This is a genomic window from Paenibacillus sp. FSL W8-0186, assembly GCF_037969765.1.
Taxonomy (GTDB): Bacteria; Bacillota; Bacilli; order Paenibacillales; family Paenibacillaceae; genus Fontibacillus; species Fontibacillus woosongensis.
This window is the reverse complement of the sequence record NZ_CP150207.1, coordinates 4,762,497-4,877,839: the sequence shown is the minus strand read 5'-3', so window position 1 is coordinate 4,877,839 and position 115,343 is coordinate 4,762,497. Positions and strand designations below refer to the sequence as shown.

At 48.7% G+C, this 115,343-nt stretch carries 91 protein-coding genes and 1 riboswitch (1 of these 92 only partly in view); of the genes, 80 read left to right on the top strand and 11 right to left on the bottom strand.

From position 1 onward, the window contains the following. Positions 1–586 precede the first annotated feature (586 nt). The 3 genes from MKX50_RS21855 to MKX50_RS21845 form a co-directional block, all read right to left on the bottom strand. Positions 587–1,249 (bottom strand): TetR/AcrR family transcriptional regulator, encoded by a 663-nt coding sequence (locus tag MKX50_RS21855; RefSeq protein ID WP_339157785.1) that lies wholly within the window; start codon positions 1,247–1,249, stop codon positions 587–589. A gap of 82 nt (positions 1,250–1,331) precedes the next feature. Beyond that, positions 1,332–2,360, bottom strand: a complete 1,029-nt coding sequence (locus MKX50_RS21850) for an ABC transporter permease (protein ID WP_339157784.1) — start codon at positions 2,358–2,360, stop codon at positions 1,332–1,334. Beyond that, a complete protein-coding gene (locus MKX50_RS21845; protein WP_213594053.1) occupies positions 2,357–3,088 on the bottom strand; it encodes an ABC transporter ATP-binding protein in 732 nt (243 codons plus the stop codon). Before MKX50_RS21845 ends, MKX50_RS21850 begins: the two co-directional genes overlap by 4 nt. 434 nt (positions 3,089–3,522) lie before the next feature. On the opposite strand from MKX50_RS21845, the gene ppc reads away from it, so the two are divergent. The 27 genes from ppc (at position 3,523) to MKX50_RS21710 (ending at position 38,025) form a co-directional block, all read left to right on the top strand. After that, entirely contained in the window at positions 3,523–6,318 is a 2,796-nt protein-coding gene (gene ppc / locus MKX50_RS21840) for a phosphoenolpyruvate carboxylase (RefSeq protein WP_213594051.1), read from the top strand. A 257-nt stretch (positions 6,319–6,575) separates the two neighbouring features. Then, positions 6,576–7,148: an RNA polymerase sigma factor SigW gene (gene sigW, locus MKX50_RS21835; protein ID WP_213594049.1), complete on the top strand. Its 573-nt coding sequence runs from the start codon at positions 6,576–6,578 to the stop codon at positions 7,146–7,148. 134 nt (positions 7,149–7,282) lie between these two features. After that, on the top strand, positions 7,283–7,900 hold the full coding sequence (locus MKX50_RS21830) for a zf-HC2 domain-containing protein (protein ID WP_213594048.1): 618 nt from the start codon (positions 7,283–7,285) through the stop codon (positions 7,898–7,900). Between the two features lie 256 nt (positions 7,901–8,156). Further along, on the top strand, positions 8,157–8,987 hold the full coding sequence (gene cdaA, locus MKX50_RS21825) for a diadenylate cyclase CdaA (protein WP_213594047.1): 831 nt from the start codon (positions 8,157–8,159) through the stop codon (positions 8,985–8,987). Then, positions 8,980–10,341, top strand: coding sequence for a CdaR family protein (locus MKX50_RS21820; RefSeq protein WP_213594046.1), 1,362 nt, complete (start codon positions 8,980–8,982; stop codon positions 10,339–10,341). The genes cdaA and MKX50_RS21820 overlap by 8 nt, the downstream gene beginning before the upstream one ends. A 65-nt stretch (positions 10,342–10,406) precedes the next feature. Next, entirely contained in the window at positions 10,407–11,747 is a 1,341-nt protein-coding gene (gene glmM / locus MKX50_RS21815) for a phosphoglucosamine mutase (RefSeq protein ID WP_213594045.1), read from the top strand. A gap of 40 nt (positions 11,748–11,787) precedes the next feature. Continuing rightward, positions 11,788–11,940: a hypothetical protein gene (locus MKX50_RS21810; RefSeq protein WP_339157783.1), complete on the top strand. Its 153-nt coding sequence runs from the start codon at positions 11,788–11,790 to the stop codon at positions 11,938–11,940. Positions 11,941–12,478: 538 nt separating this feature from the next. Then, on the top strand, positions 12,479–14,311 hold the full coding sequence (gene glmS / locus MKX50_RS21805) for a glutamine--fructose-6-phosphate transaminase (isomerizing) (protein ID WP_213594044.1): 1,833 nt from the start codon (positions 12,479–12,481) through the stop codon (positions 14,309–14,311). Positions 14,312–14,917: 606 nt separating this feature from the next. Next, positions 14,918–15,172, top strand: a complete 255-nt coding sequence (locus tag MKX50_RS21800) for a PqqD family protein (RefSeq protein WP_213594043.1) — start codon at positions 14,918–14,920, stop codon at positions 15,170–15,172. A 413-nt stretch (positions 15,173–15,585) separates the two neighbouring features. Further along, entirely contained in the window at positions 15,586–17,373 is a 1,788-nt protein-coding gene (locus MKX50_RS21795) for an asparagine synthase-related protein (RefSeq protein WP_213594039.1), read from the top strand. A gap of 483 nt (positions 17,374–17,856) precedes the next feature. Then, positions 17,857–18,198: a hypothetical protein gene (locus MKX50_RS21790; protein WP_213594037.1), complete on the top strand. Its 342-nt coding sequence runs from the start codon at positions 17,857–17,859 to the stop codon at positions 18,196–18,198. Further along, on the top strand, positions 18,191–18,616 hold the full coding sequence (locus MKX50_RS21785) for a MauE/DoxX family redox-associated membrane protein (RefSeq protein WP_213594035.1): 426 nt from the start codon (positions 18,191–18,193) through the stop codon (positions 18,614–18,616). Before MKX50_RS21790 ends, MKX50_RS21785 begins: the two co-directional genes overlap by 8 nt. 17 nt (positions 18,617–18,633) lie before the next feature. After that, a complete protein-coding gene (locus MKX50_RS21780) occupies positions 18,634–19,146 on the top strand; it encodes a MauE/DoxX family redox-associated membrane protein (RefSeq protein ID WP_213594033.1) in 513 nt (170 codons plus the stop codon). A 21-nt stretch (positions 19,147–19,167) separates the two neighbouring features. Continuing rightward, positions 19,168–19,680: a hypothetical protein gene (locus tag MKX50_RS21775; protein ID WP_339157782.1), complete on the top strand. Its 513-nt coding sequence runs from the start codon at positions 19,168–19,170 to the stop codon at positions 19,678–19,680. A gap of 2 nt (positions 19,681–19,682) precedes the next feature. Then, positions 19,683–21,512, top strand: coding sequence for an ABC transporter ATP-binding protein (locus tag MKX50_RS21770; protein WP_213594029.1), 1,830 nt, complete (start codon positions 19,683–19,685; stop codon positions 21,510–21,512). A 2-nt stretch (positions 21,513–21,514) separates the two neighbouring features. After that, positions 21,515–22,276, top strand: a complete 762-nt coding sequence (locus MKX50_RS21765; RefSeq protein ID WP_339157781.1) for an ABC transporter ATP-binding protein — start codon at positions 21,515–21,517, stop codon at positions 22,274–22,276. Positions 22,277–22,335: 59 nt separating this feature from the next. After that, positions 22,336–24,861 (top strand): FtsX-like permease family protein, encoded by a 2,526-nt coding sequence (locus MKX50_RS21760; RefSeq protein WP_339157780.1) that lies wholly within the window; start codon positions 22,336–22,338, stop codon positions 24,859–24,861. Between the two features lie 523 nt (positions 24,862–25,384). Beyond that, positions 25,385–26,368, top strand: coding sequence for a hypothetical protein (locus tag MKX50_RS21755; RefSeq protein ID WP_339157779.1), 984 nt, complete (start codon positions 25,385–25,387; stop codon positions 26,366–26,368). A gap of 170 nt (positions 26,369–26,538) precedes the next feature. Next, positions 26,539–28,755: a helix-turn-helix domain-containing protein gene (locus MKX50_RS21750; RefSeq protein WP_339157778.1), complete on the top strand. Its 2,217-nt coding sequence runs from the start codon at positions 26,539–26,541 to the stop codon at positions 28,753–28,755. Between the two features lie 38 nt (positions 28,756–28,793). Continuing rightward, positions 28,794–30,386, top strand: a complete 1,593-nt coding sequence (locus MKX50_RS21745) for an extracellular solute-binding protein (RefSeq protein ID WP_339157777.1) — start codon at positions 28,794–28,796, stop codon at positions 30,384–30,386. Between the two features lie 251 nt (positions 30,387–30,637). Continuing rightward, on the top strand, positions 30,638–31,585 hold the full coding sequence (locus MKX50_RS21740; protein WP_339160234.1) for an ABC transporter permease subunit: 948 nt from the start codon (positions 30,638–30,640) through the stop codon (positions 31,583–31,585). Between the two features lie 13 nt (positions 31,586–31,598). Continuing rightward, positions 31,599–32,471 carry a carbohydrate ABC transporter permease gene (locus MKX50_RS21735; protein WP_339157776.1) on the top strand — a complete coding sequence of 291 codons (873 nt, stop codon included), beginning with the start codon at positions 31,599–31,601 and terminating at the stop codon, positions 32,469–32,471. Positions 32,472–32,577: 106 nt separating this feature from the next. Beyond that, positions 32,578–34,179 carry an extracellular solute-binding protein gene (locus MKX50_RS21730; protein ID WP_283925893.1) on the top strand — a complete coding sequence of 534 codons (1,602 nt, stop codon included), beginning with the start codon at positions 32,578–32,580 and terminating at the stop codon, positions 34,177–34,179. 69 nt (positions 34,180–34,248) lie between these two features. Further along, on the top strand, positions 34,249–35,400 hold the full coding sequence (locus tag MKX50_RS21725) for a Gfo/Idh/MocA family oxidoreductase (RefSeq protein WP_339157775.1): 1,152 nt from the start codon (positions 34,249–34,251) through the stop codon (positions 35,398–35,400). Between the two features lie 22 nt (positions 35,401–35,422). Continuing rightward, entirely contained in the window at positions 35,423–36,505 is a 1,083-nt protein-coding gene (locus MKX50_RS21720) for a Gfo/Idh/MocA family oxidoreductase (RefSeq protein ID WP_213594003.1), read from the top strand. 172 nt (positions 36,506–36,677) lie between these two features. Then, a complete protein-coding gene (locus tag MKX50_RS21715; protein WP_339157774.1) occupies positions 36,678–37,049 on the top strand; it encodes an MmcQ/YjbR family DNA-binding protein in 372 nt (123 codons plus the stop codon). A 241-nt stretch (positions 37,050–37,290) separates the two neighbouring features. Next, the gene (locus MKX50_RS21710) at positions 37,291–38,025 is read left to right on the top strand and encodes a glycoside hydrolase family 16 protein (RefSeq protein WP_155612091.1); all 735 of its coding nucleotides are present in this window, start codon (positions 37,291–37,293) and stop codon (positions 38,023–38,025) included. Between the two features lie 51 nt (positions 38,026–38,076). Here MKX50_RS21710 and MKX50_RS21705 read toward each other — a convergent pair whose 3' ends face one another. Then, positions 38,077–40,185: a methyl-accepting chemotaxis protein gene (locus MKX50_RS21705; protein WP_339157773.1), complete on the bottom strand. Its 2,109-nt coding sequence runs from the start codon at positions 40,183–40,185 to the stop codon at positions 38,077–38,079. A gap of 212 nt (positions 40,186–40,397) precedes the next feature. Here MKX50_RS21705 and MKX50_RS21700 point away from each other — a divergent pair, with 212 nt between their 5' ends. The 5 genes from MKX50_RS21700 (at position 40,398) to MKX50_RS21680 (ending at position 47,241) form a co-directional block, all read left to right on the top strand. Further along, positions 40,398–42,098 carry a histidine kinase gene (locus tag MKX50_RS21700; protein WP_339157772.1) on the top strand — a complete coding sequence of 567 codons (1,701 nt, stop codon included), beginning with the start codon at positions 40,398–40,400 and terminating at the stop codon, positions 42,096–42,098. Continuing rightward, entirely contained in the window at positions 42,076–43,683 is a 1,608-nt protein-coding gene (locus tag MKX50_RS21695; RefSeq protein ID WP_339157771.1) for a response regulator, read from the top strand. Before MKX50_RS21700 ends, MKX50_RS21695 begins: the two co-directional genes overlap by 23 nt. A gap of 270 nt (positions 43,684–43,953) precedes the next feature. Then, positions 43,954–45,345 (top strand): sugar ABC transporter substrate-binding protein, encoded by a 1,392-nt coding sequence (locus tag MKX50_RS21690; protein WP_213593995.1) that lies wholly within the window; start codon positions 43,954–43,956, stop codon positions 45,343–45,345. A gap of 64 nt (positions 45,346–45,409) precedes the next feature. Next, positions 45,410–46,387: a sugar ABC transporter permease gene (locus tag MKX50_RS21685; RefSeq protein ID WP_244996762.1), complete on the top strand. Its 978-nt coding sequence runs from the start codon at positions 45,410–45,412 to the stop codon at positions 46,385–46,387. Positions 46,388–46,440: 53 nt separating this feature from the next. Beyond that, positions 46,441–47,241: a carbohydrate ABC transporter permease gene (locus MKX50_RS21680; RefSeq protein WP_339157770.1), complete on the top strand. Its 801-nt coding sequence runs from the start codon at positions 46,441–46,443 to the stop codon at positions 47,239–47,241. Positions 47,242–47,316: 75 nt separating this feature from the next. Here the strand turns inward: MKX50_RS21680 and MKX50_RS21675 are convergent, their stop codons facing one another. Then, complete coding sequence (locus tag MKX50_RS21675) at positions 47,317–48,054, bottom strand: glycoside hydrolase family 16 protein (RefSeq protein WP_339157769.1); 738 nt, start codon at positions 48,052–48,054, stop codon at positions 47,317–47,319. A gap of 90 nt (positions 48,055–48,144) precedes the next feature. Further along, a complete protein-coding gene (locus tag MKX50_RS21670; protein ID WP_339157768.1) occupies positions 48,145–49,707 on the bottom strand; it encodes an extracellular solute-binding protein in 1,563 nt (520 codons plus the stop codon). 177 nt (positions 49,708–49,884) lie between these two features. Here MKX50_RS21670 and MKX50_RS21665 point away from each other — a divergent pair, with 177 nt between their 5' ends. From MKX50_RS21665 to MKX50_RS21645, 5 genes are all read left to right on the top strand, one after another. Then, positions 49,885–54,567: a carbohydrate binding domain-containing protein gene (locus tag MKX50_RS21665; protein ID WP_213593982.1), complete on the top strand. Its 4,683-nt coding sequence runs from the start codon at positions 49,885–49,887 to the stop codon at positions 54,565–54,567. Between the two features lie 212 nt (positions 54,568–54,779). Beyond that, a complete protein-coding gene (locus MKX50_RS21660; RefSeq protein WP_155612082.1) occupies positions 54,780–55,379 on the top strand; it encodes a TetR/AcrR family transcriptional regulator in 600 nt (199 codons plus the stop codon). A 96-nt stretch (positions 55,380–55,475) separates the two neighbouring features. Then, positions 55,476–56,696 carry an MFS transporter gene (locus MKX50_RS21655; protein WP_213593980.1) on the top strand — a complete coding sequence of 407 codons (1,221 nt, stop codon included), beginning with the start codon at positions 55,476–55,478 and terminating at the stop codon, positions 56,694–56,696. Positions 56,697–56,893: 197 nt separating this feature from the next. Then, positions 56,894–57,817: a dockerin gene (locus tag MKX50_RS21650; RefSeq protein WP_339157767.1), complete on the top strand. Its 924-nt coding sequence runs from the start codon at positions 56,894–56,896 to the stop codon at positions 57,815–57,817. A 268-nt stretch (positions 57,818–58,085) separates the two neighbouring features. Then, positions 58,086–58,646, top strand: coding sequence for a hypothetical protein (locus MKX50_RS21645; protein ID WP_213593978.1), 561 nt, complete (start codon positions 58,086–58,088; stop codon positions 58,644–58,646). Positions 58,647–58,737: 91 nt separating this feature from the next. On the opposite strand, the gene MKX50_RS21640 is transcribed toward MKX50_RS21645, so the two are convergent. Beyond that, positions 58,738–59,472 carry an SDR family oxidoreductase gene (locus tag MKX50_RS21640; protein WP_339157766.1) on the bottom strand — a complete coding sequence of 245 codons (735 nt, stop codon included), beginning with the start codon at positions 59,470–59,472 and terminating at the stop codon, positions 58,738–58,740. A 381-nt stretch (positions 59,473–59,853) separates the two neighbouring features. Here MKX50_RS21640 and MKX50_RS21635 point away from each other — a divergent pair, with 381 nt between their 5' ends. The 39 genes from MKX50_RS21635 to MKX50_RS21445 all read left to right on the top strand — a co-directional run bounded on the left by MKX50_RS21635 (position 59,854) and on the right by MKX50_RS21445 (position 105,454). Next, on the top strand, positions 59,854–60,495 hold the full coding sequence (locus MKX50_RS21635) for an FMN-dependent NADH-azoreductase (protein WP_213593974.1): 642 nt from the start codon (positions 59,854–59,856) through the stop codon (positions 60,493–60,495). A 619-nt stretch (positions 60,496–61,114) separates the two neighbouring features. After that, the gene (locus tag MKX50_RS21630; protein WP_213593972.1) at positions 61,115–62,014 is read left to right on the top strand and encodes a hypothetical protein; all 900 of its coding nucleotides are present in this window, start codon (positions 61,115–61,117) and stop codon (positions 62,012–62,014) included. 249 nt (positions 62,015–62,263) lie between these two features. Next, a complete protein-coding gene (locus MKX50_RS21625) occupies positions 62,264–63,991 on the top strand; it encodes a sensor histidine kinase (protein ID WP_213594077.1) in 1,728 nt (575 codons plus the stop codon). Further along, a complete protein-coding gene (locus MKX50_RS21620) occupies positions 63,984–65,549 on the top strand; it encodes a response regulator (protein WP_213593970.1) in 1,566 nt (521 codons plus the stop codon). The genes MKX50_RS21625 and MKX50_RS21620 overlap by 8 nt, the downstream gene beginning before the upstream one ends. Positions 65,550–65,664: 115 nt before the next feature. Further along, the gene (locus MKX50_RS21615) at positions 65,665–66,996 is read left to right on the top strand and encodes a sugar ABC transporter substrate-binding protein (protein WP_213593968.1); all 1,332 of its coding nucleotides are present in this window, start codon (positions 65,665–65,667) and stop codon (positions 66,994–66,996) included. 91 nt (positions 66,997–67,087) lie between these two features. Continuing rightward, entirely contained in the window at positions 67,088–68,020 is a 933-nt protein-coding gene (locus tag MKX50_RS21610; protein WP_213593967.1) for a sugar ABC transporter permease, read from the top strand. 2 nt (positions 68,021–68,022) lie between these two features. Further along, positions 68,023–68,862, top strand: coding sequence for a carbohydrate ABC transporter permease (locus MKX50_RS21605; protein WP_213593966.1), 840 nt, complete (start codon positions 68,023–68,025; stop codon positions 68,860–68,862). A gap of 50 nt (positions 68,863–68,912) precedes the next feature. Then, positions 68,913–70,082, top strand: a complete 1,170-nt coding sequence (locus MKX50_RS21600) for a rhamnogalacturonan acetylesterase (RefSeq protein WP_339157765.1) — start codon at positions 68,913–68,915, stop codon at positions 70,080–70,082. A 52-nt stretch (positions 70,083–70,134) separates the two neighbouring features. Further along, complete coding sequence (locus MKX50_RS21595; RefSeq protein WP_339157764.1) at positions 70,135–71,169, top strand: glycoside hydrolase family 88 protein; 1,035 nt, start codon at positions 70,135–70,137, stop codon at positions 71,167–71,169. Between the two features lie 21 nt (positions 71,170–71,190). After that, the gene (locus MKX50_RS21590; RefSeq protein ID WP_339157763.1) at positions 71,191–71,568 is read left to right on the top strand and encodes a sensory rhodopsin transducer; all 378 of its coding nucleotides are present in this window, start codon (positions 71,191–71,193) and stop codon (positions 71,566–71,568) included. A gap of 193 nt (positions 71,569–71,761) precedes the next feature. Then, complete coding sequence (locus tag MKX50_RS21585) at positions 71,762–72,583, top strand: helix-turn-helix transcriptional regulator (protein WP_213593961.1); 822 nt, start codon at positions 71,762–71,764, stop codon at positions 72,581–72,583. A 125-nt stretch (positions 72,584–72,708) separates the two neighbouring features. Beyond that, positions 72,709–74,928, top strand: a complete 2,220-nt coding sequence (locus tag MKX50_RS21580) for a peptidase domain-containing ABC transporter (RefSeq protein WP_339157762.1) — start codon at positions 72,709–72,711, stop codon at positions 74,926–74,928. Between the two features lie 65 nt (positions 74,929–74,993). Next, a complete protein-coding gene (locus MKX50_RS21575; protein ID WP_339157761.1) occupies positions 74,994–76,376 on the top strand; it encodes an HlyD family efflux transporter periplasmic adaptor subunit in 1,383 nt (460 codons plus the stop codon). 20 nt (positions 76,377–76,396) lie between these two features. After that, positions 76,397–76,678: a hypothetical protein gene (locus MKX50_RS21570; protein WP_196427216.1), complete on the top strand. Its 282-nt coding sequence runs from the start codon at positions 76,397–76,399 to the stop codon at positions 76,676–76,678. A gap of 103 nt (positions 76,679–76,781) precedes the next feature. Then, a complete protein-coding gene (locus MKX50_RS21565) occupies positions 76,782–77,948 on the top strand; it encodes an ATP-grasp domain-containing protein (protein WP_339157760.1) in 1,167 nt (388 codons plus the stop codon). A 274-nt stretch (positions 77,949–78,222) separates the two neighbouring features. Continuing rightward, positions 78,223–78,477 (top strand): Blp family class II bacteriocin, encoded by a 255-nt coding sequence (locus tag MKX50_RS21560; RefSeq protein ID WP_196427215.1) that lies wholly within the window; start codon positions 78,223–78,225, stop codon positions 78,475–78,477. 161 nt (positions 78,478–78,638) lie between these two features. Then, positions 78,639–79,802: a M48 family metalloprotease gene (locus tag MKX50_RS21555; RefSeq protein ID WP_213593952.1), complete on the top strand. Its 1,164-nt coding sequence runs from the start codon at positions 78,639–78,641 to the stop codon at positions 79,800–79,802. Positions 79,803–79,836: 34 nt separating this feature from the next. Further along, a complete protein-coding gene (locus tag MKX50_RS21550) occupies positions 79,837–80,310 on the top strand; it encodes a hypothetical protein (RefSeq protein ID WP_339157759.1) in 474 nt (157 codons plus the stop codon). Positions 80,311–80,451: 141 nt separating this feature from the next. After that, positions 80,452–81,276: a Cof-type HAD-IIB family hydrolase gene (locus tag MKX50_RS21545; protein WP_339157758.1), complete on the top strand. Its 825-nt coding sequence runs from the start codon at positions 80,452–80,454 to the stop codon at positions 81,274–81,276. A 138-nt stretch (positions 81,277–81,414) separates the two neighbouring features. Beyond that, on the top strand, positions 81,415–81,846 hold the full coding sequence (locus MKX50_RS21540; RefSeq protein WP_213593946.1) for a hypothetical protein: 432 nt from the start codon (positions 81,415–81,417) through the stop codon (positions 81,844–81,846). 743 nt (positions 81,847–82,589) lie between these two features. Further along, the gene (locus MKX50_RS21535) at positions 82,590–83,003 is read left to right on the top strand and encodes an ankyrin repeat domain-containing protein (RefSeq protein WP_213593944.1); all 414 of its coding nucleotides are present in this window, start codon (positions 82,590–82,592) and stop codon (positions 83,001–83,003) included. A 5-nt stretch (positions 83,004–83,008) separates the two neighbouring features. Next, complete coding sequence (locus tag MKX50_RS21530; RefSeq protein WP_339157757.1) at positions 83,009–83,410, top strand: antibiotic biosynthesis monooxygenase; 402 nt, start codon at positions 83,009–83,011, stop codon at positions 83,408–83,410. A gap of 58 nt (positions 83,411–83,468) precedes the next feature. Next, positions 83,469–83,615, top strand: a riboswitch (cyclic di-AMP (ydaO/yuaA leader). A gap of 137 nt (positions 83,616–83,752) precedes the next feature. Next, complete coding sequence (locus MKX50_RS21525) at positions 83,753–84,940, top strand: KamA family radical SAM protein (RefSeq protein WP_213593940.1); 1,188 nt, start codon at positions 83,753–83,755, stop codon at positions 84,938–84,940. Between the two features lie 169 nt (positions 84,941–85,109). Next, the gene (locus MKX50_RS21520) at positions 85,110–86,261 is read left to right on the top strand and encodes a winged helix-turn-helix domain-containing protein (protein WP_213593937.1); all 1,152 of its coding nucleotides are present in this window, start codon (positions 85,110–85,112) and stop codon (positions 86,259–86,261) included. A 94-nt stretch (positions 86,262–86,355) separates the two neighbouring features. Continuing rightward, complete coding sequence (locus MKX50_RS21515) at positions 86,356–87,669, top strand: MFS transporter (protein ID WP_213593936.1); 1,314 nt, start codon at positions 86,356–86,358, stop codon at positions 87,667–87,669. A gap of 53 nt (positions 87,670–87,722) precedes the next feature. Continuing rightward, positions 87,723–88,664 carry a sugar-binding transcriptional regulator gene (locus MKX50_RS21510; protein ID WP_213593934.1) on the top strand — a complete coding sequence of 314 codons (942 nt, stop codon included), beginning with the start codon at positions 87,723–87,725 and terminating at the stop codon, positions 88,662–88,664. Positions 88,665–88,910: 246 nt separating this feature from the next. Further along, complete coding sequence (gene deoC, locus MKX50_RS21505) at positions 88,911–89,576, top strand: deoxyribose-phosphate aldolase (RefSeq protein ID WP_213593932.1); 666 nt, start codon at positions 88,911–88,913, stop codon at positions 89,574–89,576. A 73-nt stretch (positions 89,577–89,649) separates the two neighbouring features. Beyond that, entirely contained in the window at positions 89,650–90,831 is a 1,182-nt protein-coding gene (deoB, locus tag MKX50_RS21500) for a phosphopentomutase (protein ID WP_155612056.1), read from the top strand. 20 nt (positions 90,832–90,851) lie between these two features. Continuing rightward, on the top strand, positions 90,852–91,559 hold the full coding sequence (gene deoD / locus MKX50_RS21495) for a purine-nucleoside phosphorylase (RefSeq protein ID WP_213593930.1): 708 nt from the start codon (positions 90,852–90,854) through the stop codon (positions 91,557–91,559). Between the two features lie 125 nt (positions 91,560–91,684). Then, a complete protein-coding gene (locus MKX50_RS21490) occupies positions 91,685–92,986 on the top strand; it encodes a pyrimidine-nucleoside phosphorylase (RefSeq protein WP_213593928.1) in 1,302 nt (433 codons plus the stop codon). A 192-nt stretch (positions 92,987–93,178) separates the two neighbouring features. After that, positions 93,179–94,501, top strand: coding sequence for an extracellular solute-binding protein (locus tag MKX50_RS21485; protein ID WP_213594075.1), 1,323 nt, complete (start codon positions 93,179–93,181; stop codon positions 94,499–94,501). Between the two features lie 93 nt (positions 94,502–94,594). Then, on the top strand, positions 94,595–95,485 hold the full coding sequence (locus MKX50_RS21480) for a sugar ABC transporter permease (protein ID WP_213593926.1): 891 nt from the start codon (positions 94,595–94,597) through the stop codon (positions 95,483–95,485). A 15-nt stretch (positions 95,486–95,500) separates the two neighbouring features. Further along, on the top strand, positions 95,501–96,382 hold the full coding sequence (locus MKX50_RS21475; protein ID WP_339157756.1) for a carbohydrate ABC transporter permease: 882 nt from the start codon (positions 95,501–95,503) through the stop codon (positions 96,380–96,382). Positions 96,383–96,505: 123 nt separating this feature from the next. Continuing rightward, the gene (locus tag MKX50_RS21470; protein WP_339157755.1) at positions 96,506–98,266 is read left to right on the top strand and encodes a sensor histidine kinase; all 1,761 of its coding nucleotides are present in this window, start codon (positions 96,506–96,508) and stop codon (positions 98,264–98,266) included. Next, positions 98,244–99,431, top strand: coding sequence for a response regulator (locus tag MKX50_RS21465; protein WP_213593920.1), 1,188 nt, complete (start codon positions 98,244–98,246; stop codon positions 99,429–99,431). Before MKX50_RS21470 ends, MKX50_RS21465 begins: the two co-directional genes overlap by 23 nt. 285 nt (positions 99,432–99,716) lie before the next feature. Next, the gene (locus tag MKX50_RS21460; protein WP_213593918.1) at positions 99,717–101,918 is read left to right on the top strand and encodes a discoidin domain-containing protein; all 2,202 of its coding nucleotides are present in this window, start codon (positions 99,717–99,719) and stop codon (positions 101,916–101,918) included. Positions 101,919–102,863: 945 nt separating this feature from the next. Further along, positions 102,864–103,304, top strand: coding sequence for a MarR family transcriptional regulator (locus MKX50_RS21455; RefSeq protein WP_213593916.1), 441 nt, complete (start codon positions 102,864–102,866; stop codon positions 103,302–103,304). A gap of 51 nt (positions 103,305–103,355) precedes the next feature. Then, on the top strand, positions 103,356–104,327 hold the full coding sequence (locus MKX50_RS21450) for a ring-cleaving dioxygenase (protein ID WP_213594073.1): 972 nt from the start codon (positions 103,356–103,358) through the stop codon (positions 104,325–104,327). Between the two features lie 233 nt (positions 104,328–104,560). After that, positions 104,561–105,454, top strand: a complete 894-nt coding sequence (locus MKX50_RS21445; protein WP_213594071.1) for an SDR family oxidoreductase — start codon at positions 104,561–104,563, stop codon at positions 105,452–105,454. A 103-nt stretch (positions 105,455–105,557) separates the two neighbouring features. Here MKX50_RS21445 and MKX50_RS21440 read toward each other — a convergent pair whose 3' ends face one another. Beyond that, positions 105,558–105,983 carry a DUF2500 domain-containing protein gene (locus MKX50_RS21440; protein ID WP_213593914.1) on the bottom strand — a complete coding sequence of 142 codons (426 nt, stop codon included), beginning with the start codon at positions 105,981–105,983 and terminating at the stop codon, positions 105,558–105,560. A 460-nt stretch (positions 105,984–106,443) separates the two neighbouring features. On the opposite strand from MKX50_RS21440, the gene hflX reads away from it, so the two are divergent. Further along, positions 106,444–107,715, top strand: coding sequence for a GTPase HflX (hflX, locus tag MKX50_RS21435; RefSeq protein WP_339157754.1), 1,272 nt, complete (start codon positions 106,444–106,446; stop codon positions 107,713–107,715). A 71-nt stretch (positions 107,716–107,786) separates the two neighbouring features. On the opposite strand, the gene MKX50_RS21430 is transcribed toward hflX, so the two are convergent. Together MKX50_RS21430 and MKX50_RS21425 are read right to left on the bottom strand one after the other, a co-directional pair. Beyond that, on the bottom strand, positions 107,787–109,364 hold the full coding sequence (locus MKX50_RS21430) for an ATP-binding protein (protein ID WP_339157753.1): 1,578 nt from the start codon (positions 109,362–109,364) through the stop codon (positions 107,787–107,789). Then, on the bottom strand, positions 109,361–110,044 hold the full coding sequence (locus tag MKX50_RS21425; protein WP_213593908.1) for a response regulator transcription factor: 684 nt from the start codon (positions 110,042–110,044) through the stop codon (positions 109,361–109,363). The genes MKX50_RS21430 and MKX50_RS21425 overlap by 4 nt, the downstream gene beginning before the upstream one ends. A 188-nt stretch (positions 110,045–110,232) precedes the next feature. Here MKX50_RS21425 and MKX50_RS21420 point away from each other — a divergent pair, with 188 nt between their 5' ends. Further along, positions 110,233–111,165 (top strand): manganese-dependent inorganic pyrophosphatase, encoded by a 933-nt coding sequence (locus MKX50_RS21420; protein WP_213593906.1) that lies wholly within the window; start codon positions 110,233–110,235, stop codon positions 111,163–111,165. A gap of 135 nt (positions 111,166–111,300) precedes the next feature. On the opposite strand, the gene MKX50_RS21415 is transcribed toward MKX50_RS21420, so the two are convergent. Continuing rightward, complete coding sequence (locus MKX50_RS21415; protein ID WP_213593905.1) at positions 111,301–112,569, bottom strand: MFS transporter; 1,269 nt, start codon at positions 112,567–112,569, stop codon at positions 111,301–111,303. Between the two features lie 183 nt (positions 112,570–112,752). Here MKX50_RS21415 and MKX50_RS21410 point away from each other — a divergent pair, with 183 nt between their 5' ends. After that, positions 112,753–115,056: a PAS domain S-box protein gene (locus MKX50_RS21410; protein WP_339157752.1), complete on the top strand. Its 2,304-nt coding sequence runs from the start codon at positions 112,753–112,755 to the stop codon at positions 115,054–115,056. Positions 115,057–115,301: 245 nt separating this feature from the next. Then, positions 115,302–115,343, top strand: the beginning of a protein-coding gene (locus MKX50_RS21405) for a SulP family inorganic anion transporter (protein WP_339157751.1). 1,419 nt of this gene lie beyond the right edge of the window; only the first 42 of its 1,461 coding nucleotides appear in the window; its start codon is at positions 115,302–115,304; its stop codon lies beyond the right edge, outside the window.

Sequence of the window (115,343 nt, the reverse complement as noted above, 5' to 3'; positions counted from 1 at the left end):
GGCCAGAACAGTGCCTATCCCCATTCTATAGCTCCTCGTATATAGACAGTTTGACTTCAACCTGGACTTCAACCTGACCGCACTAAATGGAATTGATGTATCTAATTATGCTCTAAACGAATGTTTCAGGGGATTAGGTGGATTTTTTGCTGCTAAAAATCAAGAATCCAGCCTTGAGGGGCATTTCCCCTACTTCTTACGACGTGAAATCCATTTAAATCTACATTCCCTCTTTTTCCGCAGAAACTAACTACTATAGATCCATTTAAATTAAGTAGAACTATATTAAATGTGCTTCAATGACTCTTGATTTGGAGACATACACTCCCGTTCCATTACAATATGACTCGTGATATTGATGGGATAAATTAAAGCGACTCCCAACAAGCAGTTGCCTGCCCATATAGGGTCGTGGGCTGCTCACAAAAAAGACCTGCGCCTTCCACGGCATAGTAGCATAGCAATAGCCCACAATCTATTGAGCGTAGCAGGCATATGGCTTGCTGCCTTCCTTTAAATCATATGCATAAAAAAGCCTGACAGCAAAACATCGTGTTTTACGTCAGGCATTTAATTTTTTGTTGGTTTACGGCTTGGCAGATATCCCATTTAAAATGAGCTGTATCGTATCCCGAATTTCCTTGTCCTCATCCCAAGGCTGGTCGGGAAAGATAACAAAACGGGAAATGAACAGTCCAATCATGGCTGAAGCACCGAATCGCAGCAGGGAAGGAGCAGGCATTTCGATGATCTGTCCCTTGCTTTTGAAATGCTCCACGATTTCGGCGAATCTATGAAAGACTTTGTTGCCGATATGTTTTTTGAACTCCTCCTGCAGCATGGGCTGGAATGGGATTTCCTGCAGTAAAATTTTAATGAGCTTAAGATGCTTGCGGGCAAAATTCAAGCGATTAACTGCAAGCGCATAAAGAAATTCCTCGATCGTAGGGTAGTCTGACTCCAGCACTTCTTTGAAATCATTCCACACGAAGGGGGCAATCAGCCTGCTCATCATCGGAGAGACGATGGAGAGGAGCAGGTCTTTCTTGGTTTTATAGTGGCGAAAGATCGTTCCTTCCGCAACCCCCGCTTTCTGGGCAATTTCGCTGGTTGAGGAAGCCGCATATCCTTTCTCTGCAAAAACTTCGACAGCCGCCTGAATAATTTTAATTTGTTTATCGGTTAGTTTAGCTTCATCTATTTTGATGATTTCCTGAATCCATTGTTCTATCTGATCTTGTTGGGACATCCGGTATATCCTCCTGAAAAACCACTGGGTTTACTATCGCATCTTCATATTACCTAATTTTATCATAAGCTCGCTCGGAATGTTATATTTTGCGATGCTTCCGCAAAGCGGTAATATTTAATGTGATGAATAATAAGGAGAACCCAATCAGTACCATAACGTCCCCGGCAATTGCGGTCCAGCCCATCCCTCGAATCATGACATCGCTTAAGGCATGCGTCCCGTAGGTTAGCGGCATGATAATGCCAAGCTTCTGCAGCCAGAGGGGCAGAGTATCAAGCGGGAATAAGCCGGACAAGAAGAGCTGTGGAACGATAATTAATGGAATAAACTGAATCATCTGCAATTCATTATTGGCGTAGGCAGACAGCAGGGTGCCAAGTGTTAGTGCGGTCATCGACAGCAGCAGCGTCAGCAGAAGCACGTAAGCAAAGGAGCCGGTCATCAGAATGCCGAGTACTTTGATACAGAACCAGGAAATTAATAGCGCCTGTATGATCGTAAATATGCCGAATCCTCCGATATACCCAAGGACGAGCTCCCAGCGGCGCAGAGGGGTCGATAGCAGGCGTTCCAGCGTGCCTGTCGTGCGTTCCCGGAGGAAGGAGACCCCAGAAATGAGGAAAACAAAAAAGAAGATGAAAAATCCAATCAGAATCGGTCCGAATTGATCGATCGCCGTCATGTTCTCGGAACCGTGCAGGTACGTTATATTCATGCTGCCCGCAGTCGTCTTGGAATGAATCTGTTCGCCTGATTTTTGCAGCAGCATAATGACGGCCTTATTGACGGAAGGTTCACTGCCCTCCAGCTTGACTTGAAGGCTTGTATTGTCTGTTGAGACGATGGCATCGATGCTCCGGTCTTTCAAAGCCTGCTCAGCCGCTTCTCTGCTCTCATAATAGAAGACATGAGCCTGTTGCTCTTTCATTTGACCGGTAAGCTGGCTTGGAACATTCACAACCCCAACCTTTGGTTCATAATCCGAACCATTAAAGACCAGGTTCATTAAGGTCAGTACTAAGAGAGGAGCTAAGAAGAGAAGAGCAAGCGTTCGTTTGTCCCGCCGGAATTGTCTTAAAATACGCAGGATGATGGCCCTTACTCTCATGAGTGAACACCTCCGTAGTAAATAAAAGCTTCCTCAATAGAAGGTTTACCCGCTCTCTCGATCAGTGCTGTTGGCGTATCGACGGCAATCAAGCGTCCTTCCCGAATCATGCCGAGACGGTCGCATTTGTCCGCTTCATCCATCACATGTGTCGTCAGAATAATCGTTGTTCCCTTGGTGTTTAAGGCCTTCAGCTCGGTCCAGATCGCTTGGCGCAGCAACGGGTCAATTCCTACCGTAGGCTCATCCAGAATGAGCAGGGGAGGCTCATGCAGCAGGGCAATGGCCAGGGATAGCCTTCGTTTCATACCCCCGGAGTATTGCATCACCTTCTTATGGAGATGATCCTGCAGCGAGACGATGTCCATAACCGCGGAAATCCGCTGTTTACGCCGTGCCCCCTTTAAGCCGTATAAGGCAGCGTAGAAATCAAGGTTCTCCAGGGCGCTGAGCTCGGTATACAAAGCGTCGGATTGAGCCATATAGCCGATTTTGGATAAAATATCGAGGCGCGGCATAGGCGTGCCGAATGCTTCAATGAATCCGGAAGTCGCCTGATCGATCCCTGTGAGCAGCTTGACTAGCGTCGTTTTGCCTGAACCTGACGGGCCAAGGAGACCGAAGGTTTCCGAAGGAAATACATCAAGCGAAATATGCTCTAGGACGCTTTTCTTGCCAAACTGCTTCGAGGCATCGGTAACTCGAATTACAGGGCTATTGTGAGCCATGGTTAATTCTCCTTTTCAAAATAATGAGTGAGTACTCACTCCGTATTATAATTCTAAAAAGAAACAAAGTAAATCATCAGCGGAAGAAATTTACTAGAAGATTAAACTGGGCAGAATATTGCTGTAAAGTGTCACTTTCTCCGAATAATACTATTGCATTTCATTACTTCACCGTGATAAGGTAAGTATTGGATTCTAGAATGTGTAATCTAAGTGATTACGGTTACGATGCATAAATATAAGGTGTTTTGTGAAATTGCCCTGTTCGAGTCGTCGTATTATGCGTCTGATTGTATAAAAAGCCAGAATAGGTTCATTGCTGGCTGAATTTTTTGATGCTACTTTACAATAAAGTGAAGATTTTCAGAACAGTTTATTGTATGATAGTAGGAAGGCTTTAGAAAGACGGAATAGGGATGAAATGGGGGAGAAACATGACTGAATTAACAGTGACCGCAGGCAAAAGCAATTCAAATAACCTGCTTCGGCGCGACATCCGTTTTTTGGGCAATATTCTAGGAGAGGTCCTGGTCCATCAGGGCGGCAACGAGCTCTTGGATATTGTCGAGAAGATTCGTGAAGCCAGTAAGTCGCTGCGGGCTGTATTTTTACCGGAATTGCATGAAGAGTTTAAAGATATGATTAATTCTCTTGAACCCGACATTCGTCACCAAGTTATCCGTGCGTTCGCGATTTATTTTCAATTGGTCAACATTGCGGAGCAGAACCATCGAATTCGCCGGAGAAGAGACTTGGAGCGTTCTGCAGGCGAATCGGTTCAATCAGGTTCGATCGAAGCTTCTGTCAAGGATCTGAAGGAACGTGGTTTCAACTATGCGGAGGCGCAGGAAATTCTGGAAGGAATGTCTCTGGAACTAGTAATGACGGCTCACCCGACAGAAGCGATGCGCCGGGCTATTCTGGACATTCACAAGCGGATTGCCGACGATGTCATGCAGTTGGATAATCCAACGCTAACGTTCCGTGAGCGGGAACAGCTTCGCGAGAAGCTGCTTAACGAAGTGATTACGCTGTGGCAAACCGATGAACTGCGGGACCGCAAACCAACAGTCATCGATGAAGTACGCAACGGCATGTATTATTTCCATGAAACGCTGTTCCAGGTGCTGCCTGAAGTGTATTTAGAATTAGAGCGATGTCTGAGCAAATACTATCCAGAGCATTTGTGGCATGTGCCGACATATTTGCGTTTTGGTTCCTGGATCGGCGGAGACCGGGACGGCAACCCGTCCGTAACGGCCGATGTGACATGGCAGACGCTGAACATCCAGCGCAAGCTCGTTGTGCGTGAATATCAGCGCTGTCTGGCTGAACTGTTCAAGCATCTTAGCTTCAGCACGACGATCGTCGATGTCACAGATGAACTGGAGGCTTCGATTCAAAGAGACCGCCTGCAAGTTACATTGCAAAGAACACCGCAGTGGTTGAACGAGAAAGAGCCTTACCGGGTCAAGCTGACTTATATGACGGAGAAGCTGCATAATCTGCTGGATGATTCCAAGAAAGGAACTCCGGAGCGTTATTCGGACGTTAAGGAGCTTATCCACGATCTTAAGATCATTGACCGCAGCTTGCGTCACCATTATGCGGATTACGTCGCAGATACGCATATTCAGAAGATTATACGCCAGGTTGAACTTTTTGGGTTCCATACAGCGACGCTGGACATTCGCCAGCATAGCCAGGAGCACGAGAATGCAATGACGGAAATACTGGCGAACATGAATATCGTTAGCAACTATGCCGAATTGGAGGAAGAAGAGAAAATCAAGCTGCTTGAGGAGCTTCTGAACGATCCTCGCCCTCTAACTTCGCCGTACCAAGAATACAGCGAGAGCACTACGGAGTGCCTGAATGTATACCGTACGGTTTTCCGGGCCCAGCAGGAATTCGGAACCCAGTGCATTACGAGCTATTTGATCAGTATGACGGAAGCGGCGAGCGATATTCTTGAGGTTATGGTCTTCTCCAAAGAGGTGGGCTTGTTCCGCAAGGAAGCGGACGGCACGGTAATCTGTACGCTGCAATCGGTGCCGCTCTTCGAGACGATCGACGATCTTCATAATGCTCCTGGCATTATGCGCAAGCTGTTCAACATGCCGATTTACCGCCAATCGGTTGCGGCGATGAATGACCTGCAGGAAATTATGCTTGGTTATTCCGACAGCAATAAAGACGGGGGCGTCGTGACGGCGAACTGGGAGCTTCGCGTGGCTCTGAAGCAGATTACTGCTGCAGCTAGCGAATTCGGCGTGAAGCTGAAATTCTTCCATGGACGCGGCGGAGCGCTAGGCCGGGGAGGAATGCCGCTGAACCGCAGCATCCTGGTTCAACCGGCAGAGACGATCGGCGGAGGCATCAAGATTACGGAGCAGGGCGAAGTCATATCTTCCCGTTACTCTTTGAAGGGCATCGCTTATCGCAGCCTGGAGCAAGCAACCTCGGCGCTGATTACGGCGGCTATAGATGCGAAGCTGCATCGCGACAATGACGAGAATGAACAAAAATGGGAAGAGATTAGTGCGGTTATTTCTGAGACTTCATTGAAAAAGTATCAGGACTTGGTATTCCGTGAGCCGGATTTCCTGAGATACTTCAAGGAATCCACGCCTCTTCTGGAAGTCGGCGAACTGAATATCGGATCCAGACCATCGAAGCGCAAAAATAGCGATCGTTTTGAGGATCTACGTGCTATTCCTTGGGTATTCGCCTGGACGCAGAGCAGATATCTGTTCCCGGCCTGGTATGCCGCTGGAACGGGATTGTATCAGTTCTATCAGAATAACGAAGAGAACTTGAAAGTGCTGCAAGAAATGTATGAGAATTTCTCCTTTTTCCGTTCGGTCATCGACACGCTTCAGTTCGCGATCGTCAAAGCCGATCTGATCATCGCCCAAGAGTACGCCGCGATGTGCAGAGACGGTGAAGTCAGGGATCGCATTTTCAAGCAAATCGAAGAGGAATTCCATTTGACGAAGGATATGATTCTGAAAATTACGGGGCAAACGGATATTCTGGATCATAATCCGGGACTTCAGGAGTCCATTCGCCAGCGTAATCCTTACATCGATCCGCTTAGTTATATGCAGGTACAACTGCTTAGCGAGCTCCGCGCGATTCGCGAGAAGGATCAGGACGATCCGAACCTGCTGCGCGAAGTACTGCTTACGATTAACGGAATTGCCGCTGGACTTAGAAATACGGGCTGATGATCATATAACGATGCAAAACAACAAGCCGGAAACCTCTGATGAGGGTCCGGCTTGTTTGTGAGTTTACAGATATTTCAAGATTTCGACGAGCCGGATGCTTGAGTTGACGGCATGTCTTGCTTTTTCAGGAGACATGAATTAACATTTGGAATGAAGTGCCGACGGCGAGGGTCCTATTGGTGACTATGGGATGCCGATGGCCGGACAGGCAGGGTGAAAAATTGAAGCCCGTCCATGGATCTGGGGGAAATTCAATGGTAGATCATTTTGATGTGAGATTAGTGAAGCTAGCCCGCCAAGGGGATCAGGAAGCTTTTGCCGACCTTGTTGATGTATATAAGGATAAGATATTTCATCTGGCCTACCGCATGCTGTCGAACCGCCATGAGGCAGAGGACATTGTGCAGGAGACTTTTTTACGTGTATATAAGAATTGGGAGCGCTACGATGAGAAGCAGAAATTTTCAACTTGGTTGTATCGGATTGCCACCAATTTATGTATAGACAGGCTCCGGAAGCGCAAGCCGAATTATTACCTTGATGCGGAGATGAAAGACCAGGAAGGTCTGGACGGATATACGCTGATTCCGGGAGATGAACGGACGCCCGAAAGCGAATACTTGCTGACAGAGACGCAGCAGACCATTCATTACGCAATCGAAGGTTTGCCGGCGAAATACAAATCGGTTGTTATATTAAGGTACTTGCAGGAGCTGTCGCTTAGCGAAATTAGCGATGTGCTGGATATGCCGGTAACCACAGTCAAAACGCGGCTTCACCGCGGACGGGAATTTTTGCGCAAAAAACTGCAGCATAAGGTTTTATAACCTTTTGCCGAGTGTAGGAAATATTTAGTTTCTTGAAACGTATTGCTAAGCGCTACGTATTGTATGTTAGGACGACTATTTGCACCGTAAGTTGCCCTGGTTTCGTATAGATTTTACTGAAAGGACTGGCTGATATGGATTGCAAACAAGCCACCTCATTGATGCATGAGTATTTAGATGACGAGTTGTTTGGGGAAGAGGCCTTGTCACTCCAGAGGCATCTTCAGGAATGTCCATCCTGCCAGATGCATTTTAAGGAACTAGAGCAGGCGGAATTGATGCTGTTTGCCACAATCAAGCGCTCTTCATTATCCGCTTCCGACGAGCTGGTAGACCGGATCATGAAATCCATTCCCAGCCAACAGAAACAACGGGCTTGGCTCCAATGGGTCAAGAGACACCCTGCATTAACGGCAGCGGCGATGTTTCTGCTAGTGATGCTGTTTAGCACCATTTCCCTATGGAATAGCGATGATCAGCTTATTGTAAAAGGGAAAGATCTAGATCATGTCGTGATCAACGGAAGGACTGTGACGGTGCCCAGCGGCTCCAAAGTAGCCGGCAACCTGACGGTAGAGAACGGTACGGCGGAAATCTACGGCGAGGTGGAAGGCAACCTCACGGTTATCGACGGATCGTACTACCAGGCTTCAACCGCCAAAATTTTGGGAGAGGTCAGAAGTATCGATCAGGCGCTGGACTGGCTCTGGTACAGGATCACGAATACTTTTACGGAAGTCGCCTATAGGTAATGAAATATCAGGCAATTTATCGGCGCCTCCCTTCTTTGGGAACAAGGCGCTTTTTATTTTTGTGCTTAGAGGAAATTTTTGCATGCATAGGCGAAAGGTGCTATTTCTCAGCGGCACTTGCATCTGGATTGTGAACGTTATAACCTAGAGTTTAAGGGGAATATATAGAGACAAGCGAATTCACCGATTTGATGCATCTACATAATGTTTCTTTGTTGGCGATCGAGTTGACGGAGAGATAACCGGGGGTTGCACCATGAACTATTTTGCAAATTTAACATGGCAGGATACCATTAAAGATATCATCGATATATTAATCGTTACTTATATCATCTATCACCTTATTCTGTTAGTGCGGGGCACGCGCGCCGTTCAACTGCTTAAGGGAATTCTGTTTCTCGTCGTCATTTGGGCCGTGAGTACCTGGTTCGATTTGTACACGCTCAAATGGCTCATGAACCAGATGTTTACCTTTGGGGTGCTTGCCATATTTATTATATTTCAGCCGGAGCTCAGACGGGCGCTGGAGCAATTAGGCCGCGGCAAATTATTCGGCAGAAGCACGGCCGATGAAGAGGAGTTCGGGAAGGAAGTCAGCGAGATCATTAAGGCCGTTAATTATTTATCTCGTAGAAAAATTGGCGCTCTCATCGTATTTGAACGGGATACCGGGTTAAACGAGTATACGGAATCAGGCATCCCGATTCAATCCGTGATCACTTCCCAGCTGCTTATCAATATTTTCATTCCCAATACCCCGCTTCATGACGGGGCCGTCATCGTGCAGGGCCGTAAGATTGCGGCTGCGGCTTGTTATTTGCCGTTGTCGGAGAATCCATTCATTAGCAAGGAGCTTGGGACACGGCACCGGGCAGCGATCGGGATCAGCGAGGTTGGGGATGCCATCTCGATTATTGTCTCGGAGGAGACGGGACAAATTTCCCTGGCGATCGATGGTCAGGTTGTTCGGGATATCAATGAAGAGTCGTTGATTTCCAAGCTGTATGAAGAATTGGGGCCTAATTCGAAGCCGGCCGAGAAGCGTGCGCCTTTCTGGAAGAGGAAGGAGGGCGGGAACAATGGATAAATGGCTAAGCCATAACAATGTAGCTAAGGTGATCGCTCTTATCGTCAGCATCATTCTCTGGGCCATGGTGCATTTGGACAGCGGGACGCCTGTAGCGCCAACGCCTGTTGTCAATACGAAGGTCATACCTAACGTCAAAATCCAAATCGTCGGCTTTGACAGCGATAATTATGTGCTCTCCGGCCTGGAGACCGACAAGGTCAGACTGGAGGTACGGGGAAAACGCACGGATATTACGACCAATTTCTCCGATTATAAGGTCAAGCTGGATTTGAGCGATGTGGGGCCGGGTACGTCGTCCCAGCCGCTGATTCACGAGCTGCCGCCGGGTGTTTCACTGGTCTCCATGAGCCCATCCATCGTTAAAGTATCCATCGAAGCGAAGCAAACGAAAGACATTGCCGTGAATATTGTGACGAAGGGACAGCCTGCCCAAGGAATGCAGCTAGGCAGTCCGATCGTAGCAGGCTCCGGCGTAGTTCAGGTGACTCTGCCTGAGAGTGAACTAGCGGAGCTGGCCCGGGTGCAGGGAATCATAGATATTAGCGGCATTACCGAACCGGTCAAAGGAAAAACCGTGAAGCTGATCGCATATGATAAGCATGGGCAGGAAATGAGGAACGCTGTAATCGTGCCTTCATCCGTGGAAGTCGACATCCCGATCACGAAGCTGTACAAGAGCGTTCCGCTTGAGGTGCGGGAAGTCGGGCAGCTGCCGGATGGACTGGTTGTAGCAAGCGTGGAAAGCGACGTAAAAGGCGTAGCCATATATGGGTCTAAAGAAGTACTGGAAGGCATTTCCTCATACTCCGTTGCGGTGGATTTAAGCCAATTCAAAGGAACTAATCAAACTAGGTATACGGTGGACTTGACTCCGCCCGAAGGTTCTGAGAAAATCGAGCCTAGCTCCGTTACGGTTACCGTCAAAGTGGAGCCGCCGGACCAAAGACAGATCAGCGGTATTCCGATTACCCTCAAGCAGGATAATTCAAATTTGGCAGCAAACATTGTCGATCCGGCAGAGAAGAAGATGTCTCTAACGGTTGTGGGCGCCAAGGAGGTTATCGATAAGCTGAAGCCGGAGGATATCAAGATTACCGCGGATTTATCTGGTCTGGGGCCGGGGATGCACATGGTTCCCGTTGTCGTCGCGCTGCCGCTGCATTTAGGTCTGGCTGAGAGCGATCAATCCAGGCAAATCAGTGTGGAGCTTGTAGAGAAGGCTGAGCCGACGGTCACGGAGCCGGAAGAGGAGCAGGATTCGAATTCAGCCAACGATTCGGATGCCGCGAACCTTCCGCCGGAGAACGCAGGAGGAAGCGGGAACAATGTTGGCGGGGAACAGAAGCAGTAAGTCTGCCGTAAAATAGCGATAGCGGCATCAAATTTAATCTCACATAACGAATAAGGAGTGAAATCATGGGAAAGTATTTTGGAACGGATGGAGTACGTGGAGTTGCAAATAAGGAACTGACCGCAGAATTGGCATACAAGATCGGTCGCTGCGGAGGGTATGTCCTGGCAGGCCAGGCTCCGAAACCCAAAGTAGTGATCGGGATGGATACCCGGATCTCCGGCGTCATGCTGGAATCAGCGCTTGTAGCGGGACTATTATCTATCGGAGCAGACGTTGTTCGCCTGGGAGTCGTCTCGACACCGGCAGTCGCCTTTTTGACTCAGAAGCTGGGGGCGGACGCGGGCGTCATGATTTCCGCTTCACATAATCCGGTTGAGGATAACGGTATTAAATTTTTTGGTAGCGATGGATTCAAGCTGTCGGATGAAACGGAATTGCAAATCGAAGAGCTGATGGACAAAGAGGTAGACGAGCTACCGCGTCCGATCGGCAAAGATCTCGGCAGCGTAACGATAGATACGGACTCTAAACTGAAGTATTTGGAGTTTTTGAAAACGACAATTTCTTCTTCTTTCAAAGGCCTTAAGGTCGTGCTGGATTGCGCGAACGGGGCCGCCTACGAGCTTGCGCCGCGTTTGTTCAAGGATTTGGGCGCAGAGGTGCACACGATCGGGGCGGAGCCTAATGGACTTAACATCAATGAGCAGTGTGGGTCTACGCATCCAGAGGAGTTGAAGAAAGAGGTTGTGCGCCTGGGCGCAGATCTTGGCCTTGCCTTCGACGGCGATGCGGACCGGTTGATCGCGATTGACGGAAACGGAGAAGAAGTGGATGGCGACTATATTCTGTGCATTTGCGGCGATGCCATGAACCGGGCCGGCAAATTGAAGGACAACACAGTCGTGACTACAGTAATGAGCAACTTCGGCTTCTATAAAGCAGCCAAGAAGCTGGGATTGAATACGGCTCAGACCGCGGTCGGTGACCGTTATGTCATGGCGGAAATGCGCCGCGGGGGGTATAAGCTGGGCGGAGAGCAATCCGGCCACGTGATTTTCCTTGATTACAGCACTACAGGGGATGGCATTCTGACCGCGATTCAACTGGTCGATACCCTGGTTGCTTCCGGTAAATCCCTTAGTGAGCTCAGACAGGTCATGAAGCAGTATCCTCAAGTCCTGGTTAACGTTCGGGTACAGGATAAGAGCAAATACGAGGGCAACGAGGCGATCGGCAAAGCCGTTGCTGCAGTTGAGAGCCATTTGTCCGATAATGGACGAGTGTTAGTCCGGCCTTCGGGAACAGAGTCATTGATCCGCGTTATGGCAGAGGGTCCCGACAAAGCGGAGCTCGAGCAGCTTGTTTCGCAAATCGTGTCGGTTGTCGAGGCGGAGCTGGTATAACTCTGCATGTTTACATGGGACTATTTACGTAATTTATAACATGAAGCCGCTGGGACGGGGGACACCTGTTTCAGCGGCTTTTTTTACGGGTATAGAGCTGTGCGGGAAAGGATCAGGCCATGAAAAGAAAGGGGGCAGTGAAGCCCAGGACGAGATGATTATTGCCAAATGGTTTGCAGTTGCATATAATTAAGCATATTCAAAAACAGAAAGCGAGGGTTGTGAGGTTACCTAGCAAGTCTAAGCGCCAGAGCTTCATTCGCGCGAAGCATGTTCTCGTAGTATGTACAAGGTTATCCATGTGATGCAGCCGTGCCCGTGGATATCAGGTGATGCTAACTTTCTACGAGACTGAGCTCGGCAATCGAAGCTGACGAGGTGGAGGTGTTCGAAATGTTCGGCGGGGACCTCCCGGTATTTCATCCATACCGTGACCGAGGAAGTCAAAAGGAATGGGCGACTGTTCTGACAAGCTTCCCGGAAGGATGCTGGAGAGTAATGATATGTGTTCATGAATGTGCAAAGAGAAAGATGCGGGAGAACCGCAGTGTGCGGAGAGAAGCGGACATTCATGAAAATGCCTGGATAATTTCAGACTTTTCTAATTGTTTTCATATATTTAATTTTTGACAATTGAATATGCTGTCTCTGTGTACTGCGGTGTAATTCTTCCGTTTCCTTTCATTTCGAGCACATTAATTCTGAGATGATGAAACGGAGGATATATAAATATGTGTGGGATTGTTGGATATATTGGGAAGAGAGACACGCAAACCGTATTGATCGAGGGACTGAAGAAGCTGGAGTACCGTGGGTACGATTCCGCAGGCATCGCCGTATTTACACCGGAGGGTCTGCAAATCGCCAAGTCGATCGGCCGTCTGGCCAATCTGGAATCGAAGCTGGAGGATACGCCGCTTGTAGGTACGGCCGGCATCGGACATACACGCTGGGCTACTCATGGCAAGCCGTCGGATGTGAACTCGCATCCGCATACCGATCACAGCCAGAAGTTCTCCGTTGTGCATAACGGGATCGTGGAGAACTATTTAGAGCTGAAGGAAGAACTGATCAGCCAAGGGTACGTATTTGTTTCCGAGACGGATACGGAAGTCATCTCCCATTTGGTTGCTCGCGAGTATGAAGGAGACATCGTCAAGGCGGTTCAGAAGGCCATCACCTATATGCGCGGTGCTTTTGCGCTTGGGGTGCTGACGGAATATGAACCGAACAAGCTTGTCGCTGTACGTCAGGCGAGCCCGCTGATTATTGGGCTGGGTGAAGGGGAGAACTTCATCGGCTCAGACATTCCTGCCATTTTGAATTACACGCGCAAAATATATATTTTGAATGACGGTGAGATGGCGGTTCTGACCGAAGATGCTGTCGAATTGATGACCATTGAGGGGAACTTTATTTCTCGGGAAATGATTTCTGTCGATTGGGATGCGGTGACCGCAGAAAAAGGCGGCTTCGATCATTTCATGCTGAAGGAAATCCATGAGCAGCCTAAAGCCTACCGTGACACGATGAGAGGCCGGATCAGCGAGGACGGACGCCAGGTCGTCTTCCCTGATTTGAAGCTGACAGAGGAGAAAATACGCAGCCTCAGCAGCATTCACATCGTAGCCTGCGGTACGGCATACAATGCCGGACTTGTTGGCGGCGCGGCCATTGAGCAGTTGGTTCGCATTCCGGTGATGAACGACGTGGCATCCGAATACCGCTATCGCTCGCCGCTGATCACGCCGGACACGCTCGTCATCGTTGTCAGCCAATCCGGCGAAACGGCGGATACGCTGGCTGCGCTGCGTGAAGCCCATGCGAACGGTGCTCACGTACTCGCTGTTACGAACGTGGTCGGCAGCTCGATCGCCCGCGATGCGGACGATGTTATCGCTACGCTGGCCGGACCGGAGATCGCTGTCGCTTCGACGAAAGCTTATACCTCGCAGTTGATCGCGTTCTACCTGCTTGGATTGTACATGGCTCAGGTTCGCGGCACACAAAGCGAGGAGGAGATCGCCCATGTCATTGCGGCGATGCAGTCCCTGCCTGAACAAGTAGAGAGCATGCTGGAGAAGGCGGACGCAGTGAAGGCTTATGCCGAGCAAATTGCGGATCACGAGCATCTGTTCTTTATCGGACGCGGCCTGGATTACTCCGTTGTACAAGAAGGCTCACTGAAGCTGAAGGAAATTTCCTATATCCATTCCGAAGCTTATGCAGCCGGAGAACTGAAGCACGGTACGCTTGCATTGATCGAGGAAGGAATTCCGGTCATTGCCCTGGTCACCCAAGACAACGTGCTTGAGAAGACCGTCAGCAACATCAAGGAAGTGAAGGCACGCGGCGCGGATGTCATGGCCATCACCCATGAGGAGCATGTTGCGGACTTGCTGAAGTCTGTCGATCAAGCGCTCTCTATTCCGAAGACGCTGCCGATGCTTACCCCGGCGTTGTCCGTTGTCCCTCTGCAACTGCTTGCTTATTACGCTGCCCTGGCTCGCGGCAACGACGTTGACAAACCGCGCAACCTGGCGAAGAGTGTGACGGTGGAGTAGGGGGAGTTAGGGACATTAGAATATGTTCCAGTGTTAAAAAAATATGGACTAACATGTAAGATGATGATGCATTTAGAGGGAAGCTTGGAGGTATGATTCCAAGCTTCCCTCTTTTTATTAACCAGATTAACGGTAGTAAACTAATGAGTTGAAATGAATTTATATTATGGAAGAAGATATAAAAAAAGTCTAGCATTAAAAAACTGTTGAGTTGTTAGGTGGTAGAGCTGGCATAGATGACAATGTTTGCTTCAACAACTTCCACATTCATTAATCAGATAAATAAAGAAGAACTAGCTGAACAGCTTACAAAACAGTCATAAGTGCAAAAACAACAATTCAAATTAGAATATGTCAAATGCTTAAGCTGTCAAAATGATGCTAATTAGTCAAGAAGAAAAGGAGAAAAATTAATAAAATACATACTACCCAAAAAAAGGTATACAAAAATGTAATCATTTGTTAATATATGTACATACTACCTTTTTTAAGGCTCTTTATGTCATATTTACTTTCAGAACTTCTGTCAAATTTCGTTTGGTAGGAATGAGATTGAGGCTTGAATTTGTGTGAAGGTGACAAAGCTGACGTTTGGAGAGGGTTAAGATGTTTAGAAAAGACGATCAGATTTATGAAGCTCAAGAAAATGGAGAGTTTGTTCTGCTCAACTTGCGAACAGGGCAGTTTTATGGGCTAAATCATATTGGGAGCGAATTTTGGAAGCTCTTATTTACTACGGAAATGAATGAAATTTATCAATATTTTGAAAAGACATATAAAGCTGATCCGGTCATTGTACGTCGCGACCTCGAGGTCCTATTAAGTGATCTCATCCGAAACGGGTTGGTACATAGATCATGAGAAACTCCTTCCAATTTATACAGATCGTATTTGCTCTTATTCGATTTCAAATCGAACTTCGAATATACGGTTTTCAAAAGATTTTCCCTAAATATGTTGAACGATATCCGATATCCAAGCATTCAGAAAATGAACGAAAACATATCGATCGAATGAATCACTTACTGCGTATAATCGATATGGTATGCGCACTGGCTCCATTTAAAGCAGAATGTTTACATCGGTCATTTCTCGGTTTTCGATTTGTTAGGACAAAATGCTCTATACCTGTAGATTTAGTGATCGGAGTCAAAAAGTTTCCATTCTCCTCACACGCATGGCTTGTTCTTAATGATAAAAACATTAATGAAGACGAGGGATATACAAAACAATTTATTATCATCCTAAGTTCGAAAGGATTGAAATAAAATACGATGCGATGGTTCTCAGGAGTTATAAAGCTTGATCATTCTGAGCTTTCACTTGAAGAGATTGAAAGGATAAATCGTAACACCCCTTTTAATTACAACGTCTACAAACATCAAATCATTCAAAAATCGTTTGCCTTTTTCAGCATGGATTCTTCCTATGAACATAATCCCATTACACACAATGACAATTGTTATTTTGTTGGCGATGTACGGCTTGACAATCGAAAAGAGCTTTTAACTCTGTTGCCCTTATTAGGCGCAGACATATCCGATGAACAACTTATTTTACACTTGTTTCTAGAAAAGGGGCTCGATGTATTTGCCCTATTGCTTGGAGAATTTTCATTTTTGATCTGGGATACATCTCGTCATCAAGCAATATTCGTTCGCGATCAGCTTGGAATAAAGACATTATTTTGGTCTCTTCAAGAAACGACACTTTACTTTGCTAGTGACATTTTTTTAATGGAATCTTGTATACGGTTACAGCATCTTAACGACGAGTATTTTTTCGATTTCTATAAGTCGAATGCAAGCGCCGACAATGAAATCACACCATTTAAAGGTTTATTTCGGGTTCGGAGCGGAGCGAGGGTATCGGTTGATCCTAGAGGAGCAAGTACTCAACGCTATTGGAGTATATCGAATGTCAATCAATCGTTTAACTATCGAGATTTGAGTGAATATACCGAGCACTTATTCCATCTATTAGCGGAGAGCGTTCAATATCGGCTTAATTCTACACATCCCAATGCTGTCTTGATGAGTGGCGGGTTGGATTCCACATCTGTTTTTGCGATTGCACAACATCTATCCCAGTTCAATTCCGGTTATAAGACTTTTGCGGTAAGCGGAATCTTTAATCTTCATAAGTCAAGCGATGAAAGGGAATATATTCATCCTGTTCTTCAACAATACGAGGTCGAACCGCGCTTCGAAGTTTGCGACGACTATGGAGTATTTTACAATTTTCCTCAAGACGTATCGTTTTCATTCGAACCTGCTGTCAACGCCGCGACATATGCCTTGACTAGAGCAACAATTGAGCGAAGCGTTAAGGAAGGAGCAAAGACGATCCTGACTGGTTATGGTGGTGACCATGTTCTGGGAGGATCAGAAGTTGTTCTCGCAGATCTAGCTGGACAGCTTAAAATAAAAGCCTTGTTTAGTCATATTTATCCGTTCGCACTTCATAGACGATTGTCTGTCCCGAAAGTACTCTGGCATAGTGCGATTGCCCCTCATCTTAATCTCGGATTAATAAAAGAGTGGACTACCGATCGAAAAGAAGAATATATCGATGAGCTAAAACAAATAAATACGTTTAATAAAAAAAATTTTTTCCGTCAAATTTCGGGAACAAAAGCACGCATTTTTTCTGATCGAGTTATAGCAGCGGAATTTGGCGTTGATATTAGCCATCCATTTCTTGACCGGCGATTAATTGAATTCCTATATTCGATTCCGGGAGAGCTGTGCTGGAATGCCGGAACGCCGAAGTGGTTACTTAGGCGTACGATGCAGAACAAATTGCCTAATGATGTGATTTGGAGGGAAAACAAAACCGATCATCTCTCGCTAACCTTTCAAGGTTTGCGGCAGAGTTGGCCGGTTCTTTATCCCGCTATTGAAAAAGGAAGAGTATGTCGATTTGGGTTTATCGACTTGAAAGAATGGCGAGCAGCTTTAGAGCTGTGGAGACAAGGCCATTTGACAAGAGATGACATATGGGTTCTAATGGCGATCGAGATTTGGCTTTATAGGCTTGAACAAAAAACGAGTGTTTCATGATCTGAAGATTAAATATCGGTGTGCGTACCCGCAAAGGGAGTTTAAAATACAAATTATTTGGGAGGAATTCTAATGAATTATTCAACTCCAATGCTTACTATTTACGGAGATTCAAGCAATTTGATCAAAGGTGATTGCGACTGGGGCACTGAAAATTGGTGGGCAGACAAAACGGGATATTATAAATATACTTACTCCGACTGTATTATGACGGTAACTTGCGCCACCTTTGGTGATTGTCATTGTGGGTCAGCTTCCATGTGTACAACGTCTCAACCAAGGGATCAATGCAGTTCTGATAGCGATTGCTAATCTATATCATTAGGTAATCTAATTGCAGGTACGCACATTCTTTTTTTACTGATATCGGAAGTGAGTGATTAGATGATAATATCTTCTTTATCCATTAGCTTAGCACTCATATTGATCCTTGTGATAACCGCTAGGAGACAGATCTTTCAGCAAGAGAGTGCTTTAGCGAGCATGATGCCTGTTAGAGAAGTTAGGAATAAATTGTATGGAGGGTTTACTGGCTTTGCTTTATGTCTTGATTTTACGCGTTATCCGAATACTCGGAAGATGAGAGATTTCATTTGCCAACATATTGAGAGAGAAAAGATTCTTATTTATGACATTTCTATGTTTAGTTCTAGCGATCTGTCTATGTTTCAAGGGATTACTGATTATTTTTATCCGTCACTTGGATGCGTTAAGGAAGGGATCTTGGACCAGGATATGATTGTCCTAAACAGATTTGACTCTGAATATAAAAATCAAATCGTAGAGTTTATTAAACATTTTGAAAAGGAAAATGAGCATGATTAACTGGCTAGGTATCCTCCAATGGATGACTGCGATCGGAATGGCAGTTATCTACTATAAAAGCAGCACACAAAAATTACGAAATGCGTATGGCTTTTACCGTATCGTTACAGGGGACTATAAATTGACAAACAAGAAAAAAGCATCCGTACTTTCTCCCTTTCTTGCTGCAATTGAACTCATCACTGCCCTTTGGCTGGTTGTACCTTGGATGCAGGTGTTTGGCTTCATGATGGTTGCGTGTTTGCAAATCCTATTTCTATTTGTGTTGATACCAAGGAAAGGGCTTGTACTCAAGAATGGATGTGGATGTTTTGGCTTAAACACTCCTAAAGAGATTACAAGTCGTGATCTTGTTAATAACAGTGCGATATTATCTGTTGTCTTAATATTTATCGGTATTAATTTGTTGGGAGTATGAAATTGAAGGAGGGCCGAATGTTGGAAATTACTTCGCTTCTGATGGCTTATGCAATTGCGATTACACTCCTTTTGTCTGGTATTAGTAAGATGTACGATATTCAAGGTACGATAAGAAGTGCAATTGCCGTTGGGATTTTACCGACTTATCTTGCCCGTGGTTTTGGCTTTTTACTGCCGTTTGCGGAAGTCATACTAGCGGTAATCTTATTTATTACTTCAGAATCGTATCTGTTGCTCGCTGCCTTGCTTCTTGTGTTTGTCTCGTTTGTGATTGCGAATGCAAAAGTGATGCTTGAGAAAAAAGACCTCGCCTGCCATTGTTTTGGAAGATTAATAACAGGTGAGATGGGATTAGGAACTTTGATGCATTCGCTAATCCTAACCATCTATTGGATTCCTGTTTGCATACAGCCTACAAATTATACTAAACTGCTTCACACCATTCATGATCCTAGTTCAATAGCTATCATTTTTATGGGAATTCTTTGTTTGGTTGGAACTGGAATGATCTCTCGTCTCATCGATTAAATGAGGAGGTTAGGAATCTTTGTGCAAAGTCAACTTGCTCTTTGGATGTTATTGAGTATTCAAACTGTGCTCCTATGTACTCTGGCTTTACAATTTCGAAAACATAAAAACGGGGGGGGATTGCCTCCCGGTATGCGCATTCCGAATGTTCCAGTTGAAGCGGCAAACGACACACAATACTTACGAAGCATTGCTAAGGAAAATAATATTACTTTTATTTTGCTCGTCTCGGGCGGGTGTAAATTTTGTGTGGCCGTACTTAAAGAACTTTCAAAACAGTATAACGATCAAATGATTCCAATTCGAATTCTTTATTATGGGAAAAAAGATGAAACGATAGATATTCCTTCAGAAATTCCTGTATACCAGATCAGAAAAGAGATGACTAGTCTTTTAAAAGTCAATAAATTTCCATTCGGTTTAATATTAGATCAGAAATCAGTTATTTTGCGCCGGGATATTGTATCTGTTCAACAATTAGAGTCTTGGCTAAAAGCACAGCGAGAAAACTTCCCTGAATTTACGGGTGAATAGGGATGAACAAGGGGGGGATACGCCGCTTATCTTTGGATTCATTACGGCATATTAAATTAATATTTTTGATTGGATGGAAAGCGCATCCTATATTGATGTCTGCATGGATCTTTATTATGTTTATTTTGGCCTTTATACCTACTGTTCAAATCTGGCTTCATAAAGTTCTGATTGATCAAGTTTCGACTTTATCAACAGGACAAGGGTCTATTTACATCGTTATGTTTTCATTATTTATCTACTACGGCTCAGGATTCGTGTTGGTTACCATAACAGAAATCCAAAAATACATTTACACAATCGTTCAGCAAGATGCCAACATGAAGATGAAACATGACTTGTTGAAGAAGATTAACGCCGTCCCTCTTCAACACTTCGAAGATCATGCATTTTTTAATCAAATGACGATGGCCCAAACGGCATTAAACATGGGATGTTTTGATTTCATACAGTACTTGTTTCAAGGGTTGAAAACTATACTAACAATCATTAGTGTATTCGGACTTTTAGCATACGTTAGTTGGGCTCTTCCCTTGGGATTAATTGTGTCTACGATTCCCGGTATTTTATTACTATTTATTGCGAAAAAGAAACGTTTCCGTTTTACGCTCCACAGTACGGAAGAAGGACGTGAGATGGATTATTTGTACCGATTATTGCAACTTAAAGAATCGGCACGTGAAATAAGAATCTTTCAACTTGCAGAACACCTGATATCGAGATGGAAACAAATCCAGTTAAACTTTCGAGGGTTCCAACTAAAGAATAAAAAACAAGAAGCTCTCGGCGGTACTTTTGGTTCTATGTTCATGACATCTTCCGCGATTGTTGTGGGTTTACTATTACTTTGGCAAGTAAAAGATGGGGCAATTAGTATTGGTAGTTTTGTAGCATTAATTGCGTCAGTATTAATGATTCAGGGTCTGGTAGGCGGTTTGAGTGCAGTGGTAATGCAACTGTGGGAGAGCCTATTTAATCTGAATCATTATTATTCATTTCTGAATAAGAATATCGAAACGGGGCAAGGAACTCTTCCTTTTCCAAAGCCTCATTTTCACGCAATCGAATTCCAAGAAGTTAGTTTCCGATATGGGAAGCATAAAGAGAGTATTCGGAATGTTTCACTCCAAATTAGGCAAGGTGAAAAAATTGCTATCGTAGGGGAGAATGGTGCGGGTAAAACAACATTAGTCCAACTGATGCTAGGCCTCTATTCTCCAACACAGGGGCGGATATTAATTGGCGGGGTAGATATCCGTGAAATCGATCAAACTTCTTTCCTAGCAAAAGTCACTTGCGTATTTCAGGATTTTGTACGCTACCGTCTGTCGTTACGCGATAATGTCGGTTTCGGTCATCTTGCAGACATCGAAAATGATGAAAAAATTAGAGGTGTCCTTGAAAATACAGGCTTAAATTCTTTAGTAAAACAATTACCGCAGGGTCTGGAAACGAAATTAAGCAGTCAGTTCATTTCAGGACAAGAACTTTCAGGGGGACAATGGCAGAGAGTAGCGATAGCTAGAGCTTTAATGAAAAATGCAGAGATTGTTATACTAGATGAACCGACAGCTGCACTAGACCCGCGTACTGAAGTAGACATTATACAACAAATGCATCAACTATCGAATCAGAAAACAAGTATTATCATTTCTCATCGGCTTGGTCCAGCTCGATTATGCGATCGTATCTTAGTTATGAAGCAAGGGGAAATTATTGAAATTGGCAACCATAAAGAATTACTTTCGTTAAACGGGGAGTATGCTAAAATGTACCGTACCCAATCACAATGGTATCAAGACACAGAAAACGAATCGAGGCGAGCACTTTGACTGTGATTCTGGAAATAGAAAATCTCAGCAAATTCTATACAACGCATTCGGAAATGACATATGTCATTAAGGATATCAACCTAGCTGTATCACGTGGAGAATTCATTGTCGTCATGGGGAAAAGCGGCTCTGGTAAAACAACCTTACTACAACTTGTCGGAGCATTGATTGAACCGTCGGAAGGTAATATACGAGTCGATGGTCAATCTTTGCAAGATATTTCCGTTGAACCACATGCTACACAATACCGAAGAGAAAAAGTTGGATTCATATTCCAGTTTTTTAATCTTATTGCCTCGATTAATGCCGAAGACAATGTTGCCATGCCCTTGTTGCTGGTAGGCGTGAAGAAGAAAGAGGCTTACGATAAAGCGAGAGATCTGCTTGAGAAGGTAGGTTTGCTTAACAAAAGAAAACAATACCCTCACACTTTATCAGGTGGGGAGCAGCAGCGTGTCGCGATCGCGAGAGCCCTCGTGCAAAATCCTTGCCTATTGCTTGCTGACGAACCAACTGGAAATTTGGATTCGGTAACGACCACTCATATTTTGTCTTTGCTGGTTCAACTTCAGAAACATCGCAATCAAACCATTCTGTTAGTTACTCACGATCCTCAAGTGGCTGCACATGCGGATCGGGTCATTTTTATACACGATGGCAAACTGGTTCTTGATCATGCTAATGACAAGGAATGTGACCACAATAAACGGGTTTCGGTTATCGTCGATCTTCAACTTGCATCGCAAGGAAAGGTTGATATCTGATGGTTATTCTGATGCTAGCCTGGAAGATGCTTCTTGCGAAAAAGAGTAGGATGATCTATATGCTCATCGGCGTAATGCTAGGTACAGTTCTTTTAACTAGTGTGGTGCTGTTGGGTCAAATGCTTCATGCTTCAATAAAAAAACAACAGTTTGATCAATTTGGATATACAGATATTATGGTGGGATATAGGACTGCTGAACAAGGACTTACCCCAGAACAAATAGATCAAATTACGAGCAGTACGATGGTTCAAGGCTTTGCGCAAATATTGGCGGCGCCTAAAATTCCCGGGCTCTCTCCTGACTTCTATGTTGTTGGGGTTGATCATTCCGAAATTGCGAAATCGACCTATAAATTCACGCAAGCTCTGCAGCCCTTTGAAATTGTGTTGACCGAGAGGCTTGCCGAACGTTGGGGTGTCGAATTACACGGTAAAACATCCATACCGTCTCTTCCATCTTCACAGCCCTGGGTCGTAAAGGAAATTATCCCTGATCGTTACGGACCAGACGGCCCGTTGCCGGACTATGCCATTTTTCATTTGCAATCCCTGCAAGAGATTGTAGGAAGCGACGTAAAAGTTAATCTTCTATTAATAGATTTAGTCAAAGATCATGATAAGCAAAGGTTTTCGCGGTTTGTGAAGGACAACTTTGATCCCATACCGGATGTGGATATCGTAGGTGACTCTGAAGAGGGAGATAAATTAAATAGTTTTTTAGTCATCGGATATGCATTAGGGATTATGGTTTTGTTTGCTAGTGGTTTTATGATGCTGAGTAGTTTCTACATTACTGTACAACAGAGAAAAAAAGAGTTAGCTCTTCTACGTATGATCGGTGGAAGTCCGAGTCAATTGAAATTGATGGTCTGTATAGAGGGGTTGACGATTGCCATTATCGGATCATTTCTCGGCTCGCTTATAGGTGTATTATTAACGAAAATAACCATAGATTGGATGGCTCGGTATCTTTCCATCCCTTTATTTTCAGTTTCAATTTCATATGAATACGTTGCGGTCACTGCAATAAGCATCGCTTTATTTGTTTTTTTAACTTCCTTGATTCCTGCCTATAAAGCCTCAAAAGTTTTACCAATGGAATTCCTCAATGAGATACTTGATGAAAATTTGCGTCCACGGAATACTCAGAAATGGATAGCGGTCGGGTTATTGGTGATTAGTCTTCTTTGCGCAGGCATAGGCAGATGGGGGGATCAAGAAAGTTCCTTGCATGTTCTGTTCTATGTTGTAGGAGGATTAATGATCTCCAGCTCTCTTTATATGTTAACTCCCTTTTGGATATCACCTGTTTTGCGCATATTGTCCCCGCTCCTTGAACGAATAGCAGGCATAGAATCCAAAATTGCTGTTCAAAATCTGATTTTCCAACGAGCCCAAAGTACATTGGCTGTTATTATCATTGGTTTATCCATGACATTGACTATTCCGATCGTCACGATTTATACATGGGTTGGAGATAACATGTTAAAGCAAATAGAGTCAAATTACATCTCTGATGTTTTAGTATCGAGCAATAAAAGCATGCGTTCGACTGTTCCGTTAGAAATACAAGAAGATTTGCAACGAATACCAGGTGTGAAAACGGCTATTCCGGTTAGCGTCAATCGGACATTAATTCTGGATAATTATGATTTCTCAAAGAGCAATCAGAAATGGTTGAATTTAAAATCATCCCCTTCTCCACTTATAAAAGATGAACACAATAAACCTGTTTTGAAACGAGAAGTAGCGAACTATAAGCTGGTTCACATCCATTCTCTCGTTAAGGAACTTGATCTGCAATTGCCACAAGAAATCGAACCCCAAAATGCGGTAATGATAACAGCGCGTTACGCCGAAATGTTGGGTGTTAAGAAGGGGGATACTTTGGAATTTTCTATCGTTCCTTTAGATTATAAAGACCCTTACCGCCAGGTGAAAGTTACGTTTGCAGCAGTATTAGATCAGTTGTATGCAAACGAAGACTCGCTGCTACTTTTGGATTGGAACAACTCTGCGCTCACAGGACTGGATCAACCCAATGTGCATAGTGTCATGCTATACGTTGATCCGACCCAGAAAACGCTTGTAGATCAGCATATAAGGATGCTTCAAATGAATAAATATGACGAAATCAACTGGAGCGACAGATCTACTCAGTTGCAGGAGCTGTCAAAGCAAATGTCCGAGCGCATTTTGATATTGGGAGCGACTTTTGTGTTGTTGCTCATGATGGGACTGAGCGGGATGGCTAATCATCTATCGGCTATCCTCCTGACGAAACGTCGTGAAATGGCAATACTTCGTATGGTAAGTGCAACCCACGGTCAAATTAGGAAAATTGTTATCGTTCAATGTGGATTATTTGGCATGATAGGAATTGTTATCGGAGTTATCACGGGATGGCTCATCACTTTATACTTTTCACAGATAGACAATGGTCAGATTTATAATGCTATAAGAGAACAAATATATATTGTAATATGTGTTGTGGTTTTTACTTTTATCTTATCGTTCCTATTAGGAAGCAAAGAAGCCAGAATGGTTTCTGAGTCCAAGAAGTCCAACATTCAAATGGATTAGTATACAGCTTCAACGATCGGTTCTCCCTCGGGAGAGCCTTTTTTTATGGGCGTGCTGATGAGGTGGTACGCAAAAAACGCCAGCGTTACCGTGGGCGCTGTTGCGGTTTCACACCATAATTGGGATATCAAGGTAATCAAAATACGAAAGTATTTGGAGACAGTCTTTTTTCATGGGGCAGTATCTTCCGTTCCTGCCTCGAGTGCAGTCATGTAATACTTGCATTTATGAACAATAAGAAATGGTAAAGTGCAAACTATAGGTGAATATACTCCAGATCGACAATCTGGATTTTTCCATTTGGAGCAAACTTAGAGTTAAAAGAGGAAACGAATAAGAAGATTCTTATCAAATACATAACAATAACAAAATTCGACAGGAATTATTACTTTAATTTTATATAATCATTAAAAGTAACCATAAAAAGTATAAACTTTCATTCGGATAATTATAGAGATAATCAAAAAAATAAATTTGACCTTGAAAGGCAGGGGATTTATAAATGTCAAAAAAAAATCTATATATGAGAACACCAGAAGTCAGCACGTATACTTCTTACGGCTGTTTATTCTCTATAATGGATGATCGGTTGTGGCCATGGATCTATAATAACTTTATTCAAATTACATATGCTCATACTTGGGGGATTTTTGCTTTTGATAATCATGTCCGGCTTCTTAGTAATTGCCCAGGAATATCCTACTATGAAATTCCTCGGACTGTTGTTGACTATAAATGGGATAAAAAAATTAAAAACTTAATTATCGAAGCTTTAGAAATGGACTATTATATATATATTTATGTGGATAGGTACTATCTCAAGCAGAGTAGTTCATATCAAAAGTATCCTTCTCCCCATGAAGTATTAATATGTGGATATGATTTAAATAAAAGCACATTTACCATTGCTGATAATCTAGAAAACGGAAAGTTTATTGTAACTGAATGCACTTTTGATGAAGTGGAAAAGGGTTATTGGGCAATAAAAAGTAATTATGATTTTATGACGAATATCCGTTATTTGAAAAAGAAGAAAGAATACACCTGTGAGATTAACTTGCCCCAAATCATATTTAATATAGAAAATTATCTGATTTCTAAAAAAAATTATGACCTTATTCAGGATCAAGAATTTGACTATGGTTTTGATGCATATCATAGACTATTGGTTGATATATCAAATGCAGAGCAATCGTTGGAGCTGGATTGGCGGGGTTTCCATTTACTCTATGAACATAAGGTTTTAATGGAAATGCGAATAAAATATTTGTTAGATCTAGAGGTTGTCTCGCATAGTTCGAATTTTTTGGAAGCGATTATAGAGCTGAAAAATGATTTTTTGGTATTGCGAAATTTAGTTATTAAATACAATTTAACATTGAATCCGAATATATTGGAGCGAATTAAGAGAAATTTGGAGGACAATTTAAATAGAGAACGCAGTTATTTGTTTAATTTATTAAATGACTTGAAGCAAAACGTACAGAAAGAGTACTCTATTTTGTAAACCAAGGATTTAATTGTCCGATATTCTTTAAATTTTGCAGGTTAAACAGGCCTTCACAGCGAATATATGGCCCAGGAATAAAAAAAGAGAACCCCTAATAAAATGTTAATTAACAATACAGATAGTTTCCTCTTATAATCTATGAAACTGCTTTTGGGGAGATTAGCTCTATGAAAATGAACTGGTATTATCGAACGATTCTTTCATATGCTCCTATTCTCTTCGTCATCATTTCCTCGATGATCTTTATTATTTTCCTTGTATTGAATAATGCCTCTGAGAAGAAGTACAAGGAGACCAACAACGCGATCTTGAATCGTATGGTCTTTAATCTGGATGCCAATTTGATGTTAATTGAACGCAATGTAGTCAGCAAATTGTTAATGGATAACGATATCCAGGAGTATTTTTCCGATCGGCCCAAGCATGCTGTAGATGATTTCATGCTGCAGAAGAAAATTATCGAATTAAGTCTAGCCCTGCCTTTTTCCAATACAATTTATATGTACAATGAGGACGAGCAGCGGATTATTTCGGATCTTGGCTCGTATGCGCTGGACTCTTTTGGCGATCGTGAATTTTTAATGTTTAACTATGACAAGAAAGAGTCGACGGACTGGCATGACCCGCGCTTATTCGCCTATGCAGCTTTTGACGAAGACAAGCAGAAGGTTGTCTCGCTTGTGAAGTTCGCCTATACGGGGGATGAAGTACGTGGTGCCTTTGTCGTAAATGTGTACCAGCGATCTTTTATGGACTATCTTAACTCGCTAAATGAAAGCGATTCCAATTCAGTGCTGCTATTAGAAGACGATGATAATGCCCCACAGGCTTTGGACAGCGGGGCGGACATGATTATGGTTCAATCTGATTATACGGGCTGGAGGTTTGTTTCCCAGGGGGTATATGATAGCGGTTATAACATCTTGTCTCTCTTCTCTAGTGTATGGATGTTTATTCTAATCTTTATCATTTTATTGGCATTGGTCGGCTTTACCATCGTAACGCATATGCACTACAAGCCGATTCATTCCATTATGGAAAAGGTAGGCCAGTTTTCGAACCGAAAAAGTGAGGAGCTGGGCATCAAGGGGGCGAATAATGAGTTCACTTTTATAGAAATGGCATTGGATCATCTGCTTAAGAGGTCTCTGGATTATGAGAATTTGCATAAGGAAGATTGTTTACTGCGGCAGCAGCGTCTTTTTCGCGACTTGTTGGCGGGCCATCTGTATTTAACGGACGAAGAATTCAAGCAGAAGCTTGCGGATTTGAGCCTGCCTGAAGCGTATGACCGGCTAGGGGTTATCGTGGTGGAAATTGATCATTATTCTGGCTTTACGGACAAATACAAGGTCAAGGATCAGCATTTGCTAAAATTTATTATCGAGAGCGCCTTTCGCGACCTAGGGCAAAACCATCATTCATTTGTTTGGGATGTCTGGATGGAGCCGCATCGAATCGCTTTTGTCATCCAGCATATTGCAGCCGATCCACGCAGCAGCAAAACGACGTCAGCCTACGCGGAGGAATTCCAAAAATGGATCAATCAGCATCTGGAGCTTACGATAACGATTGGGGTGGGCGCCGATTCCGATTCCATCGAAACCGTCGCGGATTCTTACCGCAATGCGCACGACAACGTTGAACTGAAAATGATTTTCGGAACGAATACGATCATTGATAATCGTAAGAGCGCCGGCAAATTGAGCCTGGATAATTACGTTTACCTGCAAGCTCTGGATCAGGCGGTTCAATCCTTCCGAATGAACGAGAGCGATTGGCGTGAGAAATTGACGCAGATTTTCACGGAATTAAGAAAGATGCGGTTTATGAAGCAAGACATGACTGGGCTTGTAAATATTTTTGCCAAGCGGATGGATCAGACGGTTAACGCGTTATCAGCGAACATTCAACAAATTTGGAAGCAGGATTTTCAGCATCGGTTCGCCCACCTGAACGAAACGGCAGAAACGCTGGATGAGTTCGAATATCAGTTCATGGGGATCATGGCGATGTTCGAGGCTTGTGTTGATGAGGACCGGCAGGCTAGAAGACATCACAGCATTGCGATGCAAGCCAAAGGCTATATTGACGCGCATTTTGCCGATCCGGATCTGTCCCTGGCCCGGGTAAGCGATATTTTCAAACTCCAGCCAAGCGCTCTTAGCCTGTTATTTAAAGAGGAACTGGGCGAAAAATTCGTTGATTATGTGTTGAAGATCAGAATGCAGCAGGCCAAACGGCTATTAATAGAAACAGAGGATTCGATTCAATCGATCGCAGAACAAATCGGTTACCAGAATGTGAATTCATTTTATCGGGCTTTCAAGAAGCTTCAAGATGTTCCCCCAGGGGAGTTTCGCAATATGTACCGCACGATATAGAACTCAGTTTTAACAATCGAGGAGGAGGAGGGGGCTCCATGCCGTTTTTGCGGTCTTTAACTTCAATCATGGTGGTTACCGCCATCTTGTCATTTATGATGGGCTGTAACGGCCTTGCGGGATCGAATAAATCAGGCCACGCTGAGGGTGCCAGAGGACGCCTCGGGTCCGACGAATCCGCTTCGACTGATCGTTGGACAACGTTAAGAATCGAACTGTTCGAACGTAATAACAAACCTGCTGGAGCAAACTCGATTACGGACAATTATATTACGCAGTATATTCAAAAGCACTTTGGAGATCCGGAACGAATCAAGGTTGAATTCATCACGATACCCAGGGCTGAAGAAGTAGGGAGACTGCAAGTGCTTATGGCCGCGAATCAAGCCCCGGATATCGTGTTTACGTACGATCTTCCTACGGTCTATAACTTTTTCACTCAAGGTAAATTGACCGATCTTTCTCCTTTGCTGGACCAGTACGGCCAAGACCTGAAAGCTGTCCTGGGGGAGGAAATCCTAAGCTATGGACGCTTAAATGGAATGCAATTCGCGATTCCGGCTAAACGGGTGCTTACGGCCCGAAGCACGACCCTGATCCGCGAAGACTGGCTCAGGGAAGCGGGGCTGCCTCTGCCTGCAACGACAGAGCAGTTTTACCAAGCCCTAAAAGCGTTCAAGAAGATCAGGCTGGAGAAATACGGGGAAACCATTTATCCCTATGGACATATCGATTACTATCATATAGCGCCATTGCAGTACTCGTTTTGGGATTGGAACCGCATCACCGAGGAGGATTTATACGCCGATCCAGGATGGATAATGCCGGGGAACAAAGATGCGTTCAAACTTCTGAACCGGCTGTATCATGAAGGTCTGATCGATCCTGATTTCCACCTCGACAGGTATGCCCAGCAATTTCAGAAGGACCTGGTGAACGGCCGCGTTGGCGCCGCTACTCCCAATACGATTGAACCTGTGTATATGGGGTATTTGGCCGAGTTGCAGAAAAACGATCCAAACGCGATACTGACTCCCATTGATCCCTTCACCAATGCGAATGGCAAAAAAACAAAGCCGATTTTGGAAAAGACGGGTATGTACATTATGGTCCCAAAAACGAGCCGTAACGCCGAGGCAGCGATCAAATATTTGAATTGGATGGCGCAGGCGGAAAATTATATTACCCTTCAGAACGGGATTGAGGGGGTAACTTACGAAATGGAGAATGGCTTGCCAGTTACGCTGGAGAATGAAGAGGCGAACACCCTGCTATTTAATTATTTCGATTATTGCATCATTCTGAATGGCAAATATGTCAGCAGCACGGACGAACAGTTGAATTTGAAAGCCAATGCTTCAACTCCAGGGTTTGAAGCCTTTGCGCTCCAGAGCGTGGAATATGGAATGAACGACGGTATTGCAACTCCGCAGATCCCAACCATCCTGCCGTCTGAAATCAAATACTCAGCTATTCTGAACGATAAGAATGATGAGATCTTTGTGAAAGTCCTTACGGCGAAACCCGAGGAATTCGATTCCGTTTATGACCAGGAGGTAGCAGAGTATATGATGATGGGGGGGAGGCAGGTTCAGGAGGAGAAACATCGGGCTTATCAGAATCATAAGTAGGTCATAAATGAAGAAGCTGTCTTGGGGGATATGCATGACGCGTGCATTCTCTCGAGGCGCTTCTTTTTTTGTGCCTGAAATTTCGGCAGCTGATCCTGCATGACAAAAAAATAGATAGGCATATAAAAAAGGTGAATGGGCCGCAAAAAAAGGTGTGTGCCCCAAAATAATTGAGAATTTCGCAGGGGAAATTCCCTGTTGTATAGTTAGCTCCAAGCAAACAACAGACTTCAGCGGAAAGGATGACGCCTATGCAAACAGAGGTGCGCCGGTCGGGTACAGAACTTCCCGTCAAACGACGGAATGCCATAACCGGGTTTAAACGGCAATGGCCGTTGTATCTCCTGATGGTATTGCCCATGACATTCTTTATTACATTCAAGTACATCCCCATGCTGGGGGTCGTGGTCGCTTTTAAGGACTACAACATTTTTAAAGGCATATGGGCGAGCGAGTGGGTCGGACTAGACGTGTTTCGGGAAATCTTCGCGATGCCGCAGTTTTATAAAGCGCTTCGCAATACTTTAATGTTAAATGTCATTTCTTTGCTGACATTCCCGATTCCGATCATCTTGGCGCTTATGCTCAATGAGCTGCGCATCAACTGGTATAAGCGCTTGAGCCAAACTCTCTTGTATTTGCCTCACTTTATCTCCTGGGTCATTGTCGGCGGAATGGCTATTCAATTGCTGGCTACCCACACGGGCAGCGTGAATGAATTTATAAAAAGTCTTGGTGGACAGCCCATTCCGTTTCTCGAAAATACGATCATGTGGATTCTTACTTATACGGGAGCCGGAGTGTGGCATTATGCAGGCTGGGGAACGATTCTATATTTGGCAGCGCTTACAGGGATTAATAAGGAACTGTACGAAGCCGCAGAAGTGGACGGAGCCAGCCGAATGAGAAAGATTTGGCATATTGCGCTTCCCGGGATTAAACCGACCATCGTCGTGTTGTTCATTATCCAAATCGGGCGCATGGCGGACATCAGCTTTGAACAGCCTTATGCTTTGCAGAACGGGTATGTGATGGATGTAGCCCAGGTCATCAGTACTTATGTATACACAGTCGGCATCCAGTCCGCGCAATTTGCGCTTGCGGCTGCCGTTGGATTATTCCAGTCGGTCGTCGGGCTGGTCCTGCTGCTTACGGCTGAACTGATTTCCAGAAAAGTCAACAATCAAGGAATCTTCTAAGGGAGGGACGTGCGTGATCAGGAATTCGTTTGATAAAGTCATTGATATCGTCATCATCGTGCTTATCGGCATTTTTTCATTATTTTGCGTCGTGCCGATGATCCATATTTTTGCCTTATCCTTCAGCGGCAACAGGGCCATTATGTCGGGTGAAGTGTTCCTATGGCCCGTGGAATGGAACTTTCATTCCTATTCCGCGGTCTTCGGAGATGCATCCATGATGCGTTCTCTTGTTATTACGGTCATCCTGGTCGCCACATATACGGCAGTCGCTTTGGCGATGACCATCATGGCGGCCTACGCTTTAAGCCGCAGAAATTTTAAAGGCAGAAATATTATGTTTGGCCTAATTATCGTCACGATGTTCTTCAACCCAGGGATTATCCCCAATTACTTGCTTATAAAGGAACTGAGACTGTTGGATTCACCTATGTCGCTCATTCTCCCGCTGATGATCAACGCCTTTTTGTTGATTATTATGAGGACTTCTTTTACCGGAATGCCCAATGAGCTGGAGGACTCAGCCTGGATTGACGGCTGCGGTCATTTTCGATTCCTGCTTCGGATCGTCCTTCCGCTGCAGCTGCCGATTTTGGCAACCATTGGATTATATTCCGCCGTGGATCGATGGAATATGTTCCAGGATGCTTTGTTCTATATCAGTGACAAAGACTTTTACCCGCTCCAGTTAAAGCTTTATCAGATGGTGATCAATAGCCAAGTGAATGATGCTACGGCGCAGGAAGGCTTCAACGCAGCGACCCCGATTCCGCAAGGCATCCAGTCGGCCAGTATTATGTTTGCCACCTTGCCGATTTTGCTGGTCTATCCTTGGCTGCAGAAGTATTTCATTTCCGGGATGCTTACAGGGGCTGTCAAGGGATAGACCTGCTAAGGCCTGAATGAGTTGAATAGCTGCTCTTCGGCAGAAGTCTAGCGACGGGCTGCGCTGAAGGTCACTATATATAAACAATGAAAAGGGAGGCAATAGCATGCGAAAACCATATCGCTCACCCCTGTTTGCTCTGCTGGCTTTGGTCATGAGTGTGACATTGGTGTTGGCAGGTTGCGGCAGCGGGGGAAATGGATCAAGCAAAGAAGGGAACGGAGGTAGTGCCGCCGATCCGTCCAAGGAAGCTAAAGGAGAACGGATTAAGCTCACCGTAGAACTGTTCGACAGAAACAATACGCCGGCTGGCGAGCCGCCAATTACGAAAAACTTTATGGCGCAGTACATCCAGAAAAATTTCGGCGACCCCAACAACATTGACGTAGAGTTTGTTACGGTTCCGCGGGCGGAAGAAGTGGATAAGCTGAACGTGCTCATGGCATCGGGTTCCGCACCGGATATTGTATTCACGTATAACAAACCGACTGTACAAAACTATGTGAAAAGCGGCGGTCTGACCGATTTAGGCCCGCTCATTGATGAGCACGGACCCAACCTGAAGAAAGTATTGGGGCCTTCTCTGCCTTACGGCATCTTTGAAGGAAAACAATATGTCATCCCCGCGCTTCGCGTGATTCAGGCTCAAACGACGACTTTTATCCGCAAGGACTGGCTGGATCAATTAAATCTGCCGATTCCGCAAACGACGGAGGAATTTGTAAATACGATGCGAGCCTTTAAAGAAAAGGATCCGGGCAACACGGGAGGAAAAGTCATTCCTTACGGTTATATCGATGTGTTCCATATGATGCCTTTGGTAAATTCCTTCTGGAAGTGGGACGAAATTACCGACAAAGATTTGTATGCGGTTCCAAGATGGCTGCAGCCGGGCAGCAAGGACGGCTACCAGCTATTAAACCAGATGTACAATGAGGGACTAATCGATCCGGACTTCGCGCTCAGCGATGACTTCAGCCAAGCTTTCGCCCAGCAAGTCGTCAACAGCATTGCAGGCGCAGGCACGCCAAATACGAACGAACCGGTTTATAACGGCTACTATGCCAACTTGAAAGCGAATAATCCAGACGCTGTGCTTGAGGCCATCGATCCTTTCTCTACACCGGATGGGAAACATCCAAAGCCCGTCTATGAACCAAACGGAGCCTATATTATGGTTCCGGCTACGAGCAAAAATGCGGTTGCGGCGATCAAGTACCTGAATTGGATGGCGGATCCTAACAATATACTGGTACTCCAAAACGGGGAGGAAGGCAAATCGTACGAGATGACTGCTGACGGATTACCTGTACTGCTGGATACGCCGGAAGCCCAAAACCTGCTGTACAACTACTATGATTACTGCATTATTCTCAACGGTAAATACATTTCAACGGAAGAGCCAGACAAAAACATCGCGGCCAATGCCTTTGACGCCAACTTTAAAGATTTCACGGTCAAAAGTATTCAAGCGGGCAATAACGATGGATATACCTTGCCTCGGGTAGATATTCCGGTAGATGCTGAGATCAAATATGCCAAAATCCTGGAGGATTTCGAAAAGGAAATGCTGGCCAAGATTGTGACGGCTAAACCGGATCAATTCGATAAGGTCTACGAACAGAAAGTTGGAGAATACATGGCTATGGGCGGAAAAGCTGTCATGGAAGGCAAAATGGCGGCATACGATGAGTTCTACAACCAGTAACTTATGAATTGGTCGGGCCTTTCGAGTGGGAGGCCCGATTTACACCTGAGCCTAAAGGAGTGGAATCTATTGTTAAATGTAGCCGTCATCGGGGCCGGCGCCATTTCCCCGGCGCATATCCAAGCGTATTTACAATTTCCGGAGCAATGCAAAATCGTGGCCATCTGTGACATTTACCCGGATAAGGCCAAGCAAAGAATAGAAGAGTTTAAACTGGAAGCGGCCGTGTACGCTGACTACAAGGAGCTCCTCCAGCGCAGCGACATCGATCTGGTGTCCGTGTGCACGCCTCCGTATACTCACGCGGATACGGCAATCGCCTTCTTGAATGCTGGCAAGCATGTCATCGTGGAGAAGCCAATGGCTTCCTCGCTGGAAGAATGCGATGCCATCAATGAGGCAGCGGAGCGAAGCGGTAAAATTTTATCTGTCGTGGCGCAAAACCGCTTTACTACGCCTATGATGAAGTTGAAGCATGTGCTGGACACGAAATTAATCGGTCCGGTTGTACACGCACAGATCGATTCTTACTGGTGGAGGGGCCATTGTTATTACGATTTGTGGTGGCGGGGCACCTGGGAAAAGGAAGGAGGCGGCTGCACGTTAAATCATGCCGTGCATCATATCGATATTTTCCAATGGATGAACGGCATGCCTGCCGAAGTTACCGCGGTCATGAGCAATACATCGCACGGCAATGCCGAAGTGGAGGATATCTCGATTGCGATAGCCCGTTATGATAACGGTGCGTTGGCTCAAATCACCAGCTCCGTGGTGCATCATGGCCAGGAGCAGCAGCTGATCTTCCAAGGAAAGCACGCGCGTGTATCTGCCCCCTGGAAAGTGGCGGCATCCCTCTCTAAATCGAACGGTTTTCCGGAGGAGGACAAGGCTTTGGAGGCTCAAATTCAGCAGGTCTACGATGAACAAGCCGATCTTCCCTATGAAGGCCATCGCGGACAGATCCTGGATGTCCTGAATGCTATCGAACAGAACACGCCTGTGCTGGCAGACGGTATTCAAGGCAGACGGACGCTGGAGCTCATCACGGCGATTTATCAATCCGCATGCACCGGACAGACGGTCAAGCTGCCGCTGGGACCGGATAGTCCTTTCTATTCGCGTCAGGGTATTCTGGAGAACGCAACCTATTTCTATGACAAGAAAACCAGTATCGAGAACTTTAGCGACAATACGATTACGTCGGGCGGCAATGCTTGAGAACCCGAAAGGAGCAGACACAATGACGAATAAGCAGGACGGCATGAATTATGCGCCAAAAGGAAAACCCAATCCCGTAGTTGGCAAGGGAGAGTTTCGGTTTGCAGCTATCGGCTTGGATCATGGACATATTTATGGGATGTGCAACGGCCTCATGGAGGCAGGGGCCGAACTCGTGGCGGTTTATGACCCGGACCCGGAGAAGGTGAAGCGGTTCGTAAATACTTTTCCCCAGGCGATAGCGGCACAGACCGAGGAGGAGATTCTAAACGATCCGCAAATCAAACTGATTGCCGGCGCCTGCATTCCATCTGAACGTGGTGCACTGGGGCTTAGAGCGCTGGAGCATGGCAAACATTATTTTGTCGATAAACCGGCCTTTACCACATTGGAGCAAGTAGATCAGGCACGTCTGAAAACGAAAGAGACCGGACTTAAATGGGGCATTTATTACGGCGAACGCCTGCATGTGGAAAGCGCTGTGTTTGCCGGCCAGCTGATTGAGGAGGGCGCCATTGGCCGTGTCGTTCAAGTGATCGGCACGGGACCGCATCGCGCCAATGTCAAGGCCCGGCCGGACTGGTTTTTTGATCCCGCCTATTACGGCGGCATTTTATGCGATATCGGTTCCCATCAAATCGAGCAATTTTTATCCTATACCGGCGCCAAGGACGCTAAAGTGCTGCACAGTAAAGTAGCCAATTACAATTTTAAGAATTATCCGAAGTTCGAGGATTTCGGCGATGCTACGCTGGTCGCAGATAATGGGGCCACGTTCTATTTTCGCGTGGATTGGCTGACTCCCGATGGACTTGGCACGTGGGGCGATGGAAGAACCTTTATATTAGGCACCGACGGGTATATTGAAATCCGAAAATACATCGATATCGCCCGGGAAGCGTCCGGCAACCATTTGTATTTAGTCAACCATGAAGGCGAGCGTCACTTCGACTGTTCCGGCAAGGTGGGATACCCTTATTTCGGTGAGTTTATTTTGGATATTCTGAACGGGACGGAAAACGCGATGACCCAGGAGCATGCCTTTAAAGCCGCGGCTTTATGTATTGAAGCGCAAACGTCGGCTATAAAAATTGAAACGGCTTAAATTGTTCTTACAATTGGCAGTTGGGACTGCAACCTTCAATCACGGGCATTTCGCCTGTGATTTTTTTTGGAAAAAAACGGGGACCGAGGCCACTTTTATTATCAAGGCTCAATTTTACATCAATAGATATTTTCCTATATGATTAGTGCAATCTCATATAAAGGGTGATACCATGTACGACCAACTTACCGCCTATTGTTTATCCAAAAAAGGTGCTGTCCAAGATTATCCGTTCGGTCCGGAGCCGCTAGTCATGAAGGTAGGAGGCAAGATGTTTGCGCTGCTTACCGAGGTTGGCGATGACAAAGAGGTGCACATTTCGCTGAAATGCGACCCTGTGATTGCGGCAAATCTAAGGGAGCAGCACGAGTGTGTCCGCCCCGGATACCACCTGAACAAAACACATTGGAACACGGTCATTGCGGACGGCAGTCTTCCTATGGAGGACTTGGAACAGATGATCGACCATTCCTATGAACTGGTGCTCGGCACGCTCACGAAGGCAGCCCGTGAGGCGGTGCTCCTGAGAATTGACGGGAAGTAGAGCAAATTTGTACATTTCAAGCAAATACCCTTGATTTTACTTGGTTTTTTCTATCCTCTTGCCAGTTTTCAATTCTTCCTGCTCCAGCTCTCTTAAAAAGTTTGAAAAATTGATGCTAAAGTTAATTTCTTGTTATGGAAATCTATGGCAAATGGCAATAAGATTAGGTTGCATCATGACTTTATGAGCATTTTCCAGGGAAAGGAGGATTTTGGGACCAAAAGAGGCAGGCAGGGAAAATATGAACCAAGAGGTGAGAAATGTGAAGAAGAAATGGTGGATTGCGCTTTGCTCTTCGCTTCTTCTGTTGACTTCGTTGGCGATCACTGCGAAGGGCGCTACTGTGTTTTGGGAACCCATGACGTACTATAATTCACAGACCTGGGAAATGGCCAACGGGTACTCTAACGGCAACATGTTCAACTGTACCTGGCGGGCTAACAATGCAACGTTTACAAATGATGGCAAGCTGCGTCTCGCACTTACAAGTCCTTCGTATAATAAATTCGATTGTGCGGAGTATCGCAGCAAGTTCACAGCCGGATATGGGTTGTACGAGGTGAATATGAAACCAGCAAAAAATGTGGGCATCGTTTCGTCATTTTTTACTTACACGGGGCCAACCGACGGTACACCATGGGATGAAATTGATATCGAATTTTTAGGCAAGGATACGACAAAAGTACAATTCAATTACTTTACTAACGGTGTTGGAGGGAATGAAAAGGTCATTGATTTGGGCTTCGACGCATCTCAAAGCTATCATACCTATGCCTTCGATTGGCAGCCTGATTCCATAACGTGGTATGTTGACGGTGTTGCGAAGCATAGGGCAACTAAGAATATTCCCAAAACCCCCGGCAAAATCATGATGAATATTTGGAATGGCACTGGAGTAGATAGTTGGCTCGGGTCGTACAATGGAGCTAATCCACTATACGCTTACTATGATTGGGTAAGATACACTAGTAATTAATCAGCAAACAATCCGGGCAGGGTACTCCTGTTCCGGATTGTTTATTATTTTTTATAGTTTGAAGTGGCTTAACGAATGGCGCAATTCACTTGCTAACATACTCAAATTGTGGGACAACTGTGAGAGCTCACTGCTGACAGCCCTTTGATTGCTGCTTAGGGCTAGGACTTCTTGGCTGGCTGCAGAGGTTTCCTCGGAAATGGCGCTAACTGATTCTATAGCAGCGGATAAGCTGCTTTGAGATTCCTCCAGCTGGATTGCCGAAACCTGCACAGCCGACAATTGCTCCATGAAATGTGATACCTCTTGGTGTAATCTCTCAAAGATTTGCTTCGATTGATGAGTCGATTCCGTTTGACGGCTCAGCGTAGGATGGAGATCAACCAAGGAGGCAACGGTATTCTCTGTATCCTGGCCGATATGGGATAGCACCTGGCTTACCATGTGGAGAGAATTTTTTGATTGATCCGCCAGCCTCCGGATCTCCTCTGCAATCACCATAAATCCTTTGCCGGCCGCTCCAGCTTTGCTTGCCTCGATTGCAGCATTCAAAGAGAGAATCGCAGTTTGCTTCGTAATATTGCTTAAAAGCTCAATTGTTTTTTCAATGCTGCCGGTTCCTTCACGGAGCTGAGCAGCCTGTTCAATTAAATGGTTCGTACGGGTTTCAACTTCTCCGGTTTGCTCCAGCATATAAGACATATGTTGCTGGCCTTGATAACTTGCTTCTATCAAGTGATGACCGAGTCTTTCCAGATTTTCGTGGGATGATTTCAAGATGGTGATCCGCTCATTGTTCTGGACGGTAAGGCCGTTGCACATTTCCGCATCGTCGGCAGCCTTGATGGCTCCATGGGTAATCTGTGTCATCGCTGCTGATATATCATGGGAGGCGGATGAAGTGCTCTTGGATGAGCGAATCAGTTCTTCCGCAGTATGTACTACGGCATCTACAGACTGATTTACTTGCTCTACCAGTAGAGTGATATGATTCATCATACGGTCAAAGCTTCGCTCCAAATCCCCAATTTGATCCATACGCTGCGTATTGGTTCGTATCCGCAGGTTTCCTTGTTCCCCCTCAGCCATCAGGGAACTGATTCGCTTCAGCGGCTTTCCGATGCTTCTCTGAACCATATACCCAATCAATACTGCACTGCAAGCAGCCAGGGCTAAAGCGGCCCATTGAATTAAATACTGCATATGGCGCATCTCGGCCAGCAGCTTGGACTTCGGGGCATAGCTCAACATAATCCAAGCGGATTCCGGCAGATAACTATAAACATACAGATGGTTGCCATGCTCGTCGCTGTTGCTGAACGATCCGGCTTGAATGCCCTCCACCGTGTTGTTAATCACCGGGAGGCTGCCTGTATATGGAGTTCCGATCAAGGAAGGATCCTCAGCGTATATGATCATCTGCTCCAAATCTACAATCAGGTTCTCTCCAGACGGTCCTATCTGGATGCCCTCCAGCGTTTCCGCCAGGCTATCCGTTGACAGTTCAACCACTAGAGCACCCAAGGGCTTCTTGGATAGCGGGCTTTTGAGCAGCTTGCCCATGGCGTAAATTTGTTCATTCTGGTACAGCGTGACATAAGGGGTGTTTTGCGGCTGCAGCCACACGATATTCCCGTCTTCGCGCCGGATTTTTGTGTACCAGTTGTTTTCTTTCATTTTGGCCTTGTCCGTATCCAAAAAAATGGGGTCAAGCATTTTACGATCGGCTGTAGTGATCAGCGGGTGTGTTCCTTCAGGAATGATAGATATAGATCGGATTGAAGAATTGACATTGAGCAGCGATTCAAGAATGCCCCGAATTTGCGAATTTTGCGAGTTCTCCTCGTAGGAGTCCTGTTCGGCTGCCTGATAATAGGTTGCGCGATTTACAAAGTCCTGGTTATTTTCAAGGCTGTGAGCCATATCTACAAAGCTGTCAAGCATTTGAGCTGTTTTTTTGCCCGCAATTTCCAGCGTCTGGGCGGACGTTTCAGCCACTTTTTGCTCATATGCATTTTTAAATGAATAAAATGAGATGGAGGATATGGCCACAACGACGCAAATGACCGCCACGAGTACAGATATCGACAGCTTGATACTGACAGATTTGATACGGAAAAAGTGGGCAAGAGCCTTGATATGTACTTTTCTTTTCGTCATGTAAGTTCCTCCTCTGAGCTTAACCCATTGATTCAAGAATAAGGGGCTTCTAGGGAATGAACTATATCTGAAATTTAACTTAGCTGTACTTTTCTCAACTTGTTATCCGATGTTGTTTTTTCCTGATCGCCATCTACAACTCTGTACTAGTATAATGACTCTAGGTGATGATGATGGGATCGAAAAGGGGAAGAAAGAAGTTCAAGTTCACGTTGTCGTTAAAGTTTTCGATCGTACTGTTCGTGTTATTGAGCATTGCGGTCGCGCTAAACGGCCGCTCGTATAGAGTGAGCATCCATGTGATCGAAAGTGATATTCAAAACTCCTATTACGAACAATTGCAATTCTTTCTAGTTCAGTTGGATAACCAGGTAAATAATTTGGCCGCTAACTTGCTGCAGTTAGAGGAAGACTCCATCATGAAACAATACATAAACACGACAGCGCCTGAAGATCTGTTTGATTTTAATATGCTTCGATCCAATATGTATGAAAGAATTAAGCTGCAGAGTGTATCCTCCAACTGGCCTATGGAAATCAGCGTATTTCTAAAATCAAAAGAAGAGGTCATCTCTACCCGGCCGGACGTAGTCTATGAGGAGCTTGCTTCTATTCCGAGGGTGGATCTTAGCAAAGGTTTATGGAATTACGAACCAGGCCAGGGCAATAGCGAGAACTACTTTACTATGGTTCGATTAGCTCCTGGATATGCCATCATTGCCCGGTTTTCAGATACCTACATTCAAGATATGATCAATAAATTCCAGCAAAATTCGAACCGGCACACGATGCTGTATCATCCGAAATTCGGCTTCATCGGGAATCCACCTTCGGATTTGGGTGAATGGAGGGAGCAGCTGGACTGGAATTCATTGCAAGAGCCAGGCAACCGGATACTGAATTTCAAGGAGCATCGCCTGCTCCTCAATTACGCTCCAGTGGGGAGTCTGGATTGGGTTATGATCGATTTGGTGCCGCTTGAGAAAGTAGTCTTGCCAGTGAAGGAAAGCAGCCAATTTTTCATACTTGGAATTATTGCGATGCTGGCGATTGGCGTGATTATTACTGCTCTGATATACAGGCAGATACAGTACCCCATCAACGAGCTGGTCATGAAGCTGCAGGATATCCGGTCCGGCAATTTTTCTTCGCGCTTGCAAGCCAAGCACCGGGATGAGTTTCAAGATGTTTTCTCCGGCTTTAATGATATGGCGGAGCGCATTCAGGAGCTCATTGAAAAGGTGTACGAGGAGAAGCTCCGATTAAAGGAAGCTGAACTGAAGCAGCTGCAATCGCAAATCAACCCCCACTTTCTATACAATTGTCTGTTTTATATTAAAAATATGGCCAAGTTGGGCGAGGATGAGCAGGTCGTAGCTATGGCACTCAATTTGGGAGAATACTACCGATATACGACCCGTCTTGAAAATCCGCTGACTACGGTTCGAGAGGAGGTCAATTTCTTAAAGAATTATCTGAACATTCATTGCTTCCGCAAACCGATGAGCTACGAGGTGCATATTTCCGAGGAACTTATGGAGGTATCGATCCCCCGGCTGTTTATCCAGCCCTTAGTTGAAAACGCTATTATTCATGGCATTGAAAAGAGTGATCAAGAAGGGAGGATTAGAATCCAAGGCTTCTTCATATCGGGAGGATTTGTGATCACTGTCGAAGATTCTGGCGATGGTCTGGAGCCGGACAACCTTGAGAGGCTTCGCGAAAAAATGAGCCTTCCGCTTACCCCCGAAACAGGCTGCGGCTTGTGGAATACCTGCCAGAGAGTTATGAACCTGTATGCGCCGGGTTCGGGGCTGGAATTTGATCGTTCCGGCTTGGGAGGGTTAAGGGTAGCGATCCGTTGCATGACTAAACAGCAGGAGGAACCAAATGTTAAGTTTGCTGATTGTTGATGATGAACCGACGATCGTGGATACACTGGCTGTGACGATTGATTGGGAGCAGCTCGAAATCATGACGGTGTACAAGGCATATTCTGCAAAAGATGCGTTGTTGATTCTGTCGGAGCATGCGGTTGATATTGTGATTGCAGACATTAATATGCCCCGAATGACAGGCATTGAACTAGTTGCAGAGATCTGCCAGCAGTATCGGCACGTGAAAAGCGTGCTGCTCTCGGGCCACGCAGAGTTTGCCTATGCCAAGCAAGCTATCAAATATGGCGTGTCCGACTATTTGCTCAAGCCCGTTTCCGATGAGGACCTTATTGCTGTGATCAGCAGGCTGGTACACAAGATCAAGATGGAATGGCAGGAGGTGGTCTCCCAAACACGTGTTGTCGATACGCTGAAGGAAAGCTTGCCGATCCTGAAGGATAAGCTTCTGAATGAAATGTTAATGGGCAGGCTGAAGGAAGATTCCTTGATCTATCTCTTGGACTTGTATGAGCTTCCTTTTCATTTAGGAGATGAAATTTGCATTATGGTCATTCGAATGGAGGAGAGCCTGCCGGAATTTAATGAGCGGGATTTTTACTTAGTGGAATATGCCATCATGAATATCGCTGTGGAGATGTTGGGAGATTCTCATGACTTATGGCCCTGTAAGGATGCCAATGGCCTCCTGGTTCTGCTTGTCCGGAACAAATCCGGCAGAGATGATAACGAAATGGTGGATGAACATAAGAAATTCGATTCGCTGGCGATGCAGCTTCAACGTAATATCGGATTGTACTTGAAACGGGTCGTCTCCATTATTGTAAGCAAGTGGGGGAGATTTCCCGAAGACATTAGCACACTGTACAGTTATATTACGGAGCAAATCCGCAGCAGGCTGGCAAATGAGTCTGGCTGCTTCCTGTCTGGCCAGCTTCCCGAAGCAGCTTGTGTACAACAGCCCTTGTATCGCTTGTACGAAACACCTACGCTGCAGCATCTGCTTGAAAACCGCAGGTGGGGGGAATTTCGGGAAAAGCTAGAGATGGTTATTCAGGATATGAAGCAAGCGGGGAACTTGTCGGAGGAGCATGTCCGGGAAGCTTATACTGTAGTGGTGGGTTCGTTCTATTATTATGCACACAAACATAATCGGTTGCTAAGCGACCTGGTCGGAAATACAGCTATTCTGGATCGGTCTGTTTATTCTGTCCAGCAATTTTCGGAGTGGGCGTTGTACATGCTGGATAAAATTCAGCGCAGCGACCAGGCAGAGCAGAGAAGTTCCAGAGAAAAAATGACATTAAAAATAAGAGAATACATCGACCGAAACTTGAGCACGGCATCCCTGCAAACGATAGCGGATGCGGTCTATCTTCATCCCGTGTATTTGTCCCGGCTATATAAAACTGAAACGGGAGAAGGAATAAGCGAGTATATCCAAAAGCAGCGCATGCTGAAGGCGGTTGAAATGCTCAAAAATAACTCCCTGAAGATTTACGAAATTTCCGAGCATATGGGCTTCAAAAATGCTGCGTATTTCAGCAAATTATTTCGAGAAGAATATGGCATGACCCCAAATGAATTTCGAGAGCAATTATAATATATTAGTGTATATATGAGCTTCTCCGGTTGAAGGCAGGGATAGAATGCCTTTAATTCAGAGAAGCTCGTTTATTTTTTTGCATATTAATTGTTTCTTTATTAGTCATTCCATCCGTTGAAGCGAACCCCAGAAAAGGTGGTCAATAAAAACATAGTAATGTTTAAATCGAGTTATTTTGGTTCCCGCGGATTCTTTTTACAATAAAAATACGGCGCAGGCAACTGCGTACGCATCTAATTTAAATGAAAGAAAAACGGGGGGACAACAATGAGTAAGAAACGGATCAGCCTAGTCCTTTTGACCATCATTGTCATGATGAGCATGATCTTATCGGCTTGCGGGGGCAGCAAAGGCAGCAGCAGCTCAGGAAATCAAACGGACAAGAATGCGAACAATTCAACGACAGGCGCTCCGCAAGAAGACGTGACGCTGACCGCCTGGATTATGCCGAACAGTCCGAAGCCAGATAAAGATTTCATGACAGCCATGAAGCCTTATCTGGATCAGCATCCAAACGTTAAATTGAACGTCACGGTTCTCGACTGGGGTTCAGCATGGACGAAGATCACCACGGCTGCAACGAGCGGTCAAGGTCCTGACCTCCTGCAATTGGGCACCACTTGGGTGCCTGCCATTGCGGCAATGAATGGGATCGAAGATTTGACGGATCGTGTTGAGGAATTGGGGGGACAAGCCAATTACCTTCCTGCCAGCTGGAAAACAACGATGATTGACGGGAGCTCCGAGGTGTATGGTGTGCCGTGGTTTGTGGACGCCCGGGCCCTCTTCTATCGCAAGGATGCCCTTGATAAAGCGGGGTTAGATCCGGCAACTGCGTTTAAGGATTGGGATACCTTTAAGCAAACGTTGAGCAAATTGAATGGAATCGAGATCGAAGACCAGAAAATGACCGCCTTCGGCGTACCGGGCAAAAACGATTGGAACGTTCCGCACAATATTTTCCCATGGATTTGGGCTGCGGGCGGCAGCGTATTTAATGAAGACAATACAAAGGTAACATTCAATGATAAAACCGCCCTAGAAGGAGTCATGTACTACACCGGCCTGGCCAATGAAGGACTGGTGGAGAAGGCTTCCCTCGAGAAGAACTCATCCCAGATCGAGAGCGACTTCTCGGACGGTAAAACGGCAGTCATGGTGAGCGGCGCATGGATGATCAAAAACTTTGCAACTCCTGAGGAAGACGGCGGTGTAGGCGGAAAAACCGCAGCCCAAAATTACGGCGTAGCCGCGCTTCCAGCGGGTCCTGCAGGACCATCAACATTTATTGGCGGCAGCCACTTGACGATCTTTAAAGGATCCAAGCACAAAGAAGCGGCATGGGATATCATTAAGTACTTGTCCAGTGATGAAGCACAGCTGACTTATTCTCAATTGTCCGGCCAGCTGCCGGGCAAAAGATCGGTGATGGAATCGCTGGCATCCGACCCGAATTATAAAGCATTGGTTGAGGCTACGAATTACGGGATGTCTTATCCTTCTATTCCTCAATGGGGACCTTGTGAGACAGCTCTTGTTAAATACTTCGGAAATATCTGGGACATTGTAGCGGGTGTCTCTGGAACTTACAATGAAGCATCGATCCAAAAACAGCTCGATGATGCAGCTAATGAAGTCAGTGCTATCCTGAATCAGTAACAATCCAAATGTGCTATCAAGTGCTGGCTTGATAGCACACTTTATTAGAAGGAAGTGAGACACCGTGGAAATATCAAGAAATCCGGACACGCCGGAAGTCAGAAAACCCTTCGGAGCCCGGTTCAAAAAGGGGTTTAGGGAATACCGCGTCGCGTATTTATTCATACTTCCCACCTTTCTGTTTATGATGCTCGTTCACGTCTTGCCCATGATCCAAGGGATCGTGATGTCATTTTTGAAGTTGAATCAGTTTACATTAAGCCAGTATTTAAAAGCCCCGTTTATTGGATTGAAAAATTACTCGGAGCTGCTTTTCAATGAAAATAATCCTGTCCGTCAAGGTCTGGGATACGCGCTGCGGAATACGGCTATATACAGTGTCGTCGTAACCATATCCGTAATGATTATTGGATTACTCGTAGCGATCCTGCTGAACCGGGATTTCCCGGGAAGGGGGATTGCCAGAGCGGCCATGCTGCTTCCGTGGGTTGTTCCCTCCTACGTTGTGGGTGTCCTCTGGGGATTTATGTGGCAAAAAGAAGGCATCATTAATTATATTCTGGTCGATATCCTGCATTTAATGTCTGATAAGCCCTTCTGGCTGATTGGTCAAAATACGATTTGGGCGATCATTATTCCTACTGTATGGAGAAGCTGGCCATTCATCATGGTTGTCTTTCTGGCTGGGCTCCAAACGATTCCAGATGATCTCTACGAAGCAGCAAAAATTGATGGTGCCGGCCGATTGCGGCAGTTCTTTACCATTACCCTTCCGATGCTGAAGCCGATCATCGCTGTTCAGCTTCTATTCCAGATTATCAACAATGTGTACTCTTACAATATCGTCGCCATGATGTTCGGAAACGGATCCGGCTACCCTGGCAAATGGGGCGATTTGCTTATGACCGCCTTGACCAGACAGACTTTCGGGTATTGGTCCTTCGGGGTTGGCGCGGCGGCCTCTTTCCTTCTGATGGGAGCTATGTTGATCATTGTCGGGATATGGTATCGAATCTTTAGATCGGAGTTGAGAGTGGATTGAATACCCGAATCGCGAAAAAACTAGAGTATTACTCCCTAAATACGCTCACATGGGTGATTGTTGCAGTAGTCGTATTCCCGATCTTTTGGATGGTCAAGGTTTCCCTCCATACGAATGGGGAAATCCTGCAGGGGATTACCAGCATGGCGATCCCTGAGCCGCAATGGCTTAACTACAGAAATCTTTGGGAAACGATCAATTTTGGCCAATATTTTAAAAACAGCTTAATCATTTGTACCGCAACGATGCTTATTTCCTGTTTCCTGGCCATATTGGCGGGATATGCACTTGCCAGGTACAGGTTTCCAGGCTCCGGATTGTTCGGAATCAGCGTCATCGGGACACAGATGATTCCGGGTATTATGTTTCTTCTGCCCATTTACTTGTTGTTCTTGAATATCAAGGATACCCTCGGCCTTCCTATGGTGGATACGTATTGGGGAATGGTGCTGGTCTATTCAGCATTCTATACACCTATGAGTATTTGGATTATCCGGAGTTTTTTTGTTTCGATTCCAAAGGATTTGGAAGAATCCGCACGGATCGACGGTTGTAATCGAATCCAGGCTTTTGTCCGGGTTATTCTGCCCCTTTCTTTGCCTGGCATTATCGCCATGTGTGTGTATATTTTCTTGACGGCGTGGGACGAATTGATGTTTGCCTGGGTGCTGACGACGACCCCGGAAGTTCAAACGATTCCCGTAGGCATCAGGCTGTTTGTGGGCCAATATACCAACCGTTATGATCTGTTGATGTCTGCGGCGACGGTTGTTACACTACCCGTTATTATTACTTTCTTCTTATCGCAGAAGTATTTTATCAGCGGGATGACAGCCGGCGCGGTGAAAGGGTAGCCTTAGAAAGACAAGCAAACAGCTTATTTTCCGAAAGGAAGATAAGCTGTTTGTTTTTGCATATCGTGTTTGATTCTATTCCTCCGTATAAGGGGTGTATTTCATCCATTCATACTCCGCCGTAATAGGGGACGCACCGTCGTAGGGGCCCAGCCATGAGTCAACACCGGTGCCGTTCCAGAGGTTCATCATGATTTTGGCAGGGGTGACGGGAATGTCATCCGTTGCCGTATGTACCAGCTTTCCGTCAATGTACCAATTGATTTCATCCTTTGTCCACTCAAAGGCGTAATCGTGGAATTCCTCAGAGGCATCATACCCAAGATCAATCAGTTTCTCATGGTTGCCGACCCCGTCGGTGTAATAGTTCAATTGGACTTTGGTCGTATCCTTGCCAAGGAATTCGATGTCAATTTCGTCCCAAGGCGTTCCGAAGGGGGGGCCAGTGTATACAAAGAAAGAAGATACAATTCCTGTATTTTTGGCTGCCTTCATACGAACTTCATATTTTCCGTAATGATACGTATCCAAGGTTTTGTACTCCGAGCCCTGTATATTTCCAGTATCATTCTTTGTAAGCATCAGTTCCATTGTTGAACCGTTGAAATGGATATTGTCGGCTGACCATACACAGTCAAAAGGGTCTCCATTGGAGTATCCGGTAGACATCTCCCACTTTGCCGGGTCATGCCTTGCAAATGTTTGAGCCCAAGTGTTTTCTTGTTGTAACTCTTGGGTATCGCCGTTTTTGTCTGAACAACCTGCACCCAATAAGGCGATTAAAACGGTAAAAACAAAAATTTTCTTTTTCATCTGATCATCCATCCTGTCGTTTAATCTTATTTCATTCTAGATGGACTATCGACGGGGATTAAAGAGCAATCTTTCAACATAGTTATTATATTATTTACTTGTTCCTTGAATGGACTGATACCATTCGTTCACTTCTCTGGTCATTTGTTCTCCGCCGTTTGCCTTCCAATTCGCCACAAAATCATCGAAGTAGTCTATATTTTTTTTACCGTAAATGATTTGTAAAAACGTCTCATGCTGTGTTTGTTGAAGCTGGTCGCCTATCTCCAGCATGGTTGGTGTCGGCGGGCCTTGATACTCGTTGGGTAACCGGCTGGAAAATAATTGGGCGAGAACCGGTTTCTCGGTGTCGGACACCATTCTTGTCCAATGGGACGGAATTCGTGCGCCGTCATAGGTGAGGGTATAGGCCGTGACATCGACATAACCGCCGGGGATGAGGCTTCGATCCATGGAATACTTGCCATTTACCATCGTATAGTCATAGTCTTTTGCCATGCCGTACGCGAATTCTCCTTCGCCTAATCCTTGCGTTTCGTACAGGTCGTTCATGTAACGGAAAAAGGCTTGTGGATTCCTGATGTTTTTGTTGATGAGTACAGCTCCGTTTCTAGGTTGGGAAGCGCGATGATACGATTTACCGTCAGGCCCTTTTGGCAGGGGAATGGCGATGAATTTAGCTTGGGGATTTTTTTCCGTGAGTACGTTAAGCGGCCAGAACCGCATCCAATGGGGGCCGATAACGATGCCTGCTTTTTCTTGGGAAAATAATCGGGCGGCCGACTCTTCATCCTGCCATAACGCTTCATTCGGAAAGTACCCTGCCTCTCTCCATTCTCTAAGTTTGATCAAACCTTGCTTGGCTGAAGTTTGGATCGACCCGAACTCCAACTGATTCTGAGCTTCGCAGAAATTCCATTGTTCCGGCAGGCAGCCGTACATGCCGAATACCCAGCTGATGTCAGCCATCCAAGTGCTGATGGTGTTACCCAGACTAACGGCCAGGCCGTAGGTGTCATCCTTCCCGTTGCCGTCGGGATCTTGGTGAGTAAATGCCTCAAGCACCTTTTCCAGCTCCTGCAGGGTGGTAGGAGGGGACAACCCGACCTTTTCAAGCCAATCCTCCCGAATCCACATCATGGGATCGGAATTGTAGTCATAATCCAGGATCGGAATGGCATAATGCTCTCCTTGCCGTTCGTAAGGATACCAGACGGAAGGGTTCTCATTCATCGCCTTTTTCCAGACGGGAGACGCGTGTTGCTCGAACAAATCATCTACGGCCATAAATTGGCCGGAATCAATCATCTGATGAACGACATCGGTTCTAACCGGAATAATATCGGGCATCTCTTGTTTATTCAGCAGATGCAGCTTCAATTTGGTTGAGAATGTACTGTCTGGGGTTGTCCATAAATATTGAAGATCAATGCCTAATTTCTCGCGTACCGATCGGGTATGAACGTTATCTTCAATGTTTTCGCCATTCTTGAAGCTAAGGGACGGCCGCAAACTAAATACGGTTGTCAATATTTCCGGTTGGTTTCGGCTCTCAGACGGTACGTCGGATTGCGTCCACTGGCCGTGTTGATAGAGTTCGTACATCGCTATCAGAATGAGGAGTATTGCTGGTACGAACCATATTTTTTTCATATATTATCCCTCCGAAAATCATTGTATCATGGAACGAATTGACATTGAACGCTGGTTCCGCCTTGCCGATCAAACTAGTTAACGGATAGCTAGAAAAGCTAAGAAGTAGTTATATGGCCGATGGCAACATCCCTTTTATAATGAACTTACATTGCGATAAGGGAGAGTGAGTATACGGTGAAACGGTTCATTGCACAAGGTCTAGTCCTGTGTATGTTGTTCAGCAGTTTCATGACTGCGGGTTATGCCAGTCCGATGAAAGAGGACTCCAAGGAAAGTGACATAAAGGGCCATTGGGCCGAAGCTATGCTCGGGAAGTGGACCTCTTTGGGAGTTTTGTCGGGATATCCCGATGGGAAGCTCCATCCGAATCAGCCTATGTCCAGAGCTGAGTTCAGTATGCTGCTGCAGCGGGTGTTTGGTATTAGCGGAACGGACCAGCCCGCATTTAAGGATGTGCCGGCGGACGCTTGGTATGCTTCTTCCCTGGCAGCAGCTGCTCATGCCGGATTTATTAAGGGGTACGAAGACGGAACGTTTAAACCTAACAACTCGATTTCGAGAGCCGAAGCAGCTGTGATGATGTCCAGAGCATTTCAGCTGTCTGAAACCGAGCGGGGAACGGGCACGGATGTGATGGGTATTTTTTCGGACAAATCAGAAATTCGCCCTTATTCCTTGTCTGCTGTAAAAGAACTGGTTATGGCGGGGGCCATCCAAGGATATCCGGACGGTTCCTTCCGGCCTGATCGATGGGTTACCCGCGGTGAGGCGGTTGTCATGCTGGATCGGCTTGCCGGGACACTGTACAACAAGGCTGTCACCGATGAACGGAAGGAAACCCTGGCAAATGCTGTAGTCAATTCGAAAGCTGTAATGCTCCGGAACAAAGAGATTACGGGAAATCTGTATCTAACCCAGGGAATCGGCAACGGGGACGTTACGATAGAAAACACGAAGGTCGCCGGCGTAACCTTCATAAACGGCGGTGGGCAGAACAGCATCCATATCAAAAACACGGGATTAGCAAAGGTGGTGCTGTATAATCAGGATCACCCTATCCGCGTAATCGTTGAAGATGATTCCGTCATTCAACAGCTGATATTGCGCAGTCCGGCTGTGCTTCACGTAGATGATGGAGCTGCGATTCAGCAATTGATGCTTCAGAAAGGTTCTAGCGGAACAGTAATTAGTGGAAAAGGTGAAATCTCCCGCGTAAAATCTGAAGCGGCAGGAATCATGGTAAACGGCAAAGAGCTGGAGCAAGGGAAAGAGTACATTTGGCCGTCTGAGAGAGAAGCGTTGATATCTGCTGACGAGAAGGGCGTTCCAGCAGGGAATACGGGGAAAGAGACTGGCGGGTTGACTCCATCTCCGGGGTATAGCAGCCCTGGCACGGGCAGCGACTCGGGATCCCGTCCGCCTGACTCCTGGTCACCTGTGATTGCCCAAGGAAGCTTACCTGGTACAACAAAGGTAACTGCCACAGTCTCTGCAGGGAACCGGCTGGCTGTCCTGGTATCCAACAAAGGGATTTCCTCTATGCAGGCCGGGGAAGCATTGCATAAGAGCAGTTTATTGATAGATCCCTATGAATCAGGAACCGATATCTCTGGGGTTGACTCAAGCATTAACAAGTATCTTGGAGTTTATGAAGTTGATCAGAACGGAAAGATTGTCCGTTTCCGGCAGATTGTCTTGACGGAAGCAAATATTAAGCCTGAAGCATGGAATATGGTTTGGAATGATGAATTCGCAGGAACCCATATCGACACCAGTAAATGGAACCATGTGCGAGGCGGTGGCGGTTACGGGAATAATGAGCTTCAAAACTATACGGATCGCGCAAAGAACGCTCGCATTGAGAACGGGCATTTAGTTATTGAAGCCCATAAGGAAGATTATCAAGGCAATGCATACACTTCCGCGAAGCTGACGACCGAAGGCAAGGGAGATTGGACTTACGGCAGATTTGAGATTCGTGCCCAAATGCCGCAAGGCAAAGGAATATGGCCAGCGATCTGGATGATGCCTACGGATCAGAATTTGTATTCCGGTTGGCCGGCTAGCGGAGAAATCGATATCATGGAGCTTCTGGGCCATGAGCCGAATAAAATATATGGCACTCTTCACTATGGACTGCCTCATGAGCAATCGCAGGGCAGTTACACTCTGCCTGAAGGTGCCACGTTTGCCGACGATTTTCATACCTTTGCGGTAGAATGGGAGCCCGGAGAGTTCCGTTTTTACGTGGACGGCGTGTTGTATTCCAAGCAGAACAACTGGTTCAGTCAAAATCCGCAGGAAGGTGGAGAATACACCTATCCCGCACCTTTTGACAGGGACTTCTTCCTGCAGTTGAATCTGGCTGTTGGCGGCGATTGGCCAGGGAGTCCGGACTCAACTACGGAATTTCCGCAAAAGATGCTCGTAGACTATGTCCGTGTCTATGAAAGGGATGGGCAGGCATATCGCCAGCCGGTTATGCCTGCAGCAAAGAACGTAGTCATAAGAGAGCCGGGTGAAGATGGGAATTATGTGGAGAACGGAACGTTTGAAGATGAATTGAACCATTGGGTGTTTCAACCGTTCGCCCCACCTGCTGATCTGTTCGGCGGTAGAGGATCTGTGGCGGTGGATCAAGGAGCAGTGAAAACAACCATAGATCAGGAAGGGGACGTCAATTACGCCATCCAACTGATTCAAGCCGGTTTGCCATTGATTAAAGGATCGACCTACCAGTTGTCCTTTGATGCATGGTCGTCAGGAGACAGAACGATGATAGCGTCATTGTCGGGTCCTGACCGGAGCTACACCCGCTATATGGATGACAAAACGGTTGCGCTTACCGCGGATCGGCAAAACTACACCTATACCTTTACCATGAATTCGGATACGGACTCCAATGCCAGACTAGAGTTTAATATGGGGGACGCAGGCACCCTGCCGGTATGGATTGATGAGGTGCGTCTTGTTAAAACTGCTGATCCCGATCCAAATATGCCTCGTGATGCATTACCGAGCGGAAACTTGATTTATAACGGCACTTTTGATCAAGGCAAGGATCGCCTCGGCTTTTGGAAGATCGATGGACCGGGCAGCGCGGATGCGAATTATTATGTCGGAAGCGCGATAACTGACCGCAAGCTGTACGTAAAGCCAAGAACTGCCGGACAGCCTGATGCGCTTGTTCTTCGTCAGGATCGGTTAAACCTCATAGAAGGAAAGATGTACATTCTGTCATTTAGCGCTAGAGCGGAAAATAACGTATCCATTTCGGCACGGATAGGCAATGAAGATAAGCCGAGTCTTTATGGAGAGCAAGTGTTTACCATAGGAACAGAACCGCAAACTTATTCATGGATTTTTACAATGGGCCCGGTGCACAGCTCAAGCCAGCTTGAGTTCGGGTTGGGTGCTTTGACGCATCGCCTTGAGCTGGATAACGTGAGTTTGAAGGAAATGAGTCCGCCTGTGGTGGTCAACGGTTCGAAGCGGATTGAAGCGGAGAATTATTCTGATATGAAAGGCGTACAAAAGGGAGAAGACGGATTAAGCGTTGGCTGGATCGATCCGGGCGACTGGATGCAGTACATCATCGATGTCAAGAAGGCTGGCGAATACAAGATTGCTTACTACGTTGCGTCGGGATATGAGGGCGGCGGATCCTTGACCTTGCTGGCCAAGCAGGGCAGCGTATATACGCACACATTGCCCGTAGGCGAGATCCAGGAGACTGATGCGGATTTCAAATATACGTGGAACGTAGCGAATACGGGAGATTGGGGAATCTTCAAACTGATGGAGCAGACCATTGAGCTGAATGAAGGAATCCAGACTTTGCAAATCTATGCTCCTCATGTGAATATTGACTATTTTACGCTGACGGATGCCAATCAGCGGAGTTACACTGGAAATCTAATTCGCAACGGGACATTTGATGCTGATGTCAGTGAGTGGCAGACCTACCAGTCGGACAATAAGTCCGATAAGCTCTCTATTATTGCAAAAGATGGGGTCATGCAAATTCAACTCCCTGAATTAATGCCCGAAAATTGGAATCAGCAGGTCTATCAAGAAGGTCTCACGTTGGAGCAGGGGAGAATCTACTCGGTAACCTTTGATGTCTATTCCACGGTAGATCGGCCGATTCAATTGGGTGTAGGCGTTGTGGATCCAAGCAATAACTATGCGTATACGGATTTCCTTGACGGCAGCAAGCCTACGATTTGGCTAACTCAGGTGAAGCAGCAGCAGCAATTTTCCTTCGTGATGAACCATCCGACGGAAACCAATGCCAAGCTGGAATTTGATTTGGGCCAGCTAACGATTGGAGGGAACGTATACGATAAGGCGGGAGTTATTTTTCTGGATAATATTCGGCTTAGCAGCAGTCTGATTCAGAACGGACTGTTCGGCGAAGGAACGGATCATTGGTCGGCCTATTGGGGGGATGAGTGGAACGGGCATTCTTCCGGAAGCTTAACCCAGAGTGGCGGAGAAATGGTGATCCAAATCGGTTCGGCAGGAAGCCAAAATTGGAATCCTCAAATCAGCCAGGAGGGAATCCGGCTCGAAGAAGGTAAAACCTATCAAATTTCCTTGGATGCCCGTGCGAGCGTTCCGAGAAAAATAAATATCGGTCTTGGAAAAAAGCTAAGCGAAGATCCTTGGCATGTCGGCTATTTCGGAACGGATTTGTCACTGACCACGGATATGCAGAGATACACATTTACATTTACAATGAAGGGTACGACAGAGGATCATGCCAGAATCGATATGAATGTGGGCGAGCTTGAGGGTTTGGGTTCCAATACGGAGGTCATTTTAGACAATATCGTGCTGGTTGAAGTAGACTAAACTGTCAGGAACGCCGGTATAAAGCAATTATAGAAAAGGTACAGTCCCTTAAGTGGTTGGGTGGCTGTACCTTTTTTTGTTATATATTTATGGCATCATTTCGCATGGATGATTTGGTGCTAGGTACGATTTAAAAAGGGGTTGCCTAAGCTGGCCTTATTCGATTATAATACTGAATAATTGTTCAGTATTCTGAAAGCGGTGATTCAGGAATGAATAAAAAGAAGCGGCAAAGCGAACAAACCAAGAAGAAGATGGCCGATGCCGCTAGAGCTTTGTTCGTGCAGAAGGGGTACAAGGCTACATCGATCGAAGATATTGTGAAGGCTACCGGCTGCAGCGCGGGCAACATTTATTATCATTTCAAGAACAAGGAAGGCTTGTTTCTATATTTGATTGATGAATGGAACCTCGAGTGGGAGGAGACATGGCTAGCGAAGGAGCCGCTCTACCTAACCACGATCGATAAATTGCACGGCATGGCTGAGCATTTAGCGCTCGATCAATTAAACCATCCACTGACCAGAGCCGCTGATGAATTTTATAACAATTCGGAGAAAGCTTCGGACGTGGAAGAGCGGATTAATGAAATTGTCAAAGGCTATCTCATATTTAATCAGCAATTGCTGCAGAAAGGGATCGATAACGGCGAATTTAAAAATACAAATGTAGAGGGGTTAGCCATCATCCTGGACAGTCTACTGCTTGGCTTAAGCCAGCATGCGCGAAACATGGACCGGCAGGAGACGCTTGAGGCTTACCAATTGGCTATGGATGTGTTTCTGCATGGAATCGCCAAGCCCTCAAAATAGTTCAGGTTTAAAATTTACGTCGATAGACGTTTTTCTTTTTTCATCATTTTGAATGAATATTCAGTATGTTTGCATACAACGTTGGAGGAATTCTGTATGGGGTTAATGTTGAAAAATCGGGGTGCGGTACTGATCCTGATGTTGAATATTTTTCTAGTTTTTATGGGAATTGGGCTGATCATCCCGATCATGCCTAAATTTATGAATAGTTTGGGGATTAGCGGGAGTACGGTCGGCCTGCTGGTGGCTACCTTCTCACTGACACAGTTTCTATTTTCGCCTCTGGCAGGCCGCTTGGCCGACTCTTACGGAAGAAAGCGGATGATTGTCATCGGCATGATCGTATTTGCTTTTTCCGAGGTGCTGTTCGGATTGGCGAGTGCTCCCGTGCTGCTGTATATTTCAAGGATGCTTGGCGGTATTAGCGCCGCGATGATTATGCCGGCCGTGATGGCTTATGTCGCTGACATTACGACACAGGATGAGCGTGCAGCTGGGATGGGCTACATTAATGCGGCCATTACGACAGGATTTATTATCGGGCCTGGAATCGGAGGGTATATCGCCGAGTTCGGGATCCGCGTCCCGTTTTATGCCGCAGGAGTTGCGGGGCTTATAGCAGGTTGTATTTCTTTGTTTGTCCTTCGGGAGTCTCTAACTATGCAAAAGGCGTCTTCCGAATCCCCTGCATCATCGGATAAAGAGAGCAGCTTTTTAACTCAATTGCTTCATTCTTATCGCGAGCCCTTTTTCTTAAGCTTGATCATCGTTTTTGTCATGTCTTTTGGGCTTGCCAATTTCGAAACGGTCTTCGGACTGTTTGTCGATCATAAATTCGGTTTTGAACCCGGAGATATTGCCTTTATCATTACATTTGGCTCCATCGCTGGCGCTGTAGTTCAAGCTACGGCCTTCAGTTGGATTTTGAATCGCTTTGGCGAGAAAAACGTCATTTCGGTATGCCTTCTGTTTGCGGGAATTTTCATTCTTATGACGCTTTTTGTGCACAAGTTTTGGATGATTTTTGCCGTTACCTTTATCGTCTTTCTGGCGATTGATATTTTGCGTCCAGCCATCGGTACCCAAATGTCGAAGCTCGCTGCCGATCGGCAAGGTTACGTCGCAGGGCTTAATTCGGCATATACGAGTCTCGGCAATATTGCCGGGCCGATCCTCGCGGGATATTTGTTCGATATAAATATCAATTATCCTTATACTCTCGCATGCATCGTTCTGCTGCTTTGCTTTGGGCTATCGCTAAGAGCGGGCAAACGTATGAGTGTGCAGCCTCCCGAGCGTCGTTCAACTACGACTTAGTAAGCAAGGTGCATGCACCGAAGGTAACTATATAGCTCTCCACATGGAATAGATTTTCAGTTGTCTACCATGTGGGGGGCTTTTTGTTTATATAAAAAGGTAATTAGTACCTACCAATATATTGTTGTATATGTAAAATATAGAATCATTAGTTGATATATCTCTTGAAAAATAAATATAAGAAAGGAAGAGTCCATATGTCTATACGGCGTAAATGGATATTAGGTTTTCTGTCTGCCGCATTAACTCTTTCTTTAGCTGGAACAGTTGCTGCACTGGCCACGCCTCAGCGCCAGACAAACGCGGTAAGCCAGACGGCTATTGCTGCCTCGCTGTCCGACATGCCAGAGGCACTAAGGCCTTCTATTGAATGGGTCTATAATAACCGAATGCTGAAAGAGAATTCTGTAGGCCGCAAAAATCTCATTTTTGATCAAATCTTTGCCGGTAAGGGAACGATCAATTATGTGGTCCGCTGGCAGTCGCCCAAAAATCTGACGCTGCAGCAGCGTCAGGATATCGAACGAATGCTGGGGCGCCAGTTGAATAACTGGACCAAACATCTCAAGGGGTATGACGGATGGCCTTACGGGGATATCCCGGTCAAAGTTGTGGGCTGGGCCGTTGCGAATCCCGCGCAAATTTTAAACAAACAGCCACATGAAATCGTGTACACGCAAACGATTGTTGATGAGCTTAGCAGAACCGATCCGCGGATTCCATCGGCACTGCCTGTCGCTCCAAGCGCGCTGTCCCGGTTCGAACATTTCAACGATCGGAACTATGTCTATCCTGGAGGGTTGGACAAGCGGTTTGACATGTATCTATGGGCCACGGCCAATTTTGGCGGTGGTGCTGGAGGCGATTGGGGCCAGCGCATGTCGGATGAGTATATTTTAAGCACGGTGAACAACTATGAAGTCCATATTATGGAGCATGAGATCGGCCATGGATTCGGACTGCCTGACTTCTATGGAGCCCAGGATCGCCCGCCCGGAGGGTTTCCGCTGCCGACCATTATGTGGGCGGGGAACTCAACGACGATTACGGATTGGGATGCCTGGCTGCTTCGCTATACCTGGAGCCAGCTCAAAAAGGATGCGCAGCGTTTCCAGCCATAATGATTTAGCCCGCAGGTTCTGAGGGGAACCTATCACTAACACGAAAAGTGAAAAAACGCAACAAAAAAGGCGTGCCGAAGGCACGTCCTTTTTCATGCAGATGCAGGGAAGTAAATTCTGTCGCTTACTTTATCTTAAAGCTGTCCACTAATAGTCGAAAATTGTCTAAAAAACTCGAATAATTATTTATTAATTTGTTATAATAGAAAATTAAGGATATTATATGGCGGTAGACTAGGTTTATAAGTCAAACAACTGGAGGTACACGATGACAAATTATAAAATTAATATGGGGCGCGGGTTTAAAGCCACTACGCTTCTGCTGGTAATGAGTGCGTGCATTTTGCTAAGCGGCTGCGCGGGCAAGGCGCAAACAGGGACCCAGGGAAACGCGCCAGCACCAGGAAAAGGATCTGCAGCAACGAACCAGAATAATACAGGCGGGCAGCCTGAGCAGCAAAAGAAAGCCGTATCGGAGACGGAGGGGCTGCCTTCTGGGGTAAAGGTCCAGAAAGTGCTCAAAGATATTTCGCTCAAAAATAATTATCATAAAAAAGTCGAGCTGCTTACCGATGGAGGCAAACGCATTACAATTACGGATCCCAACGGCGGTCTGGTTCTGCTGAATCTGGAATACGAGGGCACAATTCTGGAGGTCAGTGGGAGGAAGGTTACCGTGCAGCTGGATCATGGCGGACAGCAAACGATGACTATCCCGGACAATATGACGATTGAAGACGATGATAACCTGGGACTCAATAAAGGCGTTGAAATCGAGTGGACGGTCGATGCGGACGGAAACATCCAAAACGTCGAGCTGGATGATTGATGATAAAAATAGCCGGGCACCGCTCAGGACACGTTCCTGCAGGGGCTCGGCTTTCTTTTTGTTAGAATAAACGGGAGGCTTGAAGCGGCAATTACCGGGCGGAGTATCCGCCGTCGATCACGAGCTCGCCGCCCGTAATGTAAGATGCTTCGTCCGAAGCCAGGAACAAAATGGCATTGGCCACTTCCTCGGGTTGTCCCAGACGCTGCATGGGCGTCGCACGAACGAGCATGTCCATCGCTTCTCTGTACTCCGTCAGCTTTGCCGTCATCGGCGTTTCAATAACGCCGGGAAATACCGTATTTACGCGGATATTGAATTGGCCCAGGTCCGCCGCGGCCGCACGTGCAATAGCGCGCAAGGAGCCTTTGGACGCAGAATAATGGTTAAAGCCGGAGCCAATAATTGCCGTATAGGAGGAAGTGTTGACGATCGAGCCTTTGCGCGCTTCCTTCATATATTTCGCAGCATGCTTAATGCCTAGAAATGGGCCGAAAGAGTTGATTTTGTGCATTAGACTCCAGTCGGCTTCGGTAATTTGCTCGGGTGTTTTTTCAGAGGAAATCCCTGCATTATTGATCAAAATATCGATGCGTCCATATTTATCCATAACCGCCTTCGTCAGTTCAGCCCAATTTTGGTCGGAGGATACATCCAGCTTCATGCCCTCGACGTGATTGGTTTCGGCGATCTTGGCCAGATTCTCCTCATTGATATCGGCGGCAATGACGGTTGCGCCTTCGTCCGCGAACAGTTTGGCCATGGCAGCCCCCATGCCTGATGCCCCGCCGGTAATGATTGCGATTTTGTCCTTCAAGCGATCCATTGCCAACATCCTCTCAAGTTGTATGGTGTACTCGAGTCACGGGCAAATCCCCCGTAATCTAACCTCTAGGCTTAACCAGAACAGCTGGTCTTATACGGTCTTGAAGTGGATGTATGACAATCAAATGTTGCGTTAATTTTGGAGGGCTAGTGGAAATTCCATACCATGAAGGATGTAAGGGTCGTAGTAAACCCTCATTTCGCGATTTTTCTATAATTCATCGAATATGTCGTATAAACGATAGATGTTAAATAGAGGAAGGAATGCCGTTAGTCTGCTGCATGCAGCCTAAAAATATGACATCTGCCAGAAACATCTGATAAAATAGAGTGGGGTATCAATCATACCTAAATTTGTAGAGAAAAAGTGGAGGAATCTTACATGAATGTACTAGTTGTTAAAGCCAATAACCGTCCTGCTTCTGAGGGCGTGTCCAGTAGAATGTACGAAACGTTTATGGAGGCAATCAAAGGCCAAGAGAACCTGAACGTAACTACGTATGACGTATTCGAAGAGGATATGCCTTACTTCGGCCAGGATCTGTTCAACGCCTTCGGCAAAATGCAAAACGGCGGCGAATTGACGGATGTTGAGAGCCGTATTTTGGCAGCTAAACAAAAAGCAATGGACGCATTAAGCGCTGCAGACGTCGTTGTATTCGCGTTCCCGCTGTGGAACCTGACCATCCCGGCGAAATTGCAAACCTTCATCGATTACGTCTATGCTGCGGGATTTGCATTTAAATATAATGAGGAAGGTCAACTGGTTTCGTTGATGACGGACAAGAAGGCGATCTTCCTGAGTGCGCGCGGCGGCATCTACTCGACGCCAGAAACAGCGCCGATGGAAATGGCCGTGAATTATATGCGCAGCGTATTCGGCGGCGTGTTCGGCATGCAAATCATCGATGAAGTTGTCATCGAAGGGCATAACGCAATGCCGGCCAAAGCGAACGAGATCATCGAAGACGGCTTGCGCCGCGTAGCGGAAGCTGCTTCCAAACTGGCTCTTCAACACGCGTAATTACCATAGACTTGGCATGATCCGGCACTAGATTAATATCTTATAAACAAGGCTGTCCCCAAAGATCAGGATTGGAATTGATCGGGGATGGCCTTGTTTTTTAGTGCCTGCGTTGAAGGGAGGGGGATGGGGAAAAGTCGCCAAGGTGCCAAGCCTCCAAGCCGCCTGCTGATCAAGATGCCGAACTTCCAAAACACCAATACGCTAACTGATCAAGATGCCAAACTGCCTAAATGCTGAGATGCCCAAGCCGCCAAGCCTCCCAAGCCGTGCGAGCCGCCTAAGGCTCTCGCAGTATCCTTAACGGACCGTAGTTCCGCTATTAGCGAAAAAAACACAAAATTGCAGAGCTAACGGACCGTAGTTCCGCTGTTCAACCAAATGCGGGTGAAAATAGGGATGGCAGGGGCAAATAAAGTCCTCTGTGTCCGATAGAATTCAAAATCGGGGGAAAATGAGTAAATAGCGGCTCGTCTGTCCGTTAGCTTAGTGCTCACAGCTGCTGCATCTAGACCCAGACCCAGACCCAGACCCTGACCAATGAATCCACCAGCCAACTAAACAATAACGTCGGAACATCCGATATTACTAATGATTCGAATGACGGAAGGTGATGGGCATGTTTTTTTTCGGCAAGAAAGCTAGAATTACGGAACAAAAGGTGCAGGAAATCGTAAAAGCGCTGGAGCAAGCCTACACAGCCAAAAATATAGACAAGCTCACCGGAATGTTTCATCCGGACAAGCGGCAAATTTCGTTCCTTAACCATTTTCAGCTGATGATGAACTTTCAGATATACAACATCCAATCTGAAATCCTGAATATGGAAATCCTTACGCTGACCGGGGAAGAAGCTACATTTACATATACACGCAAGCATATTTACACTTGCGTCAATGAAGCGGATGAGAACGGCGAGATTCTTAGCAATATTACCAGTTACTACGTGCAAATAGCCGCTGAGAAAAAGTCTGCCTACATTACGAGATACTCGCCATACAGCGTCTTGCATTTAAATAAGGACGGAGAAATTTTACCGGGAGAGCAGGCGGTTGTTCCAGCAGGGGCACAATTTTTTGAGAGAATGCGGCGCTTTATTAACGAGTTCGATTTAGACGGCTTCCAGGCGGCCACCTATTTGCTATATAACGACAGCGAAATGATCGGCTATTACCCGAAGGCAGAGAGGTACCGCTACAAAACGTCGGAGCAGTTCACCGTCGATTATTTTGAGAAAATGGACGCCGCCTCGATTAAGGAGCATACGGAAGGTTATTTGGAGCAGGACATTTTGGAGCTCGGTGAAATGCTTGAGCTTGGAGCAGACTACTCCATCCTTGAGGCACAGTTTACGACAGATTCCTGCTTGCGGCATGAGCTTGTGCTGAGCCTGGCTGCACCGGACGGCTTTTTCATGATCCGTTACTTGAAGAAGGACGATCGGCCCATCCTGCCAGAGGCACGACAACGCTGGATCGAACAAATGAAATCGGCAGCAGCACAAATTGCAAATAAATAAACATCGTAACACGGGGTACCCGCAATCGCTTAGGATGAGAGGGGAACCCCGTTTGTTTTGCAGCATGGGGCAATATTTGTTATTCATAGCATGAAATAGATATTACGATGGGTATCCGCACGCTCATTAATTATGTAAAATATCGATAACAGAACTTGTAAGCGCTTGCTATGATTGACCATAAATGAGGTGGCCTTCTTGATAGGGAAAATTCGCGGACTAATGAAGGAAGCCGGCATCTATCACAAAATGCTGATACTGATTACGCTGCTGATGATCGTCAGCTTCTCCTTGTATTGGATCGCACTAAAGTATGTGACCGACCTATACGACAGGCAGATGTACGAGCGAACGTCCCAGGTGTTGAACAGCTCGGCGCTTGGGATTGAGAATCAGCTGAGGGAGCAGGAGGGGTTGTCGTTCCGGGTATTCTCCGACGAGCAGCTGCAGCGCAGCCTGGCCGGCCTGAAGCTGGAGAGCGTTACGTCTTACCAGAAGGCCGTTCAGCGCAAAAAAATAATGGATCGTCTCACCGCGATCGCCGGTTCCGAGAAGTTCGTCTATTCGATCATGGTCATCGACCCGGAACGGCATATTCTGATCGGAGGCAATCGGGCAGGTCTAGCGCAGGATCTGCAGACCGAGCTCATGACGATCGCCGAAGACGCAGACGGATCGAACGTTTGGTACGTCGGAAGCGACCGGTCGCTGTACGCGGTGCGGCAGATCAAGTCGTTCAGCGGGACGACCTTCCCCCGGGACGACCTGGGCACGCTCATCATCCGCTTCCGCAAGGAGCGGATTATGGAGGATTACGTGCAGAGCGGCGGGGATAGCAGCCATCTGATCATTACGGACGGGAGCAAGATTATCTATCCCGATCATCCGCTCATCCCGGAGGAGGAAATTGCCGACGAGCTGGTGCGTTCCGAATCCTACGGGTTAACGACCGTGGGAGGGAGCAAGTATTTTTTCACGCGGGTGAGATCGTCGGATTTAGGCTGGACTTATTTAAATATGACCCCGTATGACAGCATGTTCCGCAACATATCATTCGTCAAAGACCTTGTTACGATCATCTTCGTCCTTATTTTGCTGATCGGCATTGCGCTGGGGGTCAAATTGTCGCGCAGCATCACACGGCCGATTGAGCAGCTGATCAAGAAGATGCGCAAGATTGAGAAGGGCGATCTCGACAACCTTGAGGAACAGTCGCTTGGAGAGGTGCCGAGGACTTCGCAGACTGAGGTTGAGCATTTGCAGCGCACATTTAAAATGATGATCCAGCGCATCCGCGAGCTCATCAACCAAAATTATGCGAAGCAGCTCGTCATTCGGGAAAGCGAATTAAAAGCGCTCCAAGCGCAAATCAACCCGCATTTCTTGTACAACACGCTGGATTCGATCAATTGGCTGGCCAAAGTGAACCGCCAGACGCAAATTTCGCAAATGGTTGAGGCGCTCGGCTTCCTCTTGCGGAGCTCGCTCAGTGACGGAACCAGCCTGATCACCCTGAAATCGGAACTGGATATCGTGCACAGCTATGTAACGATTCAGCGCATTCGCTTCGAGGAACGGCTGGACTTCCAATTGGAGGTGCCTGATGAATACCTGGACGCCCTGATTCCGAAAATGACGCTCCAGCCCCTGCTCGAGAACGCTATTCATTACGCCCTGGAGCCGAGAATCGAAACCTGTCATATCCGCATCATCGTCGAGGAGTCGGCCGAACGCGGCGGCGGGCTGGATATCCGGGTAGAGGACGACGGCCCGGGGATGGCGCCGGAATTTCTGACAGAGCTCAGAGGCGGGCGGATCCAGACCCGGGGCAAAGGCATTGGGCTGTCCAACATCGAGGAACGCATCAAGCTGACCTTCGGCTCCGAATGGGGCATCCGTATTGACAGTGAGCCAAACGTCAGGACGGCGATTCATATCCGTATTCCATACAGACAAGGAGAGGACGAGGATGTATAAGGTGCTGCTCGTAGACGACGAGCGGATGATATTGGAGGGAATTCAGCAGATCGTGGACTGGAGCAGCGCGGGAACCGAGCTGATCGGCATCGCGCGCAACGGAATCGAGGCCTATGAGCTAATCGCCAAAGAGCAGCCGGATTTTGTCATCAGCGATATATCCATGCCTGGGATGAACGGGCTGGAGCTGGTAGAGAAGACGCTGCAATCGTTCCCGAATATCCGGTTCATCATGCTGACGGGGTACAAGGAGTTCGAATATGCGCGCAGCGCCATGCAGTTTGGCGTGAAGCATTATCTGCTGAAGCCCTGCAACGAGGCGCAAATCTATGAAGCGTTGGCAGAGCTTGTGTCCGAACGGGAGGAGCTGCGCGAGAGGGAGCGGTTCGTTGCACGGATGAAGGACGGGCTAAGCAAGGTGCTGCCCCATGTGAAGGAGCAGTTTTTGCGCGAACTCGTATCCAATAAGACCTACGGGCGCAGCGATCTGGAATATTATCGCGAGCTGTTTGGTCTTGAATCGGCAGAGGAGCCTGTTCGCCTGCTCCTGTTCCAGTTGGAGGACTCCCACGAGTACGAGCATTTATTTGCCTTGAAAAATATTGCCGAGGACTTGCTGACGGGTGTCCTGCTGGGAGCGACGCTCAACGGCAGGCTGCTCATGGCCGTCCGCGAGGTGCCGGATCCGGCCCTCCTGCTGCGGAGCATTGAGGAAGTGAAGCGGACGTTCCTTGGCTTCTACAGCGTAGAGCTGACCGTGGCGCTCAGCGAAGCCGGGCCGATGGAGGCAGCGCGCAGGCTGTACCGCGAGGCCCTTGAATGTATGAACCACCGCTTTTACGTCGGCGAGGGGAGCCTCATCACGCAGAGCGACCTGCCGGCAGACGAACGGGGAAGCGGGGATGTCGAGCTGGACGAGGAGCGGATAGCGCTGCTGATCAAGTCGGGCCTCAGCGACGAGGTCGAGCGCGAGTTGGAGCGGCTGTTCTGCCAGCTGGCGGAGCTGTGCCTGGAAATCGGCGTCACCCGCTCCTACGTGCTGGAGCTGTACGCGATATTGATCCGCCTTTGCTCACCGGAGGACCGTCACCGCTTCACGGCGCAAATGGCCGAGATCGTCAGGCTGGATACCTTGTCCAGCCTGAAGACCTTCGTCAAGGAAGCGGCCATTCACGTCACCTCCGGCTACTACAAGAACAGCATCAGCCGCCGCTCCTCGATCGTCGAGAGAATGCTCTCGATCATTGAGCAGCATTACATGGATGACGAGCTTACTCTGAACGGAGTGGCGCACGAGATGCTGTACATGAATCCCGACTATCTCGGCAAAGTGTTCAAGCAGGTAACGGGAGACAACTTCTCCCATTACTTGAGCCGCCTGCGGATCGAGAAGGCGGCCGAGCAGATTCGCCGCAGCGGTGATGTGAAGGTGTTTGAGCTAGCCGATTCTTACGGCTTCGGGGGCAACTCCAAATATTTCAGCCAGGCGTTCAAGAAATGGATGGGCATGACGCCAACGGAATACCGCAAATCGCTGGAAGACGGCAAAGCCGAGTAAAGCACCTCTGATTTTTATACCTTTAAGTCGGATGAGTGAGTTTCCTTACACCCCCTTTAGGGGCGAAAATAAAACTTGTAAGCGTTAACAAACTAGCGTTCGACGAAAGGAGAGCATGTTTGTGAGGAAGAAAACCGCTTTATGGATGTTGGTTGCCCTGCTGTTCATTTTGCCTGCCTGCAGCGGCGGAGGCAGCACCGGAGGTGCGAGTAACGGAGGGGGCGATGACAAGCCCGCACAAGAGAGCAAGGGCAAAAAAGATACAACGACGCTGAGAATTGCCTGGTGGGGAGGCGATAAGCGCCATGAATATACCCAGCAAATCGTCGATAAGTATCAGGAGCTGAACCCGAATGTCAAAATTGACGTCGAATATGCTGCATTTGACGACTATTGGAAGAAGCTCGCGCCCCAGGCGGCTGCGAACCAGCTGCCGGACATCGTGCAAATGGACATCTCTTACATCGTGCAATACGCCAAAAACGGCCAGCTTGAGGACCTGACGCCTTATATAGGCAATCAAATCAAAATTGATGACGTTAACGATAATGTGATTTCCACGGGAAAAATCAACGACGTCCAGTACGGCGTGCCGACTGGTGTGAACGTGCTTGGATTTCAATACGACCCAGAGCTGTTGAACAAAGCCGGCGTCGACAGCATCCCCGAAAATTGGACTTGGGATCAATATGAGGAAATCGCCATGAAGGTTAGAGACGCGGGTTATGTCATGGACGGCTCCATGGCGCCGGATATTTTCTTCCATTACTTCCTTCGTACCCATGGATATTCCCTGTATAACAAGGAAGGTACGGCGCTCGGCTATGAGGATGATGCTTTGTTCACCGAATTCTTCGGGCGTCTGGCCAGGCTGATCAAAGAAGGCGCCGTTCCTTCCCAAGAGAAGCTGACGCAAACGAAAGGCATTTTGGAGGAATCGGAAATCGTCAAAGGAATGGGTGTCGGCGTATGGCAATGGTCTAACCAGTACGTTGGACTCCAGGCTGCGGTCAACCGGCCGATGGAGCTGGCGCCTATGATGGGACCGGATATGGAGAAGGGCCTGTACATGCAGCCGAGCATGTTCTGGTCGATCACTTCTCATTCTAAGAACAAGGAAGAAGCGGCGAAATTTATCGATTTCTGGATTAACGACGTAGAAGCCAACAAAATGATTAAGGGTGAGCGCGGAGTTCCAATCTCGGCTTCGATCAAAGAAGCGATCGTCTCCGAATTGTCGGAGCCGGAGAAGCAGGTATTCGACTTCGTTGCGGCTATGGAAGAGAAGAGCTCACCGATGAGCCCGGCCCCGCCGGTAGGCTCGCCGCAGGTGATCGCCTCCCTTGCCGACCTGGTGGAGCAGATCAACTACGGGCAGATGACTCCGGAGAAAGCGGCTGCTGCGTTCCGGCAGGAAGCGAACGGCATCCTGGCTAACAATAAATAGGCTTAGGCTGTCCTAGACCACTTGAGCGCGGCGGTAAATCAGCTATTGGGGTGAAGAATTCCCGTTTACTGCCGCTGCTCAGGTGGATTTCATGTTCACCATACTGCCAGGAGGTGCAGATGCCTTGCGGAAACAGTCACTCAGAGCCAATTTGACCGGATATGCTTTTATTAGTCCGTTTGTGATCGGTTTCTTGGTCTTTACGTTTATTCCGATTTTGATCTCATTGTATTTGTCATTCACGAATTACAATTTATTTAACGACCCGCAGTGGGTCGGATCCTTCAATTTCAAAAAAATGTTTACCCAGGATCAGAAATATTGGAACTCGGTCAGAGTTACTTTTATATATGTATTTGCCGGCGTGCCGCTGCGGCTGATGTTTGCCTTGTTCGTGGCCATGCTGCTCAATACGAAGTCGCGCATGGTCGGCTTCTACCGGACTGTGTATTATTTGCCATCCATCATTGGCGGAAGTGTCGCCGTTTCGATTATGTGGCGTAACATTTTTAACGAACAGGGCATTGTAAACAGCCTGCTCATATTTCTCGGCATACCGCCGGTGGCTTGGTACGGCGACCCTAATGCCGCGCTTGGCACGCTGATCGCGCTGTCGGTATGGCAATTCGGATCGTCCATGCTGATCTTCCTGGCTGGTCTGAAGAATATTTCCCCAGAGATGTACGAGGCGGCAAGCATTGACGGAGCAACCGCTCCCCGCAAATTTTTCAAGATTACGCTGCCGCTGCTGAGCCCGATTATTCTATTCAACCTGATCATGCAGACGATCAGCGCATTTATGACCTTTGTGCCGGCTTATATTATTTCCAAAGGGGAAGGAACGCCGATGGACGGAACCTTGCTGTACTCCCTGTATTTGTTCCGGCAGGCTTTCATGTTTAACAATATGGGCTACGCCGCGGCGATGGCTTGGGTCATGCTTATCATGGTCGGCATCATGACGGCGATTCTGTTCAAGACATCGAAATTGTGGGTGTTCTATGAGTCGAAAGGAGGCCGTTAATCATGGTTGCAGGCAAATGGAAATGGCCGGTCTACCATCTTTTTGTCGGGGCAATTGCCATTCTTATGCTGTACCCGATCATCTGGCTGTTCATGAGCTCCTTCAAGGAGAGCCGGACGATCTTTGCCACGGCCTCGCAGCTTGTCCCGCAGTCCTGGGATTTTGGGAACTATGCCGCAGGCTGGGCCGGTGTCGGAGGACAGCCCTTCGCCCAGTTTATCGTCAATTCGCTCATCATCGTGGTGCTGGCTACCATCGGCGCCGTCATTTCCTCGGCGCTGGTCGCCTTCGGCTTCGGCCGGCTTGATTTTAAAGGGCGCAATCTGTGGTTTGCGCTAATGATGGTGACGCTGATGCTGCCCCATGACGTGGTGCTTGTCCCGCAATATATTATTTTCTCGAAGCTCGAATGGCTGAACAGCATGAAGCCGATTGTCATCCCGAATTACTTCGGAGCGCCGTTCTTCATTTTCCTGATGATCCAATTCATCCGCTCCATTCCGATCGAGCTCGATGAGGCGGCAACGATCGACGGCTGCGACAAATTCCGGCTCTTCTACCGCATCATTCTGCCGCTCATTAAACCAGCGCTCGCTACGGCGGCAATCTTCTCCTTCTATTGGCGGTGGGAAGATCTGATCGGCCCGGTACTGTATTTGAATTCGCCGCAGAAATATACCGTGTCGATGGGGCTGAAGATGTTCCTGGACAGTGAGTCCGGGTCCAACTGGGGAGCGATGTTCGCGATGTCCATCGTCAGCCTGATTCCGGTCGTCGTTGTATTTTTTATGTTCCAGAAACAAATTGTAGAAGGAATTAGCAGCAGCGGATTGAAAGGCTAGCAGACGTTGACGGTTAGCCATAGGAGACCATCGCGGGGAGGGGGAATTGTATGAAAGATGAGAGGAAAGGAGCCGCGGCGCCTGGACTGGAGAAAATATCGTGGAAATTCGACTTTGGGCCAGGGCAGCCGGCGGAAGGCTATACTGGCGTGACCGCGGAGAGTGTGTATGACTCAGCGGCCGGATATGGATTCGAGGACATAAACGGTGTGTATGCCCGGGATAGATTGGCCGCTGCCGCTGCCGTTCCCGGCGATGCCAGAGCCATGCTGTATCATCGCTTCTGCATTCCGGTGGGAGCTACGTTTACGGCAAATGTGCCGGACGGCGTATATGTGGTGAGCATTCTGGCAGGAGACGCTTTGGCGGAAACGCATACCCTGCTGAAGGTCGCCGGCAGCAAGCGGGTGCTGCCGCCGATCCGCTCAGCAGCCGGGCAGTTTATCGAGGAGAAATTCGCAGTTCCTGTGCGGGGCGGCCGCTTCCGCCTGCAAGTGTCAGGGCAGGCGCCTCGCCTGAATATGCTGGAGCTTCAGCCTGCGCCCAATACGCTGACCCTGTTCCTTGCGGGTGATTCCACCGTGACGGATCAGCCGGAGGACGGCTATCCCTACGCGGGGTGGGGGCAGCTGCTGCCCGCCTTGTTCAAGCACGATGTCTGTGTAGATAATCATGCCCAGTCCGGGCGCAGCTCGCGGAGCTTCATCGAGGAAGGGCGCCTGGAGGCGATTCTGCAGCTGATCAAACCTGGCGATTTCCTGCTGCTCCAGTTCGGCCATAACGACGAGAAGCCCGATCCCCGGGGGACGGACCCGTTTACGACATTTAAGCAGCATCTGCTGCGTTATATCGAAGCCGCTCGGGAGAAGCGGGCCTACCCGGTGCTGGTGACGCCGGTGCATCGCCGATATTTCAACCCGGATGGAACGCTCTCTGATACGCATGGAGATTATATCACGGCCATGCAGGAGCTGGCCGCAGAGACGGATACGCCGCTTATTGATCTTGCTGCCCGAAGCAAGCGATTGTTCGAGGCAGCCGGGCCAGAGGGCTGCAAAGACCTGTTCATGTGGGTGTACCCGGGCGAATACATGAACTTCCCTGCGGGCGTGCGGGACAACACGCATTTCCAGGAGCAGGGGGGAGAAGCGATCGCCCGGTTAATTGCCGACGGAATTCGCGATTTGCAGCTGCAGCCTTTATTCATGTATCTCAGGTAACGTATGGGAGGAACAAATGATCACAGAGCCATTTAGGGGAGGAGAGCTAGACATGCCAGCATTGGTTTATGATGAGGCGAAGGTGAAGCAGATGATCGACCGGGTCGTCGAACGTACGTTTAATATGGATTTCAACTGGGACTGGCCGGGCGGCGTAGCATATTACGGGGTCTGCGAAGCGTACGAGGCAACGGGAAATGAGGAGTATCTAACTAAGCTGAAAGCCTGGGTCGACGAGCATATGGAGGACGGCCTGCCGAAGCTTTCCGTAAACGGCGTGTCAATCGGCCACTGTCTGCTGACGCTATATCAGGTCTACCAGGACGAGAAATATTTAAACACGGCTGTCGAAATGGCGGAATTTTTGAAAAATAAAGCGGAACGGTTCGCGGATGGTATTTTTCAGCATACGGTGAATTCGGTGAATGACGTATTTCCCCAGCAGGCTTGGGTGGATACGATGTTCATGGCGGGTTATTTTCTGCTGCGCATCGGGCATCTGCTCGGAAACAAGGAATATTTTGAGGACGGCCTGAAGCAGTATCACGGACATGAGGAGTTTCTGCAGGATCCGGACACGAATCTTTACTATCATGGCTGGGATCATTTAAACCAGAACCATATGTCCGGTATCTACTGGGCCCGCGGCAACAGCTGGGCGGCGCTCACGATGTCGAAGGCGCTGCAGTACGTCGAGGTTCAGCACCCATCTTATATGATCATCGACGGCTCTTTGCGGGATCAGCTCAGTGCACTCGTCAGGCTGCAATCGCCCGAAGGGCTGTGGCATACGGTGCTGGATGACGAGACCTCTTACCTGGAAACCTCCGGATCAGCTGGGATCGCTACAGCGCTGCTGATGCGGGGAAGATTGTACAACAAGTATACGCAAAAATCGATCGAAGGCATTCTGTCCCGGATCAAGGACGACGGCACGGTGACGGACGTTTCGGCCGGTACGGCGGTCATGAATGATGTAGAGGGGTACAAGGATGTGCCTTGCAAACGGATCCAAGGCTGGGGACAGGGGCTGGCCCTGGCGTTCCTGGCGCAGCTGCTGCGCTCCAAGGAAGATCCGTACAATTAACAAGAAGGGAGAACCGCCAATATGGAAGTTCAAGCAAAAGGACACCGTTTCTGGGTCATACCCGACGGATATATTCCGCCGGACAGCCGGGGAGAACTCGTCAGCCACGAAAGCATCTGCGTGCTGAATTGCGGGGAGACGCCGGCAAGGCTTGGCATTACCGTTTATTATGAAGACCGCGAGCCGCTGGAGGGCATTGAGGCTATTGTTGAAGGCCGCCGCACGAGGCATATTCGCACTTCCTCCCTGGAGAGCGGCGGAGAGCGAATCCCTGCCGGGGTGCCTTATGCGCTAACGGTAGAAAGTGATGTTCCCGTCATTATTCAATACAGCCGGCTCGATACTACCCAGCCGGAGCTGGCACTGATGAGCGTCATGGCCTATCCTATTGAAAATTAGCCGTGTCCTGCTCAAAATTTCATCTAAATTAAGCTTGCTAAAAAACGCCGTGAGGCGTTTTTTTTCCTGGGAAGGATGCTTATACAGCAACCCTTAAAAGCGCTAAATATTTACAAAACTTAAATTACCAATATAGTTAAAAGGTAATATATTATGGTAAAATATTTCTTAAAAGTAGGAAAGGAGAGATATTTTGAAAAGCGTCTTTAGTTATCAGACGGCGTTACCTGACGGTCAGTGGGTCTATTTGAAGGACGTGAACCAGAGAACGATTCAGCAGTGGAACAGCTCCTTTGCACTTAGCGGGCATCATGTTTACATGGATCAATTGAAGTGTATTTCAGAAGAGGAAATGATCCAAAGATTAGCTACCCACCAAGAGCTGATCTCCGTAGTGGAAGAAGAGCTGAAAGCGCTTCACCGGTTTTTGATCCGGCCGTTTATATTTTTTTTGACGGATACGGAGGGTGCGACGCTTAGCTTGAGCGGCCCCGAGCATGTGGTCGCTTCGCTAAAGGAGCATAATGTCAGGGTTGGCAGCTTGTTTGATATAAAGCACGCGGGGATCAATGCGCTGTCCGTCGCGATGGAAACGGGCTGCATTGCTGTTATTCGCGGGGAAGAGCATCACCTGAAGCTGTTTGCGGGCTGGTCCTGCATCTGCGCTCCTATCTGCATCAACGGTGAAATTAAAGGATATTTGGACATGTCATTATCCGTCAACGAAGATATTACATACGTCGTACCGCTGCTGCAGCAATTAATAGACCGCGTCGTAGGGAGACTGCCTCATCCAGAGCAGAGGAAGCAGGCGATTTACCTTGCATTTGATAAATGCGGATTGACCAAACGGGAGAAGGAAATCGGCTATCTGTGGATGCATAATCATTCGGTAGGGCAAATCGCCAAAATGCTGTATATTGCTCCAGGAACCGTGAAAAATACGCTAAAAAATGTCTACAAAAAAACCAATGTCAGCGATAAGGGAGAATTCATTATCAAATTTCATCCTTAATACGAGCATTAGGGAAATTTAGCCTCGAAATATCCCTAAAGGGATATTTACAAGGAATAGCCCATAAATGGTATAATTTAGGAAACGGCCTGTACACAACTAAATTGCGGATGGGACGATCTGAAATGATATTTTTGGGCAAATACCACTGCATCAAGCAATTCGATATCAAAGACTGCGGTGCGGCTTGTCTGGCCACGATTTCTAAGCAGCATGGGCTGAAGATTCCGATATCGCGGATACGGGAGACAGCCGGAACGGACAAGAGGGGTACGAACGTCTACGGTGTCATTAAAGCCGCAGAGAGCCTTGGGTTCACAGCCAAGGGGGTGAAGGCAGCCCAGGAATCCATTTTTGAGCCAATTCCTTTACCGGCCATCGCACACGTCATAATTGATCAAACATTACTCCACTACGTAGTCATACATAAAGTTACGAAGAAGGAACTTATCATTGCCGATCCGGCAAAAGGAATTGTAAAGTATACGCCCGAGGAATTCTTTAAGATTTGGACAGGCGTGCTTATTCTGATGGTTCCGGCGCCTACCTTTCAAAAGGGGGATGAGACGAAAGGATTATTTCCCCGGTTTTTCAGTCTTTTAATTCCTCAACGCAAGCTTATCTTTAGCCTGTTCATGGCGTCAATTCTCTATACCATATTAGGAATTCTCGGTGCATTCTACTTTAAGTTCTTGTTGGATGAAATTTTGCCTCACGGTTTGGACAAGACCTTGCATATGGTCTCCGTCGGCGTTATTGCTTTGACTCTGTTCAGAATATTGTTAAGCGCTTTCCGCAATCATTTGCTGCTATATTTGAGCCAGAAGTTAGATATTTCCTTAATCCTCGGCTACTACCAGCATGTGCTTAAGCTGCCGATGAATTTCTTCGGCACCCGCAAGACGGGAGAAATCATCTCCAGGCTGATGGACGCCTCCAAAGTGAGAGACGCGATATCGGGGGCAACCTTAACGATCATGATCGACGTCATCATGGCGCTGATCGGCGGGTTCATTTTATACTCCCAGAGCCCGTTTCTGTTTGGGGTAACCTCAACGATGATCCCCTTGTACCTCGTGCTTGTATGGGCGTTCCATAAGCCGTTTGAACGGATGAACCGCAAGCAGATGGAGGACAACGCTCAGTTGAACTCCTACCTGGTAGAATCGATCAACGGGATCGAGACAGTCAAGGCGTACAATGCGGAGCAGAAAGCGAATTTCGAGACGGAGAAGAAGTTTGTTGTTTTGCTGCGGAGCGTGTTCCGCTTCGGTTTTTTCAATAATGTGCAGGCATCATTAAAGGGGCTGGTTCAGGCGCTCGGGGGAATCGTTATTTTGTGGGCAGGAGCCTACCAGGTTATCCGCGGCAATTTGTCGATGGGTCAATTGATCACCTTCAATGCGCTGCTCGCTTATTTCCTCGAACCGATCCAGAATTTGATCAACCTTCAGCCGATGGTCCAGACGGCCGTAGTTGCCGCAGACCGGCTCGGGGAGATTCTGGATCTTACGCCGGAGAAGGAGAAGGGTGAAGACCGGAAGATCAGTCCGGTATCGCTGAAAGGGCAGATCAAGCTCCAGAACCTGGATTTCCGGTATGGCACAAGACAGCTTGTCTTGAAAAACGTGAATTTAACGATCTCTCCCGGGGAGAAAATTGCTTTCGTCGGCGAGAGTGGATCAGGAAAGACGACGCTGATTCAGCTGCTTATGCGTTTCTATTCCCCCGAGAAGGGCGATATTCTCATTAATGACAACAACATTAAGGACATTAACATAGATACGCTGCGCGAGAAGATTGCTTATATTACGCAGGATACGTTTTTCTTCAGCGGTACGATCCGTGATAACCTCTGCCTTGGGATCGATGACGAGACGGAGCTGGAGCGGGTCGTGGAGGCAGCGAAGATAGCCAAGGCTCATGATTTCATTAACGAGCTGCCGTTAAGATACAACACGGTACTGGAGGAGGATGCGTCCAACTTATCCGGCGGACAGAAGCAGCGTCTCGCGATTGCAAGAGCGATCCTGAAGCAGCCGGACATCCTCATTATGGATGAAGCGACGAGCAATTTGGATTCGACGACGGAGAAGGCGATTTCGGAGACCATACATAATCTGGATGATGTGACTACAATCATCATCGCTCATCGCTTGAGCACGATTATGCGCTGCAACCGGATTTTTGTCATGGATCACGGTGAAATTATTGAGGCCGGGACGCATGCGGAGCTTATGGGCCGCGGGGGCAAATATTACGAGCTGTGGAAGGATCAGATCCCGGAAGGGATAAATGAACTGGGCACGCAGGGACAAGGCATGCTGGAGACGGTCAGCAAATAACTGCCACGGCGGATGAAAGGACAACGGCCTATCATGAGCACACCAGGGAAGTAGGTAGGACGAATATGAGAGCAGTCATTAGGGATATGGGAGAGATCACCGACAGCCGGGAGATCATGGAGGCGCGGACGAGCCCGTTTATCTCAATATTCCTCGGTTTTCTGGTTCTTATTCTAGTTGTCGGGCTGATATGGGCCTCCATAAGCAAAATTGACATCGTGGTCAAGGCAAGCGGCGTAGTGCGTCCGAATGAAAAGGTAAGCCGCATCCAGAACAAGGCCACAGGCAACGTAGAGAGCGTTTATTACACGGCGGGGCAGAAAGTGAAGGCCGGAGATGTACTGTATACGCTGCATAAGGATCAGCTAGAAGCGGACAAGCTGGCTGCGGAGCTTGATTTGCAGAAAGCTAAGGAACAGCTGGAGGAGCTGGTACAGTTCAAAGCACAAATCCTGTCCGGGAATACGCCGGCAAATCCAGAAGCCGCTGGGCAGCCTGAACGGCTTGGCAGTTTGCTGGATGGCCATTCTACGAAACAGAAATTTCGCGTGGAACTGATTCGGCTGATGGGATTGCTGGAGCAGGCTGAAGAGAAGCAAATGCATCTGGAGCTGTTGAAGCAGTCCATCGCTGCAGGTGCAAATCTATTGCCGCCCGCGACAGAATATTATTACAAATTTCAAGACTATCAAATCAAGAAAGAACAGTATGCGCTGCAGGAGCAAACGGCATCCGAGCATTTTAAAATGGCGGTCCGGCAAGACGGGGATGAAAGCGAGGCCAAGCAGAAGCTGGAGGAGGTGCGGCTGCAGGCCAGCGATTATACCAACGGCTTCGAATTGGCGCTGATTACGGCCATAAATGAGAATGAGCAGTTGTTGAACAAATTGCAGGGAGAAGCGGATGCTCTGTATTTGCAATTGGCCGAATCCATAGAAGCCGAGCAGGAGCGTGTAAAGAGCCTGGAGGAACGCTTGCAGAATCTGGATTTCGCGCTAAGGGATTACGTAATCACAGCTCCGATCGATGGAACCGTCAATGTGATAACCGATATCAATGCGGGGGATTTGCTGCAAACAGGAACGGAATTGCTGACGATTCTGCCGGAGAACGATTCCGAATTCATGATGAAGCTGGCGATATCCAACCAGGACGTGGCGAACATCCAAGTAGGGGATACGATCAAATATAGTTTCTTTGCCCTTCCTTCCAATGACTACGGCATGCTGCAGGGTACGGTGCGATCCATCAGCGGAGATGCGGTCATGAACCAGCAGGATGGATACAGCTATTATGCTGTCGAAGCCGACATCCAGAACAAGCCGCTTCAGAGTAAGAAAGGAGAGGATGCTTACATCAAGACGGGGATGATGGCCGAAGCGCAAATCATTACGAGAAGCGAGACGGTGCTGGAATATATGCTGAAAAAGCTAGATTTGAAGCAGTGACTGGAAAGGAGGTGAAAATAATGAAAATTACACTCGATCCAATGCAAAAGGATTCCATCAGCTCTCATTTTAATGTCGAAATCAACGCAGTCGAGATTTCCCCTGAGGAAATGCAGCATATCGACGGCGGAAGCCTGGAGCGTCCAATCGTTACGACACTGGCTATCGGCGAAGAATGCGATGGCCCGATCATGACGACGCTGGCTCTTGGCGAAGAAGACGGCGGACCGATCGCTACGACGCTGGCGCTCGGCGAAGAAGGCGGCGCCACAACGTTGGCGCTGGGCGAAGAGTGTTTCTAATGCTTAGCAACAAAGGGGGTAATTGTCTTATTGACATTTATCCCCTTTGTGCTTATTTACCAAAACTATCAATTCGGATGTGTAACAGAGAAGGAGGTAACTCATGCCAATCCTCGTGGTCAATCCCATGAACGATGTTCACTGTCGTCATATGGTAACGATGCTCAGAGAGAGGGGGATCGAATATAAGGAGCTTGGCTCGCCGAAGCTGAATGATTATGCGGCCGTCAACGGTGAGCTGATCTATAACGGGGAGCCATTGCGACGGCTTCGCTCCGTTTATTTCCGCAGCATTATGACGCATAATCCCAATCAGCTGACTGGAGGCACTGCGGCCGACCGGTACAACCATCAGCTCCAGTTCTCAGCCCAGGTCGAGGCAGTACGGGGCTGGATGCACGCCCTTCATGAGGAAGGGGCGAGAGTTATCAACGCGCCGAGCAACTCATCGAAATACTATCAATTGAACGCCCTTCATAGACTAGGCATTCCCCTGCCCAGAACCTGTATTACATCTAACCCGGAAATCGCCCGCAATTTCATTTCTGAGGTGAAGGGCGCGGTTTGCAAACCGCTTCCTGGAGGCAGTTATTGCCAAAAGGTAACCCCAGAGCTGCTGGAGCAGCTTGATGCCATCAGCAATGAGCCTGCGATATTCCAGGAGGAAATTCCAGGGGACGACATTCGCGTCAACATGCTGGCCGGACAAATGATTTCTGCTCATAAAATTATCAAATCGAATCCGGACATTCTGGATTACCGGACCGACCCGGAATATCATACCGGAGACGTGCAATATGAGAGCGTTGACTTGCCTGAAGGCGTTGTCAGCTTCTGTGCCAAAGCAATGGAGCAGCTAGGGCTCCGATTCAGCGGCATAGATCTGAGAAGGACTCCGGACGGCGAGTTCGTGCTTATTGAATGCAACAGCATGCCGGCTTTTCTCGATATCGAGCTGAAGACGGGCGCACCGATAACGGCCCGTTTAATCGAGGATTTGCAGGAGGCTCCCCTAATTGAACGCCCCTCATCCTATTCTGCGGCCGGCCCCTATGCTAGAAAGAGAGAGCCAGGAAACCATGCCTACTTATTCGATTACTATGACGTCATGAGCAATTGGAGAAAGCAGGCTAGCAAGTTTAAAGATCGCATTATCGTCAACTTGAATGAGGAACAGAAGGTCCAGATGCTGAAGCAGACCGGATCGCCTAAGGCGCAGATGGAGCTGGAAATCCATGACGGCAAGGTAAAAGTGCTGCGAGTCTGGTAGATCACTCAAATTAGCCCTCAGGGGATATTTACTTATTTTGGCATATTATTAATAATATAGTTAATTAGAGAAACTAACCAGAAAGAGGTAAATACCCATGGCAATTACTATTATCTTCTCGTTCATTGTAGGGTTTGCCGCTGTCTTTATTTATAGCCTGTATGTCAAAAGAAGAAACAACGGAGGGAAGTAGCAAAGGCGTACTTTAGTTAGACATTTACATATAATGCACAGCTCTTAACTAAAGTAAATATTATTTTAAGGAGGAGAATTTATGGATTCTGTTATGCAACTGAATGGCTTTAGCGAACTGTCTCTCCATGAAATGATGGCAATTGACGGCGGCGGTGATTTCAGCTGGAGCGATCTGGGGAAATCGGTAGTCGGCGGTGCGGCCAGTGGTGCCATCGGCGGCGCAGCTAGCGGAGCTTTGGCTGGCGGTGTTGGTGCTGGACCAGGAGCGCTCGTAGGCGGAGCCGCGGGAGCCGTTGGCGGAGCTGCAGCTTATCTCCTTACGTTCTGGTGGTAATTGCCAATTAGCTGTCCAATCTGGCAGCAGCCTTTTGGACAAGCTGACAACATTAACGATAATCATTTGATGATTTCAGTCGGGCATTCCAGCCCGGCTGAATCGTCGTTTATAGAATATAGCAAATCCGAATTTAAAGGCAGTTATAACGGAGTGAGGCCATGATTGCAGCAAAGATCATTTTATCCATCATCATTTATTTGTTTAATGCAGTGATTGCCCTAATTATTAGCAATCTTACGATTCAGCGTTACAGGGCAACGGGGTCCAAGGAACGGGCCTTGTATTTGTTTGGAACGATAAGATTCACTCATTACATATACTACGTAGTTTCGATGGTTGCGATCATCATGCTGCTGGCCAGCTTTTTGCCAAAAACGAAGCTAAATTTTGTTCTCATAACGACGCTGCCATTTGCCTATTTGATGCTCAGTACGATCCTGAGCCAGGCTATTTATCACCGGGTCAGCAGAATCGTTCGAAATGTCGGAACTTCCATGCGGAAGGAATTGGCGATGGCGGCCAAATCCAGCATTCTAATGTACTTGCCGGCACTCGTTGTGCTGCCTCTCAGATTCAATTGGATGAAGATCGAGCTTAGCGGTCTATGGTCTTGTTTATTTATTTTAATCGGGATCGCCGCCTACAACTTGGCTTATCCTTACTTGCTCCGGCTCTCCTTATCGGCCAAACCATTGAAGGATGAAGGAAGGAAGGCGGAGATCGAGAAGTTTTTGCACAAACATGAGATGAAGCGGGTACAGGTATTTGAATGGCCGACGACTGACAGCAAAGTAGCTAATGCGCTCGTCTGCGGCCTGATTTATAAGCAGGTGTTCGTAGCCAGCTATTTGCTGGAGAATCTTTCGTTAGATGAAGTAAATGCCATTCTTGCCCATGAGATCGGTCATATCAGAAGGTTCCATTTATGGATTAAAGCCGTTTTGTTCGTTGCGGCAATTCCTTTATTTTTAGGCCTGACGTCGTTGATGGATCAAGCAGAGGCCAGCGGGTTTCATATACCCATACCTGTCGGGGTTGTTTTTATTTTGGCTTTGCTCCTGGGATATTTGTGGTTTGTGAGCTCGTACGTATCGAGAAAGCTGGAGAGGGATGCGGACGAATACGTGTTAAAGATGGGAATACCAGCGAAGGTATTGATTGCCGCACTAACCAAACTGGCTGAATTGAACCATTCCGTGTTATCGATTCACAGATTCATCGAGAAGCTGCAGACGCATCCTTCGTTCGAGCACCGGATTCAGTGGATTCAAAGTGCTGCACAGCGCCGTTATGGGACGGAAGAGCGGACGATTTCCAAATAAGAAAACACATCTAATAATCCAGGAGGTATATAGGATGGAGCAGACGATTCAAATCGAAACCGGGAAGAGCATCAGATTTGAGAATGTGGCTTCCTATCGCGCAAGAATGAAGCAGTCGGAGATTGATCATAGGCTGGGCCAATTCGTTGCCGTTTTGAAAGGCAGCGGGGCTAAACGCAACGGACCGATGATCTCCGCTACTTTCGCAATAGATCATGATTCGGAAGAGCAGGTTCTGGACATGGAGTTTATGTTCCCGGTCGATCGGCCACTGGATTTGCCGGAGCCTTATGGATTCAAGCCGGTGTTTCAGCTGGTGAATGCGGTTCATACCAGGCATGCCGGAGATCCCGAAGGCTTGGACCGGGTATTCACAGAGCTGGTGAATTACATCCACCGCAACAAGATGATCCAGGTCTCTACCGGATACACGCTATCCATTCAACCGCCCGCCGGCGCGGAGCCGTGCTTCGATGTGTATATTGTGGTGAACGAGTCTATTCTATAACGCAATCTATTAGGTTCGCTGGATTAAACTAGCGAAATAATACCCTCAAGCTCATTCAGAGATGGTATGCTATGTATATTGCGATACTAAGCAGCTGGCTTCATAGCTTATCGACAGAATGAGTGGAGGGGACATAGAGAGATGAATTATAAAATGATCGTGCTGGATTTGGATGATACGCTGCTGCGGGATGACCATACGATTTCGCCTCGCACGAAGCAGGCGCTGATGGATGCGCAGGAGGCAGGGATGAAGGTGGTGCTGGCCTCCGGCCGCCCGACCTTTGCTATGACGCATATCGCCAAGGAATTAGAGCTGGAGAAATACGGCAGCTTTATACTATCCTTTAACGGGGCGAAAATTACCAATTGCGCAACCCAGGAGGTCTTGTTCAGCAGCACTTTGACACCGGAAACGGCCCATGAGCTGTACGCAATCAGCAAGCAGGAGGGCGTATGGATCCATACTTACGTTGGCGATGATATCGTGACTCCGGCACATAATAAGTATACGGATATCGAAGGCGAAATTACGGGGATGCCGATTGTCGAGGCGGAGGATTTTATTGCAGCGGTTCAGGAGCCGGTTGTAAAGGTGCTCATGGTCGATGATCCGGAGAAGCTGGTCGCTTTGGAGAGCAAGCTGAAGCCGCAGCTGGCAGGGGAGCTTAACGTCGTTCGCTCCAAGCCCTTCTTCCTGGAATTTACGGAGGCAGGCGTAGATAAGGGGACGAGCCTGCACCATCTCATCCAGCAGCTGGGTATCAAGCGGGAAGAAGTTATAGCGATCGGGGATAGCTATAATGATCTGGCGATGATTGAATTTGCCGGGCTTGGCGTAGCCATGGGCAATGCTCCCGACGATATTAAGGCTGTCGCAAATTATGTAACCGACACGAATATGGAAGACGGCGTAGCTAAAGTCGTCGAGAAATATATGCTGAATCAAGCGGCATCTACCGTCTAGACACGGAAATAGAAACATAGCCATATGTATGAAGAGCGTTGCCTGAGGGGCAGCGCTCTTTGTTGTTGTTCGCGATGATCCATTCTGTCATAAACGGTGATTTACGAGAAACGATTGACTTCATGAATATGAATTTGTATGATTCACATCAATAAAGTCAGCAGGGGGAGGGCGCATGCGCAGGAACTTTATGATGGAGCGGCTCAAGCAGGTTACGTTCAAAACCGGATCATCGCTATCTTTTTGATCAGCAGCTTGATTCCGTTCATATGTCTCGGCTTCATATCCTTCTATACGATCAATTCGATTCTCGGCAATAAGGTGGAAGCGGCGCTTCAGAACAACCTTAATCAGGAGCTTACCGTGCTGGAGAATACGCTGAAGAACATGAACTATGTCTCGCAGCAGCTCGCTTTTGGAGAAGGGACGAACAAGCTCCTTGAGGAGCTGTTTCATGAGACGGAATCCTATCAGCAGATACAGCTCCGCAACAATATCAAAGCGGAATTGAATGTCCTTTCCTATTCCAACCTCAATTTCGGCCCAATAATACAGCATTCTGACGCGTAAGGATCAGCTTGATATAAAATTCAGGCTGATCTTTTTTTGGGTTGAATAGTGGGGTACATGGTACAGGCTGCGAAGTTTAACGTTGTTTCGGGAGGATACCAAGCTCTTTTACACAAACGATAGGACGTGCACTTTCTTAAGATAAAGTTCTGGTTGTTCCACGGGGCAAGTAACTTGTACCCGTATACCTTTCTTTGCCTTCCAGAATCTCAAGTAACCATTTATTGGAATTATTGAAATTATTGAAAATTTAAAACTAAATGTATTTTATACAGCTAGTTACGCTGATTTATCCAAAAACCATGTGCTAAATGCAAAACATTAGTTTGCCAGAATGGAGCAAATTCGCCGAAATAGCTCAAATCTAAATGTAGGATTTACAGTTAGTTCCCGCTAACACGGCCAAAACCGCTGAACTAACTGCATGAATTACATCTAGTTACCCGATCCTGACCATCTAGTCATAAATCCGTAGTTTAGTTTATTGGAGGAAAAGATTCCGTCCTCTTTTATTGACAATGAGAATCATTATCAATAAAATGTAATTGATCAACTATTGAGAATGGTTATCAATTACGCAGGGCGGAGGAATGAAAGATGAACCAAGCATCATTGGTATATATATCATGGCTTCTCATTGTCAGTGCGGCGATGTGCCGAAGAGAGGGCGAGCGGCAACGGGAAAGTGATGAACAGATACAGAGAGCGAGAGGTTCGGACAGAACGGGCAAGGAGGGGTATATATGCCAAGAGGGCCTTTAAATCATGAGCTGGTACGTGAATTTATTGTAGCGGCGCATGGCGATTATGATGAGGTGGCAAGGCTGCTCAAGCAGGAGCCCGCGCTCGTTCATGGGGTCATCGACTGGGGGAGCGGCGATTGGGAGAGCGCCCTCGGCGCCGCGTCGCATACCGGGAATTTCAGCATTGCAAGACTGCTGCTGGCGCACGGGGCACGGATGGATATTTTTGCTGCGGCTATGCTTGGAGAGCTGAACGTTGTTAAAGCGATCATCGAAAATCACCCCGAGACCGTCTATGCCAAGGGCCCGCACGGTATATCGCTGATTCGCCACGCTGAGGCCGGGGGGAATGCCGCCATTTTCGTCTATGAGTATTTAAGTTCATTTCTATCGAAAGAAGTGGTCGGAAAATGATGGTGATGATGAAGGCCATCCAAACGATCCGGGTTCGAAAAGGCAGGGTAAATGAAGTATTGTCTCGCTTCAGGACGCCTTTACCGGTTCATGCTTTTGAGGGCTTCCTGCTCATGGAAGTGCTGATCAAGGATAACAGCCGGGAATGCGACGAGCTGCAGGTTTGCACGACATGGGAGGATCGGCGGTATTTTGACAAATGGTCAACGAGCAGAGCTGCGCGAACGCTGCATAGTAAAGTCAGGGAGCTTAAGCCGGAAGACAGCCCAATCATTGCCTCCGAGCTGGCGACTTATGAAATAACGGCGCAGTATGAGCCGCCTCGCCAAAAGCTTGACCCAGAACGGACCATGACAGGGCGGATGACAGAAAATGACATTAAACGTCAAATTTTAAGAATATTATAATTATTCCAAATCTCTTGTTATTTGCCCTAAGGTTGACAATCTTTGCCGTACACCGTATCATAGACACACGCTTAGTTTCTTGGTGATAGCCGGGAAAGCGGGGGAACCAGTTTTTTTCTTGGGGCGAATCACTCATTCCTATGAGGTGTAGGGTACCATCTTACCCGAGTCCGTCAGCTAACCTCGTCAGCAGTGGATGGGTCTGTTTTAAATCACTAATTACGTCTCTTTAGACCCTGTTTTGGGGTCTATTTTTGTCTTCTGACCCTTGCTGGCGCAGCTGTGTCTAGACCCCCGGTTTGGGGTCTTTTTTTGTTGATTACTAGGAAGGAGGATGTACAAATGACAAAGGCGAAAACGAAGTACATTACGAATCTGGACAGACTGACAATGATTCCGGAGGAAGAGCGGGCGCGTTTGAAACCGATTACGGAGAAGTTCGTATTTCGGGTGAACGATTATTATTTGAACCTGATCGACTGGAACGATCCCCAGGATCCGATTCGTAAGCTGGTTATCCCGAATGAAGGGGAGCTTGAGGAATACGGCCGCTGGGATGCGTCCGACGAGGATACCAACTATGTCGTGCCGGGCTGTCAGCACAAGTATACGACGACAGCTCTGCTGATCGTGTCGGAGGTATGCGGCGCGTACTGCCGATATTGCTTCCGCAAGCGTTTGTTCCGCAATGACGTGAAGGAGGCCATGTCCGATGTGCAGCCGGGGATCGATTATATCGCCAAGCATCCCGAAATCAACAACGTCCTGTTGACCGGCGGGGACAGCCTCATTCTGGCTACGGAAAAGCTGCGGGGAATTCTGGCCCAGCTGCGTGAAATCGAGCATGTTAAGATCATTCGTCTTGGCTCCAAGATTCCTGTATTTAATCCGATGCGCATTTACGAGGACGAGGAACTGCTCGATGTGATCCGCACCTATTCCACGCCGGAGCAGCGCATTTACGTCATGGCTCATATTAACCATCCGCGCGAAATTACGGCGGAAGCGAGACGCGGCTTCCAGGCACTGCATGAGGCTGGCGCGATCGTAGTCAATCAGACTCCGGTGCTAAAAGGCATCAACGATGACCCTGTAGTGCTTGGCGAGCTGCTGGATAAGCTGTCCTGGGCAGGGGTTACGCCTTACTACTTCTTCGTGAACAGGCCAGTAGCGGGGAACCGGGATTTTGTCCTTTCCCTGGAAGAGGTCTACCGCATCGTCGAGGAGGCGAAGGCGCGAACATCTGGTCTGGGCAAAAGGGTCAGGCTGTCGATGAGCCATACGTCCGGCAAGATCGAAATTCTCGCGATCGAAAACGGTAAGGCTTACTTGAAATACCACCAGTCCCGCGACGGGGATTACGGCAAATTGATGATCCTCGATTGTCCGAAGGATGCGTCCTGGTTCGACGACCTTCCCGGTAATGAACAGTATTGGAAGCAGCCGGAGAAGAAGACGGATGAAGTCGTCTCTGTAAACGAGCTGCCCGATTTTCCACAGAAGAGAAAGCGTACGCCTGCCATGTTATAACATAATAAAACATCGTAAATCATCCCCTGAGGGGCAGCCTAAAGCAATATTGACTGCCTCCTTCGGGGATTTTTATTTTGCACCCAGATCGATTGCACGCTTTTCATTTCTCAGGAGGGCGGTGATCGATTATGATAAATCTAATAAGACATTTGGAGAAGGGGTAGTTATGGAGAGACTGACATTCGATCCTTCCGGCTACAAAGTAAAATGGGGCGCCGAGAGCATCACGCTGCTGGCGAAGGAGTTCGCGCTGCTGCAATTTCTGTATCGTCACCGCGACAGGGCTTTTACGCGTGATCAGCTCCTTGATCGGGTGTGGACGATGGAATTTCCGGTAGAGCGGACAGTGGATGATCATATTTACCGCCTAAGGAAGAAGTTGTCTCCCTGGGCGCATATTCGCATCAATACTGTGCGGGGATACGGATACGGCCTGACCGTCGGGGAACCGAAATCCATAATGAATCCGTCGGTCGGCGATCGCGAGGTTAATTCCTCGGTGCGGGATATTTTCAAGAAATACCACCTGTTCGGTCAAGGCAAATCGATGCTGGCGCTGGCTACGCAGCAGGACATACTCGGCTTCGAGCTGGATCCGTTCTACGTCGTTTATCTGAAATTCATACAAGGCGATGTCGCCTGGTTCCTGGAAGCGGACGGCCTGCCGCTGCAAACCCGGCTGTACTGGCTGCTGATTTTATACCGAGGGACGAATCCCGAGCCGGAGCAAATACTGCGCTATTGTGAACAGGCCATTTCCCGGCACGCCCTATCTCCGGAGGAGCATCGCGAAATGCGTATTCTTAACATCCTTGAGGTGTATGCGGATGCCGGACTTGAAGTGGAGGCTATGAAGCGGTTCGCAGAGACGAGGAAGACGGTTGAGACTGATGGGCTCAGCGGATTTGTCATGCCGGTAGCGATTATGGAAATATATGTTTACGTGCTGGCCGGAGAGCTTGAGGAAGCAGACAAGGTGGCGGAACGATTGGCCCGCTTGCTCGAGGATATGCCGTATTTGCGGGAAATCGGACGTTTTCGCATCGTTCAGGGGCTTTTGGATTTGGCACGCGGCCGGGGAAAGGATGCGGAGCAAAAGTTTGATGAAGGTCTGGATGTGCTGGAGATGTCGCTGAACGTCCCGCTTCGAATCATTTCGCTCTGCCAAATACTGCGATATATCGACCGGAAGCATCCTGGCCTGGACATGCGGCACAAATATGCGTCGCTTTATGATTCTTTGGATGAAGAGCTAGGACTATCGAAATATAAGCAGGAGATGGAAGCCGTCATTGGCAGAGCATTATCTCTATCATAGCTGCCTGCAGCCGTGGCCCAGGCCGTCTGATCATTCTCTGACAATCGCGGGATAGGATAAGGGTATCTAGAGATATGAAAGGACAGATTACCCTATGACACCAAAAGAACGCTCCTCCCTCCTATCGATACGCAGCTTCAGGCATATGTTTGGAGCTTATGCGCTTGCCTCCTTTGGCGATTGGTTCGACGCGCTCGCCATACAGGTGCTCGTCGCTTACCGGTGGGGCGTGGACCCGGTGCTGCTGGCTCTTATCCCGGTGACGATGGCGCTGCCGGCGGTGCTGCTCGGCTCCTTCGCCGGAACGGTCGCGGACCGGGTGCGCAAAGCGCGGCTCATGATGGTCTGCGACCTCATTACCGTGGTGCTGACGCTATGCATTCTGGCTGCGCCCAACATGGCCTGGCTGCTCCCGCTGCTGGCGCTGCGGGCGGCCTGCGGCGTGTTCCACGTGCCTGCCCAGCAGGCGTTGACACGGCAAGTCGTGCCGCCGGCTCTGCTGTTTCAGGCGACATCCTGCAACGGTCTGGTGAACCAGTCCTCGAAGGTGGCCGGCCCGCTGCTTGGCGCGATGACGCTGACAGCGCTGTCGCCTCAGGCGTGCATTATACTTAATGCCGGAGCAAGGCTGCTGTCGGCCGTACTGCTGCTCCCGCTGCGCGCGCTTCCAGCCTCCCATCCTGCAGAGGAGCCGCTGCAGAGGACGGATTCCGGACGGGGGAGGGCCTGGGATGATTTTCTCCAAAATTGGCGCGAAGGCTGGCTGTATCTTTTTCAGGCTAAAAAAGTGCTGTATACGATGATGTTCGGCTTTGTCGGCTTGACCGCACTGCTGATGATCGATTATCAGTTCCCGACGCTGCTGCGTGCGATCGATTCCGCGAATGAATCACTGATCGGTTGGCTGGTGTCTGCGATCGGAGCGGGGGCCGTGGCCGTGATTGTCGTTCTTAACCGGTTGAATCGCATCGGCTACGGCTGGGGACTCGGCGGGGGCTATGTGCTGATCGGGACCGGGATCGCCCTTCTGGGGCTGTGTCCGCCGGGGAGCGGCGTTCTGCTGCTTCTCGGACTCGGTGCGCTGATCGGCATCGGCAACGGCATGTATATGGTAACGCAAAATTATATTCTGCAAAAAGAGACCTCCGAGCAGATGATCGGCCGGGTATTCGGCATTCAGAACACGATCGTCAGCCTGGTGATGCTGGCTGCGCCTTTGATTGGCGGCGTCCTGATCAAGCTGATCCAAGCCGGCGCGGCCTTTATGCTCATTGGCGCAGTCACCGCATTGATTGGTCTGGCGGGTATTGCGTTTCGTTCCGCGATTTGGGGCGCCTCGGCGCCGTCGCTGAAGCCAAGCCGAAATCCAGCAACGGCTGCTGGCAAGGGAACCAGGAAGGCACTATAATGGTTGGAAAGCAATGGCATTGCCATTAATTAACGTCAAAGTAGGATGCATATATGGAAAAAGACAAGCGTAGCCTGAGTATCGAGGCGGCCAGACTGTACTATTTTTCAGATTACAGCCAGCAGGAAATCGCGGAACGGCTTGGCGTATCCCGCCCCACGGTATCCCGTTTGCTCCAGCATGCGAAGGAGCAGGGGTACGTTCGCATTAGCATCGTCGATCCTATAGAGGATTTGAATGCGCTGGCTGACCGCGTCAAAAAGAAATACGGTATCGACAAGGTGCTGGTTTGCCATTCGCCGCAGAACGAGTATCAGGAAATTCAGGAGCATATTAGCAGGAAGGCAGCCGACTATTTGTACGAAACGGTGAAGGATGCGGACATCATCGGTGTGACCTGGGGAACGACCATGCATAAAGTGGCGCTCCATTTGCGGCCCAAGCAGCTGCGCGGCGTCGAGGTTGTGCAGCTTAAAGGAGGCGTCAGCCACTCCCGTACTAACACGTATGCAGCGGAGACGGTTCAATTGTTTGCCGAGGCATATGGTACCGTGGCGCGTTACCTGCCGCTGCCCGTCATTTTCGACAGCATTCCCCTCAAGCAATTGGTCGAGGAGGATCGGCATATCCAGCGGATCATCCAGCTCGGGAAGCAGGCGAATATTGCAGTTTTCACGGTAGGGACGATTCAGGAGGATGCCCTGCTGTTCCGGCTTGGCTATTTCAGTGAGGAAGAGCAGAGACTGTTACGGCACCGGGGTGCTGGGGATATTTGCTCCCGCTTTTTTGATGCGGAAGGAAACATTGTCAGCGATGACATCAACAACCGAACTGTAGGCATTGATTTGTCCGACCTGCGCCGGAAGGAGAAGTCTATCCTTGTAGCAGGCGGGCAGCGCAAGCTGACTGCCATCCGGGCAGCGCTCAATGGCAAGTACCCGAATATTCTGGTGACCGATCAATTTACGGCGCAAGCATTGTTAGAGGACGATTAAGGATGCCGATGAGGCTGGCATAGCCGCGTTGGACGAGTTAGCTGAATGAACTGGTGCAACCGAAATGGCTGCTCCCCCGAATATTGTTGGCATAGCGGGAATAATAAGAAGAACAGGTTGAACATAATTTCACCGCAGATATACATTTGTTCACACGGGTGTTAAGATTGGATATAAGACAGTATAAGATTGTTCAGACGTGCATCATTTATGGCATGAATACAAACGATAGAGGAGAGCGTAATTATGAGTATAGCTGGCATGATCGATCATACGCTGCTGCGGTCTGACGCGACGACAGAAGATATCAAGAAACTGACCGAAGATGCGAAGGAGTACGGATTCGCTTCCGTGTGCGTGAATCCGGCGTGGGTAGCCTATTCCGCCGAACAGCTTGCAGGTACGAAGGTAAAGGTGTGCACCGTCATCGGCTTCCCGCTTGGCGCCTCCACGTCGAAGACGAAGGCTTACGAGACGGCCGATGCGATTGACAGCGGCGCAACTGAGGTCGATATGGTCATCAATATCGGGGCGCTGAAGTCCGGGGATGACAACACCGTTCTTCGCGATATTCAGGCCGTCGTTGATGCGGCTGCGGGCAAGGCTTTGGTTAAAGTTATTATAGAGACATCTCTCCTATCGGATGAGGAAAAGGTAACAGCATGCAGACTGGCTGTGCAGGCCGGCGCTGACTTCGTGAAAACATCCACCGGTTTCCAAGGCGGAGGAGCGACAGTCGAGGATATCGCCTTGATGCGCCGGACCGTAGGTCCAGACGTAGGCGTAAAGGCCTCTGGCGGAGTCCGCAGCCTGGAAGATGTCAAACGGATGATTGAGGCCGGCGCGACCCGTATCGGCGCAAGCTCAGGGGTGCAGATCGTGAAGGGCGAGCAGGGCAGCAGCGCTTATTAACCGGCGCATCCTCCGCAGCAATCGATAATAGATGATCAACGCTCATAGCGCAGAAAGGAAGCAGTGAGGGAGCATGGCAAAATTCAAGAGAATCCATTTGATCGTACTGGACTCCGTCGGGATCGGTGAAGCGCCGGATGCGGCCGAATTCGACGACGTGGGCGCGGATACGTTTGGGCATATCGCCGAGGCCTGCGGCGGGCTTAACATGCCGAACATGGCGAAGCTTGGCTTGTCCAATATCAAGCCGGTCAAGGGAGTACCTGAGGCGGATAAACCGCTGGCCTACTATACCAAGATGCAGGAGGCCTCGCGAGGCAAAGATACGATGACTGGGCACTGGGAAATTATGGGGCTGTATATTGATACGCCGTTTCGCGTCTTCCCGGATGGTTTCCCGGAGGAGCTCATTCGCCGCATCGAAGAGAAGACGGGCCGCAAGGTCATTGGCAACAAGCCGGCCAGCGGGACGGAAATCATCGATGAACTGGGCGAAGAGCATATGAAGACGGGCGCGCTAATCATCTATACTTCCGCCGATTCCGTGCTGCAAATCGCCGCTCATGAAGAGGTAGTGCCGCTGAAGGAGCTGTACGAAATTTGCGAGTTCTGCCGCGAAATCACTTTAGACGATCCTTACATGCTTGGCCGGATTATCGCCCGTCCGTTTGTTGGCGAGCCGGGAAATTTCACGCGAACATCGAACCGGCACGACTATGCGCTCAAGCCGTTCGGCCGCACGACGATGAACGAGCTGAAGGACGCGGGCTTCGACGTGATCGCCCTCGGCAAGATCTCCGATATATACGACGGAGAAGGGGTGACCAAGGCGGTGCGTACGGTGTCCAATATGGATGGCATGGATAAATTGGTCGAGACGATCAAGACGCCATTTAGCGGGCTATCCTTTATAAACCTGGTGGACTTCGATGCCGTCTATGGTCATCGGCGCAATCCTAAGGGCTACGGCCAGGCGCTTGAGGAATACGATGCCCGCTTGCCTGAGGTGTTTGAGCTGCTGCAGGACGACGACCTGCTGATTATTACGGCGGATCACGGCAACGATCCGACCTATAAGGGAACGGATCATACACGCGAATACGTGCCGCTGCTGGTGTATTCGAAGTCTTTTGCCGGAGAAGGACAAGAGCTGCCGCTGCGCAAGACCTTTGCGGATATTGGGGCAACTGTGGCGGATAACTTTGGGGTAAAAATGCCGGAGCATGGAGTAAGCTTTCTGGCTGATTTGAAATAACAATAGAGGAGGAAGCCGTGATGAGTGTACACATCGCAGCTAAGCAAGGAGACGTTGCGGATACGATTTTGCTGCCGGGCGATCCGCTGCGGGCAAAGTATATTGCCGAAACCTATTTAAGCGACGTGACTTGTTATAACGAAGTGCGCGGAATGCTTGGGTTTACAGGGACCTACCAAGGCAAGCGGGTGTCCGTGCAGGGCACCGGAATGGGGATTCCATCCATTGGAATATACGTTCATGAGCTGATTCAGGAATATGGGGTAAAAAACCTGATGCGCGTAGGTACTTGCGGGGCGATGCAGGAGCATGTTCATGTACGGGAGGTCATTCTCGCCCAGGCGGCGTGCACGGATTCCAGCGTAAACCGGCACACCTTCGGCGGTTATGATTACTCGCCGATTGCCAGCTTTCAACTGCTTAAGGCCGCCTATGAACGCGGAGCAGCCAAAGGGCTGAACATGCACGTCGGCAATGTCTTTACCTCCGATGTGTTCTACCGCGACGACAAGTCTGTCGTCAAGAAGCTGATGGAACACGGGGTGCTCGGCGTGGAAATGGAGACGACGGCGCTTTATACGATCGCAGCCAAGTTCGGCGTGAACGCGCTCACCATTCTTACCGTAAGCGATCATTTGATCACCGGAGAAGAGACGACGGCCGAAGAGCGCCAGACGACATTCCATGACATGATGGAGGTTGCTCTGGAGACTGCGGTTTCATTGTAGTTTTCTTTCGTTTTTGCAGTTTTCGGCGATAAGGAAGCTCGGATTGCTGGATGGAAGTCAGGTTATGGGACGCGCAAACGCTGTGCAAGAGCAGCTAATCAGATCAGAGTGAGGGAGAATCTGCGATGAGAATGGTGGATTTGATTGAGAAGAAACGCGACGGGCACGAGCTTACGACCGAGGAAATCAATTTCATTATCGAAGGTTATACGCGAGGCGAAATTCCTGATTATCAGGTAAGCGCGCTAGCCATGGCGATCTATTTCAAGGATATGAGCGAGCGCGAACGGGCCGACTTAACGATGGCGATGGCCCATTCCGGCGATATGATCGACCTGTCGGCGATCGAAGGAGTGAAGGTAGACAAGCATTCCACCGGGGGAGTTGGCGATACGACGACGCTAATTCTTGCACCGCTGGTCGCTGCGCTGGATATCCCCGTAGCCAAAATGTCGGGACGGGGGCTGGGCCATACGGGCGGCACGACCGACAAGCTGGAGGCGATTCCGGGCTTCCATGTCGAACTGGCCAAGGAGGAGTTCGTGAAGCTCGTCAACGAGCATAAAATCGCGGTCGTCGGCCAGAGCGGCAACTTGACGCCGGCGGATAAGAAGCTTTACGCGCTGCGGGATGTGACGGCTACAGTCGATTCAATTCCGCTGATCGCCAGCTCGATTATGAGCAAGAAAATCGCCTCCGGTTCGGATGCGATCGTCCTGGACGTGAAGACGGGTGCGGGCGCCTTTATGAAGACCGTAGAGGACGCCAAGGAGCTTGCGCATGCCATGGTCAGCATCGGCAACAATGTTGGCCGCAGAACTATGGCGGTCATTTCCGACATGAGCCAGCCGCTAGGTAAGGCAATCGGCAATGCCTTGGAGGTCCGTGAGGCGATCGACACCTTGCGCGGCACCGGGCCGAAAGACTTGGAGGAGCTCTGCCTGGCCCTTGGCCGCCAGATGGTCTTCCTGGCAGGCAAGGCAGCTTCGCTGGAGGAAGCGGAGGAGAAGCTGCGGGAGGTTATCCGCAGCGGGAAAGCGCTGGAGAAATTCAAGGAATTCATTGCAAATCAGGGCGGAGACGCTTCGATCGTCGATGATCCTGAGAAGCTGCCAACGGCTGCATACCGGATTGAAGTGCCGGCGAAGAAAGACGGCGTTGTCGCCTCCATCGTCGCTGACGAGATCGGCACTGCGGCCATGCTCCTCGGAGCGGGCCGGGCGACGAAGGAGTCGGAAATCGATCTGGCAGTTGGCCTGATGCTCAACAAGAAAATCGGCGATAAGGTGGCGGCTGGCGAGTCCCTGGTGACGATTCATGCCAACCGCGAAAACGTCGAAGAAGTCATCGAGAAAATTTATGCGAATATTACGATTGCCGAGCAGGCGACAGCACCTGCGCTCATACACGGCTTTGTGACTGAGTAGCTAGGCTGGCGAGTGAAATCTGCCTTCCCAAACCAATGGGAGGCAGATTTTTTTTGCAGTTGCAGGATAATTCCGAAAAAATCAAACCTCATTCCTAAATATCGCACCTCCCCAAACGAAAGGTTGCCGCTCATAATGAGGGATATAAATAACAAGGGGGGGAATAAAGTGTCAAAGACAAAAATATTTAAAATGATAAGCCTTGCGCTGGCATCGACCTTGCTGCTTGGCCTTGCGGCCTGCGGGGGCGGAGCCAAAGAAACCCAAGGCAATGCGGGCAGCATCGAGACAGGCGGGGCGGAGGCTAAAGCTCCGGATAAAAAAATCACGATTACATTTCAAAATATTTTTCCAGATCCCACCGATCCTAAGCATCAGATCATGAATAAGCTCGTAAAGCAATACGAAGCAGAAAATCCGAATATCAAGATCGAGCTCGATTCGCTTAACACGGACCAGCAGAAATTGAAGCTGAAGACGCAGGCTGCCTCCAAAGAGGTTCCGGACATTACCGTGGTCAATCCTGCGGCGCAAATGAAGCCTTTTGTGGAAGCGAATCTGTTTGCCCCGCTCAATGATATGCTCGAAGTGAACGGGCTCAAGGATACGTTCCAGGAGGGCTTGCTCGACTGGTACAGCTTTGACGGCAGCATTTATGCATTGCCGGACGGAAACAACATTGGGGTTGTGTATTACAATAAGGAGCTGTTTGAACAAGCGGGGGTTGAGGTGCCGGGGACATTCGAAGAAATGCTCGAAGTAGTGAAAGCGCTTAAGTCGAAGGGGATTACGCCGATTGCCATCGGCGAGAAGGACACATGGACGGGATCATTCCTGTTCATGAACATGCTCTTGCGCACGAACGGGCCGGGCTTCCTGAGCGATGTGCTGGAGAATAAGAAGACCTTCGAGGATCCGGCGTTCATTGAAGCTGTCGACGCATTCCAGAGCCTGGTCGCGGCAGGCGCGTTCCAGGAAGGAGCTACCTCCTTCGATTACAATGCCGGGGAGAATTTATTCAAGACAGGCAAGACAGCCATGTACTATATGGGGTCCTGGGCAACGGGCGGAATTGAAACATCATCTGTAGATGGCAAAGTCGGCGTATTCAAATTCCCGACGATCAACGGCAAAGGCGATCCGAACGAATTCATGCTGGCACCGGGCAGCGCGTTCGCGATCTCGGCCGACAGCAAGCATTTGCAGGAGACGAAGGATTTCCTGAACTACTTCATGCTGAATTTCCCGAAAGAGACGTTTGAAGCGAAAGGCGCGGTGGGCATCGGGCAGATTGTAGAGGGGGACTTTAAGGCCGCCGGATATTCCGATATGGCCATGGAAGTGCTTGATCTGTTCAAAGAAGTTAAAGGCGGCGATCTGGCGTTCGACAATACGATGAATCCGGGCACGGCGCAAGCTCACTTGAGCAGCATCCAGAACCTGTTCGTACAGAATAAGGATTCTGCCGAGGTGGCCAAAGAGCATCAGACGGCGTATGAGGCAAACAATAATTAATACCATTAATAATTGAAAGGGAACACTTGCTGTTCCCTTTGTCATCTCTCTTGACGCTAAATCATATCGGCTGGAAAAAGGAGGGGATGCGGCATGAATGTTCTTAAGGTTTCCCGCCTTACGATTACCCTGTTCGTACTGCCTTGCCTGCTCATTTATTGCAGCATGGTGTTCATCCCGATTCTCGTCTCGCTGTATAGCGGGCTGCTGGATTGGAACGGAATCGGCGAGGCGACATTTGTTGGATTGAAGAATTTCAGCAATTTATTTTTTAATGATCCCGTATTTTGGCCATCCGTACGGAGGACGCTGATGTTCGCCGTGTTCTCCATGGCGGAAATTCCGCTGGCTTTGCTCGTCGCTATTTTGCTGCGGAGATTCATCAAACGGCCCAATTTTCTGGTGTCGAGCTATTTTCTGCCGGTCATCCTGTCCGTCGTTGTCGTCGGCCAGCTGTGGAAGACCATTTACAACCCGGCCTCCATGGGCGGCATGCTGAATCAGGTTCTGATCGCCGCAGGGCTGGAATCGTGGACAAGGCCTTGGCTGACCGATCCGGCGGTCGCCATGTATGCTCTTTATTTTGTCGCTCTATGGCAGTACCTCGGGTATCATACCCTGATTCAGTTTACGGGAATATCCAATATTCCGGGCGAGCTTTACGAGGCAGCGCGGATCGACGGCGCCGAAGGCTTCAAGGCCGACCGCCACATCACGTTCCCGCTCATTATCCCGATTTTTAAAATATCCATCGTGCTGGCCTTCATCGGCTCGCTTCAGGCGTTCGATATGGTCATGGTCATGACGGCCGGGGGTCCGGCCCATGCCACCGATGTGATTTCTACCCATATGTACAATATGTCATTTTTATCGATGAAATACGGGTACGGCAGCGCGATTGCCGCATTTCTCGTCGCAGTTTGCCTGATCGCCACGCTGATCATCAACCTCGTTTTCAATTCACTAGAGAAACGGTTCTCGTAAAGGAGGAACATCGAAATGAATACACCGGGTGCCCTGGCCGTTCGGAACGAAACCTCCGTACCGAGACGCAACCGATTTTCTGTTACGAAAGGAATCGTTATCGCATTCCTCTCGCTGCTCGTCGTGACACAGGTATACCCGCTGCTCTGGCTGCTGCTGTACTCCTTCAAAAGCAATGAGGAAATATTGTCCGGCAGCTTCTTCGCTCTCCCTGGTTCACCGCAGTGGATCAATTACAGCTCGGCTCTGGCCGGCGGGAGGTATTTCCGCTATCTATGGAACAGCTTCTTCGTCACTTCAATCACGATGATCAGCGTGATCCTTCTCAGCTCGCTCGCCGCCTTTGCGATCAGCCGTTTCCGCTGGAAATACGGCCAGGCGGTCATGCTTGTCTTTCTGGTCGGCATGATGATTCCGATGCAGGCTACACTGCTGCCGCTGATGCTTATTTTCAAAAACATGCATATACTCAACACGCATTTATCGATCATCTTTCCATACATCGCTTTTTCGACGCCGATTTCCGTGTTCATCCTGAACGGATTCATGAGGACGATCCCGCATGAAATCGAAGAGTCGGCGATTATGGACGGGGCCAGCGTGTTCCGCGTATATCTCAACATTTTGCTGCCGGTTTCCGTGCCGCCAATCATGACGGTATGCATTCTGACGTTTATCAACATTTGGAACGAATACATTCTGGCCGCCACATTCATTTCCGCCGAATCGCTAAAAACACTGCCGTTTGGCGTGAACAGCTTCGTCAGCCAGTATTCGGTTAATTATGGGGCGATCGGGGCTTTTCTCGTGCTCGGCGCGCTTCCTGTCATCGTCATCTATTTTATGCTAGCGGATAAAATTACCCAGGGCATGGTAGCTGGTGCCGTTAAGGGCTGAATTTGAAAAGCGGATGCTGTGATAAACTGGAAAAACTATTGCAGCGAATGAAAGGGGACGACATCATTGGCGCGAGGATTCCGATCTATCCATAGCCGTCTTTTTCTGCTTTTCCTTACATGTATGACCGTGATCCTTATTTTGGTCAGCTTCCTGTACTATACGCGCGCACTCGCGATTATCCATTCGAAAATCAGCGACATTGCGGAGAAGAATATTTCGCAAACTGCCGGGTTGTTCGATCTGATGCTTGAGGGTTATAACAGCGTCACCAAATCGCTGAACGGCAACTATGAACTCACGCGCCTGCTGCAGGAGACGTCCAGCAATCCGGCCGTATCGGTCATCAACGAGCGCTCCATTACGAACATTATCGGGGCGGCCTTCTATTCCCGGAAGGAAATCGTAGGCATCCACATCATTACGAACGGCGGCAAAGTATACAGCTACGAAAAGCAGTTTGCGGGCGTCATCGATATCAATTATGCGCAGACCGATTGGTACAGCAAATTACAAGCGTCCAAGGGCAACATGGTCTGGCTTGGGCTGTACTCCGGCTCCCCCATAAATACAATGCAGCAGGATACGGTCTTCGTATTCGGGCGGCAGCTCTATGACTTGATGGATTACAAATCCATCGGCGTGATTGTGATCGAGACCGATCCTGCCCCGATTACCGAAGCGCTGTCTAACGTGAGCATCAGTCCCGGCACCCGGGTGTTCATTACGGGGATGGATGATCAGCTTATTGCCAGCAAAGGACAGCAGGGGGCAGGCGCGACGGGATTCTCTCAGCTGCCCAAACCGTCGCAGGATCAGGCCATTATTGTGGATGACACCTCTGACCAGCTGATCGTAGCCGCCAGTACGGCGCTCGCCGATTGGACGATATACGGGATTACACCCAAAAGCGATTTCAACTCGGAAATCAACCAGACCCGCCTGTACTTGTTCGTCGTCGTATTGGCTCTGATTATCGTCTCTACAATGCTGGCCTCCATTGTGTCCAGGACGATTGCATCTCCGCTCAAGCTGCTCATACGGGAAATGAAAAAAGTAGAGCTGGGCAATTTCAGTGGCTCCGTGAACGTCAATTCGTTCGAGGAAATCAACAGCCTGGTCTCCTCCTTCAACCGGATGGTGCAGCGTATGGATGAGCTGATCAAGCGGATCAAGCTGTCCTCGGTCAGCGAGAAGAACGCCCAGCTGCAGGCGCTGCAGTCGCAGGTGAATCCGCATTTTCTATACAACACGCTGGACATGATTTACTGGATGCTTGATGAGAAGGGCAATGAAAGGCTGAGCCGCGTCATTTTGTCCCTGTCGCAGATGTTCCGCTACAGCAGCAATTGGGAGGAGGCCTCCCAGACGACGCTGCGGCAGGAGCTGGAGCAAATTCGCCACTATTTGACGATTATCGGGAGCCGTCTCAATGACCGTGTGCAGACGGAAATCGATGTGGATGAGAACTGGCTCGACGTTGTGCTGCCGAAAATGACCATTCAGCCAATCATCGAAAATGCGGTGAAATACGGTCTGGAACCACTTGGCACTCCGTGTAAGCTCCAGGTGCATGCAGAGCGGCACTACCATCAGCTGCATATCAAAATCATCGATGACGGCCTGGGCATGGATGAAGCTACGCTTGACCAGATTCAGGCGAATTTGCGTAAACGGCCAAGCTTGGCCCTCGAACCGGTAAGCCGGCCGCGGCGGGGAATCGGGCTGCATAATGTGCATGCCAGAATCGGCATGATGTTCGGCGAGAACTATGGATTAAGCGTGGAGAGCCGGCAGGGCGAAGGGACGACGGTAACCATTATCGTACCGATACCGATAGCGCTACAAGGAGGACGTAGGGATGAAAATTCTAATTGTGGATGACGAATCGGTGATCCGGGAAGGGATCATGCGCACCATTCAGAGAGCTTATCCGCATTATGATGTTTATCTGGCTGCCAATCCGGAGGAGGCGGTGCAACTGCTGCGCAGCCATCCGATCGATGCGGTGCTGACCGATATTTTGATGCCGGGCATGACGGGGCTGGAATTGATGCAGCTATCGAGGCGCGGCTATCCGCACATAAAATGGGTCATTATTTCCGCATATTCAGAATTCAATTACGCCAAAGAAGCCATCAAGCTCGGGGCGGTCGATTACCTGCTTAAGCCGATCGGCAAAGATCTGCTGCGGGATATGATTGATAAGCTGAAGGAGCTTATCGATCAAGAAGCGGAAAAAGCGCGGGAATCGAAGCTGCTGCGGGCGAATTTGAAATTTCTGAGAGAAGCCATGTTTCAGCGCTGGGCTTCCGGTCTTGACATTGGAGGGATGGATATGACTGCTGTAATCGCTAATCACCCGCGGTTTCAATTGATCATGGTCAAGATGGAAAGTGACCGGGCCGTTCATTTGGAGCATTTTATTATTGATAATGTACTGTCCGAATTAACGACGCAGTATGGACGGGGCTTCGTGACAACCTATGATGCCAAGAGCCTGCTCGGCCTAATCACGGTTGATGAAGACAAATCGCTGGAGAGTCTGCTTGAGGAGCTGCGCAGTTACTTAAAGCGATATTTGCGAGTGCCCTTTCAAATTATGCACAGCGGGATGCTGCATGATTTCAGCAAGGTCCCCGGCGAGGTGCAGAGAATGCATCACGATTCGGCGAGCCATGAATTCGAATATTACGCGACTGGAGGCAACGAGATTATCGAGGTGGCGATCCAATACATTCGGGCCTATTACAATACCGACCTGTCGCTGGAGAAGGTAGCCTCGATTGTCTATTTGAACCCTGTCTATTTCAGCCAAGTATTTAAGCAGAAGACAGGTTACGGCTTCAAGGAATACGTCATCCATCTGCGCATGGAGCAGGCGAAGCAACTGCTGCTCAACCCGCAGCTGAAGCTGGCCGATATTTCCGAACGGATCGGTTACCAGGACGTTAAGCATTTTACACAGGTCTTCCGCAGAAAATATAACGCCACACCGACAGAATACAGACAGGAGCACCGCGCCCACACACATAAAGCGTGTCCGTGATTCGGCGGGGCGGGGGATATGCGCTGCGCGTATTCAATTGTGAGCGGCAGATGCTGCGGCGGCTGAGGTTGCTAAGCTATTGCGCGTACCCATGAAAGCAATCCGGCAGGTTATCCATTCATATCTGGCTGGAAGGGAGGTGATGCCGGCTAACTTGGAAGCGCTTACTGAAGGGAGATGAGTTTAAGGAAACCAAGGAGGTGGTTGGGCTTCTGGACGAGGGCTGCAACAACGAATAGCAGGAGTACGTAAAGATAAAATGAGGTATGAGGAGGCGTCTTTACTATGACTAAGAAAATGATGTCGGTCATTGCAGCTTTAACGCTTGTTCTAGGTTTATCCTCCGTCAATCCGGGGGTTTCTCAGGCGGCTACGCCGATCAGTCAGGCGAATTCGACCATTTTTGGCCCGAATGTGTATGTATTTGATCCTTCCATGGCAGCTGCGGATATTCAGAACGTGGCAAATTCAATTTACAATATTCAGGAACAGAATCAGTTCGGCACGGAGCGGTACGCGCTCCTGTTCAAACCCGGGTCGTACAATGTGAACATTCGGGAGGGCTTTTATACGCATGTAGCGGGGCTCGGGCAGAACCCGGATGACGTGAATATTACCGGCGGGTTCAATGTGGATGCACAGTGGTTTAATGCCAATGCGACCCAGAACTTCTGGCGCTCCATTGAGAATATCAAAATCACGCCCTCCAATGGCAAGACACAGTGGGCCGTATCGCAGGCAGCGCCGATGAGACGGGTGCATATCGCTGGTTCGATGGACTTGTTCGACTTTGATCCTTATTGGAATGCAGGCTGGGCGAGCGGAGGCTATTTGGCCGATTCGATCATCGACGGTAAAATCGTGCCCGCTTCCCAGCAGCAGTGGTTCTCCAGAAACAGCCGGTACTCTGAATGGACAAACGGCGTTTGGAATATGGTGTTTGTAGGCGACAGCAATCCGCCGTCAGGCCATTTCCCTGATCCGCCGTATACGGTCGTCAACACAACGCCAATCATACGAGAGAAGCCTTATCTGTACATCAACAATGCAGGGCAATACCAAGTTTTCGTTCCAACGCTGCAGACGAACACGAAGGGCGCTACCTGGGCTAACGGCTCCACGCCGGGCACTTCGATTGCGATCGACCGATTCTATATCGCCAAGCCTGGCACCGCAACGGCCGCAAGCATCAATGCGGCGCTGAGCCAAGGCAAGCATTTGTTGTTCACTCCGGGCGTGTATCATTTGAATCAGACGATTCAAATCAACAATCCGAATACGGTCGTTCTCGGGATCGGCCTGCCTACGCTCATTCCGGACAATGGCGTTACCGCGATGAAAGTCGCTGACGTTGACGGGGTGAAAATAGCGGGGCTGTTATTCGATGCCGGCCCTGTCAATTCACCTACCTTGCTGCAGGTTGGCCCGAGCGGCAGCTCGCAGAGTCATGCGGTTAACCCGATCTCGCTCCACGATCTGTTCTTTAGAGTGGGAGGGGCTGGCGTTGGGAAGGCCGACATCAGCCTGGAGATTAACAGCAACCACGTCATTGGCGATCATTTCTGGATCTGGCGCGGAGACCATGGCGACGGCGTAGGCTGGAATACGAACGTTACGAAGAACGGGCTGGTCGTTAACGGGAATGACGTCACGATATATGGGCTGTTCGTAGAGCATTATCATCAATATCAGACGCTCTGGAACGGCAACAACGGCCGCACTTATTTTTATCAATCGGAAATCCCTTACGATGTGCCGAACCAATCCTCATGGATGAGCCATAATGGCACGGTTAACGGTTACGCCTCCTACAAAGTGGCGGATTCGGTGACGAACCATGAAGCCTGGGGGCTTGGGGTATATTCGTACTTCAGGGATGCAGCCGTCAAGGCCAAAAGCGCGATCGAAGTTCCGAATGTACCAGGCGTGAAACTCCACCATGCGACGACGATTTGGCTGAATGGCGTACCGGGCAGTGAAATTACGCATGTCATCAACGATATCGGCGGCCGGGTATATGCCAATTCTCCGGCTGGGGCAATGAGACAGACAGTAAATGAGTTTGCCGGTACGGGCAGCGGCGGCGGGACCGAAACGGCGCTCAGCCGGACAGGCTGGACGGCCAGCTCGGTACCTTCCAGCGGGGATGTGTCTGCGAATATGCTTGATGGCAACCCGTCCACACGCTGGAGCGCAGGGACAGCCATGGCTCCAGGACAATATCTCATCATCGACATGAAAGCTTCGAAGACGTTTAAGAAAATCGTTATGGACTCGACGGGCAGCAACGATGATTATGCCCGCGGCTACGAGATCTACGTCTCGAATGACGGCACGAACTGGGGCGGGGCCGTAGCGAGCGGCAGCGGCACAGGTGCGGTTATCACCGCCAGCTTCGGGCAGCAGACGGCCCGCTACATCAAGGTCGTGCAGACCGGAGCAGCCTCGAACTGGTGGTCGATCCACGAATTTAATGTCTATAACTAGAGGCTGGAGAGAAGCTTGAATTGAATAATACACGATTTGTTTGGAGGGGCTGCCCAAAGTCATCATCGATGGCTGAGGGGGGCCCTTTTCTCTCAGATGGCTTTCCGATTCGGTGGAATCGATTTTGCTAGCTTCCGCACACTGAGCTCATACACACATCATGCCGCAGACTAAATGGAATTCATGTATCTAATTATTCTCTAAACGTATGTTTCAGGGAATTAGATGGATATTATGCACCTAAAATCAAGAATCCGGCCTATAATGGACATTTTTCTTCTTCTAAGGACATGAAATCCATTTAAATCTGCTATCTCTTCTTTGCCGCTAAAACTAACTACTATAAATCCATTTAGATAAGCGGAACTATTAAAATGGGTGTAGGGAGAATACATAGAATGTTCCTGAGGGCGCTGCGGACCCCGATTTTTTGGATGTTATAGGTTCATAAAAAAGACGGAAATCCCGTCGCAAAGGCGACCACAAGCTTATGAAGTTTAAGCTGTTTTGAGGTGTTAGTTTATTCAGATTCCGTTCACTTTTTAACATGATCATGATCAAGGGAATAAGAGATGACTGTTCCCAGATGGTCAGGAGAAGTAACTAGATGTATTTCCTGCAGTTAGTTCATCGGTTTTGGCCTTATTAGTGGGAACTAATTGCAAAACCTACATTTAGTTTTAGGCTATTTCGGCGAATTCGCTCCATTCTGGCAAACTAACTGCATGTTTTGCATTTAGCGCATGTTTTTTTTATATAAGAGCATAACTAGCTGTATAAAATACATTCCGATTTTTGTACAGGGAAAGGGGTTTGACAACTCATCAGTTTAGATATAAACTGATAATAGCAACAGAGAACAACAACGTAGCCGACACACCAATCAATACCTTGATTCTATTTCATCTATACAACAACAGTTACTTTGAAAAGAGGTGATGGCCAATGGATGTGGATCGTCAGGAGGAACGTCTGGGGCTGCTTATATGGTATCGGTTATCCCGAATATATAATCAGAGTCTGCGGGCGTCGAACCAGCATTTGAAGGCTTGGGATTTAACAGCGGCGCAGTTTGATTGCCTGGTGCAAATCGGTTCGCATGAAGGCCTTACCCAACAGGAGCTGGCAGATAGGCTGCTCGTTACCAAAGGGAATATAACGCAGCTGCTCTCGAAGATGGAACAGCTGGGGTGGATTGAAAGGAAGCAATCCTGGAAGACGAAATCTTTGTTTTTGACCGAACAAGGCCGCAAGCTGTATAACGAGGCTGTTCCGGCACAGGAGCATTTTCAGGCATCGCATTTCGATGGCCTTGACCTGGAGGAGAAGAAGCAGCTCATTGCCTTGCTGCGGAAGGTTCAGCACGCTTCGCTGGAACAAGAATAGATCATACCAGCATGCTCAGATGCACAATCTACAAACATGGAGGGATCAATGATGCATTTTAAAGGAATTCACCACGTATCAGCCATTACCGCGAATGCTCAGCACAACTTTGAATTTTACACGAAGGTGCTGGGACTGCGTTTAGTCAAGAAGACCGTGAACCAGGACGATGTCTCTGTATATCATTTATTCTATGGTGATGGGAGGGGTAACCCGGGAACGGAGCTGACGTTCTTCGAAATTCCAATGGCAGGCCGCAACCGGGACGGGAATGACAGCATCTCGGCCATCTCCTTGCGAGTGCCGAACGATGCCGCATTGGCTTATTGGAGCAAAAGGCTGGACGAGCATGGCGTGGAGCATGGAGACATTACCGAGCGGGCAGGAAGAGCGACGCTGGCTTTCACCGATTTTGAAGGCCAAAGATTGATCCTCGTTTCCGACGAGCACAATGAGGGCGTTCAAGGCGGCATACCTTGGGAAAAAAGCGCCGTCCCTGCAGAGTACGGGATTACGGGCCTGGGTCCGGTGCAATTAACGGTAGCGAATGCCGCGCTAACGATTTCCGTGTTGACCGCATTGATGGGCTTCCGGAAGAAAGGACAATACCCGTCCAGCGTTCCTGGGCAGCCGGATATTCAAGTATTTGAGACCGGAGAAGGCGGGACAGGAGCTGAAGTGCATATTGAAGAGCGGAATGACCTGCCGAAGGAACGCCTTGGCCGCGGCGGCGTGCATCACGTGGCTTTCCGCGTAGAGAATGAGGAGGAGCTGCGCGCCTGGGTCACCCAGCTGAAAGCGGCGAGAATCGCTAGCTCCGGTTATGTGGACCGCTTCTACTTCCGGTCGCTGTATTTTAGAGAACCGAACGGCATATTGTTCGAGATCGCTACGGATGGCCCGGGCTTTGACACAGATGAGGATATCGAGCATTTAGGCGAATCCCTTGCTCTTCCGCCTTTTCTGGAAGCGAAGCGCGAGCAGATCGAGGCTCATCTGAAGCCGCTGGAAACCGTACAATAACTGTTGCTTATAAGCCTGATAAATAGATTATTAGCACGACCCAAGAGAGACCCGCGGGCATGGAAATCATGCTGTCAGAGGGTCTTTTTTTGCTTAGATTTCCTTCGTTCGTGATATAAGACAAAAGATGTCATATATACTGGGGTAACCTATAGAAGAAAACCGTACAAATCACCGGGAGGGAATGATTGAACATGAATACGAAACTGGAGAGGGATAGGCTGGACAGCTTAATGACGAGCGTAAACCGAAATTCTTTGCAAGGCAAGGTGGCCGTCGTGGCTGGTGCGACAAGAGGGGCTGGACGAGCAATAGCGGTGACGCTGGGAGCAGCAGGGGCTACCGTATACTGCACAGGGCGAAGCGTTCGCGGGAATCTATCCGATCTGCAGCGCTCCGAGACGATCGAGGATACGGCCGAACTGGTTTCGGCTTGCGGAGGCAAAGGAATCCCCGTCCGGACGGACCATACGGTGGAAGAAGAAGTGAAAGCCTTGTTTGAGCAGGTTCGCACAGAGCAGGAGGGGCGGTTGGACATTCTTGTGAATGATTTATGGGGCGGCGAGCATTTAACCGAGTGGGGCGTTCCCTTCTGGGAGTCCTCCTTGGCGAAGGGGCTGCTTATGCAGGAACGGGCGGTCAAAGGCCATATGATTACGAGCTACTATGGAGCGCCGTTAATGGTTGCACGGCAGTCGGGGCTCATCATTGAGGTTACAGATGGGATAAGCTACAACTATCGCGGCAATCTGTATTACAGCCTGGCCAAAATATCCCCGATCCACTTGGCAGCCGCCATGAACGAAGAGCTGCGCCCCTATCATGTGACTGCATTAGCGGTAACGCCGGGATTTCTGCGGTCGGAGCAAATGCTGGAGCATTTCGGCGTAGAAGAGGAAAATTGGCAGGACGCCATCGCCCAAGAGCCGCATTATGCCGAATCGGAAACGCCATATTTCCTGGCGCAAGGAATCGCCGCGCTCGCAGCCGATCCTCAGGCTGCTGCCAAAGCGGGAAGGGTATGGTCAAGCTGGAGCCTGTCCGACGAGTACGGCTACCGCGATATCGACGGCCGGAAGCCGCATTGGGGGAATTATGCCCAGGCTCAGGGGCTGCCGGTCAATTGATTTTCGTAAGCCTGCCTTAGTGATCGCAATCCGCTTGAGCTCACTTTGATCCCGAAATCATCGGAGGCGGGGCAGCTAGCCCCGCAATCCGGTTATAGTCATCCTAATAAGCTCTCTCCCGGCTTCTCTCCATACTTCGCTCAAAGGCGACAATCCATTCGCCCTGCACAAGAGCATATCCGGTATCGCCTTCGGCGACGAGCCCGTACAGGTTCTTGACGTCGAGATACTCTTTACGGCCTCCGTTATCGAATTGCAGGGTGATGTAATAGTGGGTCCGCGATGTAGAGGAGTGCATGTGATCGTCCGCATGATGGCTGGAATGATGCTCTACGTATGTGCGCTTGGATACGACGGTGGCAAAAACCGATTCTTGGGGCGAGCGCTTGTTTTGAACGTATTTGACTCCGTTTGAGATGAATACAGCGATGATTATTCCGAATATAATGATGAAAATAATGGGGAAAAGGGTGGATATGGTATTAAAAAAAGGGTCTCCTCCCATAGGTGAAAAACCGAAATCAGACATATGCAAGCCTCCTTCACAATATAAACGCAACTAAAATGCAAATGGTTTCGCTATATTGTTTTACTATTCCAAAATGGTCGGGCTTAGACGCTGCTCCGCAATTTTCTCTTCATTGTGCCCTTTTGCAAATTATGTTAATATGAAAATACTTCTTAACAAGAACGGAGGGTTCCCTGTGATTTACATTAAATTCCGTTTTACCACTTTGCGCGGCTAATTGAATAGTGCTCAAAGGCTCTGCCCTGTGCAGGGCAAACGGGATAGGTGTGCTATCATAAAGGGAATCTTTATAATAGAATATGCCGATCGTTGCTTGCTGTCCGCTGACGGTGAGCGCTATTTGCCGTAGGCGGGATGCCGCGGCAATCTTGTTTGCATGACACAGGGGGATGCCTGTGTCTTTTTTGTCATATCATAATTCAGTAACTCGGCATCGAATGCCGGAGGAGGTCATGCATATATGGAACAATTGCAGCAGAAAGCGATTCTAGTAGGAGTGAACCTGGATCATCAGGAGGACTTCGAATATTCCATGGAAGAGCTGGCGAATTTGACGGAGGCCTGCCACATTGAAGTTGCTGGCACGCTAACGCAAAATTTGCCCAAGATTAATAAATCCCACTACATCGGAACAGGCAAAATTAGCGAAGTCCGCGGACTAATTAAGGGGCAGGAGGCGAATCTCGTCATCTTCAACGATGAGCTGTCACCTTCGCAAATCCGCAATTTGGAGGCGGATCTCGAGTGCAAGGTCATCGACCGGACGGTGCTAATTCTTGATATTTTTGCCCAGCGGGCCAAGACGAGAGAGGCCCAGCTCCAGGTCGAGATCGCTCACATGAAATACATGCTGCCGCGCCTCGTCGGGATGAGGGAGTCCCTTGGCCGCCAGAGCGGCGGTGTAGGCACGAAGAACCGCGGGGCAGGGGAGACCCGGCTTGAGCTGGATCGCCGGCGGATCGAGGAGAAGATCACGGTGCTGAGCAAAGAGCTGGAGGAACTCGTAGCCCACCGCCAGACCCAGCGCAAGCAGCGCAAGAAGAAGGAGCTGCCCGTCGTGTCTTTGGTAGGGTATACCAATGCCGGCAAATCGACGATTATGAATGCGCTGATGGAACGGTACAACCCGGCGCAGGAGAAGCAGGTATTTGAGAAGGATATGCTGTTCGCCACACTGGAGACGTCGGTACGGAACATACCGCTGCCGGACAACAAGGCTTTTTTGCTTACAGATACGGTCGGCTTCGTCAGCAAGCTCCCGCATCATCTGGTCAAGGCGTTCCGCTCCACGCTGGAGGAAGTGGCGGAGGCCGATTTGCTGATCCACGTCGTCGATTTCAGCAACCCGGAATATGAGCGGCTAATCAAGATTACTAACGAAACCTTGAAGGATATCGGCATTACCGATCTTCCGGTGATCTATGCGTACAACAAGAGCGATTTGACCGATTATCCCGTACCGAAAGTAGAAGAAGACCGGATTTACATGGCCGCGAAGCCGCGAATCGGCATCGAGGAATTGGTGCAGTCCATCCGGACGGCGATTTTCAAGGATTATATCCGCTGTGAGATGCTGATCCCTTATGATCAGGGTGCGCTCGTATCCTATTTCAATGAGAATGCCAATATTGAATCCACCAGCTATGAGGCTGAAGGCACCAAGCTGACGATGGAATGCAGGTTGAGCGATTACAATAAATTCAAACAGTATGTGATTGAAGCGGATAGCTAGTAAAATAAACCCATCAACAAGGCCCGACAGACACTCCATGAGTGCTGCCCGGGCCTTGTGCCGGGTTCGGCTTAACTACGCAGCTCCCGCCTCGCATTCAACGGCAATCTTACCTCGAATGCGGTGCCTGCTCCGGGCTGGCTCATAACGCGAATTTCGCCGCTATGCGCTTCTACAATCGACTGGCTGATAGAGAGGCCAAGGCCAGCACCTCCTTGGCTTCGCGTCCGCGAAGCATCGCTGCGGTAGAAGCGGTCGAATACGTGCGGAAGGTGCTCGGGCGGGATGCCGCAGCCGTTGTCGCGAATGGACAGCACGGCTTCCTTCGGCGTAGCGGTCAGCGTGACGGTAATCAGGCCCTGCCCAGGATCGGTATGCTGCACCGCATTGCTGAACAGGTTGAGGATGACCTGTTTGATCGCGTTATCGTCATACATCCCCGTAACTCCTCCAGTCAGGACGAAGCGGGCCGTCCGCTCCTTGGCGAGCATTCGCAAATGGGGCTCCATCTCCGAAACGAGGGAATCCAGCCGCGTCTCCCGCAGCTCCAGCTCGGGCTGGCGGTCCAGCTTGGCGAGCAGCAGCAGATCCTCAACCAGCTTCTTCATGCGCGTCGATTCGCCAAGCATGCTCTTCAAGGAGGCCTGCAATTGCTCCGGATTTGCCGCCGCGCCGCGCAGAAGCACCTCCAGAAAGCCGTGGATGGAGGTGAGCGGCGTCCGCAGCTCATGCGAAGCATCCGCGATGAAGCGGCGCATTTGCTCCTTCGCTTCCCGCTCGCCTTCAAAGGAGATTTCGAGCCGCTCCAGCATTCCGTTAAACGACTGGGCGAGGGCGTCGATCTCCGTCTGTCCCTGCCTGGAAGGGAAGCGGATGCTCAGGTTGCCGGCATTGATCTCCTCGACGGTGCGAACCATGCGGTTCAGCGGATGCAGCGTCCGGCGCAGCAATGGCAGGTAGAGCATCAGACCGCAGGCCAGGGCAACCGCCGACAGGCCGGCGAACGTCAGCAGCTGGCGCAGGACGATACTCTGCAGCGGTGCGGTGTCCTTGCCGATCTGGATCAGACCGTATTGTGCACCGGGCCCTCCTGCGGGCCGGAAGACGACGAGCTGTTCCCGTCCGGTCTCATCCTGAACAACCTCATAGCCGCCGTGCACCCTATGCTCGAATTGCTCCAGGAGAGCGGCGTATTTCTCGGCAGACAACCGCGGCGAGACCATACCCGCAGCACCAGTCAGGTCTGTGAACATGCCGCTCTCTGAAATATAGGCGATCGACATGTCAGGCAGGAACAGCAGCGGCCGATCGCCGGAATTGTCCGAGCTGTTCTTCTCCACGGTCGAGGCCGCAGGGTCGGCGGGAACTGCAGGGGCTGCTTCCCCGCTGAACCCCTGCACGCGAATGTTCAAGCGCTCGGGACCGGCGCCGGGGATGCCGAAGAGCTCCTTCGGCAGTCCCCGCATTTGGAGCAACGTTTCCGCCTGGTTCTTGTACAGGAAATCCTTCATAATAACGTACTGCAGCGCGCCGATCAGCAAAAGCAGCGCCGCGAGCACGAGCAAAGAACGGGACAGCAGCTGGATCCGGAGAGAGCGAGGGGCTGCCGCGTTTCGGATGCGGCTCTGAATAAGCTTCAGCCTGCTCATATATCGACCCTGTACCCGGCTCCGCGCAGCGTCCGGATGAGACGATGCTCTTTATCCTGCAATTTATCGCGCAGCGACCTGATGTACACCTCGACGATATTTTCTTCGCCGCCGAAGTCATAGCCCCATACTTTGTCCAGAATGGTCGTCTTGCTCAGCACGATGCCGTGGTTGATGACGAGATATTTAAGCAGCTCGTACTCCGTGGGAGAGAGCTCGAGTACCTGATCATGGTAAAGGATTTCTTTCTTCTTGTCATTGACGCGGAACGGGCCGATCGCCACTTCGCCGATCAGCGCAGGGAATTGGTTGCGCAAACGGGCGGCGATGCGGGCCAGCAGCTCCTCGAAGCTGAACGGCTTGATGACGTAATCGTCGGCCCCGATCGTCAGTCCCTTTACCCGGTCTTCAACTTCATCTTTTGCCGTCAGCATAATAATGGAGGCGTGCAGGCCGCTTTTTCTCAGCATTCGGCAGACCTCCCAACCGTCCATGCCCGGCATCATCACGTCCAGAACAACGATATGCGGCTGGAATTCTGCGGCCAGATTCACCGCGCTTAGTCCGTCGTGCGCGCTCTGCACCTCATAACCTTCGTTGATGAGTCCGAGCTCCAGAAACTGAACGATGTGGGGCTCGTCATCGACGAGCAGAATTTTTATGCCTTTCAAGTGACTCATAGGTCGAAGCCTCCTCTTGTAGCGGACTGGCAGTTTAGTTGTTACTTATTATAGGGGATGTTGCTGAAAGTACGCTGAAAAAACGATTCCGATGTAAAATATTTGAATCTAGGACTCTATCATCTTGATTGTCCGAGGCCTTGTAGGATATACTTTTCTAAGCTAATGAGTAAAAGGAGAGTATTGAGATGGACAAAGTATTGATTTTCGGTCACAAAAATCCGGATACGGATACAATTTGCTCCGCCATCGCTTATGCGGACCTGAAAACCAAGCTGGGCTGGAATGTCGAAGCCGTCGCTCTGGGCAGCGCAAATGGGGAAACTCAGTTCGCTTTGGATCGTTTCGGTTTCACAGCTCCCCGCATTGTGGAGAGTGTAGCGGGCGAAGTGAAGGATGTCATTCTCGTTGACCACAATGAACGCCAGCAGAGCGTTGCGGATATCGATCAGGTGCGCGTGGCTGAAGTTATCGACCACCACAGAATCGCCAACTTTGAGACCAGCGGGCCGCTTTATTACCGCGCGGAGCCTGTCGGCTGCACGGCAACGATTCTGAACAAAATGTATAAAGAGAACGGCATCGAGGTTCCAGCGAATATTGCAGGCTTGATGCTGTCGGCGATCATTTCCGATTCCCTGCTGTTTAAATCCCCGACCTGCACCGAGCAGGACGTTGCGGCTGCTCGCGAGCTGGCTGCCATCGCCGGCGTGAACGCGGAAGAGTACGGGCTGGACATGCTCAAAGCGGGAGCGGATTTGAGCGACAAATCGATCGAGGATCTGATTTCCCTCGATGCGAAGGAATTTGAAATGGGCAGCTCCAAGGTAGAGATCGCCCAGGTTAACGCGGTTGACGTAAATGACGTATTGTCGCGCCAGTCCGAGCTGGAAGCAGCGCTGGCAGGCATCGTAGAGAAGAAAGGACTCGACCTGTTCCTCTTCGTCGTGACGGATATCCTGAACAACGACTCTGTGGGACTTGCTGTTGGTAAAGATGCTGCTGCGGTGGAAGAAGCTTACGGCGTTAAGCTCGTTGACAACAAAGCGGTGCTTAAGGGCGTAGTGTCCCGCAAATCGCAAATCGTACCGGTATTGACGGACATTTTCAACAAACGCTAATTTACGCAAAGAGCCCGGAGGCAGTATTCTGCCTCCGGGCTCTTTTTACATATTGATAATAAGTTTGCCATTATTGCCAGCATCGGTGCTGCGTCACTTTGCCGATTGCGGTTTAAAATAATAGAATGAGGAAGTTTAAACCGAATCCATGGCGGAGCCTGCATCCGCACCCAGCGGGTGAGGGTCAGGCTTGTGTTTGAAGATCGGGATAAGGATCAGTGCTCCGATCAGCATGACTACTCCCGAGACGGCATAAATCTCGACGAGCGGGAACGTTTTTTTCAGCAGACCGGCCAGGGACATCATGATAACCATCATCCCCATGAACATTGGACTGAGCACGCCGTTCACCCGGCCGACGTAAGACTGTTCGGTCCATTGGAGAATCAGCGTGTTGATGCCGATTTGGATGCATGGGAAGGTGAGGCCGTTGATGAATTGCAGCGTTAGCGTTAGCGGAATGCTGGTCGAGAAGCCCATTCCGGCGATACATACGGCGCTGACCGTCATTCCGAAGGCAAGCAGCAGCTGCGGCGCGATTTTTTTCGTCAGCGTCATGATCAGGATGCCGCCGAGAAGCATGGCGCCGCCGTTAACCATGAGCAGAAACTGCAGGAACTCTTTGGGCTGCCCCAATCTTTCGGTAACCACGAAGAGCCCCAGGGTTTGGATGGTACCGACGGCAAGGCCCGCAATCGCAAAGGTAGCGCCCAGCACTTTCAGGACTTTGCTGCGCCATACGTAGCGGAACCCGTCGGCCAGCTCCTGGCGGATGTTGGACGTGCGTTCCTCCTTGCGGTCTGGCTTCTCATCCGCAGGCAGGCGGAACATGACGAGGGCGGACAGCAGGAAGGCTACGCCCATAACGGCGATTGAATTTTCAATCCCGAATTGATGGTAAGCATAGATGCCGAGCCCAGGGCCGGCGATCATAAAGATGGCAATCAGCGATTGGAACAAGGCCATGCCTTGCTGCAATTGATCAGGGTGAACATGCTGCTTGAACAGCTTCATGACCGAAGGCTGTGAAAATTGCGAGAGGATTGCCGATACAAAGGTAGCCAGGTAGATCGTCTCCCAGGAACCGTACAGCAGCGTCAGCAGAACGACAAATACGGATATCGCGGACAGGAAATCACACCAGATGATCGTGCGCTTCGGCAGCCATCTGTCGGCAAAGGCCCCGCCGATAAAGGAAAATACAAAGATTGGCGCGAATTCAACAACGTAAATCAGTGAAATGGCCAGCGGATTCTCATTCGTCATATCTGTAACGAACATCAGGATGGCGAAATTCCTAACCCAAATTCCAATCTGCAGCAGGACATTTGAGATGAGAATGGTCTGGTAGAACCGATTGCGAAAAAGGCTTCCGTGATTCGAAGCTTGCCCAGCTATGGACATGATTTATCACCTCAAATATGGTTTCTCTTTAGGTGGGCACAGAACGCCCCTTAGCAACAATAATGCATTTCAGTCTTCTTGAAAAGAGAAAATTCAACTATAATTATTTTCTGTATATCTTCATTTTTTTTCGATCGTGAACTCACTTGATGTACGAACATCCTACTGGACGGAGGCAGAGACATGAGCATCAGGGAAGATGGACAGCTGTCTACTCACGGGCACCAGAAAGAGAACTCAAATCAGCGTGAAATTGGCCAGAACTACTACAAGCAGATCGTCAACCATGCGGGAGATATCATTTACTGCTGTGATGAAGAAGGGATATGCGAATATATCTCGCCGTCCGTAGAGCCTTCTCTCGGCTACGTCCCGGAGGAATTGCTGGGCCGCCGTCACACAGAACTATGCCATCCTGATGACCGGACTTTTACGATCCGGCGGGAGATGCTTCGCGGCGGGGGCAGAATCGAGCTGCGGCTTAAGCATAAAGATGGAAAATACGTGTGGTTCGATTTCAATATTACCCGGCTTGGCCCCCGGGAAGGGCTGGAGAAGCCGGTCATTCTCGCCATCGGCCGCGACATTTCAAAATGGAAATACGAGCGGGCGATTCTGTCTGAAACAATGCGCACCGCGTTAATCGGCAGCTGGGAATGGGATCTGGCAAGGGATGAGATCGTCTTGTTCGATTACGTATATGAAATGTTCCACATTAAAAAGGGCTCCGTAGTCACAACGACCCAGCTTGTAGAACTGATACAGGAAAATGAGCGGAAGCAATTCATAGAAGCGATTCGGCGGGCGATGGAAGAAGGGAAGCTTGATTTCGAATTTCAATATAAATACGGGGACGGCGCGATAGGCTATTATTGCTTAAAAGGCATCGTAGCCTATGATGAGGATAAGAAGCCTGTCAAGATGAACGGAACCGTGCAGGACATTACGGAACGCAAAAATATCGAGCGTAAAATTCAGGAAACGGTTGAACGTTACACTTCATTGAAGAAGTACAATCATGACGCCGTATTCTCCCTTGACCTGGAGGGCAATATTATCAATGCAAACGTCATGGCTGTGAAGATGACCGGTTACGAAATTGAAGAAATGGCCGGCAAAAGCTTCTCGCGTTTTATCGGGGAGAAGTATGTCCAGCGCATCCTGAAAGAGGCGATCAGCGATCCGAGCATCGAAAAGCTGATCGATAAGCTTCATACGAAGCAGGGCGAGACGGTAGAGGTATTGACGACGATCGCCCCGATCATTATTAACAACGAGAACGTAGGCTTCTATATTATCGCCAAAGATATTACCGAGCAAAAAAGACTGCTCATCGCCAAAGAAGCAGCCGAAAGCACGAACAAGGCCAAAAGCGAATTTCTGGCCATGATGAGCCATGAAATCCGCACGCCGATGAACGGGGTCATTGGCATGACGGATCTGCTGCTGGAAACGACAGAGCTGGATAACACCCAGAGGGAATACCTTAATATTATCCGCAAGAGCGGAGATACCCTGCTGAGCATTATCAACGATATCCTCGACTTTGCCAAAATCGAATCGGGAAAGACCGTGCTGCACAAGGAGCTGTTCGACATCCGCAAGTGTATCTCTGAGACGCTGGACGTGCTTACCCCTAGAGCTTATGAGAAGGGACTGACGATGAAGTACGACGTCCATCCCGACGTTCCAGACGCTTTGATCGGCGATCCGGATCGCCTGAAACAAATATTTCTCAATTTGGTCGGAAATGCGGTGAAGTTCACTTTTAACGGCGGAGTATCAATATCGGTGGAGCTGCAGGAGAGGCAGGATCAATACGTCAGATTGAAGGTTATCGTCAAAGATACTGGAATCGGCATTCCCAAGGATAAAATATCGCATCTGTTCGAACCGTTCTCCCAGCTTGATCATTTCATGACGCGCAATTATGAGGGCACGGGGCTGGGGCTGGCAATTACGAAACGGCTGATTGGTCTGATGGACGGAGATATTTGGGTAGAGCCTGCGGATGGGCTGGGCGCTACTTTTGTATTTCATATCATGCTGAAAGAGCCCGCAAGGCAGACGGCAGCCGGCACAGGGGCGGACGGAGTTGGCCCGGACGGAACGCACGCGCAAAAGCTGAAGATTCTTGTAGCTGAAGATAATGAGATTAATCAGATCGTGCTGAAGAAAATGCTTGAACGGCTAGGCCATCACATCACGATCGTTTCGAACGGCATAGAAGTTATACAGAAAATTGCCTATGAACCGTTTGACCTTATTTTTATGGACGTGCATATGCCTGAGTTAAACGGACTTGACGCGACACGGGTCATCAAGGAGACTGTACCTGCAGACAAATGGCCGGTGATCGTCGCCGTCACTGCTAATGCCTTGAAGGGCGACAGAGAGAACTGCTTGAATGCGGGGATGGATGACTATATCAGCAAACCGATCAAGAGCACGACCATTGCGGAAATTATCGCCAAATATTTCGGGTAATTAGACTAACTTAACCGCATATAGTGAACAACGCCTTGCATACGAACGATGCAGGGTGTTTTTTTTATGAAGGACAGAGAAGGGGAGCAAATGGCTTTATTTTGCAGGAATAATAAGCATGTACGCCTTGTTAGCGTTTACATTCAGGCGGATTCAGTTGTGAAACAACGCTTAAATTTTATATAATCGAGTTCGTGAGCGTTGCACCGGACCCCAATTTAGAGTATATAGGAGGATTACATCATTTGTTTAAAACATTAAATATTCGTGCGGCTTGGTTCTCGAAC

What these genes read in the sequence shown, in the direction of transcription:
- MKX50_RS21855 (WP_339157785.1), bottom strand. Translation starts at nt 1,249, where the DNA reads ATGTCCCAACAAGATCAGATAGAACAATGGATTCAGGAAATCATCAAA.
- MKX50_RS21850 (WP_339157784.1), bottom strand. Translation starts at nt 2,360, where the DNA reads ATGAGAGTAAGGGCCATCATCCTGCGTATTTTAAGACAATTCCGGCGG.
- MKX50_RS21845 (WP_213594053.1), bottom strand. Translation starts at nt 3,088, where the DNA reads ATGGCTCACAATAGCCCTGTAATTCGAGTTACCGATGCCTCGAAGCAG.
- ppc (WP_213594051.1), top strand. Translation starts at nt 3,523, where the DNA reads ATGACTGAATTAACAGTGACCGCAGGCAAAAGCAATTCAAATAACCTG.
- sigW (WP_213594049.1), top strand. Translation starts at nt 6,576, where the DNA reads ATGGTAGATCATTTTGATGTGAGATTAGTGAAGCTAGCCCGCCAAGGG.
- MKX50_RS21830 (WP_213594048.1), top strand. Translation starts at nt 7,283, where the DNA reads ATGGATTGCAAACAAGCCACCTCATTGATGCATGAGTATTTAGATGAC.
- cdaA (WP_213594047.1), top strand. Translation starts at nt 8,157, where the DNA reads ATGAACTATTTTGCAAATTTAACATGGCAGGATACCATTAAAGATATC.
- MKX50_RS21820 (WP_213594046.1), top strand. Translation starts at nt 8,980, where the DNA reads ATGGATAAATGGCTAAGCCATAACAATGTAGCTAAGGTGATCGCTCTT.
- glmM (WP_213594045.1), top strand. Translation starts at nt 10,407, where the DNA reads ATGGGAAAGTATTTTGGAACGGATGGAGTACGTGGAGTTGCAAATAAG.
- MKX50_RS21810 (WP_339157783.1), top strand. Translation starts at nt 11,788, where the DNA reads ATGAAGCCGCTGGGACGGGGGACACCTGTTTCAGCGGCTTTTTTTACG.
- glmS (WP_213594044.1), top strand. Translation starts at nt 12,479, where the DNA reads ATGTGTGGGATTGTTGGATATATTGGGAAGAGAGACACGCAAACCGTA.
- MKX50_RS21800 (WP_213594043.1), top strand. Translation starts at nt 14,918, where the DNA reads ATGTTTAGAAAAGACGATCAGATTTATGAAGCTCAAGAAAATGGAGAG.
- MKX50_RS21795 (WP_213594039.1), top strand. Translation starts at nt 15,586, where the DNA reads ATGCGATGGTTCTCAGGAGTTATAAAGCTTGATCATTCTGAGCTTTCA.
- MKX50_RS21790 (WP_213594037.1), top strand. Translation starts at nt 17,857, where the DNA reads ATGATGCCTGTTAGAGAAGTTAGGAATAAATTGTATGGAGGGTTTACT.
- MKX50_RS21785 (WP_213594035.1), top strand. Translation starts at nt 18,191, where the DNA reads ATGATTAACTGGCTAGGTATCCTCCAATGGATGACTGCGATCGGAATG.
- MKX50_RS21780 (WP_213594033.1), top strand. Translation starts at nt 18,634, where the DNA reads ATGTTGGAAATTACTTCGCTTCTGATGGCTTATGCAATTGCGATTACA.
- MKX50_RS21770 (WP_213594029.1), top strand. Translation starts at nt 19,683, where the DNA reads ATGAACAAGGGGGGGATACGCCGCTTATCTTTGGATTCATTACGGCAT.
- MKX50_RS21760 (WP_339157780.1), top strand. Translation starts at nt 22,336, where the DNA reads ATGCTCATCGGCGTAATGCTAGGTACAGTTCTTTTAACTAGTGTGGTG.
- MKX50_RS21755 (WP_339157779.1), top strand. Translation starts at nt 25,385, where the DNA reads ATGAGAACACCAGAAGTCAGCACGTATACTTCTTACGGCTGTTTATTC.
- MKX50_RS21750 (WP_339157778.1), top strand. Translation starts at nt 26,539, where the DNA reads ATGAAAATGAACTGGTATTATCGAACGATTCTTTCATATGCTCCTATT.
- MKX50_RS21745 (WP_339157777.1), top strand. Translation starts at nt 28,794, where the DNA reads ATGCCGTTTTTGCGGTCTTTAACTTCAATCATGGTGGTTACCGCCATC.
- MKX50_RS21740 (WP_339160234.1), top strand. Translation starts at nt 30,638, where the DNA reads ATGCAAACAGAGGTGCGCCGGTCGGGTACAGAACTTCCCGTCAAACGA.
- MKX50_RS21730 (WP_283925893.1), top strand. Translation starts at nt 32,578, where the DNA reads ATGCGAAAACCATATCGCTCACCCCTGTTTGCTCTGCTGGCTTTGGTC.
- MKX50_RS21720 (WP_213594003.1), top strand. Translation starts at nt 35,423, where the DNA reads ATGACGAATAAGCAGGACGGCATGAATTATGCGCCAAAAGGAAAACCC.
- MKX50_RS21715 (WP_339157774.1), top strand. Translation starts at nt 36,678, where the DNA reads ATGTACGACCAACTTACCGCCTATTGTTTATCCAAAAAAGGTGCTGTC.
- MKX50_RS21710 (WP_155612091.1), top strand. Translation starts at nt 37,291, where the DNA reads ATGAACCAAGAGGTGAGAAATGTGAAGAAGAAATGGTGGATTGCGCTT.
- MKX50_RS21705 (WP_339157773.1), bottom strand. Translation starts at nt 40,185, where the DNA reads ATGACGAAAAGAAAAGTACATATCAAGGCTCTTGCCCACTTTTTCCGT.
- MKX50_RS21695 (WP_339157771.1), top strand. Translation starts at nt 42,076, where the DNA reads ATGTTAAGTTTGCTGATTGTTGATGATGAACCGACGATCGTGGATACA.
- MKX50_RS21690 (WP_213593995.1), top strand. Translation starts at nt 43,954, where the DNA reads ATGAGTAAGAAACGGATCAGCCTAGTCCTTTTGACCATCATTGTCATG.
- MKX50_RS21675 (WP_339157769.1), bottom strand. Translation starts at nt 48,054, where the DNA reads ATGAAAAAGAAAATTTTTGTTTTTACCGTTTTAATCGCCTTATTGGGT.
- MKX50_RS21670 (WP_339157768.1), bottom strand. Translation starts at nt 49,707, where the DNA reads ATGAAAAAAATATGGTTCGTACCAGCAATACTCCTCATTCTGATAGCG.
- MKX50_RS21660 (WP_155612082.1), top strand. Translation starts at nt 54,780, where the DNA reads ATGAATAAAAAGAAGCGGCAAAGCGAACAAACCAAGAAGAAGATGGCC.
- MKX50_RS21655 (WP_213593980.1), top strand. Translation starts at nt 55,476, where the DNA reads ATGGGGTTAATGTTGAAAAATCGGGGTGCGGTACTGATCCTGATGTTG.
- MKX50_RS21650 (WP_339157767.1), top strand. Translation starts at nt 56,894, where the DNA reads ATGTCTATACGGCGTAAATGGATATTAGGTTTTCTGTCTGCCGCATTA.
- MKX50_RS21645 (WP_213593978.1), top strand. Translation starts at nt 58,086, where the DNA reads ATGACAAATTATAAAATTAATATGGGGCGCGGGTTTAAAGCCACTACG.
- MKX50_RS21640 (WP_339157766.1), bottom strand. Translation starts at nt 59,472, where the DNA reads ATGGATCGCTTGAAGGACAAAATCGCAATCATTACCGGCGGGGCATCA.
- MKX50_RS21635 (WP_213593974.1), top strand. Translation starts at nt 59,854, where the DNA reads ATGAATGTACTAGTTGTTAAAGCCAATAACCGTCCTGCTTCTGAGGGC.
- MKX50_RS21630 (WP_213593972.1), top strand. Translation starts at nt 61,115, where the DNA reads ATGTTTTTTTTCGGCAAGAAAGCTAGAATTACGGAACAAAAGGTGCAG.
- MKX50_RS21625 (WP_213594077.1), top strand. Translation starts at nt 62,264, where the DNA reads ATGCTGATACTGATTACGCTGCTGATGATCGTCAGCTTCTCCTTGTAT.
- MKX50_RS21620 (WP_213593970.1), top strand. Translation starts at nt 63,984, where the DNA reads ATGTATAAGGTGCTGCTCGTAGACGACGAGCGGATGATATTGGAGGGA.
- MKX50_RS21615 (WP_213593968.1), top strand. Translation starts at nt 65,665, where the DNA reads ATGTTTGTGAGGAAGAAAACCGCTTTATGGATGTTGGTTGCCCTGCTG.
- MKX50_RS21610 (WP_213593967.1), top strand. Translation starts at nt 67,088, where the DNA reads ATGTTCACCATACTGCCAGGAGGTGCAGATGCCTTGCGGAAACAGTCA.
- MKX50_RS21605 (WP_213593966.1), top strand. Translation starts at nt 68,023, where the DNA reads ATGGTTGCAGGCAAATGGAAATGGCCGGTCTACCATCTTTTTGTCGGG.
- MKX50_RS21600 (WP_339157765.1), top strand. Translation starts at nt 68,913, where the DNA reads ATGAAAGATGAGAGGAAAGGAGCCGCGGCGCCTGGACTGGAGAAAATA.
- MKX50_RS21595 (WP_339157764.1), top strand. Translation starts at nt 70,135, where the DNA reads ATGCCAGCATTGGTTTATGATGAGGCGAAGGTGAAGCAGATGATCGAC.
- MKX50_RS21590 (WP_339157763.1), top strand. Translation starts at nt 71,191, where the DNA reads ATGGAAGTTCAAGCAAAAGGACACCGTTTCTGGGTCATACCCGACGGA.
- MKX50_RS21580 (WP_339157762.1), top strand. Translation starts at nt 72,709, where the DNA reads ATGATATTTTTGGGCAAATACCACTGCATCAAGCAATTCGATATCAAA.
- MKX50_RS21575 (WP_339157761.1), top strand. Translation starts at nt 74,994, where the DNA reads ATGAGAGCAGTCATTAGGGATATGGGAGAGATCACCGACAGCCGGGAG.
- MKX50_RS21570 (WP_196427216.1), top strand. Translation starts at nt 76,397, where the DNA reads ATGAAAATTACACTCGATCCAATGCAAAAGGATTCCATCAGCTCTCAT.
- MKX50_RS21565 (WP_339157760.1), top strand. Translation starts at nt 76,782, where the DNA reads ATGCCAATCCTCGTGGTCAATCCCATGAACGATGTTCACTGTCGTCAT.
- MKX50_RS21560 (WP_196427215.1), top strand. Translation starts at nt 78,223, where the DNA reads ATGGATTCTGTTATGCAACTGAATGGCTTTAGCGAACTGTCTCTCCAT.
- MKX50_RS21555 (WP_213593952.1), top strand. Translation starts at nt 78,639, where the DNA reads ATGATTGCAGCAAAGATCATTTTATCCATCATCATTTATTTGTTTAAT.
- MKX50_RS21550 (WP_339157759.1), top strand. Translation starts at nt 79,837, where the DNA reads ATGGAGCAGACGATTCAAATCGAAACCGGGAAGAGCATCAGATTTGAG.
- MKX50_RS21545 (WP_339157758.1), top strand. Translation starts at nt 80,452, where the DNA reads ATGAATTATAAAATGATCGTGCTGGATTTGGATGATACGCTGCTGCGG.
- MKX50_RS21540 (WP_213593946.1), top strand. Translation starts at nt 81,415, where the DNA reads ATGATTCACATCAATAAAGTCAGCAGGGGGAGGGCGCATGCGCAGGAA.
- MKX50_RS21535 (WP_213593944.1), top strand. Translation starts at nt 82,590, where the DNA reads ATGCCAAGAGGGCCTTTAAATCATGAGCTGGTACGTGAATTTATTGTA.
- MKX50_RS21530 (WP_339157757.1), top strand. Translation starts at nt 83,009, where the DNA reads ATGATGAAGGCCATCCAAACGATCCGGGTTCGAAAAGGCAGGGTAAAT.
- MKX50_RS21525 (WP_213593940.1), top strand. Translation starts at nt 83,753, where the DNA reads ATGACAAAGGCGAAAACGAAGTACATTACGAATCTGGACAGACTGACA.
- MKX50_RS21520 (WP_213593937.1), top strand. Translation starts at nt 85,110, where the DNA reads ATGGAGAGACTGACATTCGATCCTTCCGGCTACAAAGTAAAATGGGGC.
- MKX50_RS21515 (WP_213593936.1), top strand. Translation starts at nt 86,356, where the DNA reads ATGACACCAAAAGAACGCTCCTCCCTCCTATCGATACGCAGCTTCAGG.
- MKX50_RS21510 (WP_213593934.1), top strand. Translation starts at nt 87,723, where the DNA reads ATGGAAAAAGACAAGCGTAGCCTGAGTATCGAGGCGGCCAGACTGTAC.
- deoC (WP_213593932.1), top strand. Translation starts at nt 88,911, where the DNA reads ATGAGTATAGCTGGCATGATCGATCATACGCTGCTGCGGTCTGACGCG.
- deoB (WP_155612056.1), top strand. Translation starts at nt 89,650, where the DNA reads ATGGCAAAATTCAAGAGAATCCATTTGATCGTACTGGACTCCGTCGGG.
- deoD (WP_213593930.1), top strand. Translation starts at nt 90,852, where the DNA reads ATGAGTGTACACATCGCAGCTAAGCAAGGAGACGTTGCGGATACGATT.
- MKX50_RS21490 (WP_213593928.1), top strand. Translation starts at nt 91,685, where the DNA reads ATGAGAATGGTGGATTTGATTGAGAAGAAACGCGACGGGCACGAGCTT.
- MKX50_RS21485 (WP_213594075.1), top strand. Translation starts at nt 93,179, where the DNA reads ATGATAAGCCTTGCGCTGGCATCGACCTTGCTGCTTGGCCTTGCGGCC.
- MKX50_RS21480 (WP_213593926.1), top strand. Translation starts at nt 94,595, where the DNA reads ATGAATGTTCTTAAGGTTTCCCGCCTTACGATTACCCTGTTCGTACTG.
- MKX50_RS21475 (WP_339157756.1), top strand. Translation starts at nt 95,501, where the DNA reads ATGAATACACCGGGTGCCCTGGCCGTTCGGAACGAAACCTCCGTACCG.
- MKX50_RS21470 (WP_339157755.1), top strand. Translation starts at nt 96,506, where the DNA reads ATGACCGTGATCCTTATTTTGGTCAGCTTCCTGTACTATACGCGCGCA.
- MKX50_RS21465 (WP_213593920.1), top strand. Translation starts at nt 98,244, where the DNA reads ATGAAAATTCTAATTGTGGATGACGAATCGGTGATCCGGGAAGGGATC.
- MKX50_RS21460 (WP_213593918.1), top strand. Translation starts at nt 99,717, where the DNA reads ATGACTAAGAAAATGATGTCGGTCATTGCAGCTTTAACGCTTGTTCTA.
- MKX50_RS21455 (WP_213593916.1), top strand. Translation starts at nt 102,864, where the DNA reads ATGGATGTGGATCGTCAGGAGGAACGTCTGGGGCTGCTTATATGGTAT.
- MKX50_RS21450 (WP_213594073.1), top strand. Translation starts at nt 103,356, where the DNA reads ATGCATTTTAAAGGAATTCACCACGTATCAGCCATTACCGCGAATGCT.
- MKX50_RS21445 (WP_213594071.1), top strand. Translation starts at nt 104,561, where the DNA reads ATGACGAGCGTAAACCGAAATTCTTTGCAAGGCAAGGTGGCCGTCGTG.
- MKX50_RS21440 (WP_213593914.1), bottom strand. Translation starts at nt 105,983, where the DNA reads ATGTCTGATTTCGGTTTTTCACCTATGGGAGGAGACCCTTTTTTTAAT.
- hflX (WP_339157754.1), top strand. Translation starts at nt 106,444, where the DNA reads ATGGAACAATTGCAGCAGAAAGCGATTCTAGTAGGAGTGAACCTGGAT.
- MKX50_RS21430 (WP_339157753.1), bottom strand. Translation starts at nt 109,364, where the DNA reads ATGAGCAGGCTGAAGCTTATTCAGAGCCGCATCCGAAACGCGGCAGCC.
- MKX50_RS21425 (WP_213593908.1), bottom strand. Translation starts at nt 110,044, where the DNA reads ATGAGTCACTTGAAAGGCATAAAAATTCTGCTCGTCGATGACGAGCCC.
- MKX50_RS21420 (WP_213593906.1), top strand. Translation starts at nt 110,233, where the DNA reads ATGGACAAAGTATTGATTTTCGGTCACAAAAATCCGGATACGGATACA.
- MKX50_RS21415 (WP_213593905.1), bottom strand. Translation starts at nt 112,569, where the DNA reads ATGTCCATAGCTGGGCAAGCTTCGAATCACGGAAGCCTTTTTCGCAAT.
- MKX50_RS21410 (WP_339157752.1), top strand. Translation starts at nt 112,753, where the DNA reads ATGAGCATCAGGGAAGATGGACAGCTGTCTACTCACGGGCACCAGAAA.